The sequence below is a fragment of the Pseudophaeobacter sp. TrK17 genome, from assembly GCF_042192375.1.
Taxonomy (GTDB): Bacteria; Pseudomonadota; Alphaproteobacteria; order Rhodobacterales; family Rhodobacteraceae; genus Pseudophaeobacter.
This window is the reverse complement of the sequence record NZ_CP071700.1, coordinates 342,406-457,165: the sequence shown is the minus strand read 5'-3', so window position 1 is coordinate 457,165 and position 114,760 is coordinate 342,406. Positions and strand designations below refer to the sequence as shown.

Sequence of the window (114,760 nt, the reverse complement as noted above, 5' to 3'; positions counted from 1 at the left end):
GCGGGCTGTGAAATCCCTTTGACAAATTTCTTGCATAAACCGACCGGACGGTCAATATATCATTCAAAGCAAATATGAGGCCCAGCCTCAGCCCGTTGTCCGGTCCCGCGCCGACAGCGCCCCATCAGGAAAGAAAAGGACAGAACATGAGCCTTCTAGACGTATCAAGTTTTGCCGCCGGTGAATGGATCGCCCCCGGCGCCGGTGCCCGCAACATCGCCAGCGCCGTAACCGGCGCGCCGCTGGCGCAGGCCGGCAATGACGCGCTGGATGTGCAGGCCATGCTGGCCTATGCCCGCGACACCGGAGGTCCCGCCCTGCGCGCGCTGACGTTCCATGACCGCGCCCGTATGATCAAAGCGCTGGCGACGCATCTGGGGCAGCACAAACAGGCGCTTTATGATCTGAGCTTTGAAACTGGCGCCACCCAGTCCGATCATATGATCGACATTGATGGCGGCATCGGCACCATGTTTGTCTTTGCCTCCAAGGGGCGCCGCGAAATGCCCGATGCCAAGGTCTACCTGGATGGCGAGGTTGAGCAGCTGTCGCGCAACGGCACCTTCCTGGGCCAGCATATCTGCACGCCTTTGCAGGGTGTTGCGGTGCATATCAACGCCTTCAACTTCCCGGTCTGGGGCATGCTGGAAAAGCTCGCCCCCAGCCTGCTGGCCGGGGTGCCTGCCATCGTGAAACCCGCGACAGCCACCTGCTATGTGACAGAACTGGCGGTGCGGCTGATGCTCGACAGTGGCATCCTACCCGCCGGTGCGTTGCAGCTGGTGTCTGGTGGCCTCGGCGATATGCTCGACCATCTGACCATGCAGGATGTGGTCAGCTTTACCGGCTCTGCCCAGACCGCGTTGAAGCTGCGTCAAAACCCGGTCATTTTGGAAAACTCGATCCGCTTTGTGGCGGAACAGGACAGCCTGAACGCCTCCATTCTGGGGCCCGATGCCATCCCCGGCACACCGGAATTTGATCTCTTCATCAAAGAAGTCAGCCGCGAAATGACCACCAAGGCGGGGCAGAAATGTACCGCCGTGCGCCGCATCATCACGCCGGAATCGCAGTCTGAGGCGGTGATTGAGGCCCTGTCGGCACGACTGGCCAAAACCACCATTGGGGACCCGCGGCTGGAAAGCACCCGCATGGGCGCGCTGGTTTCCAACAGCCAAAAACGCGATGTTTTGGAAAAGGCGGCGATTCTGGCCACCGAAGCCACCCGCGTTTACGGCAATCCCGACGATTTTACCGTGACTGGCGTCGATGCGGAAAAAGGTGCCTTTGTGCCGCCAATGCTGTTTCACTGCGAAAACCCTGACGCCGCAACCCGCGTGCATGACACCGAAGCCTTTGGCCCGGTGTCCACCGTCATGGGCTACCGGGATCTGGACCATGCCGTGACCCTGGCCAATCGGGGCGAGGGCTCGCTGGTGGCCTCCTGCATCACCAATGACCCAGAGGTGGCCCGCGAAATTGCCCTGGGTTCGGGCGCCTATCACGGGCGGATCTATTTCAACAACCGCGCCTCAATGAAGGAAAGCACCGGCCATGGTTCGCCGCTGCCGCATATGGTGCATGGCGGTCCCGGTCGCGCGGGCGGCGGAGAAGAGCTCGGCGGTATTCGCGGGGTGAAACACTACATGCAGCGCACCGCCATTCAGGGCAGCCCCGACATTCTGGCCGCCATTGGCGAACAATGGGTGCCCGGCGGCACGGAAATCCCCGTTCCTGCGCATCCCTTCACCCGAAAATTTGGCGAACTGGCAATTGGCGAGACCCTCAACAGCCCGTCACGCCAGGTGACGCTGGAAGATATCGAACATTTTGCCAAATTCACCGGCGATACCTTCTATGCTCATATGGATGACGCCGCCGCCAAGCGGAACCCCTTCTTCCCCGGTCGCGTCGCCCATGGCTATCTGCTGCTCTCCTTTGCTGCGGGCCTGTTTGTCGAACCCAATGAAGGACCTGTGCTGGCCAATACCGGCCTGGACAACCTGCGCTTTATGAAGCCGGTTTCGGCGGGCGACAGCATCAAGGTTCGCCTCAGCGTCAAGAAAAAGACCCCCCGCAACGATGAATATGGTGAGGTCCGCTGGCATGTGACCCTGACCAATCAAGACGATGAAAAAGTTGCGGAATATGAACTGCTGACCATGAACGCCTTCTAAGGCGCCGAAACAGCCAAAGCCGTACCGCTCCGGGCTGGTCTAACTGGCCCGGAATGCCTATCTTGCTGCCATGACAGCAACACTTTCTCAGAATTACCAGGCGAGCATCGCCCAGCTTACCGACCTGCAAAACCTGCGGGTCTGGTCGATCATCGTCTCGTTGTTTGGCGATCTGGCGCAGAAACCCGGCGATCAGATCAGTGGCACCACCCTCACCCAGATCATCACTCCGATGGGGATCAAACCCGAAGCAATCCGGGTGGCGTTGCACCGCCTGCGTAAGGACGGCTGGATCGAAAGCACCCGTTCGGGGCGCGCCTCGGTGCACTATCTGACCGAGTTCGGCCGCAATCAATCCGCAGCCGTGACCCCACGCATCTACGCCCGCGCCCCGCAACCGCCACAGACCTGGCATCTGCTGATCGCAGAGGACAGCAGCGGCCAGAACGCGCTGGAAGAAACCCTGCTGCTGCCGCAATACACCCAGGTCAACCGCCGCACTGCGCTAGGGTACGGACCCGCGCCCGACGGGCTTGACGATCTCTTTGTGGCACAGGTTTCCGCGTTTTCGGTGCCCGGCTGGCTGCAGGCCCGGCTGTTCCCGCAGGATCTGATCGAAGCCTGCCAGTCCCTGCTCGACGCGCTGGCCAAAATCCCGCCCCCCGCAGCCGACCTGTCACCAGAGCAGATTGCCACCCTGCGCACCCTAATCGTGCACCACTGGCGCAGAATTGCCCTGCGCCACCCGGTGCTGCCCACAGGGTTCCCCCCCGACGCCTGGGCCGGAGAAACCTGCCGCGCCCGGGTCTTTGCCCTGCTGGACAAATTACCACGCCCACAGCTTCAGGCGCTGGACCAGCGCTCACCAGCCTAGCGATCCCCTGCCAAGTGATCCACGCCCTTATCCCGGAGTATGCCCATGTCCGCCCTTAGCAGTCTTGCCCTGATCGCCCTCGCTGCCCCAGCGGCCCTGATGGGGGCGTCGCATCTCAAAACCCGCAAACTCGCGCGCGAGGCCCGGCAATTGGTGCCGCCCATCGGCCAGTTCTGTAACACCCTGCAGGGAAAAATCCACTATATCGACATCGGCCCGCGCGATGCCCAGCCCCTGGTGCTTATCCATGGGTTAAGCGGCCAATTGCAGCATTTCACCTATGCGCTGGCCGACGCCCTGGCCCAGGATTACCGGGTCATCGCAGTTGACCGGCCCGGATGTGGCTATTCCACCCGCACCAGCGATGCGATGGCGCGTCTACCGGAACAGGCAAAGACCCTGTTGGACGTGCTGGACAAGCTCCAGGTCCACCAGCCGGTTCTGGTGGGGCATTCCCTGGGCGGCGCCGTCTCGCTGGCCATGGCGCTGCAGGCCCCAGAGAAAATTCGCGGTCTGGCCCTGCTGGCACCGCTGACCCATCCTTCAAAACAGGGGGCTGAGGCCTTTAAGGGGCTGATTGTTCATTCCAACCTCATGCGCCACCTGATGGCCCAGACTGTGGCTGTGCCTACCGCACAACGTACCGCAGAACCGGTTCTGCAACAGATCTTTGCGCCCGAACCCTGCCCGGATGATTTCCTGATCAAGGCCGGCGGCGCCCTGGGGCTGCGTCCCGAAAGCTTTGTCGCCGCCTCAGCGGATGCGTCCTTTCTCTACCCGGCGATCGAAGACCAGGCCGCCCGCTACGCCAAAGAGCTCAACACACCGGGGGCGATTCTCTTTGGGGCCGAGGACGCCATTCTCGGCCCTCAGTCCCAGGGCAAAACAATGGAAACCTATGGTTTGAGCTGCCAAATCGCCCCAGACCTTGGGCATATGTTGCCAATTACCGCCCCGGCGCTGTGTAATGACTTCATTCGCGCCACGGTGCAGGCCCTGCCCAGCGCCTGACAACGGGTTGAAAACCAAGAAAACTGGCGACCCGGGCAAAAAAACATACCCGAAAGCCGGTTTCCTCTGCATTTGCGCCTTGACCCCAGAGGCGCCATTCCGTAAATCGCCCCTCACAGAAGATGGCGCGGTAGCTCAGTTGGTTAGAGCGATCGACTCATAATCGATAGGTCGGGAGTTCAAGTCTCCCCCACGCCACCACTTTTCCTCTGTAAGCCTCCCGCAGTTTTACCCCCGAAAATCAATGTGATGCGCCTGCTGTCCTGGCTCAGGGCTACTCCACTTTGTTCAGCTGGCATCCACAGTCTGGCGTCAAAAACTGGGGCTGGCTCCCATTTGCCCCCCCCCCTATACCTGTGTGTATGAAACAGAGCCCACTCACCGCAATACTGGCCATAGATGGCGGCGGAACCCGTTGCCGGATCGCACTGGAGCGCGCCGGTGAGGTCATCCGGATCGACAGCGGGCCTGCAAATGTTTCCAGCGATTTTGACGGGGCCCTGGCGCAGATCCATCTGGGGCTGGAGCGCCTTTGTGCCGCCACTGGCCTGCCGCTGGCGCAGCTGGCCGCGCTCCCCGCCTATGTTGGGCTGGCCGGGGTTGTCAGTGCTGACATTGCCCAGCGGCTGCAGCATAACCTGCCCTTAACCCAGAGCCGCATCACAGACGACAGACCCGCTGCTTTGCGTGGGGCGCTTGGCGATGGCGAAGGGGCGATTGCCCATTGTGGCACCGGCTCCTTTCTGGCCAGCCAGATCAAGGGCGCGCGCCGTATCATTGGCGGCTGGGGACAGCAGCTGGGCGATCAGGCCTCGGCGCAGTGGCTGGGACGTCTGGCCCTGGCGCGCACCTTGGATATGGTCGACGGTCTCGCGCCCGCCTCCACCTTGACCACCCAGCTTTTCGCCCGGTATTCAGACTCTGCCGAAATCGTCGCCTTTGCCGCCCAGGCCAGCCCGATGGAATTGGGTGCGCTGGCCCGCGATGTCACTTACCAGGCCAGCCAGGGGGATGCCCTGGCCACTGATCTGATGCATCAGGGCGCCCGCTACATTGCCGACACCCTGCCACGGATCGGCTGGGCACCCGGCCATGCGCTCTGCCTCACGGGCGGGTTGGCGCCACAGTATCGCAGCTATCTGCCGCCAGAAATGCAAGACACGCTGCAACCGCCGCAGGGTGATCCGTTGACCGGGGCGCTGGCGCTGGCACGGGAGTTCGCTGCCAAAGATCACAGTGTGGCGGACACCCCCGTCAGGACGCCCCAATGAGCCGACCAAGCACAGTTTACGCAGGCGGCCCGATCTTTGATGGCCACAGTCTGCAACAGGGCATGAGCGCTCGGTTTGAAGCTGGTCGGCTGGTCAGCCTGATGCCGCACCGCCCCCCCGCAGCGGATGAGACCTATGTGGACCTTGCCGGCGATATCCTCAGCCCCGGTTATCTGGATCTGCAGGTCAATGGCGGCGATGGCATCATGTTGAATGCACAGCCCAACTGCGCCGGGCTGGACCGCATTGCCAGGGCGCACCGACGGCTTGGCGCGGTGCAGATCCTGCCAACGCTGATCACCGATACATTACAGAAAACCGCTCAGGTCATCGCCGCCACCCAGCAGGCCATCACCGCCGGAGTGCCCGGCATTGCCGGATTGCATCTGGAGGGCCCACATCTGGCCCAAAGCCGCAAGGGCGCCCATGATGCGGCTTTGATCCGGGCGATGACCCCGGCGGATCTGGACATGCTGCTGGCCGCGGCTGAGGCCCTGCCGGTCCTGATGGTTACGCTGGCACCAGAAAGCGTCAACCTGGATCAGGTCAAAGCACTGCGGCAGGCCGGGGTCATCCTGTCCCTGGGCCACACCGACGCGCCTTATGAACAGGCGATGGACTATGCCGAGGCCGGCGTCACCTGTGTCACCCATCTGTTCAACGCCATGAGCCCCCTTGGCCACCGCGCCCCCGGGGTGCCCGGCGCGGCGCTCAACAATCCGCAGCTATTTGCCGGGCTGATTGCCGATGGCATTCATGTACATCCCGCCGCGCTGCGCACCGCCTGGGCTGCCAAGATGGGCAATGCCAGCCCCGAGGGCAAAATCTACCTGGTCAGTGACGCCATGGCCCCGGCCGGCAGTGACCTGACCTCGTTTCAGCTGGAGGGCCGCCAGATCCTGCGCCAGAACGGGCGGCTTACCCTGGCGGATGGCACCCTGGCGGGCGCAGATCTTGACCTCACCACAGCGCTGCGCATCCTCGTCACCCACTGCGATATTGCGCTACAAGACGCCCTGACCGCCGCCGTAACCACACCGCGACAGGTGATCCGCCAATGGGCTCAGGACTGCACGGTGATTGGCCTTGCGGAACATGACTTTATCCGTATTCAAAGCGACCTTAGTGCAGCACAGCCCATCTGCGAAATCTGCCGCTAGCAAAGCAGACAGCGCGGTCACGGCCCCCAGAGGTTCTGTTCGGTTGACTGGAACCATTTGGCCAGATGTTCGATCAAGGCCCGAATGCGCGCTGTCAGGTGGCGGCTTGGCGGGTAGACCACATAGAGCGGCAGCGGCGCGTCTTCGCGGTCTGCAAACAGCAGCTGCAACCGGCCCGTTTCAATAAAGGGTTTCACGGTGTAATAGGGACAGCGGCCAATGCCCTGGCCACCCGCCGCCATATGGGCCACCGCACGCGGCGAGTTGGCCCGAAAGCTGCCGCTCACAAGGACAGAGGTCACCTTGCCGGCCTCGTTGAACCGCCAGCGCTCCGGCTGCGCTGCGGATTGCAGCAACAGGCAGTTATGAGTCGCCAGGGCCTGGGGGTGCCCCGGCTCGCCGTGACGTGCCAGATAGTCCGGCGCTGCCACCACCACCAGCCGCATGTCGCAGAGCTTACGCGCCACCAGGGTCGAATCCTGTAGCCTGCCAAAGCGGATGGCCAGATCAATGCCTTCTTCGACAATGGGCGCGTGATAATCCGAAAGCAGCATTTCGATCTGCACCTTGGGGTGGCTCTGCTGAAACGGCGTCACCGCCTGCACCAGCTCGCGGCTGCCAAACCCCGTGGGCGCGGTGAGCCGGATGGGGCCAGCCAATTCGGACTGGCGCTCCTGAATGACCCCTTCCATCTCGTCGATCTGATCCAATACCGGCAGGCAGCGCTCCAGATAGGCCTGACCGGTATCGGTCAGAGTAACCGATCGGGTGGTGCGGTTAAACAGTTGCGCGCCAAGGCGTTCTTCCAGCCGGGCCACATATTTGCTGGCCAGTTTGGTGCTGATGCCGATCTGGCGCGCCCCGGCAGTAAAGGAATGTTGCGCTGCAACCGCAACAAAAGTCCGCATGCAATCCAATGTGTCCATCGCCTGGCCCTCGGCTTCTCTTTCGCCCGGACAAGGTATCTCATTATCTCCAATACGTACATACTTACTCTACAGGATGACATATTATCACCCATCCGTTCTGAATGTATCTCTTCCTCATCGAAACGGCGGCTCTTACCCAGTCGCTTTCCACTCCCGCCGCTCACGCGGTAACCCCATGAGGAACATCCTATGTCCAATACTCTGCGCATCCACAGCTTCCCCCTCTCCGGTCATGGCCACCGGGTTGAACTCTTTGCCAGCCTGGCGGGTATCGCCCATGAGGTCATCACCGTCGATCTGGCTAATGGGGAACACAAAGGAGAGGCCTTTCTGGCGCTGAACCCTGCCGGTCAGGTTCCAGTCCTTGAAGACGGCGATACCGTGATCAGTGATTCCAACGCTATCCTGGTCTATCTAGCCCGCAAATACGCCCCGTCCTATCTGCCCAGCGATGCGGTTGCCGAAGCCGAGGTGCAGAAATTCCTCAGCCTGGCAGCCGGCGAGGTGGCGTTTGGCCCCGCAGCCGCGCGTCTGATCAATGTCTTTAACGCCCCCCTGGATGCGGAGTTCTGCAAAACCGTCGCCGAGCGCCTTTTGGCCAAACTGGAAGCCCACCTGGACGGGCGGGACTTTCTGGTTGGCACTGCGCCCACCATCGCGGATGTGGCGATCTATTCCTATGTGGCCCATGCCCCAGAAGGCGATGTTTCGCTGGCCGCCTACCCCAATGTGCGCCGCCTGCTGAGCAACATTGAAGGCCTGAAAGGCTTTAAGCCAATGCCCGTCACGCCTGTTGGTCTTTCCGCTGCGGCCTGATCGCTCAGCGTTCAAAACCAACCACCGGGGCGGGTCGCCCGCCCCGGACAGACCGCCATCAATGGCGCCTCCCCAGCCCCCGCCCATTTGTTCAAACTGCATCCCGTGAAGAGGTCCGCCATGCCCCCCGCCATCCCCGCCCAGATTGACGACAGCCAGGCCGCCTCCCCATTCCATGCTGGGGAGCAACAGCTGCAACGCGCCAACGGCAGCCGCGACATGCTGGAACAATTTGGCCGCAAGGTGATCCGCCCCTATATGCCAGAGCAACACCGGGCCTTTTTTGCCCAACTGCCCTTTGTGGTGGTGGGCGCTGTGGATGCCAAAGGCTGGCCCTGGGCCAGCCTGTTTCCAGGCACCCCCGGGTTTGCCCAAAGCCCGGACAACCGCCACCTGAACATCGCCTTGAACGCTGCACAGGCGGATCCGGTACGGCGCGCCCTGCAGGCTGAAACGCCGATGGCTGTGCTGGGAATTGAGATGCACAGCCGCCGTCGCAACAGGATGAACGGACGCGTCTCCTCCTTAGGGGAAAGCCAGCTCCAGCTGCGAGTTGACCAATCCTTTGGCAATTGCCCGCAGTATATCCAACACCGCGACATCACCTTTCTGCGCCCTGCTGCGGACAGCTCCCCGGCACAGGCTTCGCCGCGTTTCACAGACCTGAGCACAAAGGCGCGTCGGATGATCGAGGCAGCGGATGTGTTCTTTGTCGCCAGCGCGGTAGAGTCCCGTGACAACCCCACCGTCGAGGGTGTCGATGTCTCCCATCGTGGCGGGCGGCCGGGGTTTGTGCAGGTTGATGGCAATAGCCTGATCATTCCCGATTTCCCCGGCAACAACCACTTCAACACCTTTGGCAATTTCCTGCTGAACCCCAAGGCCGGGCTGGTGTTTCCCGATTTTTCCACCGGCGACCTTTTGATGCTCACTGGCACCACTGAGCTGCTGTCAAAGGAGGCACCGGAAATACGCGGCTTTCACGGTGCCGATCGTGGTTGGCGCTTTACCCTGGATCATGGGCTTTGGCTGCAGGATGCGCTGCCGTTTCGCGCCAAACTGGGCGCCTTTTCACCGCATTCGCTGATGGCCGACACCTGGGCAGACCGCGCCGCACGGTCCAGACAGGAAGAGGGTCGCAATGCCTGGCGCCGGGTCCGGGTCGCTCGGGTGCAGCAAGAAAGCTCGGTCATTCGGTCTTTTTATCTGGAACCTGCCGATAGCGCACCGCTGTTGCCGTTTGAGGCTGGCCAATCTCTGACACTGCGCGCCAGATCCAAGACACCGACACAGGAACAAGCCGCCGGCCAAATCCTGAGCCGGAGCTACACCGTCTCCTCTGCCCCCGGTGAGCGCCACTACCGGATTTCGGTCAAACGCGAAGAACAGGGTGCGATGTCGCACCTACTGCATGACCAGATCATGCCCGGCGACATCCTGGAGATCAAAGCACCCCGTGGTGCCTTTTATATTGATCCTGCCGAAAGGCGGCCGGCGGTGCTTTTGGCCGGGGGGGTTGGCATCACGCCGATGGTTGCAATGGCCAACCATGTAATGCGCGAAGGTCTGCGGACCCGGCACCTGCGCCCGCTGACTGTGCTACATGCCAGCCGCGACAGCGCCCAGCGCGCCTTTGCGGATGAGTTTCGCGCCCTGCAGCAAGCGACAGAGGGGCAGATCCGCTACCTGTCTCTTTTAGGCACGGCCACCGAGGATGAAGAACCCGGCCTGGACTATAACGGCACCGGTCGGATCACTGACGACACCCTGCGGCAGGTACTGGCGCTGGATGACTATGATTTCTTCCTTTGTGGCCCGCCGCCCTTCATGCAGGGGATCTATGACAGCCTGCGCCGCCTTGGTGTCAGCGATGCCCGGATCTTTGCCGAAAGCTTTGGCCCCGCCGCGCTGCGCCGCGCCCCCGATGTCTCAACCGGCGCTCAGCCCGCGGATCAGCTGGCGGATCCCTGCGCCGAGGACGAAGCCGAGACCGCCGAAGTGCGCTTTGCCAGTCTTGCGGGGGCAACACAGTGGCGCGCCAAAGACGGGTCTTTGCTGGAGCTGGCAGAGGCCCAGGGGCTGACGCCCGATTTCAGCTGCCGGTCAGGCTCCTGCGGCAGCTGCGCCACCAAAGTTACCCAAGGCAGCGTCAGCTACCGCTCCCCACCCCAAGCCGAGATTCCCCCCGGCGAAGCCCTTCTCTGTTGCGCCCGCCCTGCCAAAGGCAGCGCAGCCTTGGAACTCGACCTTTAACCTCCCCTCCCCTTCTGATTTGACACAAAGGAAGCTTACCATGGAAACCCGCCCGCCTCTGCCGCCCTTCACCCGCGACAGCGCCATTGAAAAAGTACGCCTGGCCGAAGATGGCTGGAACAGCCGCGATGCGGCCAAGGTGGCCCTGGCCTATACCCCGGACACCAAATGGCGCAACCGCGCCACCTTTGTCAGCAGCCGCGCCGAGGCCCAGGCCTTTCTCGAGGCAAAATGGATCCGCGAGTTGGACTATCGCCTGATCAAGGAGCTTTGGGCCTTTACCGAAAACCGCATCGCGGTGCGCTATGCCTATGAATGGCATGATGACAGCGGCAACTGGTATCGCTCTTACGGTAATGAAAACTGGGAGTTCGCCGAAAACGGCCTGATGCAGAACCGCTTTGCCTGCATCAATGACCTGCCCATCAAAGAGAGCGATCGCAAGTTTCACTGGCCGCTGGGGCGTCGCCCCGATGATCATCCCGGCCTGTCGGATCTGGGACTGTAACGGATCAAAGGCGGCACCTCCATGCGGGGTGCCGCCTGCCTATGCGTGGTGGGACCTGCCCGTTAGAACATATTCTCACTGCGCTGGAATTGATCCACCCATTTGCGCACATCAACCACGTCAAAATAGACCGCAATCAGCGCGGGCAGCACCAACAGAACCAAAACCATCGAGGCCAACAGGCCAAAGGCCACCGAAACCACGACTGGCACCAGGGTCTGCACCTGCGGACTGGTCTCAAACAGGATCGGGACCAGACCAGCGATGGTGGTAGAGGTCGACAGCAGAATTGGCCGAAAGCGCGCCCGCACCGCATCCAGAGAGGCGGCAACATAGTCATCCCCATCAAGGTGCGACTGGAAGAACGTCAGAAACAGGATCGCATTGTTCACGACAATCCCGGCAAGCGAGGCAAATCCGATCCAACTGGGCATTGAGATATCCATCCCCAGCCCCCAATGGCCCAGGATGGTGCCAACCAGCGCAAAGGGAATAGACAACATCACCACAACCGGCAGCGAATAGGACCGGAACTGGAAAGCCAGAACCATAAAGACCCCCACAAGGCCCAATAACAGCAGTTTCATCATCGAGGATTGCGACTTGGCCTGTTCGGCACTGGCCCCCGAGATGCCGATCTCAACTCCGGGGAAGCTCTTTTGCAGCGCCGGGCCCAGCTCCTTAGTGATCACCGCCGAGATCTGCGCCGAGGTCACAGTGGCGTTGTCGATCTTGCCGCGAATGCGCGCCAGCGCCTTGCCATTCTTGCGGGTGATTGTCGGATAGCCCTGCGACAGGGTCATCTGAGCCACGGTTGACAGCGCCACCAGCTTGCCATCGCCCACCAGGATCGGAAAGCGTTCCAGCTCAACCAGATTGGCCACCGTGTCATCCAGTTTCACCCGCACCGTCATATCTGACTGACTGGAGCGAAAGCTATCCGTCTCGGTGCCCTGAAAGGCGCTGCGCAGCTGATCCGACATCGCCTGGGGTGTCAGCCCAATCAGGTAGCCATATTCATTCAGCGCCAGCTGCACCTCCTGTCGGCCACCATAGAAATCCTGAAACGCTTCGACCACGTCAGAACGCGCCAACAGGGTATTGCGCAGCTCAGCGGAGGCCGCCTCCAGCTCTTCCAGATCATAGCCGGTAAGTTCCACATCCAGGTCAAAGCCTCCCGGACCCATTTCAGCCTGAGAAAACGATGATTGGACAAGATCCGGGATCGGCCCCGCCGCCGATCTCCAGGCCTCCAGCACCGTATCGGCACTCACATTGCGTTCAGAGCTGGTGAGCAGATCCACGGTGATCGTGGCGGTGTTGGAGCCATTGTCATAGACCTCACTATTGACCGCATAACGCACCAAAACCCGCTCAACCAAAGGCAGCCCCCCCTTGGTTTTTGGGGTAAATTCCGCATCCACCTGACGCAGCCCCGCCAGCAATTGTTCCACGGTCTCGACAGAGCGCTCACGATTGATCCCGGAGGTCAGCGAAAATCGGATCGTCAGGGTGTCGCTTTCGGTGGAGGGAAAGCCGATCATCTTGACCGCACCAGAGGCAATCAGGCTGATCGACAGGATCAAGACAGCAAAGACCGACCCCAAGGTCAGATAGCGCCAAGTCACCAGCCAGGTTGCAATTGGCAAGACGCAGCGCTCTTTGATCCAGTCCAGGCCCCGTTCCGCCAAACGGGTCTTGTGAACACTTGTCCGCGCCAGTCTCCCATGGCTGAGATGATGCGGCAGAATGAAGAACCCTTCAAACAGTGAAATTGCCAGGGTGATCAGCAGCACCAGCGGAATGAACCGCAAGATCTGCCCCATGTCGCCGGCAACAAACAGCAAGGGGCCAAAGACGCAGGCGGTTGTCAGAAACGACGACAAAACCCCAGGCAGAACTTCCAGCGCCCCACGGGAGGCGGCCTCGGTGGGGCCGACACGGGTCCGCCATTTGTCGATGTTTTCCGCAATCACAATGGAATCGTCCATGATCAGCCCAACCGCCATCAGCAGTGCCACCAGAGTGATCATGTTGATGGTGATGCCCAGCAGGCTCATTACAAACAACGTGCCCAGAAAGGACACCGGCAATGCAGCGGAAATCCACAGAGCCTCGTTCAGGGAAAAGAACAGCCACATGGTAAAAAACACCAGAACCAGACCAACGGCAATATTCTCCGAAATCAGGTTCAGGCGTTCCTCGACCAGCTCTGTCATGTTGTTGGTGACGGTGATCTGAAACGGATCGGGATAGGCCGCCCGCTCGGCGCTGAGGATCTGATCCACCGCCTCAAACACCCGGATACTGTCGGTGTTCTTGGCTTTGGACACCGAAATGATCGCGGCCTGATCGCCATCAATAAAGGAAGCGATGTTTTCGTCGGCATCCATCATCCGCACCTCGGCCAGATCGCTGACCCGAACAAAACTGCCCGACTGGTTTTGCAAAACGATCAGATCTTCGAGATCGGCAACCGAGCGGCGGGTGTCGGCGTAGCGCAGCACCAGGCTGTTTTCGTCCAGATCTGCACTGCCCAACGGCTGGCTCAGGCTGCGGGCCTGGATCGCATCAACGATATTGCGCGGTGACAGGCCAAACCGGTGCAGCGCGCCCTGATCAAACACCACCTGCAGCTCACGGTCGGTAATGCCCGAAACCGAAATCTCGGCGACACCGGGCACAGCGCGCAGACGATCCGCCAGCTGATCGGTATATTCGATCAACCCCTGTTTGCCAGACACACCAGAGACCGCCACCAGCGCCACCAGATCGCTGCGTGCCTGAATTTCCACCGTGGGTGTTTCAGCATTCAGGGGGAAATCATTGATGCTGGAGACCGCTGAAAAAACATCATTAAAAAACAACGTCAGATCGCCGCCCTCCTCCAGCTCGGCGGTGGCAGTTGCCAGGCCGTCAACAGAAAGACAGGTGAGTTCGGTCATTCCAGAGGTGCCGGTGAGCGCCGCTTCCAGTGGGGTGCAGATTTCCTCATCCACATCCCGTGCCGAGGCGCCGGCATAGACCACCCGGGCCGCCACAGTGGAGGCGGTGAACTCGGGGAAGGTCTCGCGCTCCAGAGTGCTGAGAACACCAAGCCCCAGAAGGCAGAACAGCACCATGATCAGGTTGGAGGCAACCGGGTGGCGCACAAAATAAGAGATCATATCACTGGCCTTCCGCAGCAGCAGAAACTGGCACCAAGGCCAGTTTCATACCCGGAACAGGCGGGCTGGGCAGGCCCAGCACCAGGGTCTCCCCTCCGGTCAAACCAGAGCGGATAATCACCTCGCCACCAATGACCTGCCCGGGCACCACCTCACGGATGGCCAGTCGCTCTTCTGTGTTGGCCAGGTAGACAAAGGGCGTCCCCTCGTCACTCAGATGCAGTGCGCTGCGGGGCACCACGATACTGTCTGGCCTCGGCGCGCTGGAGAAAACCACACGGACAAAACTGCCGGTATGCAGGGGCGGGCGGCGCAGCCCCTGTTGCGACACCAACGGATCTGCAACTCTGACGACAATGCCCATGGTGCCGGTCTCTGCATCCATGGTACCCCGCAGGCGCACAATTTCGGCCTCCCAGGGCGCAAACTGCTCCGGCGTCGAAAGCTCCACATGAGCACTCACCCCCGCACGGCGAAGGGCTTGGGTGAATTGGCTGGTGTCAAAACTGCTGTTTTGCAGAAACGCGTTCTGGGCCCCAGCAAGGACTACAGGGCCAAAACTGCTGGGCTGGACCTCTGCTGTCACCTCAGCGGCGGCAGTGCTGTCCAGGGACAAAAGCGTATCCCCCGTCCTGACGAATTGTCCAACTTCGATACTTTTGCTGGCCACACGCCCCCGGAATGGCGCCGTGATGACAGATTTGTCCAGCGCCCGCTCCGCCTCGGCCAATTCGGCCTGACGCACCGCCAGTGTCGCGTGCAGCGCATCGCGCCGCGCGGGGAAAAGCGATAGCGTATTGGTCAGATTGGTCACCGAGGTCTGCTGCGCCAGATAGGATTTTTCTGCGGTATCCACAGTGGCTTGTGTCCCTGCGCCGCGATCCAGCAAAGATGTCACCCGCGCCAGTTCAGCCTGAGCCACCTTGAGGATCCGTTGCTCGACCAAAAGCAGCCGCTGCGCGTTGTCTTCCTCGCGGGCAAGTTCCGCTAGGTCGGCCTCGACGGCGGCGATATTGGCCAGTGTCTTTTGTCGCGACAGTTCATTGTCGGTTTGGTCGATCTCGACCAGTACGGTGCCCTCTTCGACGATGCTGCCAGTGTTCAATCCCGCAGAAACCTCCAGAACACGGCCCTGCACCTCGGAAATAGCCGCCCAGCTGTGTTCGGCCTCAACCCGGCCAAACCCCTCGGCGCTGGCGATGATTTCTCGGCGGACCACCGGCTGAACGCGCACCGCCAATTCAGCCTCGGGCAGCGCGCTCACCTGCGGCTCCGGGCGCGCGGTCATCCAGACAAACCCCAAAATTCCAACTGCAAGGGGCGGCACGACGAGAAGAGGACGGAGGTTCATAACGGGCTACCTTTTTGACAGGCTCTGGACAGGCGCTGGACTGGTATTGGACTGGTATTGGACGGGCCCCAAAACGGGCACCAAAATATAAACGGAGAACCGCGATGTTTCCGTCGTTCCCAGTTTGGCCGTTTCCCGTGACAAATCCTACCGATAAACCAAACTCGGCTAAAACTCGCCCCGGCTGTCAATCCTGTTTTACTTTGGTGCGCGCCACCCGCTGATCCCGGCCCGTGTGACCAGTGCTATTTGACCAGTGCTATCGGCCAGAAATTCATTTTCTAAACGCAAAAACACCAAACTCCGTTCCGAGATGTGCAAAATTTGACCAACCTTCCCAGGATGCTAGCTAATCTGCGAATGCACCCTTGCCAGAGCGCCGTGAAATTTTTACCCTTTGGACAAGATCTGCAAAGGATCGACCTTTTCAACACAGGGGAAGTTTTATGACCAAATCCACTTTGGCCGCACCGTCGCGCCGTCGTTTTCTCGCCAGCAGCGCAGCGCTCGCCCTCACAGCCGGTGCCGCTTTGTCCCCTGCAAAACTGATGGCAGCCGAGCCCATCAAAGTGGCCGGCATCTACACCGTCCCGGTTGAACAGCAATGGGTCAGCCGCATCCATGTGGCCGCGCTGGCAGCGCAGGATCGCGGTGACATCAGCTACAGCTATTCCGAAAACACCTCCAACTCTGACTACGCCCGGGTGATGCGTGAATATGCCGAAAGCGGCTACACGATGATCATCGGTGAGATCTTTGGCGTCGAGGCCGAGGCCCGTGAAGTCATGGCTGACTACCCGGATGTGGCCTTCCTGATGGGCTCTTCTTTCAAAGAAGACGCCGCCGTGCCCAATCTGTCGGTGTTTGATAACTATATTCAGGACGCCGCCTACCTGTCGGGTATCATCGCCGGGGCGATGTCAAAATCTGGCAATATCGGCATGGTTGGGGGCTTTCCGATCCCGGAAGTGAACCGCCTGATGCATGCCTTTATGGCCGGCGCAAAGGAAATGAACCCGGAGATGAAGTTCCAGGTCTCCTTTATTGGCTCCTGGTTTGATCCACCCAAGGCCAAGGAAACCGCCTTTGCCATGGCTGAAAATGGCGCCGATGTGCTGTATGCTGAACGCTTTGGCGTGTCGGATGCAGCCAAGGAAAAAGGTCTCTTGGCCATCGGCAATGTGATCGACACCCAGTCTGACTATCCGGACACGGTTGTGGCCTCGGCGATCTGGCATTTTGAACCCACCCTGGATGCGGCCATTGCCGCCGTGCAGGCGGGCAGTTTCACTGCCAAAGACTACGGCATCTATTCCTTTATGGCCAAGGGCGGCTGTTCCCTGGCGCCCTATGGCACCTTTGAGGGCAAGATCCCCCAGGCTGCCCTTGATCTCATCGCCACCCGTACTGCGGCGATCAAGGATGGCTCCTATACTGTTGCCATCAACGACGAAGAGCCCAAGTCTTCTTGAGCTGGACCTGATCGCATGAGCACAGAAAACGAGGCGCAGGTTGTCCTGCGCCTTCAAGGCATCACCAAACGCTTTGGTCCGGTCACGGCCAATGAGGAGGTGAGCTTTGATTTGCATCGCGGCGAAGTCATTGCTTTGCTTGGCGAAAACGGCGCGGGCAAGACCACGCTGATGAATATTCTCTTTGGCCAATATACCGCTGATGCCGGATCGGTTGAGCTGTTCGGCCAGCCGCTACCCCCAGGTGCACCCCGCGCGGCATTGGATGCCGGCGTTGGCATGGTGCATCAGCATTTCACCCTGGCTGACAATCTGACGGTCTGGGAAAATATCGTTCTGGGCGTCGACCACCTGTCCGGGCTGTCGCTGAAACCCCGGCAGGTAAAATCCCGCATTCGCGCCCTGTCGCAGCAATTCCATCTCAAAGTCGACCCAGAGGCCAAGGTGGGTCGCCTGACGGTGGGCGAACGCCAGCGGGTCGAGATCCTCAAGGCGCTGTACCGGGATGCCAAAATCCTGATCCTGGATGAGCCCACTGCCGTACTGACCCCGCAAGAGGCCGAGGCGCTGTTTGCCACCCTGCGCGAGGCAATTTCTACCGGCCTGTCGGTGATCTTCATCAGCCACAAACTGCACGAGGTCATGGCGATCTCTCACCGTGTTGTGGTGCTGCGCCATGGCAGGTTGGTGGCAGAACGCGCCACCGATAACAGCAGTCGCGAAGAGCTGGCAGCGCTGATGGTCGGGGCCGAGGTCACCGCCCCCAGCATCGAAACCGCGCCCCCCGGCGCGCCTTTGCTTGCGCTCCGCCAGGTCTGCACCCCGGATCACGGCGCAGCACCGGGGCTGAAATCGCTTAACCTCACCCTGGCGGCGGGGCAGATCACCGGGCTTGCCGGTGTTTCCGGCAATGGACAGGCAGCACTGTCTGATCTGCTCTCTGGCTTGATCAGTCCAACGCAGGGCGAGATGCAGCTGGCGGGGGAGCCGGTGAAAAACTGGTCCCCCCGAAGCGCCATCGCCAAAGGCATCGCCCGCATTCCCGAAGACCGGCACAAAACCGGCACTATCGCCGATTTTGACCTCACCGAGAACGCCATCCTGGAAACCTATGCCAGCCGGTTCAGCCGCCGGGGCTGGATGAACTGGGCGGCCGCCCGCGCCTTTACCAAGGATCTGATCAAAACCTATGATGTGCGCTGCCCCGGCCCGGACATTCGCATTCGCCTGCTGTCAGGCGGCAATATGCAAAAGCTGATCCTGGGACGCGTGCTAGAAGAATCCCCCCAGATCATTCTGGCCAACCAGCCCGTTCGCGGCCTGGATATTGGCGCGGTGAACTACGTACATGGCGAACTGGCCAAGGCCCGCGATCGCGGCGCGGCTGTTTTGCTCATCTCCGAGGATCTGGATGAAATCATGCAGCTTTCCGATGTGATCCATGTAATTTCTGAAGGGCGGCTCAGCCCGAGCTTTGCCCGTGGCAGCATGCGCCCCGAAGAGCTGGGCGCCTGGATGGCTGGCCATGGGTTTGATGCGGAGGCCCCCGATGCGGCTTGAACCTATTGCCTCCCCCAGCCCGGCGCGCCGCATTGTGCCGCCCGCGCTGGCCATGGCTGCGACATTTCTGGTAGCAGCCCTGTTGGCGCTGATTGCCGGGGGCAATCCCTTTGCGGTCTTTGGCCTGATCCTGAACGGCGCCTTTGGTTCCAAATTTGCCCTGCTGGAAACGCTCAACAGCGCCACGCCGCTGATCTTTACCGGGCTGGCCATTGCCGTCGCCTTTCGCGCCAAACTGTGGAACATCGGTGCCGAGGCGCAGCTTTATGCCGGGGCGGTGCTAACCGTGATCCTGGGCACTGGCGCGCTGGGTTTACCCAGCTATCTGATGCTGCCGCTCTGCGCTCTGTCCGCCATGCTGGCTGGCGCCTTGTTGTTGCTGGGGCCTGCCTTGCTGAAAACCCGACTGGGTGTCGATGAGGTGGTGACAACCCTGTTGTTCAACTTCATCTTCCTGCTGTTTGTCTCCTACCTGCTGGAGGGTCCGCTGAAAGATCCCATGGGCATGGGCTGGCCCAAATCCGCGCGCCTGACATCAGAGGCCCGGCTGCCGCGTATCGTCGACGGCTTGCGGCTGCACTGGGGCTTTGCCCTGGCGCTGGCCGCCGCCTTGCTGGTCTGGGTGATCAACACCCGCACCACACTGGGCTACGAGATGCGCGCGGTGGGCCAAAATGCCGAGGCCGCAGGCTTTGCCGGCATTCCCGTCACCCGCGTCATCCTAAAAACCGCACTGCTGTCTGGCGGCCTCGCCGGGCTTGCCGGTTTCTCCGAGGTCTCCGGGCTCAAGGGCGCGCTGACGCTCGATCTGTCGCCCGGCTTTGGCTACACGGGCATCGTGGTTGCCATGCTGGCGCTGCTGCATCCCCTGGGTGTGGTGGTTGCGGCGCTGTTCGTCGCTGCCATTTTCGTCGGCGCCGACAGTATGAGCCGCGCCGTCGGCGTACCCAGCTATATTGCCGATATCATGCTGGCCTCGGCGCTGTTGTTCATGGTGCTGGCAATCCTGCTGACCAAATTCCGTGTGCGGAGGGACTGATATGGATCTGTTCGATATTTTGCTCTCTGCCAGTTTCTGGGCCGCTGCCATCCGAATTGCCTCGCCGCTGATCTTTGCCACCCTGGGTGAGCTGATCTGTGAGCGCGCCGGGGTGCTGAACCTTGGTATTGAGGGCATCATGGTGGCCGGCGCCTTTGCCGGCTGGATTGCTGTCTGGGCGGGGCTGCCGCTGTGGGGCGGCGTGGCAGTGGCGATGCTTACGGGCATGATGCTGGGCTTGGTGCATTCCATCCTCAGCGTGCCCTTTGGTCTCTCGCAACATGTGGTGGGCATTGGCCTCACACTGCTGGCCACCTCGCTCACCTTTTACACCTACCGCGTGGTGCTGCCCGAGGTATCCTCGCCGCCCAAGATCACCGCCTTTCAACCCTATGAAATCCCGCTGCTGTCAGACCTGCCGCTGGTGGGGCCTGCGCTGTTTTCGCAAACGCCGCTGACCTATGCCGGATTTATCCTTGCGACGCTGACGGCGCTGGTGCTGTACCGCACCCCCCTGGGACTGGCGGTGCGAGCCGCCGGAGAAAACCCCTCGGCGGTGGCTGCACAGGGCCTGTCCGTCACTGCAATCCGCATGGGAGCGGTGATTGTTGGCTCTGGCTTCATGGCTGTGGGGGGGGCATTTTTGACGCTCTCGGCCTTTGACAGCTTCTTTTTCGACATGGTGAATGGCCGCGGCTGGATCTGCATTGCGCTGGTGGTCTTTGGCGCCTGGAAACCGGGCAAAGCGGTAATGGGCGCCATTCTGTTTGCCGCCTTTGATGCGCTGCAAATCCGCCTGCAACAGACCGGCATTGGTGCCGTGGTGCCCTATCAGGTCTTTCTGATGTTGCCCTATTTCCTATCCATTCTGGCCCTGGTGGTGATGTCCCGCCGCGCCGAGATCCCAGCGGCGCTGATGGTGCCGTTCAACAAGGGAGAGAGATGATGTTTGACCTGCTGATCAAGGGTGGCACCCTGCCCGACGGCACCCAGCGCGATATTGCCATCACAGGCACCCGCATCGCCGCAATCGAGCCAAAGATCGAGGCGCAGGCGCATGAGGTGATCGACGCGACTGGCGATCTGGTGGCGCCGCCTTTTGTCGATCCACATTTCCATCTGGATGCCACACTGTCTTACGGACTGCCGCGGGTGAATGCCTCTGGAACCCTGCTGGAAGGTATCTCGCTGTGGGGAGAGCTGCGCGATCAGACATCGGTTGACGAGATGGTCGACCGCGCCCTGACCTATTGTGACTGGGCTGCCAGCCTCGGCCTGTTGAACATCCGCAGCCATGTGGACACCACACCGGATCACCTCAACACCGTCACCGCCATGTTGGAGGTGCGCGAAAAGGTCAAAGATTACATCGACCTGCAACTTGTCGCCTTCCCCCAGGATGGGCTGTATCGCAGCCCGACAGGTCGCGAGAACCTGTTGCGGGCGCTGGATATGGGGGTCGAGGTTGTTGGCGGCATTCCGCATTTTGAGCGCACCATGGCCGACGGTGCCGCTTCGGTGCGCGATCTCTGCGAGATCGCGGCTGACCGAGGCCTGATGGTGGATTTGCACTGCGACGAGAGCGACGATCCCCTGTCGCGCCATATCGAGACCCTCGCCTATGAGGCCCAGCGCCTGGGGCTGCAGGGACGGGTTGCCGGATCGCATCTGACCTCGATGCATTCGATGGACAATTACTATGTCTCCAAACTGCTGCCACTGATCGCCGAGGCCGGGATCTCTGCCATCCCCAACCCGCTGATCAACATCGTGTTGCAGGGCCGCCATGACAGCTACCCCAAACGGCGTGGATTGACACGAGTGAAGGAAATGCAGGCGCTTGGCATCCCGGTTGGCTGGGGGCAGGACTGCGTGCGCGATCCCTGGTACTCTCTGGGCACCGGCGACATGCTGGATGTTGCCTTTATGGGGCTGCATGTGGCGCAGATGACCCACCCGGATGAAATGGCACGCTGTTTCACCATGGTGACCGAAACCAACGCCCAGATCGTTGGCGCGCAGGACTACGGGCTCAAGCCTGGCGCGCAGGCCTCTTTGGTGGTGCTGGACGCCGCCAATCCCACCGAGGCCGTCCGTTTGCGCCCTGCCCGTCTGGCCGTGGTGGCAAAGGGCAAGGTAATCGCCCGCTCTCCCCGTGGCGATGCAGAGCTGTCTTTACCCGGCCGTCCCGACAAGATCAGACGGCGTCATGGCGTAGTCAGCCCAGCTTAAACCGCGCCCTTCGGTCTTGGCCTCTTCAAAGCTTTTTACTTTACAAGCCAATCGCGAAAATCAATCCTTGATTGTGTTAGGGAAAAAATTTCAAGCGAGCCATTGAATGAAAAAACTGTTTGTTTGCCTGTGCGCATATTTCTGTTTGGCTGCGCCCGCTTTTGCGGATCTCAAACAATGCCAAACCCTGTATTCTTCCGCCCCCCGGCATCTGGGCGGAATTCCCCTGACCGATAGTCATAATTATGAAAAGGACAGCCGCGGCGCAGGCTATGGGCTGCAATTTGGCTAAATCGGAAAGAGCTGGGCAACCCTGTTTTTCTATGACCAGCGGCGCAGGAAAATCCGCAATGTTCATTTGCTCAAAGAAGCCTCGCAAGCGGGAGCCGACGCTATGAAGCAGCGCCTTCTTTCCTATACTGAGATGGGAGGTGGAACACATATTGCACAAAAGCAGCCGGTCAACATAAAGGAGACAGGAGACTTTCCCTCAGTGATTCAAGTCGAATATGAGATATTCTTTGAACCCCAAGGGGCGCCGGTGACAAATGACTTTCTAACCATGGGCGTGGTCAACAATTGCTATGTAAAGATGCGGTTCTCAAGCTACGGGAATCGCAAATCGAGCATCCGCAAATTCGACGCGATCAAACGGCAGATACGGCAAGCCTTCGAGTAAGAGGTTTGGCCCCGTGCCTGCGCGCCTACGCCCTGCCCGGTTGGGGTGGAGACCAAAGGTCGGGTGGTAATCCCCCCTAAAAATAGTGGTGTTCCAAAGTAGAATTTTCTCGGCAAGATATCTGAGGAGATTTATGATGAAGAATGGACGATTTAGCGACGCGCAAATCATGGCAGTGTTGAAGCAGGCGGAGGGCGGTGTGCCGGTCTCTGAGCTTTGCCGCGAGCACGGAATGAGCAGCGCGAGTTTTTACAAATGGCGGGCCAAGTTTGGCGGCATGGACGCGTCCTTGATTTCCGAGATGAAGGATATGGCGGAAGAGAACCGTCGTCTGAAGCGCATGTATGCCGAGATGAGCATGCAAAACGACCTGCTGAAAGAAGCGCTTGGAAAAAAGCGTTAAGGCCGTCTCATCGGCGAGAGATGGCCATGAATGCAGTTGCGCAATATGGGGTCAGCATAGCTCTGGCCTGCCGTGCGTTCGAGATCAGCGAGACCTGCTATAGATACAGCCCTGTGCTGAGCGATGACAACGAAGAGATCGCAGATTGGCTTGAACGCTTGACGGCTAACAAGCGGACCTGGGGCTTCGGCCTGTGCTTTTTGTATCTGCGCAACGTGCAGGGCTATGGCTGGAACCATAAACGTGTCTACCGGGTCTACTGTGAGCTGGCGTTGAACCTGCGTATCAAGCCGAAGAAACGCTTGAAGCGGGACAAGCCGGAACCACTGGCTGTGCCTGAAAGACCAAATGAAACTTGGTCCATGGACTTCATGGCGGATCAGCTGGCGGATGGCCGGTCGATCAGGGCATTAAACGTCTTGGATGACTTCAATCGCGAAGGACTGGCTATTGAGGTCGACTTCTCGCTGCCTGCTGAACGTGTCGTGCGTGCGCTGAACCAGATCATTGAGTGGCGCGGAAAGCCCCAAGCTATTCGTGTGGACAACGGCCCAGAATACGTCAGCGGGAAGCTCATGGAATGGGCTGAGAAACGCAATGTGCGGCTCGAATATATCCAGCCCGGTAAGCCCCAACAGAATGCCTATATCGAGCGCTACAACCGCACCGTTCGTGGCGAATGGCTGGGGCAATACATCTTCGAAACCATCGAGGAGGCACAGGACCAGGCAACACAATGGCTCTGGACTTACAACAACGAGCGACCCAACATGGGCATCGGCGGCATGACACCCGCCATGAAACTGAAAACGGCTGCGTGAATTCTACGGCTGGACCCAATTAAAAATGGGGGGATTACCGGGTCATAGCCCGCATGGCCCCGTGGTGACGTCAAACTGTCACTATCTGATCTCCCCGGCTCTGTTCGGCGTCGCCATAGCCCTGGGGCTTGACGCCAAAACAAATGCAGCCTACCCAAAGGGCAGGCTGTAGACGCCTGCCTCCCGCTGACGCTTTGTCTTGGTAAAGTTCTGCGACGTCCAATGACGATCTCTTTCCGCCAATCGCGCGGATGGCAACGCGGGTCCCATCTTCATCTAAGCGATTGACTTGAGAGATATGGGATATGACTGACACCCCCACCAATACCTTCACCAATGGCCCATTGGGGGCCATCTATGTTAAAACTGCGCTGCCGATCATTCTGGTGATGGGCATGAACGGCCTGCTGTCGGTGAGTGACGCGCTGTTTCTGGGCATCTATGTCGGACCGGATGCGCTGGCCGCCGTCACTTTGATGTTTCCGATCTATATGCTGATTGTGGCGCTTTCGACGCTGGTTTCAAACGGCATGTCCAGCCTGCTGGCGCGGGCCTTTGGGGCGCAAGACCTAACCCGCGCGCAGGGTATATTTGCAGGCGCCCATGGGTTGGCCCTTGGCCTGGGGCTGGGGCTAATTGCTCTGTTCTTCTTTCTCGGCCAGCCCATGGCGCTGCTGATTGCCGGGGGCTCAGAACACCTGGCCCGGATGGGGGTGATCTATCTGCAAATCACCGTGCTTTTCTCGCCGCTTTTGTTTGTGCTCTCGGTCAATTCGGACGCCCTGCGCAACGAGGGGCGGGTTGGCTTTATGGCACTGATGAGCCTGCTGGTCTCAATCGCCAATATCGGCTTTAACTATGTGCTGATTGCCCTGCTGGATATGGGCGTGGCCGGGTCGGCCTATGGCACGGCAGCAGCGCAGGCGCTTGCCTTTGCCATTATCCTGTGTTTCCGCCTCATCGGCCCGACCGAGCTGCGCCCGGCGGTGCTGCTGCGCAGTTCCATGCTGCGCTATTGGTCCCGAATTCTGGCCCTGGGGGCGCCGCAAAGTCTCAACTTTCTGGGTCTCGCGCTGGGGTCTGCAGCGATCATCACCGCTCTGCAGTGGTTTGGCGGCGCCAACTATCCCGACACGGTATCGGCCTACGGCATCATCACCCGCGTCATCACCTTTGCGTTCCTGCCGCTGCTGGGCCTGTCCTTTGCGATGCAAACCATCACCGGCAACAACTACGGCGCAGAGCTGTGGCAGCGCTCCGATGCCAGCCTGCAGATCGCGCTGGTCGCCGCCTTTGTCTATTGCACCCTGGTCCAGGTGATGGTGATGGCCCTCCCTGCCGAGATCGCCAGCGCCTTCGTCGAAGACCAGGCCGTCATCGCAGAGGTGACCCGCATCCTGCCGGTGATGACCTGTGTTTTCTTCCTGATGGGGCCCCTGATGATGCTGGCCAGCTATTTTCAGGCTATCGGCTCCGCCACCAAGGCTGCCATTCTAGGGCTCAGCAAGCCCTACGCCTTTGCCATCCCACTGACGTTTCTGCTGCCGTTGCAGTTTGGAGAGATCGGCGTCTGGTATGCTGGTCCCATAGCCGAGGTGATGCTCGGCTGTCTCACCGCGCTGGTTCTGTGGAAACTGGCACAAGGTAGCCCGCTGCGATGGGGGCTGTTTCACCCCAAAAACAGCGCGCCTTAGGCCTGCACAAAAAAAACGGCCCTGAGCGCAGATGCACCCAGGGCCGTTGTGATCCGTCTGCGAAAGTTTCAGACGCCGAGAAAGCGATCCGTCAGCTCAGGCGTCAACTCGCCCATGCCACCGGACCAAGCTGTTTCGCCCTTGTTCAGGATCACCGCCTTATCCGCGACCTGAGCCAGCTCCTTCAGGGTCTTGTCCACCACCAGAATCGACATCCCGGTTTGCGACTTCAACTGTGCAATTGCTTCCCAGATCTCTTGCCGCACCACCGGGGCCAGGCCCTCGGTGGCCTCATCCAGGATCAACAGGCGCGGGTTGGTCATCAGGGCGCGTCCGATGGCCAGCATCTGTTGCTCTCCCCCTGACAACGAGGCGGCCTTTTGATCGCGCCGCTCTGCCAGACGGGGAAACAGCCCTGCCACCCGGTCAAAATCCCAGTCCCCCGGACGCGCCGCAGCACTCAGGTTTTCCTCTACCGTCAGGGGCGCAAAGCAGCGACGGCCCTCGGGCACCAGGCCAACCCCGAGCCGGGCAATGCGATGGGATTTCATCTGACGCAGATCGGTCCCAGCGAACCGCAGCTCCCCGGATGAGGCCGCCAGCATGCCACAAATCACCTTGATCGTGGTGCTCTTGCCCATGCCATTGCGCCCCATCAGCGCCAAAACCTCGCCCTCATCAATCGACAGATCAACGCCAAACAAGGCCTGCGACGGACCATAAGAGGCCGTCAGCCCCTGAACTTGCAACAGGCTCATGTCAGTTCCTCCTCCCCCAGATAGGCGCGGCGCACCTCTGGGTTATTGCGGATCTCATCGGCGGTCCCGGTGGCGATCACGCTGCCATAGACCAGAACCGAGATCCGGTCAGCCAGGGCAAAAACCGCATCCATGTCGTGCTCTACCAGCAGGATCGGAGCCTCCTGGCGCAGGCTGTCCAGAAAGGTGGTGAGATCTTTTGACCCGCTGGCGCCAAGTCCTGCCATCGGTTCATCCATCAGGAACAAACGTGGTTTTAGAGTCAGGGCCACTGCCACCTCCAACTGGCGACGCTGGCCATGGGACAGATCGGCGGTGCGCTGCTGCGCCGCCTGCTCCAACCCCACCCGCGACAGGGCCTCCTGCGCGGTGGCGAGCAAATCCGCGTCTTTCATCACATTGCGAAACAGGCCCAACCGACCACCGCGGGCGCGGCGCGCCCCAAGCGCGCCGAGAACCGCATTTTGCAGCACCGAGAATTCCATCGCCAAGGACGAAATCTGAAAGGTCCGCCCCAAGCCCATCCGCGCCCGTGCCACAGTATCCAGCGCGGTGACATCCTGCCCCAGCACCTCAATGCGGCCGGTATCCGGTTGCAATCCGCCCGAGATCTGTTTGATCAGGGTGGATTTCCCTGCGCCGTTGGGGCCGATCAGGGCGTGGATTTCTCCTGGGCGCAGATCCAGTGAGACATCATTGCTGGCTTTCAGCGCGCCAAAGCTTTTGCACAGGTTGTGGACCTGCAGAACCAGATCAGTCATGCGCCACCTCCCGGCCCAACAGGGCACCAATCAAACCGCCGCGCGCAAACAGCACCATGCCCAGCAGCAACAATCCGAGGAAAATCTGCCAGTATTCACTGATCCCCCCCAGAAGATGCTCCAACAGGATATAGACTGCCGCGCCCACAAGAGGTCCATAAAGCCGCCCCACCCCGCCAAGAATGACAAAGATCATGATTTCACCACTGGTGTGCCAGCTCAGCATCGTTGGGCTGACAAACCGATTGAGATCCGCAAACAGCGCCCCCGCAAGGCCGGTGATCGCGCCAGAGATCACAAAGGCCATGAGCCGCAGCTTGAAAGGCGCCAAACCAACGGTCTGCACCCGGTCCTCTGATTGACGGGCGGCAGAAAGCGCCAGGCCAAATGCGGATTGCGCCAGACGCGACGAGATCCAAAGCGTCAGACAAAGGAGCCCAAAGGCGACGGAAAAGAACTGGATCGGGACAAGTGTATTCAGCCCCGGCATCTCGTTGCGAACCCAGATAGACAGGCCATCCTCGCCGCCATACGCAGACCAGCTGATGGCAAAATAATACAGCATCTGACCAAAGGCCAAGGTAATCATGATGAAATAGACCCCCGAGGTGCGCAGGGACAGTGCGCCGATCACCAGCGCCGCGGTGGCGCTGGCCAGCACCGCCACCAGCCAGATCAGCGGCATCTGATTGCTGCCCTCAAACACAAAGGGCCAGTTGAACAGCGGCTCGTAATTCTGCGCATGTGAGGCCAGAATGCCCATGGCATAGCCGCCGATACCAAAAAACGCCGCATGGCCCAGGCTGACCAGGCCGCCCAGCCCCAGGGCGATGTTCAACCCGACGCCGGCCAGCGCCAGAATGGCGACTTTGGTTGCCAGGGTGATGACAAAGGGTTCATCCATTTGCCAGGCCATCAGCGGCACCGCCAGCAGGGCCAGCAAAATCACCGCATTAAATAGTCTCTCGCGCCCCATCTTATGCGCTCCCCCCAAATAGGCCGGACGGGCGCACCAAAAGCACAGCCGCCATCAGGATATAGATCAACATCGAAGCCAAGGAGGCCCCCAAGGATGCAGCGGCAGCTGGCTCCATCAACAGCGCAAACAGCCGTGGCAGGAACACGCCGCCCAGGGTATCCGTCAGCCCCACCAAAAGTGCACCAACCAGCGCCCCCTTGATCGAGCCAATGCCGCCGATGACAATGACCACAAAGGCCAGGATCAGCACCGGCTCTCCCATGCCGACCTGGACCGACTGGATTGCCCCAACCAGCGCGCCCGCCAGACCAGCCAGGGCGGCGCCGAGCGCAAAAACCAGCGTGTAGAGTTTGGAGATATCAACGCCCAGGGCTGCGATCATCTCGCGATCCGCCTCGCCAGCGCGGATCTGCACGCCGATGCGCGTCCGCGCAATCAGCCAGAACAAGCCTGCTCCGACCACCAGACCAATGACGATAATCGCCAGACGGTAAAGCGGATACTGAATGCCTCCCGGCAGCGTCACCGGGCCGGACAGATAGCTCGGCACATCCAGAAACAGCGGGAAGGATCCAAACAGCCAGCGGGTGCCCTCGGAAAAGATCAGGATCAGCGCAAAGGTTGCCAACACCTGATCCAGATGATCGCGATCATACAGGCGGCGAATGACAGTGACCTCCACCAGCGCACCAGCGGCGGCGGCGGCGGCAAGGCTGGCCATCAGCGCCAGCACAAAGGAGCCGGTCCAGCCCGCTACGGCAGCGGCAGCAAAGGCTCCCACCATATACAGCGCACCATGGGCGAGGTTGATCAACCCCATGACGCCAAAGACCAGGGTCAGACCAGCAGCCATCAGGAAGAGCATGACCCCGAACTGTAAACCGTTCAGGACCTGCTCAAGAATGAGAATAAGAGACATGAGGGGATTTCTTTCCTTGGGTTGGGGCCACGACAGCGCGCGGCCCCACCTTTCAAGGTCGTTTACATGTTGCACTCAGACGCATAGGCGTCCGCGTGATCAGACAGACCGGTGGCGATGATCTTGTTGGTGAAGACATCACCTTCCTGGATCACTTCACGCACGTAGATGTTTTGCACCGGGTGGTGGTTGTTGCCAAATTTGAAGTCACCACGCACCGAGTCAAACTCAGCCGCTTCCAGCGCCGCGCGGAAGGCGTCCTGGTCTTTGACATCGGCCTTGTCCAGTGCGCTGAGGATCAGGTTGGCTGTGTCAAACCCCTGGCTGGCATAGAGCGATGGCAGACGGCCATATTTCGCCTGGAAGTCAGCAACAAAGGCCGCATTGGCCGCATTGTCGATGTCTTTGTTCCACTGCGATGTGTTCTTGATGCCCAGCGCGGCGGCGCCCACGGCCTGCAGGATACCCTGATCAAAGCTGAAGGCCGGGCCCACAACCGGCAGATCCACACCGCTGTCGGCATATTGTTTGAGGAAGGAAATCCCCATACCACCGGGCAGGAAGAAATAGACCGAGTCCGCACCAGAGGCCCGGATCTGTGCAATCTCGGCTGCATAATCCGTCTGGCCCAGCTTGGTGTAGATTTCACCGGCCAGCTCCCCGCCATACATGCGTTTGTAACCGGTCAGTGCATCCTTGCCCGCCGGATAGTTCGGCGCCAGAACAAAGCTGTTTGTCAGGCCCGCATCATTGGCATAGGCACCCGCCGCTTCGTGCAGGTTGTCGTTCTGCCAGGCGACGTTGAAATAGTTCTTGTGGCAGCGTTTCCCCGCCAGCGCCGAAGGGCCGGCATTGGGAGAAAGGTAAAACACGTCCTGCGCGGTTGCCGCAGGCACCACCGCCATGGCCAGGTTCGACCAGATGATACCGGTCATGATATCAACCTTTTCGGACTGGATCATGCGGTCGGCAATCTGCACGGCGCTTTCGGGTTTGCGCTGATCGTCCTCGATCACCACCTCAACATCGTCGCGCCCTGCGGCCTCGATGGCCAGCATAAAGCCATCGCGCACGTCAACGCCCAGCCCAGCGCCGCCGCCGGACAGGGTTGTGATCATGCCAATTTTGGTATCGGCCTGCGCCGAGAGCGCAAGGGTCGACACAGCCGTTGCCATCGCCAGTGATTTCAGAATTTTCATTAGTCACATTCTCCCATAGTACTTCAGTGTGCTTGCCCCGCGTTGGTCGCAGGTGCCATGACGTTACTATCCCCACATCAGGTGAGGGGCGCCAGTTATTCTTGCCCATCCCGGTGACCCCAGCGCTGAAGACTGACGAAAACCGGGCAGCCCTATGACGATGTTGGGCAGGACCTGTCTAAAACTGTAAGCGGCAAGTGCTGATTGTTTCAAGGTTAAAATATTGAACCCTAAAGCACCGCCCGCAAAAGCGCCCCCTTTTGGAACGCCCGGTGCCCTTGCGACTACACCTTTACCGGGTCTGACCTAGGCAGTTTGGAACACGCCCATTTAGTCACACAGCCAGCAAAACCTGTCGCCGTGATAATGTCAGGCCGCACAGAGCACCATGACTGCCAGGAGAGGCGCTCTCCGCCGCAGTCCTGTGCTATTATTGTGTTCTGTTAAGGGATTGCAGCTGTTTGCATCGTTGTGTCTGGCCAGCGCTGCGCCTGGATCTTGTGCCGTAGCCAAGACAAATCCACCGTGACACCGGGGCACGTGAGCCTCCCCCAAAAGGGTCAGGGCCGCCAGGCTTCGCATACCCGCCCAGCGATAGGATGTCGCCCGCGATGCGCGCTACAGTCGCCAGTCCCAAGCGCACAAATTCTAAGCTCTCCCCCGCCCGGCGATCTGCGCAGGGGCCACCGGGCCCAAGGGGGCAGCTCTCATCACAGCGCAAACCCTGGCACCAATCGCACCGATTCCCAGCAGGTGAAGGGGCAGAGCAGCCGTAGAATCAGCCGAAATGATTCACCGAATTAGGCGTTTTGGTGCCTGGGCGGGTGTTTTCTAGATCCAAGCTATGATCTATCACCATCTAGCGGCACAGAATGCTGCCCCCGCACCTACAGGGAGTTTGACTAAAATGGCCGACTGGCTGAACTTTGCGCTTTCCCTCACTGCCTTTCTGAGCAGCCACATCATCCCGCGCATTGGTGGCCTGCGCGACCGGTTGATCACCAAGCTGGGGCGATCGATCTATTTCTCGCTCTATGGCGCTGTGTCGCTGCTTTTGTTTGCCTGGGTGATCGTCGCCGTTGGAGAGGCTCCGCGGGTGGCGATTTGGCCACATTACCCCTGGATGCGTTGGATCCCCAATCTGGCAATGCCGCTGGCCTTTGTGCTGATTTTTTGCGGCTTGGGACTGCGCAGCCCCAATACATTAGGCTCTAGAAAGGGGGCGGAATTTGACGCCACAAATCCCGGAATTGCCGCTGTGAGCCGCCATCCGCTATTGCTGGCCCTGCTGATCTGGGCCGGCGCGCATCTGGTGGTCAATGGCGAACTGGCCCATGTCATTCTGTTTGGCACCTTTGCCAGCTTCCCGCTGGTGGCCATGTGGGGGTTTGACAGAAAATCGGCGCGCCAGATGGGGGCACAGGCAGAGGTATTTTTTTCCCAGACCTCTTGGCTGTCACTCAGGCCATTGGTGCGCCGCCACTGGTTGCGCCAAAACGCCAGTGCTTTGGCACCACGTTGCCTGCTGGGGCTGTTGTGCTGGGCCGCGCTGTTGCCGCTGCACGAAGCGGTGATTGGCGCCTGGCCGTTTCCCTAGCAGAGACGCGGCTGGCGGGACTGATCTTGCAAGGATACCTTAGCGGCTCTTGAGCTGAAGCCGTTTCAGGCTCATCGAGATGTGTGCGCGCTGGATATGCGCCACGGCTTCAACATCTCCGGCACGCAGGGCCAGCTGAATGGCCTCCAATTCGTGCTGAAAGATGCGGAACTCTTCTTCCAGATCCAAATGGGCCTCGCTGGCCGCCCGCAGCCATAGCCGCTTTGTCTGAAAATAGTACCGTTCAAGGGTCTGGCGCAGGGGTTGGTTGGCGGTCAGCTGCAGCAACACCTGAAACACATCTATGTCAAACTGGGTAAAGGCCCGGGCGGTTCCATTGGCGACGATATCCGCGCCGCGCTGCACCAGCTGATCAAACGCAGCGATAAAACCCGCATCCGGCAGAACCGGATCCAGCCGCGCGGTCAAGGCAATCAGCTCGACCCGCAGGCGATAGGCCTGTTCAAGCTCGGTCAGGTCCGCATCGGTAACAACGGTGCCAACACCATGAACGGACTGTACCAGCCCCTCGTCCTCAAGCCGGGCCAGCACCCGACGGATCGGCGTGCGGCTGGTGCCAAATTCCTCTGCCAGGGACACCTCAGAGAGGCGCGTTCCCGGCAGGTAATCCAGCAGGCAAATCCGCTGACGGATCTCGTGATGCATCAAGGCATGACGGTCCCGCACCGAAAGCCCCGCATCCTCCAAAGCCTCTTGGGGTGACAAAGCCCCTTGTGGTGACGGGTTATCGCTCACCTACAGATGCTCCTTCAGTCGCTGCAACACCGTCAGGCATTGGTCCAATTGATCCAGGGCCAGATACTCATCCGCCTTATGCGCCTGATTGATCGAGCCCGGACCACAGACCACCACATCCATGCCGAGGGCCTGGAAAATACCCGCTTCGGTGCCAAAGGCAACCAGGTCAGCCCCATTGGCGCCTGTCAGCTCTGCCATAATGCGGCGGGCCTCGTTCTGCTCCATAGGGAGCAGCCCGGCGACCTCACCGATGGTTTCCAGGGTGATATCCGCTTCAGGATAGGTCCGGCGCATTTCCGGCAACAGTTCATTTTCGCACAGCTGGCGCAGGGCGGTTTTTACAAAATCCGCATCGCTGGCCGTCACCGGGCGCATTTCCCAATCCACCTGCGCCTTTGAGGCGATGACATTATGGGCGACGCCACCCTGCAGCGCCCCCAAATTTACCGTGGTCCAGGGCGGATCAAACCGGCTCCCCGCCGGGGCCATGCCGCGCAGGCGCTGTTTCAGCTGCAACAGCTCCGCCACATAGCGCACCGCATATTCCACCGCATTGACGCCCAGATCGGGGGCCGAGCCATGGCCTTCGAGTCCATGAAAATGAGTGCTGTATTCATAGCAGCCCTTGTGACCCTCGATCACCCGCATTTCTGTAGGCTCACCGATGATGGCCACACCCGGCGTCAGCCCGCGCGTTTGCAGATCTGCCGCCAGGTGCTGGGCGCCAAAGCAGCCGACCTCTTCGTCATAGGTAAAGGCAAAATGCAGCGGTCGCGCGCCAACCTCCGCTGCATAGGTCGGCGCCATGGCCAGTGTCGCCGCGATAAAGCCCTTCATATCGCAGGCGCCGCGCCCATAAAGCCGCCCATCCCGCTCCGCCATCACAAAGGGGTCCGAGCTCCAGTCCTGATCCGTCACCGGCACCACATCACTATGCCCCGACAGCAGAATGCCACCGTCCACCTCTGGCCCCAAAGTGGCAAAGAGATTGGCCTTGGTCCCACAGGGGGAAGAGGTGAGGTCAACCTTGGCGCCGCAGTCCTCCAGCAGCCCCGCCGCATAGGCAATCAGCGCCTGGTTGCTGTCGCTGGACAGGGTGGGAAAGGCGATCAGATCCCCCAGGATCTCGCAGGTGCGATCCCGCAACTCCACCGGCCTCACCCCTTGACGAAGAGCTTGCGCTCAACATCACACAGCGTCTCTGCCGCACCATCTTCGGTGATCAAAATGGTCTCTGTGGTCTCCAGCCCCCAGGTATCCATCCACAGGGCGGGCATAAAGTGAAAGACCATGCCCGGTTCCAGTACAGTCGTGTCCTCGCTGCGGATCGAGGCACTGCGTTCGCCCCAATCTGGTGGGTAGCTGAGCCCGATGGGGTAGCCGCAGCGGCCATTGCGGTCGATGCCATGGCTTTTGAGGACATCAATAAAGGCATTGGCGATGTCACAGGTGCGATTGCCCGCCCGCGCCGCCTGCAACCCGGCCTCGATGCCCTCCAGCTGCGCCGCCTCGGCCCGCAGCACTTCTTCCGGTGGCGTGCCCAGATAGACAGTCCGGCACAGCGGCGCATGATAGCGGCGGTAGCACCCGGAAAGCTCAAAGAAGGTGGCCTCGCCCTCGCGCATCGGCACCCCATTCCAGGTGAGATGCGCCGCTGTTGCGTCCAGACCCGAAGGGGTCAGCGGTACAATGGCCGGGTAGTCGCCCCAAAGGTCATCCACCCCGGTGATCCCGGCATGATAGATATCCGCCACCAGATCGTTTTTGCGCAGGCCCGGTTCAGCCCGCTCAATCGCGACCTGCATGACCTTTTCGGTGATCCGGGCGGCATTGCGCACAAAGGCAATCTCATCCTCCGATTTCACCAGCCGCTGCCAATTGACCAGGGCAGTGGCATCCAACATCTGCGCTTGCGGCAGCTCGGCCACCAGCACAGCATGGGCCTTGGCGGAGTAGTAATAATTCTCCATCTCGACACCAATGCGCGCCCCCTCAAAACCAAGAGCGCGAATACGGTCAGCCAAATCCTGCATCGGATGGCGCTCGGTCGATTGCACATAGTGGTCGGCGTAGCCGTGGATATGCTCGGCGGACATCCAGCAGGTGCGCCCTGCCCCGATGCTGTCCATATGCCGCCCCCACCAGACCGGCTCCCCTTCCAGCCCCAAGAGCACCCCCTGATGCACATAAAATGACCAACCATCGTAGCCGGTCAGCCAGGCCTGATTTGACGGATCAGTCACAAACAGCAGCTCGATCCCTGCCTGGTGCATGGCCGCACGGGTCTTGGCGATACGGCGGTCGTATTCAGCGCGGCTGAACGGGGCATTTCCTGGAGCCAATACGGTATCCTTTCTGAGGTATAAGAAGTTGTGATGTGTACAACAGTAAAAACATCATGGAGTTTCTCCCGGATTACTGCCAAGTTTCACCGTAAAGGCAAGTGATTCATTTGCCGTTGTACACAAATGCGTAAATTCTACGCGACAGCTACGGGAAAAAATAATGCTGAAGAACGATCAACTAGACAGCTGGGACCGCGATAATTTCTTTCACCCCTCCACCCATCTGGCTCAGCATGCCCGTGGTGAAAGCCCCTCGCGCGTGATCAAAACCGCCAGCGGTGTCCACATCGAAGACCGCGACGGCAACCAGCTGCTGGATGCCTTTGCCGGGCTTTACTGTGTCAATGTCGGCTATGGCCGCCCGGAAATTGCCGAAGCCATTGCCGCCCAGGCCAAGGAGCTGGCCTATTACCACTCCTATGTGGGCCACGGCACCGAGGCCTCCATCACCCTGTCCAAGATGATCCTGGACCGGGCACCGGCCAATATGTCCAAGGTCTATTTCGGCCTCGGCGGCTCGGACGCCAATGAAACCAATGTCAAACTGATCTGGTACTACAACAACATTCTGGGCCGCCCCGAAAAGAAAAAGATCATCTCGCGCTGGCGCGGCTATCACGGCTCCGGGCTGGTTACCGGCTCGCTCACCGGGCTTGAGTTGTTTCACAAGAAGTTCGACCTGCCGCTGGCCCAGGTGCTGCACACCGAAGCGCCCTATTACTTCCGCCGCGAAGATCAGAACCAAAGCGAAGAACAATTTGTGGCCCATTGCGTCGCTGAACTGGAAGCCATGATCGAGCGCGAGGGCGCCGACACCATCGCCGCCTTTATTGGTGAGCCGGTGCTGGGCACCGGTGGCATTGTTCCGCCCCCTGCAGGCTATTGGTCCGCAATTCAGGCAGTTCTGAAAAAGCACGACATCCTGCTGGTTGCCGATGAGGTTGTGACAGGATTTGGCCGTCTGGGCACCATGTTTGGCTCTGATCACTATGGGCTGGAGGCCGACATCATCACCATCGCCAAGGGCCTGACCTCTGCCTATGCGCCTCTGTCCGGCTCCATCGTCTCTGACAAGGTCTGGAAAGTGCTGGAGCAAGGCACCGATGAAAACGGCCCCATCGGCCATGGCTGGACCTATTCCGCCCACCCCATCGGCGCGGCGGCCGGGGTTGCCAACCTCAAGCTGATTGATGAGCTGAACCTGATCGAAAATGCCGGCTCAACCGGTGCCTATCTGCAGCAAAGCATGCGCGACGCCCTGGGCGATCACCCCCATGTTGGCGATATCCGTGGCGAAGGCATGCTCTGCGCGGTGGAATTTGTACAGGATCGCGACAGCCGCACCTTCTTTGATGCCGCTGACAAGATCGGCCCGCAGATCTCTGCCACTTTGCTGGCGCAGGACAGCGTCATCGCCCGTGCCATGCCACAGGGCGACATCCTGGGCTTCGCCCCTCCTTTCTGCCTCAGCCGCAGCGAGGCCGATACCGTGGTCGCCGCAACCAAACGCGCCGTAGAGGCGGTCTTGCCCAGCTGAGACCAACAGGCCCAAGCCAAAGCTCGATCCTGAAAACCGCTGCAGCCTAACGAAAAACACGCCGGCCCGCATCGCTGCGGGCCGTCACCACAACACCGCCATCAGCTCCACAGCCGGCGCCGCATTACCCAACCAAAGATCTGACAAAAAAATTCTTCAGCCCTCCTTTTTGGGCCTTGTCACCCCCGAGCCCCAGACATATACGGGTCAGCGGAGACGTGGCCGAGTGGTCGAAGGCGCTCCCCTGCTAAGGGAGTAGGCCCGGAAGGGTCTCGAGGGTTCGAATCCCTTCGTCTCCGCCACCACACCTAAATGTAGTCATATCAATGACTTAGGTGATGGCACTGACCAACATTGACCACCGTTATTGACCAAGTTTTTTTTACCGAAAGCTTCGCAAGAAGCGAGTTGAAATGTACTGGACGATGCGACCGAAGCACTGATCTAACCTCACCACTTAAAGATGCATGCACCTGTACAATGAAAGACCGTCAATTTACGGTCGACCTCGATAGAAAACAGATCAATTTCGGGTAGCAAGCGTGTCTCAATCAACAAATAATCTGGCGTCATACATCTGGTCGCTTGCCGACCTTTTGCGCGGTGACTTCAAACAAAGCCAGTACGGACGTATAATCCTACCGTTCACACTCCTTCGCCGTCTCGAATGCGTGTTCAGTGAACGGAAAGCAGACGTCTTGGCCGAGCTTGAGCGGGTTGAGCCAATGGCGCTGCCAGAAGAAGCAAAGGAAATGCTACTTCTAAGGGCGTCCGGTCTATCATTTTACAACACCTCAAAAATGGACCTGTCCTCTTTGGGAGCCAGTGGCATCAAGGACAATCTAGAGAGCTACATTCAGTGCTTTTCGACAGACGCCCGTGAGATTTTCGAACATTTCAAGTTCGGCGAATTTATTGCGCAGCTCGCTGATGCCAATCTCCTCTACAAGGCCGTGCAACAGGTGAAAGGCGCAGACCTTCGTCCCGAGGTAGTCTCGAACCATGATATGGGGCTGGTCTTTGAGGAACTCATTCGCCGCTTTGCGGAAGGGTCCAACGAGACCGCCGGTGAACACTTCACGCCGCGCGACATTGTCGACCTCACCACCTCTCTGGTGTTCATGGAAGATGACGCTGCGCTGACCCAAGAGGGTGTCATCCGCACCATTTACGACCCGACCGCAGGAACGGGCGGCTTTCTCTCAGCGGGTATGGAATACGTCCTGCAATTGAACCCCGGCGCGGTGATGCGGGCCTTTGGGCAGGAGTTGAACCCCGAAAGTTATGCCATCTGCAAGGCGGATATGCTGATCAAGGGCCAGGACGTCACCAACATCAAGCTTGGCAACACCCTGTCACAAGACCAGCTGGTCACGGACAAGTTCGACTACATGCTGTCAAACCCGCCCTTTGGCGTGGATTGGAAGAAAATCGAAAAAGACATCAAAGATGAGAACGCGATCAAGGGCTTTGACGGGCGCTTTGGCCCGGGCCTGCCGCGTGTCTCTGATGGTTCGCTTCTGTTCCTGATGCACCTGATCTCGAAACTGCGTGACACCGACACTGGCGGCGGGCGCATTGGCATTATCCTCAACGGCTCGCCTTTGTTCACCGGGGGTGCTGGCTCGGGCGAGAGTGAAATTCGCCGCCACATTCTGGAGAGCGATCTGCTAGAGGCCATCGTCGCTCTGCCCACCGATATGTTCTACAACACCGGCATCGCCACCTATGTTTGGGTGCTGAGCAACAAGAAAGACCCAGCCCGCAAGGGAAAGGTGCAGCTGATCAATGGCACTGATCTCTATAGCAAGATGCGTAAATCGCTGGGGTCCAAACGCAAATGGATGGATGCGGGCGACATTGCCACCATCACCCGTTGCTTTGGGGCGTTTGAACCGGTGCAAGCGGAAACGCTGGACAAACCTGCGGATGCCAAAAGCAATCGCGGCAGACAAGCAGGCACGCCCAAGGCTGAGACGCCCAAAACCTTTGCCGCGAAGATCTTTGACAGCCATGAATTCGGCTACCGCCGCCTGACGATTGAACGGCCCTTGCGCGAAAGCTATCAGTTCAGCGACGACCGTATTGCTGGCCTGCGCTTTGCGCCCAAGCCCCTGACCGCGCTCACCCAGTGGATTTACCAGACCTACGGCACCGGCTGGGACGAAGACGGGGCTAACTACGGCGTTTTGACGGCGCATGAGGTCGAAATCCGCACCCATATCAAGGCCGAGTTCCCCGAGCTGAAAGAAAAACAGATCAAGGATGCGCTGGATGTAGCGATCTGGCGCAATCAGCTGGCCGTCCTGCAAAAGGCCCGCGCGTTGCAGGCCAAAATCGGCCTCAACCAGCATGACGATATGAACAGTTTTGACAAGGTGCTGAAATCCACCGGCGTTGCCTTGGATACGGCTGCGAAAAAACAGATCACCGCCGCCGTGAGCTGGAAAAACCCCAAGGCCGCAAAGGTCATCAAGAAGGTCCACAAAAACGCCACCGCCAATCCAATCTACGGGTTGTTCGCGGTGGAGGGTCAGGTGGTGGAATACAAACCCGACGGCGATCTGCGCGACAATGAAAACGTCGCCCTGGACCCGTCGCGCCCGGTGAATACGGTGAACGAGGGCTATTTCGCCGCCGAGGTCGAGCCGCATGTGCCGGACGCTTGGATTGATGCAGGCAAGGTGGATGCGATTGACGGCGGCATTGGCATTGTCGGCTATGAAATCCCGTTCAACCGGCATTTCTATACCTACACCCCGCCGCGCGATCTGGCAGAGATCGACGCAGAGCTGGACGCGGTCAGCGCCGAGATCATGGCCCTGCTGCAAGAGGTGCATGTGTGATGGCGGGGGGCGCGAAATATCAGCCTTATCCATCCTATAAGTCCTCTGGCGTGGAGTGGCTGGGGGATATTCCTGAGGGATGGGAGACCTATTCCGCTAAGCGCCTCTTTGACAATCGCCGCGAGCCATCCTCTGCGAGTGATGAGCAATTGGCGGCGAGCCAAGCCTATGGTGTTGTCCCCCAGTCCAAAATGATGGAGCGCAATAATGCGAAGGTCATGCTGGCGCTTAAAGGCACCGAGTCTTTTAGACATGTCGAAGTTGGGGACTTTGTTATTAGCTTAAGAAGCTTCGAAGGCGGAATCGAATATAGCGCGTTCTCCGGCTGCGTTTCGCCCGCGTATACTGTCCTCAATCCCCATGGCCCAGTTAGCGGGCAATTCTTCAGGCATTACCTGAAAAGCAAACCGTTTGTTGCAGCCCTACAAGCCAGCACAGATAGCCTTCGAGATGGAAAGTCGATTAGCTATCAACAGTTTGGCGCATTGATTGTTGGGTTACCTCCCCTCACCGAACAAACCAAAATCGCAGCCTTTCTGGATCATGAGACGGCCAAGATTGATGCCTTGATTGCCAAGCAGCAGCGCTTGATCGCGCTGTTGGAGGAAAAGCGCCAAGCGGTGATCAGCCATGCGGTGACCAAGGGCCTCAACCCCTCCGCCCCCCTCCGCCCCTCTGGCATCGACTGGCTCGGCGATGTGCCGGAGCATTGGGAGGTGAAGTCGCTCAAGCATTTAGGAGAAGTCACCGACTGCAAGCACATCACAGCGGAATTCACGGATGATGGATTTCCGCTGGCGAGCATTGCCGAAGTAAAGGGCTGGAGCGTAAATTTAGACACGGCCAAATTCACTACAAAAAAGTACTATGAAAGCCTTATCGAAGGCGGACGACGACCAGAGATCAACGATATTATCTATAGCAGAAATGCGACAGTTGGTGCAGCGGCTATAGTAACCGAGGGAATGCCTGAATTTGCCATGGGACAAGACGTTTGCCTCATTCGCTTGTCTACTAATGTGCTTCCCGCGCTCGTTCTTCATATTTTGAAGTCAAAAGTTGTTGAGCAACAACTGGCATTAGCAATGATCGGGTCAACCTTCAAACGGATCAACGTTGAAGACATTCGAAACTTTCGGATGGCCGTGCCACCAAAGGCAGAACAGAAATCTATTCTGCTTACACTTGAAAAAATCTCTTCGAAATATGCTGATCTCATAGAAAAGGCGAGTTTGGCTGCCTCTCTCCTCAAAGAACGCCGCACAGCCCTCATTTCAGCGGCTGTCACGGGCAAGATTGATCTGCGCGACTGGCAGCCTCCGGCCTCTGCCATAGCCCGCACCGCCTATATTTCAAAGGACGAATTTGCATGAGCATTTCCCATGGCGTCACCCGCGAAGCTATTTTTCAAAACGAAATGATTGCACAAATGCGGGCCAGCGGGTGGCAGCTCGGCTCCCCTGCCGGGTACAACCGCGAACTGGCGATCTATACAGAAGACCTGATCGGCTTTGTCAAAGATACCCAGGACGCAGAGTGGCAGAAGCACTGCAAAAACTACCCCAGCGACCCAGAGGGAAAACTGCTGGCGCGGGTGGCAGCGCAGCTGGATAAGGCCGACCCAAACGCCACCGGCGCGCAGCTTCGCACCTTTGGCACGCTGGGTGTGCTGCGCCACGGAGTCAAGGACCGCAATGCCAAATTCAAGCTGTGTCAGTTCAAACCCGAACATGGGCTGAACCCCGACACGCTGACCCGCTATGAACAGAACCGCCTGCGCATTGTGCCCGAACTGGTCTACAGCCCCTATGCCACTGACGCGCATTTGGCTGAGGCAGGAACGCAGGCCAAGAAATGGCGCATTGACCTGGTGTTGTTTGTGAATGGCCTGCCGGTGGTCACCCTGGAGTTGAAGTCGGAATTCAAACAATCCGTTCAAAACGCCATCAGCCAGTACAAGAAAACCCGCCCACCGATTGATCCAGCAACCAAGAAGCCGGAACCGCTGCTGACCTTCAAACGCGGTGCCTTGGTGCATTTCGCGGTGAGCCAATACGAGGTCTATATGACCACCCGACTGGCGGGCGCTGAGACCTATTTCCTGCCCTTCAACAAAGGTACCCGCGATGGTGGCGCGGGCAATGATGTGCCCGAGGATGTGAACAGCTACGCCACCGCCTATCTGTGGCAAGAGGTGCTGCAGCCGGATGCGCTGCTGAACATCCTGGCGCGGTTCATGCATCTGCAGATCGAGGAAAAGGAAGACTGGGAGGGGCGCAGATTCAAGAAAGAGACAATGATCTTTCCGCGCTATCATCAGTGGGATGTGGTCGGCAAACTGGTCGAGGCTGCGCAGGTTGAGGGGCCGGGCAACAAGTATTTGATTCAGCACAGCGCCGGGTCTGGCAAGTCGAACTCCATCGCCTGGACCGCGCATCAGCTGTCATCGCTGTATGACGGTGGCAGCAAGGTGTTTGAATCGGTGATCATCGTGACCGACCGCACGGTTCTGGATGATCAGCTGCAAGAGACGATCTATCAGTTTGAGCACGTTGACGGAGTGGTCGGGCGCATCAACCGTGAAGAGGGCGATGGCTCCAAATCGGAAAAGCTGGCCCATGCGCTGGAGGCGGCGCAGCCGATCATCATTGTCACCATCCAAACCTTTCCGCATGTGCTGAAAGCGATTGAAAACAGCACCAGCCTGAAAGAGCGCAGTTATGCCATCATTGCCGATGAGGCGCATTCCTCGCAGACCGGCTCCACCGCGCGGAAGCTGAAAGAGGTGCTGATGATTGAGGCGCGTGGCGATGACGAGCCGCTGAGTTCCGAAGACATTCTGGATGCAGCCGTGGCCGCCAAGCGCGCCTCAACCAACCTCAGTTATTTTGCCTTTACTGCGACGCCAAAGACTAAAACGCTGGAACTGTTCGGGCGGGTGCCAAACCCCGATGAACAGCCATCTCCGAGTAACAAGCCGGAGGCCTATCATGTCTATTCAATGCGGCAGGCCATCGAGGAAGGCTTTATCCTGGACGTGCTGCGCAACTACACCAGTTACAAGGTCGCCTATAACTTGGCCCTCACGGCGCAGGAAGCTGATTCAGAGGTCGATAGCAAAAAGGCCAAGGTCAAACTGAACCAGTGGGTGCGCCTCCACGATTACAATATTTCGCAAAAGGTACGGGTGATCGTAGAGCACTTTAAGGACAACATAAGCGGCCTGTTAGGCGGGCAAGCCAAGGCCATGGTTGTCACCAGTTCTCGAAAAGAAGCCGTTCGCTACAAGCTGGGGTTTGACAAATACATTTCCGAAATGGGCTATGATAAAGTTCATGCGATGGTGGCCTTTTCGGGGGAAGTCGAGTTCACCCAAAGTGACCCGAATATTGAAGGTTTGCTCGACGAAAAATTCACAGAAACCACTATGAACCCGAACCTCAAAGGGCGCGACATGCGCAAGGCGTTCGACAGCGATGACTATCAGGTCATGATCGTCGCCAACAAATTCCAAACGGGTTTTGACCAGCCCAAGCTTTGCGCAATGTACGTCGATAAGAAACTGGCCGGGGTGGAATGCGTGCAAACCTTGTCTCGCTTGAACCGGACTTACCCCGGCAAAGATGTGACCGGAACCTATGTCCTCGACTTTTTCAATGAACCTGATGACGTCTTGGCAGCCTTTCAAGAATACTACCAGACAGCTGAATTGGTTGATGTATCAAACCCCAACCTCGTATTTGACCTTTCGGAAAAGCTTCGGGCATTTGGCGTCTTTACGTGGGCGGAAGTGGAACGGTTTTGCGATGCTTTCCTGACCCAAGCCCTGAGCAGTGCTGCGGTTGCCAACATCTGCAAGCCTGCGGTTGATCGCTGGGCATCCCGCTACAAATCCGCAAGCGCAGCCTTTTCAACAGCTTTGGAAATGTTCGAACGTGCTAAGAAAAGTGGTGATGCGGTTTTGATCGCAAATACGGAAAGAACCCTGAAAGACTGCAAAACAGAAAAGGACGCACTGGAGCTTTTCAAGAAAGATCTGGGTACATTTGTTCGTTTCTATGAGTTCATCTCCCAAATCGTAGATTATGATGACAAGGAACTTGAAAAACTCAGCCTATACGCCCGGCAACTTGGGCCACTCCTGCGCGAAGCAAACATCGATCAGGACGAATTGGACCTTGGGGATGTGGCATTGAGCCACTACCGCCTATCAAAGATAAAACAACAAAACCTGAAACTTGCAGTTGACGCAGCCGAGGGACTTGAACCGGGCAGCGGCTTGGGGAGCGGCAAGGCAAAAGACAAACAGGAAGAGTTTCTCTCACAAATCATCCAGAGGCTGAACGAGGTGTTTGCGGGGGAAGGTTTAACCGAAGATGATATGGTCAGCTATATGCGCACCATCACCTCCAAGGTGCACGCGAACGCGGCAGTGATGAAGCAAATCTCAAGAAACACCCCAGAGCAGGCTATGCTGGGCGGCTATCCGGTTGCCGTGGATGATGCCCTGTTTGAAAGCAGCGAGGCGCACCAAAAGCAGTTTTTGAAACTAATGAAAGACCCGGAGCAGTTGGACAAATTCAAGCGCTTGGTGTTGGACATGGTCCTGAATGATCTACATAGGTGAATTTATCGCGTAACAGTTACCCTAACTGTCTCGCAAAAAACTGATACACTCCACCGACCTCGACCGCATGATTTATAGCTGAAAGTTAATCATGCAGCCTCTTCCTTGAGGATGCGGTAAACACTGGCCCGGCCAATGCCCAGCCGCTTGGCAATCTCGGTGCCCCCCACGCCCTCCGCATGAAGCTCTAGCACTTCTTTCGCTTTGGCCTTCGCGGTGGGCTTGCGGCCCTTGTACTTGCCTGCTGCCTTAGCTTTAGCAATGCCCTCGCGCTGCCGTTCCAGCATGATCTCCCGTTCAAACTGCGCAATACTGCCAAGAACGTTCAGCATCAGGCGGCCATTTGTGGTGCTGGTGTCGATGCCCATATCGAGGATGCGGAGGCTTGCGCCTTTCTTCTCCACCTCTGCCAGCAACTCCACCAGATGAGCCACAGAGCGGGCCAGACGGTCCAGCTTGGTTACCACTAGGGCGTCACCCTCGCGGATGTAATCAAGGGCCTGAGCGAGCTGCTCACGGGCCACTACGTCCACCGAGGAAACCTGTTCCACAAACACCTTCTCACACCCTGCGGCGGCAAGGTCACGCTGCTGAGCTTCAAGCCCTGCGGTCTGGTCAAGTGTGGAGGTACGCGCATAGCCAACGATCATCCGTCTAGCCCTTCTGTCTCAATGAAGTCTTAGATGATGTAAGGCGAGTGTCTCAAAATGTCAAAGGTATATTTTGCGAGACAGTAATTCGGCTAAAGCTGAGACGCCTCAATAGACCTTGCCCCAGTGAGACAAAAGGGGGAGCCGTTGCACCAACCCAAAGGGCAGAACAACGGGCCTGCCAGCGGGCATGTGAAGGTGCCTGTGCGCGCGTGTGAAAAGACCCCCTCCCCACCGGGGGAATTCGCATGGCCTCTATAATGATCTCTGCTGCACGAATTTTTGCACCAAAATATTTGGGGGTGCCCGGTCTCCCGGATACCCCCTGCTTGCTGGGGCGACAGGCGGCGCTCTACTTCCGTCCGGTCAACCACTCCTTGATTTCATTGCTTGATGTCGTGCCAGAACAGGCTGGCTTGTGTCGCTTCCCGCGATCGGGCCGCTTTCGCCTCACCCTCGCGGGCACGTTCGGCCACAGCCTTAGCGGTCGCCTCTTCCAGCTTCTTTTGCTGTGCTCGGTATGCGGCATGTTTCGCCTGCATCTGGGCCGCTACTTCAGCCGCTGAGGGCCAGCCAAAGGTGGTGACTTGGCCCTGCTGGTTGCACTTGGGGTCAGCCATGACGGCTCACCTTCACCAGCCCGCGCTGGACCGCTTCGGCCCACGGCACAACACCCATGCCGGGAATGTTGATCGAGACGACGCCGCCATCAAACACCGGCTCAAGGCCCGCGTCGATCAATGCTTGCGGGAAGTCCGGGGATTTCCATGCTTCGGTGGCTGCCTCGCTGTCCATAGCGGTCCATGCTGCGGCGTCTGCCTGTGCTGCGAGGTCTTGGAAAGCGGCGGTGCTGCCGGTCTTCAGCATCTCGCTCACCGCAGCATTGAACGCGGGGCGGTTGCTGTTCCAGAGGTCTTGGAGTTCTGCCTCATCCATGCCGGTGGCGGCAGTGACTTTGGTGGCGTAAGCATCACGTACTGCGCCCAGCGCCTGTGTATTCTGCCCGCCTTCAAGCGAGAGGTAATCCATCGTCTTCTCCGCGAACTGACCTTCATTCAGATCAGCTTCGAGAGAGGCGATTGTGGCGGGAGATACGCGGGGTAAAACGTCAGAGGTGAAGCTATCTGCCACGCTCTCAGGGGCCTCTACAGCGCCTTCATCGGCAGCGTGAGGGTTGCCTTGCAGCGCAGTGTTATGGCGGCTCTCAGGGGCATTGAGCGCCCCCCGCGAAGGGTCCATGATTAGCCCGTCGCGCACAGCTTGCGCCACCTTCACGCGCATCCCGCCGATCTCGACCAGATCATTCGGGCGGGGATTACCGCCGGGGACTGGTAGGCCCGCTTCGGTGCTGAAGGTCAGACCAGAAGTGGGGTCTGCGGTTGGGCGCACGGTGTGCTCTATGCCGCCGCTGCGGGTCATGCCTTGACCGGATGTGACCTCAAGTGAGCCACCGCCTACCGTTGCGGTGAAGCCCATAGGCCGGGATGCGAGGTTGCTGCCAGAGGGGTTGGATGCGTCTGTGACGCCGTGTCGATATTCCATGATGATTGTCCATTTTGAATTTGAGGTGGTCGAGCTTGCAGCTCGCGTGAGCACTCCCCAGAAGCACCGGCCCGAGAAACAGAACGTGGGTTTTGTGGAGGTGAGAATGGACAGAAACACCTGCATCGGTGCTGTCCGGGGAATGCTCGCGGGAACCGCAAGGTGATGTCCCACAGAATTTCTGGGGGAGTGTGAGCGGCACCCGTAGAGGGAACCGCTGGGGGATTTGTTTAGGTCAGCGGAGGGAGACCGCCGGGATATGCTGCATGGGCCTTCGCAAGGAAGCGTTCAGTCATCCACATGGGCAGCCGCTTGCCTTCGTTCAGGTATCGGAGGGCGAGGCGGTAATTCGCCTCCCGCCAGTCACGCATCCATTTGCGCTCGATAGCCTGTCTGCGAGCGTAAGCATTCCGCCAGCGCCTGTCTTCGGCCGGGTCGTCAACCTCATCGTCGAACAGGACGCGCTGCGGGCGCTGGACCTTAGCGGCGGAGATGACCTCGTCGGCTTCGAGGAGGCGCATGGCCTGTTCGAGAGTGGCGGGTCGTAACTCTCGCTTACCCTCGTTGAACGCCTTGATCGCACTGCGCAGCTTCTTCGCCTTATTCGAGCAGGCAGCGCCGCAGGTCAGCGAGGTGACGCGCTGGGCGGTGAACTTGCCCTCGCAGATTGGGCAAATGCGCTCGGTCATGCTGCTCACGCCTTTGTTTTGATGTCGTCAAACACTCCAGCGTTCGTCAGCTCGTTGAAGTGTATAACACCCTCTTCGGTCAGCATTGTCTGGCCAAAGCCCGCAACAGTATCACGGCGCTCAAAGAACTTGTCGGCATACTGGGCGCTGGGCATGTTCGTCGCCCGACCACGGGAGTAGAGATAGCCCATCTGGCGGAGCACCTTGCAGAACTTGTTCGGGCGCAGGCCCACTTGCTTAGCATACTCAGTCAGGCCGACCAGATCGACACGCTCAAAGCGCTTGTCGTGGTCATCGGCCTTGGGTGTCAGGGCTTCGATCTCGGCAGCCTGCGCTGCAATCTTGCGCTCCTTCGCTTCAAGCAGCAACTCATGCAGGCGTTCCATGTAGTCCGGGGCTGAAGGGTCGAGGTGCTCTTCACCGGCAACGTAGGAGCCTGTCTTGCAGATTGCTGGCAGGACCGTGGAGGTGACCCATTTGCGGAATGCCTTAGCTTCTGCTTTGCGGCTCTGGAAGATGAGGGCGTAAAGACCGCTTTCGGAGACAGTAATCAGGCCACGGTTCGGGGCGCTAACCTCCGCACTATGAAGTTTAGAACCGGGTACTGTCCCTCGCTCATCTTCATCCAGAGAAGCGACAGCACGGGACGGGTTCACGATGCCCAGCACGTCGCAAACATCTTTCGCAACAAACCACGGGGAACCGTCGCGGCTCACCACGCGGACCTGCTTGGTGTTGAAGTCGAATGATTGGGTTTCGGAGATGATATTTGTGATTGCGTTCATTGCACTTGTCCTTGTCAGTGTTTATTTGGTCGCGCCTCACAGCACGGAAAGGATGCCCGCAGGGCCTTGAGACAAGGACAACCTGCGACCAAACAGGGCGGCCCATTGGGCACCCTATCAGTGGTGTGAGGGGGGATTGGTCGATGGTGATGGAGGTGGAGAAGAAACTGCGCAGGCCCGTTAAGGGGCATGTTCAGGTAGACCAGAAGGGGCGCGCTCACGCGCTCTGGAAGACCACAGAAGGGCAGATCGTCTTATCATCCAACCTCAATCCACCATCCGGCGACAGCCGGTATAAAGCTTCATGGGAAATTTTATGTGAGAGGTTTATGTGAAGATGATGATAGAGATGATTGTTAACATTGAACCGTATTGGTCCCTTTAACATGAACCGTTAACAACGGCTTCGCCGTCCAGAATTGGTCTCCGCAGGGCCGTCATATCGGGGCCGTCACCTTCCCGATCTCATACCATGCCAGTGTAACGCGGTGGTCGCGTGAGTGACTGGGCTTCTGCGTGGCTGCTTGTCATCATCGCCAGCAGCTCGGCGTGTCCTTTCGTGTCTTCCTCTGTCTGAATGTGCGGGTTAATTATCTTGGGGGCCCTTTTTTCGGTCCTCCGCGTTGTCGCCCTGCGCCAACCTCGGTCAGCGGCAGCACGGCTTCTTTATCCGGAGGTGTGGGTTATTCCCTCCGCATGGTGTGTGTTATTCACCTAAGTTTTTGATATTGAAGCATCCTTTTGCCAAGGCTGTTCTGCATGGTCTGCTCTCGCTCTGTCCAAGCTGATATAGCCGAGACCCAGAGCCAGAACATGCAGCGTTGTTGAGGGCTTCGCCCTTGGAGATTGAGTTTGAAGATGATGTGGGTCTTCCACCCTAGCATGCTCGCTCGCATGGCCGTGATGGTTTCCCTTATAGTGGTGGGGGGACGTTTTTTGCCTCAGAGGGCTTCGGTGTCTCGATAGTCTTCTTCGCGCCGGGCATGGTGTAGGTGCCCGTCTTGCGGATGGCAGGGAGCACCTCGCCAGTTACCCATTGCTGAAACTCTTCGACCCCCTCGCGTGTTGAGTGAGCGCGCATCACTACGGTGTAAAGCCCGCGCTCGTTGATGAAGGTTCGATGCGGGTTGCCCCCCTTACCCTCGATAATTCCGAGGGTACGTGCATTGATTGTTTTGCGATCTACATCTTTCCGCAGACCGACAAGGTAGTGATTGACGCCTGAAGCGGTGACTTTGTAACCGAGCACGCGGCATACATCAGTGGCAAGGAACCACGGCTCGCCGTCGATCTCGACCACCCTCAAGTCCATTCCGTTGAAACTGTAGGTTGCCACTGCGGGTGCGCTGGGCTTGGCCTGGTCAGCAAATACTTCCACTTGTGGAACAGTTCCCTAAGTGGAATTTTATTTATTATTTACAATAACTTAGACTAATATTATGAACTTTTCACCCACAGCAAAAAGGACCAATCAAATGCAAATTAAAATCGAAGCAGTCTTCACCCGACGTTATCAATCTCTTCGCTTTGGTCGCTATGAAATCTGTCTTGATGGCGACTGGGAACTGGACGTAGATCGAAAGACCGTTTTTCAGGGCGATTGGGGAAAAGAAATCGTGTGGCGCATATTTGGGCGCAATCTGCACCTTGTCAGCCGCAAGATGGATGTTGTCGCGAACTGCGTTGTCGTTGAGACAAGCTGAGCAAACTGAACGCTTCCCCGGTGGTGAACCTGCCGGGGGCCGTTAGGGCAGCATAACAGCCTCCACACAGGCCCTCTTTTGGTCCTGAGACGCTTCCCGCGCATAGACGCCAAAGGTCACGTCCTGTTTGTCTGGGCGGTGGCCGATCACGTCCGCAATGGTTTCCTTAGACTGGCCCGCATGGCGCGCCTTGGTGGTGAACCAGCGACGGGCAGAATGGAAATTGACAAGTGAGCGCCTCACGCCCTCCCGGCTATCAGCAACCCCAACTGCCTCACGCCACCTTTTGAACCTTTTCCCGAAGGTATCAGACGGATTGCTTGCACTGGTCAGCTCATGGAACAGCATCTCCTGCGGTCCTTTGCCTGCCAAACGCTCCCGGACCATAGCCGCGAGGGTGCTGTGAACGGGCACCTTACGCGCAGCCGCTGCGGTCTTGCCGTGCTGGATGTCGAAGAACAGCTCTCCGCCTTCCTCCACAACCTCTTGCACCCACAAGGTGACAATCTCAGCTTGGCGCATACCTGATAGCAAAGAGGTCAACAGAACGTCCTTCATCACCTGTGCGTCAGCGGCCTTGAACGGGTATTCTGCGGTGATGAGGGCTTTGACCTCATCGTCAGTGAAAGGCCTTTCTTCGGCGCTCTGCGCGCCTCGTTCGACACGCTTCCCCTTTTTCTCTATCGCTTGATCGTTCCAAGGCCAGCCGGAATTTACAGCTTCCCCTGCGGGTGGTGTGACGTGCCCCCTGCGTGCAAGGTAAATCCAATACTGGCGTAATGCGGAAAGGTGCTTGCCTTGTGTGACGTGGTGTTTCCCGTCCAGAAACTCAGCGGCGTATTGCCCTGCCAAGCGCCTATCCACACGGTCCAGCATTTTCCCCTTCTCGCGGCACCAACGGGCAAACATCATGATAATCCCGCGCCTCTCATTGGTGGTCTTAGGGGCCAGCTCTGCGAGGGTCAGATAGGTCTCAAGGTGGCGCTCGATCTCCACCTTACCCGCCATTGCATCCTCGAAGGCTTTGCGCTGGGCAGGCCGCATGGCTTCTGCTTCAGCTTCTGCTGCGGTGATGATGAGGTGGCGCTCATCTGCATCCTCTGACGCTTCCAGCGCAGCGCGCGTAACGGTGCCCCTATCGGCTGGCGGCAGGGCTGCCCTCCTTACGCCACTACTATCCCCCCAGCCATCCAGAGTGAGGGAGAGCCTGCGGCCTGTTTTGATCTCATCGAACTGGGCGCTTGTGACCCGCTCGATTTCATCTCGCTTTCGCTTTGCCTCCGCAATGTCAGAGGTGCGCAGATTGATGAGGATAAACTTTGGCCCGCCTGTCACCTTATGGACAGCCTTAGGGATGCCCTGACGGTACCACCAAACGTTGCCCCTGAGGGAGAGTAAGCGCTCAGAGCGGTTGGATTTTACAGCCATATCAGCACCTCATTGACCAACGTCATTGACCAATTGCTACTCTGGAAGCATATGATATTCAACGATTAAAATTACTTAGCGGGTGTTGGTGGAGCTTCCCTTCGTCTCCGCCACCACACCTATTTGAATTATTTTCAATGACTTAGGTGTTGGCATTGACCAATAGAAGAATCTCCGAGCACCGTGGCATTTGATCGCCTAGAATGGTCAGTGTGAGCGATTTCGTTTCTTTGATGACATCGTTAGCTTCTTGAGAACGACATAAAGCGGGCAGTACAGATGTTGCGAGCGGGAGCCGCAGTGTTTGCAGCCCCCGCGTGGCGAAGAGATCAACATCCTCCGTAGTTTTTCCGCCCGCTAGACGTGATCGTGTATGTGCTTCCGCGCGGTCCCACATAGCAGCGGCTTCGGGTTCGTTTAGCCACGTTCTGGGCGCGCTCGGTGGCCTTACGCTGAACCTCTTGGTTGCGCTTCAGGGTGTAATCACGGGCAACGCCTATCTGGCGGCCGTTCAGTAGTCTTACGCTGCATGCGCATTGGGATAAGCAGCCCTTCGCCGCATGTGCAGCCGCTAAACGTCACCAAAGGAGACCACTGCGGACATTGCGGCCATTCACTCCGGTTGGGTCAACGTCTGTTTTTGAATAAATGAAGCGGGCCATCTTTCTCCCTCTCCGAGTTGCCCGTTATCGCGTAATGCGCTCCGCAGATGTTGAAAACATTACGACCGACTTTCCGTCTACCTGCCTCAACCCACAACTTTCCAGCATCGCGCGCGAAGGTGCATTGTCCTGAGCAACAAACTCCATCGTCGAGTCCGCTCCCAGCTCAGTGATGGCGGCAAGGTTGCAAAGCGCATCCATGTATTTACCTAACCCAAGACCGCGCAGCGTAGGGTCGACTGCGATCAGGCCGACCCATGCTGAATTATAGAACGGGCTGTGACGGTTGTGGGTCATGGCTGCGAAACCGGCCGCGACAATACAGCCATCGATATTTTGAAGTGCGAGAAGCTGTGCTTGGAAGAGCGTCCCAAGCAGAGCATCCGCCGAAAAGGGAGAAACACCCTGATTTGTCAGGAAGCCCTGCACTTCGTGGACCTTCTGAGGCGTCAATTCACCATCGGTCACACGCCGAAGGCCCTCCGGAAGTGGGGCTTCGACGATCTTCCCACATAGGTCGCGGATAGCCTGGGCGTCTGCCATGAACAGGTCCCAAAAATGTAGATTTGGATCGAATTCGCTGAGTTCCTTTTTCGCGGTTTCGACGGTCACTTGGTCGGCACCGCGCAGCGTTACAAAGCCCTCGTTGGACATGACTTTTTGTAAGTAACTCCAACCCAACGCTGTCGGGTCGTCGCTCGAAAACGTGCGTGCATGGACCACCGCTCCTGGCATGTCGATGAGGTCGGCCACCTGCTCATCCCTTGCCTTTTGAAGTGCTTGGATTTTCGGCTCACCGTAATAAGGAGAGAGGGCTTTAGTCATTCCGAATGCATCTTATGTCAGCTTGTCTACCAGAATCGCGTTGAGCGTCGATCCTGTCCGACGCAGGACTGCCAGTTCTTGGAACTCTTTTGACGCCCAGAAATCTCTCGCGAAAATGCGGTCTGGAAACTCAATGATGAAAGCAGCGTCTGGCAGCACGTTCTCACCCTCCATTGCCTCCGGATTACCGCCTCGCACCAGAAAATGTCCGTTATGCCGCGCTACGACTGTGGGAATTTTCGAGAAGTAGTCGTCCTTCCAGCCGCGACTATGGATCTGCATTTGGCCAATTATGAATGCCGCCATTGCTGCTCCTCTTGTCGACAAAAAAGTGTGTTGAGGCTTAGCGTGCCATTGCATGCCTGAGCATGTCAAACTGCGTGTGACCTGCTCGCCCCTCCGACAGTGCTCAAAAACCTGGCATTCACGCGCAGTGCAGCATCGGCCAAATGGTGTTAAAGCCGCCTTGCGGCGATGTAGCGTGTGGTTTTTCCCCGAACGCTCTGTCGCCGGTCAGATCGGTAGACCTAGTAGACGGCTGTGAGCCAATTTAGACTGACGAGCATCTCGACGCCAATGTCCGCTTCGACGCTTGACAGATGATTGCAACCTTCCCGATAGTGCAGGAGTGTTGTCGATTTCCCCCCGGGCCTTAGAACCGCCTGCTTGGCGGGACTCAACACGCCAACGTTACTGCGCAGATCACCTAAATAGATGGGTCCTCCATTATGCTTCGTTACGTCTCAGTTATAGCCAGCTTGATCGTGGCTTGTATTACAAGCAATGCAACCGCTTTGGAGCTCCCCAACCCAGCCGCTAAATTTTGCACTGAACAAGGCGGGGCATATTTCCTCGCAGAGGATGCCGCTGGCCAACGCGGGATTTGTACCCTCGCCGACGGCAGTGAGGTCGACGCTTGGGCGTATTTCCGGGAGCAACATGCCTCTGCTGTGGAGAGCAGTCTGATTGCCGACCAAATTTGGCTGGGCGGCCCAATCCTGACCATGAACGATGATGCGATGCGCGTTGAAGCGTTGGCAGAAAAAGACGGTGAGATTATCGGCGTTGGTAACGCGGACGACGTAATGGCCTTTCAGGGCCCTGAGACTGAGATCATTGATCTGGCAGGCCGCACCTTGATCCCCGGTTTCGTGGATGCCCACGGCCATGTGTTCATGATCGGCATTCAGGCTCTGTCGGCCAACATGCTGCCCGCGCCTGATGGCACGGTGAATGACATCCCCACGTTGCAGCAGGTGCTGCGAGACTTTGCCAAAGCCCAACCCGAGCGTGTCGGTGCCGCAGGTCTGATCCTTGGCTTCGGCTATGACGACGCACAGCTTGCCGAGCAGCGTCACCCGACGCGAGATGAACTTGACACTGTCTCAACCGAGATACCGGTCTATGTCGTTCACCAGTCCGGTCACCTTGGCGTTGCGAACTCCAAGGCGCTGGAACTGGCGGGCATCACCGCTGACACGCCAGACCCCGCAGGCGGTGTGATCCGGCGGCGCGAAGGCAGCTCCGAGCCCAACGGCGTACTGGAAGAAAACGCGGCAACTGTTGTGATTGGCGGCTTGCTGGGCGGACTGGATCAACAGGCCAACCGCGCGATTTTCCGCGCTGGCGTCGAATTGATCTCCTCTTTCGGATACACCACAGCGCAGGAAGGGCGCTCGATCCCCGCTGTGGCAAACCTGATGCAGGCGGTCGCCACCGAGGAAGGGCTTGACATAGATGTGGTGACCTATCCCGATGTGTTGGTGGACCGCGACTATATTCAGGCGAAGCACTCCCGCAACTATACAGACCGTTTCCGCGTCGGAGGCGCAAAGCTGACCATCGACGGCTCTCCGCAAGGCTTCACTGCGCTGCGCGACCGCCCGTATTTCAAACCGCCCGAAGGATTTCGGGTTGACTATGCAGGCTATGCATCGGCATCGAATAACCAGGTCTTTGACGCCATCGATTGGGCATTCGAAAATGATGTTCAAATCCTTGTACACGCCAATGGTGAGGGCGCGTCGGATATTTTGATCGGCGCCATCGACACCGCGACGCAAACGCACGGGCCAGCCGACCGCCGCCCGGTTCTGATCCACGGGCAATTCATGCGCGAAGATCAGGTGGATGCCTATAACCGACTGGATGTTTTCCCGTCCTTGTTTCCCATGCACACTTTCTATTGGGGCGATTGGCACCGTGATCGCACGGTTGGTCCCGTGGCAGCGGATAACATTTCGCCCACCGGATGGGTGCGCGAACGTGGCATGATGTTTTCCAGTCACCATGATGCGCCTGTGGCTTTTCCCGACAGTATGCGCATTCTTGATGCCACCGTGACCCGTCGGTCGCGCTCAAACGACATCATCGGTCCGGCGCAGCGGGTCGATGTGCTGACGGCACTCAAATCCCTTACGATTTGGCCCGCCTATCAGCATTTCGAAGAGGGTAGCAAAGGATCGCTAGAGGTCGGTAAACTTGCCGATCTGGTTATTCTGTCCAAAGACCCCACAGCGATTGACCCCGAAACGCTCGATACCATCGTGGTGCTGGAAACGATCAAGCAAGGCGATACAATCTATGAAGCCAGTCAGCGCGAGGGCCGTCTGAACTATCGCCCCCGCAACGACGGCACGGACCCTTATGCCGATTTTCTGCGCATCTTCACCGTGTCACACGAAATGCAGGGCGCCCCAAGATCGTTCAACGCGATGCGTCCTTCACTTTTCGCGACTGCACCGCATTCCGGTGCCTGTATAGCGCGCACTTTGAGCGATATCATGACCGCTTCGCTGGTGACGGAGAGCTCTGGCAAAGAGTAGCTAGAGCAAAGAAGGTCTTCCCCCCCTCTCTGGACGCTCCAAGGAAGGGACCACTCACCGTCATTCTGCCCCTATCCGAAGAACACCCCACGCCCCTGCCAGAACGCCTCTGCAAGGCAGCGGCGCCGTATCGGTTGAAGTAAAAAGTCCGGGAGCTCCACTAAAGGACCGCATTGCGCAGGATAGCGACATTAGTAAAATTATGGGATCATCAAGAACGGCCTGTACCGGGCGGGGTGACCTTCGCCGCGGTGCAATAGGTTGGGAGGTATGGGCTCGCCCCCGCACCTGATCACCGTCGCCAGATTACGCCAGGCAGCCCAAGCAGAATTACCTCATAAATTTTTGATAAGAGAGAGCAAAGGTTCTTTCGACACCGGCTTTGCCAGCACCTCATCCATGCCCGCTGACAGGTAGTGGTTCAGCTGCTCCGGCATCGCGTTCGCGGTCACGGCCACAATGAAACTTGGCTCACGGCCAATCTCCTGTTCAATGCAGCGGATTTTCTGCGTGGTTTCCACACCGTCCATTTCCGGCATCTGAATATCCATCAAGATGACATCAAAAGCAAATGAGCGCGCCAGATCGATTGCCTCAGGTCCGCTGGAGACGGATTTGACCCGACATACGGAAGAAAGAAACTTCTGTAGGATCAGCCTGTTGGTCTTGTTGTCATCGACCACAAGGACATCCACGGCCGTAGGTTCCGGAGCCGAAGCCGACCGCAAGACGGGCTGCGTTTCTGCCTTCGGTTCATCGGTGGCCGGCAACAGCGGCAGTCTTATTTCGAAAGTTGCCCCCTGCTCAACGCCGGTTGCCAATTGTAGGCTACCCCCCATCAGATGGCAAAGCTGTCGAGATATCGAAAGCCCAAGACCTGTACCGCCGAATTTGCGGGCATCGCTGCCATCCGCCTGCTGGAAGGGTTGAAAGATCGTGTCCCGGGCTTCCCGTGACACGCCTGGTCCTGTGTCGCTGACACGAACCAGCAGGAGCGCGCCGTTATCTGCGGGCTCTGCAGTGAGCGTGACGCTGCCAGTTTGGGTGAATTTGACCGCGTTGGATACGAGGTTGTGCAGCACCTGACGAAACCGGTGATCGTCACCAATAATGGCCTTTGGCAAATCTTCGTGTATTTCTACACTGAGGCTTAAACCCTTTTCGTTGGCCCTTGCGGAAAAGAGAGCACGCGCTCCTTCCAGCGCAATCCCGAGCGCAAATGGTCTGTTTTCCAGCGTCATCTTTCCGGCTTCGATCTTTGACAGATCAAGGACATCCCCAATCGTCGTAAGCAAGATCTGACCCGAATCTTCGATGGCCTGCAGAAATTCGCGCTGTTCTTCATCTAGCGTGGTTTCGCTCAGGACTGCCGCCATTCCAAGCACACCATTGAGTGGTGTACGGATTTCATGGCTGACATTGGCAAGGAAGTGCGTCTTCGCGCGGTTGGCGGATTCGGCATGCGCCAGTGCTTCACGAAGGACCTCGGCGGAGCGTTCTCTTTCGGTGATGTCGACCAGTGAGATAGACCAGCCCAGCAGGGGAATCTGGGACTGGATCGGGCTGTCAATCGGAACCGCGCGTGGGTCAAAGACACGTCCACCAATCCTGATCGGTGTAGCGCTATTGATATCTCCGTCAACTATGAGATCTTTCAGCAGCGGCCCGATTCCTTCCAAGTGTTCGAGAGTTGCGCCATGTTTCGGAAGCTGATGGCTGAAAAAATCTTTGGCTGCAGGATTGGCACTGACAAAATGACCGCCCGCATCCACTAGGATCACGGGATCCTGGCTGGCGTAGAACATAAGGATCCGACCCTGGGCAGCCGTATCCATCATCGAATTATTCACAAGCAGCCAGCTCAAAGCGATGAGTGAAACTGCAAATGTAAACGGTGTCGGGTCGAAGCCAAAAACCGTCACACCCCAGCCGATATAGGCCAGATTGGCCGCCACTGGAGCTGCCGTGATGATGATCAAGGCGCCCATGAAGGGGCGGATGACTTTTTTCGCCTTTAGAAAGACAAAAGTAAGCAGGCCCAAAGCGGCAATCAGAAATATGTATAGAATCGCGGCAACCGCAAAGAAGAGCGGTCCGTGGTCAAATATCACGAAGCTATTGCCGCCCTCTGTCACAAGCCGGGTGTCTGGGCCATAAAGCAGGTGCGTCCAGCGGTTTGTAACGGCGATAACGCTTACCAGGCCTGGCAGGCCAATATAGGCTATAATCCGAACCGGTCGGCGGATCCGGCGCTTGCTCATCGAGTAGTCGAAGACAAAGAATGTCCACGCGATAGGCACCAGTACGATTCCAGGCCAGGCAGCCAAGGACCACCCGACTTTGCAGGTTTCGCTTTGCGAAGCCAGATCGAATACCACAGTGAAAAGCCACCACAGCATCGCTGCCAAGGTCAGAACAAAGGAGAGCTGACCGGCAAAGGGAATATTTCGTGCAATCCGGACTAGAACAACCGAGCAGACAGCCAACAGGGCAGCCGCGGCGCCGGAAGCCAAGTTGACGTCTAAATTCGCAAGACAATTCATAGCCTACCTCGGCAGCTTGGGTTTGCAGTCCGGTAAGCAAAGCGCTGGAAATGCATTGGATATTCTTAAAACCAAAGATGTGGGTTTATTACAACCTGCATATGAAAGCGAAATTATTGCTGTAGTGTTAAAAGTGCGGGCCTAGAATGTGATATTGCTTTAGCCGACGTTGCTGCGCAGCGCAGCATCTGGGTCTCGGTCTGCCAGGGCGTAAACGTCCGCTTTTTCCTGTAAGGCAGCGCCCCCTTCGCAACGCAGCAAACGGCAGCGCTCCGCCCGACCTGCATGAGCCCCATTGAACCAGGCAGGCAGACAGCGGGTCTGCTTTGGGCTGTTAGCCGCCCTACTGCCTCTTTGCCCTTTTGATAGTTTTTTGCGTGGTGATCGCCTTTCTAAGCGTTACGGCAGTGTTGCTTGTTCAACACAGCACTTTTCCGTCCCATTTGCTTCCAGAGTGCTTCCAGCGCGTTTAGCACAACGCGAACAGCCCCGCCGAGGCGGGGTTTAAGATACTACTGATATTGTTTTAGTAATTATTGGTTGCGGGAGTAGGATTTGAACCTACGACCTTCAGGTTATGAGCCTGACGAGCTACCGGGCTGCTCCATCCCGCGACAGTTATGATGTCCTAGCGCTTTGCTACTTGAGGACGATTTGTCCTAGTAGTTAGCGTTTATGTTATCGTTTTTGAGTTTTGGATTTTACTAGGTTTGGCAGTGACCTACTCTCCCACGCCTTAAGACGCAGTACCATTGGCGCAAAGGCACTTAACTTCCGGGTTCGGGATGGGACCGGGTGTTTTGCTCTCGCTATCGCCACCAAACCAAGAAAAATCCAAGAACCTGCGGTTCTTGGATTTTTTTGGTTGGCGGTCGGCAGGGTATTTGCATGGCAAATGCCCGAGAGACCGCACCCCAGTTATGTCACGAGGACATTTCCAAGATCGCAGGGAAACAATCAACACTGACGACTTTACGTTAGTAAAGTCTGTCACGCAGCAGGCAGTGCAAATGCACGTTGCTGCACCTTTGTTATGTCACAAGTCATGTGGTGCTTATTTGGTTCTTGGCTGTCTATTACTAGATCAGATCAAGCCAATCGGGCGATTAGTACCAGTCAACTGAACGTGTTACCACGCTTACATCTCTGGCCTATTGACGAGGTGGTCTACCTCGGCCCTCAGGGATACCTTGTTTTGAGGGGGGCTTCCCGCTTAGATGCCTTCAGCGGTTATCCTGTCCGAACATAGCTACCCAGCACTGCCGTTGGCACGACAACTGGTCCACCAGTGGTTCGTTCACCCCGGTCCTCTCGTACTAGGGGCAACTCCTCTCAAGTATCCTACACCCACGGCAGATAGGGACCGAACTGTCTCACGACGTTCTAAACCCAGCTCACGTACCTCTTTAAACGGCGAACAGCCGTACCCTTGGGACCTGCTCCAGCCCCAGGATGAGATGAGCCGACATCGAGGTGCCAAACACTGCCGTCGATATGGACTCTTGGGCAGTATCAGCCTGTTATCCCCGGCGTACCTTTTATCCGTTGAGCGATGGCCCTTCCACTCGGGACCACCGGATCACTATGGCCGACTTTCGTCTCTGCTCGACTTGTCAGTCTCGCAGTCAGGCTGGCTTTTGCCATTGCACTCAACGAGCGATTTCCGACCGCTCTGAGCCAACCTTCGCGCGCCTCCGTTACGCTTTAGGAGGCGACCGCCCCAGTCAAACTACCCGCCACGCAGGGTCCCGGATCCGGATAACGGACCGCGGTTAGACATCAAGAGTGCGAAGGGTGGTATCTCAAGGGAGGCTCCACCGAGACTAGCGTCTCGGTTTCGATGCCTACCACCTATCCTGCACGTCACAATCCTGATGCCAGTGCGAAGCTGTAGTAAAGGTGCACGGGGTCTTTCCGTCTAACCGCGGGAAGCCTGCATCTTGACAGGCAATTCAATTTCGCTGAGTCGATGTTGGAGACAGCGGGGAAGTCGTTACGCCATTCGTGCAGGTCGGAACTTACCCGACAAGGAATTTCGCTACCTTAGGACCGTTATAGTTACGGCCGCCGTTTACCTGGGCTTCAATTCAGAGCTCTCACCCCTCCTTTTAACCTTCAGGCACCGGGCAGGCGTCAGACCCTATACGTCGTCTTGCGACTTCGCAGAGCCCTGTGTTTTTAATAAACAGTCGCCACCCCCTGGTTTGTGCCCCCGGATTCCACTTGCGTAGGACCCGGGCCTCCTTCTCGCGAACTTACGGAGGTATTTTGCCGAGTTCCTTCAACATCGTTCTCTCAAGCGCCTTGGTATTCTCTACCAGTCCACCTGTGTCGGTTTAGGGTACGATCTTATAGAGGGGCTATTTCCAGGAACCGCTCAGCTGCTCATTCAATCCAATAAGGATGAACAACACCTGCGATCCGTCACCACCTCATGGCCCAGGAATATTAACCTGGTTCCCATCGACTACGCCTTTCGGCCTCGCCTTAGGGGTCGGCTTACCCTGCTCAGATTAGCTTTAAGCAGGAACCCTTGGACTTTCGGCGAGAGTGTCTCTCACACTCTTTGTCGCTACTCATGTCATCATTCTCGCTAGTGATCTCTCCACGGGATCGCTCACGCGCCCGCTTCATCGAAAGCTCCGTGTCTCCAATCCTACCGAAGTAGGTAAGGAGACATGGAACTATGTCACACTACGCTCTGCTACCATGCACTATGTGCATCCTCAGCTTCGGCTCATGGCTTGAGCCCCGTTACATCTTCGCCGCAGGACGTCTTAATTAGACCAGTGAGCTGTTACGCTATCTTTAAAAGATGGCTGCTTCTAAGCCAACTTCCTGGTTGTTTTGGACATCCCACCTGCTTTCCCACTTAGCCATGAATTAGGGGCCTTAGCTGGAGGTCAGGGTTGTTTCCCTCTCCACTACGGACGTTAGCATCCGCAGTGTGTCTGCCGTATAGTACTCCCGGGTATTCGGAGTTTGGTTAGGATCAGTAAGACGGTGAGTCCCCATTACCCATCCAGTGCTCTACCCCCCGGGGTATTCGTACGACGCTCTACCTAAATAGATTTCGCAGAGAACCAGCTATCTCCGAGTTTGATTGGCCTTTCACCCCTAGGCACAGCTCATCCCGATCTTTTTCAACAGATGTGGGTTCGGTCCTCCAGTGCATGTTACTGCACCTTCAACCTGGCCATGCCTAGATCACTCGGTTTCGGGTCTGATCCCACGAACTCATGCGCCCTATTAAGACTCGCTTTCGCTGCGCCTACACCTAACGGTTTAAGCTTGCTCGTGAGACCAAGTCGATGACCCATTATACAAAAGGTACGCTGTCAGGCCGCAAGGGCCCTCCAACTGATTGTAGGCGTTCGGTTTCAGGTACTGTTTCACTCCCCTCGTCGGGGTGCTTTTCACCTTTCCCTCACGGTACTGGTTCACTATCGGTCAGTAAGGAGTACTTAGCCTTCGAAGGTGGTCCTCCGATCTTCAGACAGAATTTCACGTGTTCCGCCCTACTTAATACGTCCTATCATGTTTCGAATACGGGACTATCACCCGCTATGGTCCTGCTTCCCAACAGGTTCTTCTCACACTCAAGGCTCGGCTGGTCCCCGTTCGCTCGCCGCTACTAGGGGAGTATCAATTGATTTCCTTTCCTCCGGGTACTTAGATGTTTCAGTTCCCCGGGTTTGCTCTTATAAACCTATGTATTCAGTTCATAAGTACCTGGTTAAGAACATTATTGGCTACCGAAGTAACAATAATGAACTTTCAGGTGGGTTGCCCCATTCAGAAATTCATGGATCAAAGCTTATTCTCAGCTCCCCATGACTTATCGCAGAGTATCACGTCTTTCATCGCCTCTTACTGCCAAGGCATTCACCAAACGCCCTTCTCGCGCTTGATCTGATCCAGAAATAGATAGCCTAAACCATCAGGATCCAGCCGCTGGTAAGTAGCCGGACCACAATCTCTGAACCAAAAAGCATACTTTCCCGCATTTATGATGCGAAAGTCGCTTCACTACTAAGGCTGTGATGTCGGTCGCAGCCCCTTCGCAAAACAAACATCATAAATACAATTGGTTCCAAAACCTTGCGGAATTAGAACCGGGTTAGTGTACTTGACTTGGACAACTCTGTCGTTTCAAACCGGCATACCCTGGGACGTCCGAGGAAACAGACGTATTCCAAAGCTCGCTGTGTAAAATCCGAAGATCTCACCCAGCACCAATCTGAGATCATCCCCACACTCGGGGCGATCAACAGTGTTGTTGATTGTTTCTCTCTTTACGATATCAATTCGTCCAATTGGACGGTTAAGAACTGCGCACAGTGCTTAACGATCTAATTGTTTAATGGTGGAGCCTAGGAGGATCGAACTCCTGACCTCCTGAATGCAAATCAGGCGCTCTCCCAGCTGAGCTAAGGCCCCATCTTAATCCCGAAGGATGAGTGGTGGGTCGAGGAGGACTTGAACCTCCGACCTCACGCTTATCAGGCGTGCGCTCTAACCACCTGAGCTACCGACCCGGTTTTCGATTTGCAAAGCAAATCAAAACCCGTGTGCGACAGGGTATTGCAAAGCAATGCCCGAGAGCAGCACTCAGTGGTTATGTCACCAGGCAGCGCCAGATAACGGCTGCTGCCGCGACTTGTCTGAAGAGATATGAGGACGGCTCGGTCCAAAGGACATCCAGTAGATGTCCCGATGTTGAACAGTTTTGATTACTGTTCATTGCTAAGTGTATCACGAGGAAGAACAAGTTCTTCTTGCTAGATACATCCTTAGAAAGGAGGTGATCCAGCCGCAGGTTCCCCTACGGCTACCTTGTTACGACTTCACCCCAGTCGCTGAACCCACCGTGGTCCGCTGCCTCAAAAGTTAGCGCACGGCCTTCGGGTAGATCCAACTCCCATGGTGTGACGGGCGGTGTGTACAAGGCCCGGGAACGTATTCACCGCGTCATGCTGTTACGCGATTACTAGCGATTCCGACTTCATGGGGTCGAGTTGCAGACCCCAATCCGAACTGAGACATCTTTTGGGGATTAACCCATTGTTGATGCCATTGTAGCACGTGTGTAGCCCAACCCGTAAGGGCCATGAGGACTTGACGTCATCCACACCTTCCTCCCGCTTATCACGGGCAGTTTCCCTAGAGTGCCCAGCCGAACTGCTGGCAACTAAGGATGTGGGTTGCGCTCGTTGCCGGACTTAACCGAACATCTCACGACACGAGCTGACGACAGCCATGCAGCACCTGTCACTTGGTCTCTTGCGAGAAAGCTAGATCTCTCTAGCGGTCCAAGGATGTCAAGGGTTGGTAAGGTTCTGCGCGTTGCTTCGAATTAAACCACATGCTCCACCGCTTGTGCGGGCCCCCGTCAATTCCTTTGAGTTTTAATCTTGCGACCGTACTCCCCAGGCGGAATGCTTAATCCGTTAGGTGTGACACCAACAAGCATGCTTGCTGACGTCTGGCATTCATCGTTTACGGTGTGGACTACCAGGGTATCTAATCCTGTTTGCTCCCCACACTTTCGCACCTCAGCGTCAGTATCGAGCCAGTGAGCCGCCTTCGCCACTGGTGTTCCTCCGAATATCTACGAATTTCACCTCTACACTCGGAATTCCACTCACCTCTCTCGAACTCAAGACCAGGAGTTTACAAGGCAGTTCCAGGGTTGAGCCCTGGGATTTCACCCTATACTTTCTGATCCGCCTACGTGCGCTTTACGCCCAGTAATTCCGAACAACGCTAACCCCCTCCGTATTACCGCGGCTGCTGGCACGGAGTTAGCCGGGGTTTCTTTACCAGATACTGTCATTATCATCTCTGGCGAAAGAGCTTTACGACCCTAAGGCCTTCATCACTCACGCGGCATGGCTGGATCAGGCTTGCGCCCATTGTCCAAGATTCCCCACTGCTGCCTCCCGTAGGAGTCTGGGCCGTGTCTCAGTCCCAGTGTTGCTGATCATCCTCTAAAACCAGCTATAGATCGTAGACTTGGTAGGCCATTACCCCACCAACTATCTAATCTAACGCGGGCCGATCCTTCTCCGATAAATCTTTCCCCCGAAGGGCGTATAAGGTATTACTCACCGTTTCCAGTGGCTATTCCTTAGAGAAGGGCACGTTCCCACGCGTTACTAACCCGTCCGCCGCTCACTCCGAAGAGTGCGCTCGACTTGCATGTGTTAAGCCTGCCGCCAGCGTTCGTTCTGAGCCAGGATCAAACTCTCAAGTTGAAAGCATCTCGCGATGCTATCCTTGACGTTCGAACCTCTGCACATCTCCAATACTCAGGACCGCTTTTGGGGGCAGATCCATATGTCCACCCGGCTAAGGATTGGACACGTATCGGAAGTCATCTGTTTGATTGTGCTTCAGTTTACAAAAGTAAACAAAAGTCCGTCAAACAGTGAAGCTGACACTAGATCATCGAACAGACCAAATGGCCCACCCTACTAGCGTTGATATACAGACGTTGATCCATCGAAACGAACCAAACCGCCCACATATCTCTTCAGTTATCATCAATGTCAAAGAGCAACACCTAAAGGCCAAAAACAAGACCACCGCGCCAATTCCTTAGCGCAACCGCCTCATAACATCCTCCAGATGCCCCAGTCTCTCCTGAGCGTCCAGCAGCCTTTCCTGCCAGTCAGCGACCTCTCAGCCGCCCCACCGTGCCGCGCCTCAGCGCCGCCGGTAGAGGGGGTTCTAGTGTTAACTCAACAAACCCGCAACACCTAAATTACAAAAATATCATCTTTTTTGGAAAAGGCCTGAAAATCACATAAATTCAGCACCTTATCAAAACTCAATCTAGCCAAAGCCGCTCCTGTCGTACTGTTCTCCCCTGCAGGCCACATAGCTTTTGCAGTTAGGCCAAAGGGTCAGCCTCAACATGTAGTTATGCGCCCAGAAGCAGCCACAAGACGGCCGAGCGACTCGGCTGCGATTCCGCCTGCCGCGCGCCGCTGAAAGGGCCGTTGTTTGGGATGTCTTGCCGTCCTGATGCCATTCAGGATCAGCACAGGAGACCAAACCCGAGGACAGTTCACCCCGCCCTGTTATGAAACGCTCTTGCTTGTCATGAAACGCTCTTGGCGAACGCCTGCACTGCTCCCATAGTGCGGGCATGAAAATTTGCGCACTCACCATGGCCTATAAGGACCACTGGGCTTTGTCCCAATGGTTTCGCCACTACAGTCGGCTGCTTGGCCCCGAGAATCTGTATGTGGTGTCCCACGGTGCGGATCCGCGCATTCAAGAGATTTGCCCCGGCGCTTCGGTGCTGACCATACCGCGGGATCGTTTGCAGGGGTTTGACCACTGGCGGGGCCGGATGCTGAATGGGTTTCAGCAGGGTCTGCTGGAGATCTATGACTGGGTCATTCGAAGTGATGCGGATGAGCTGATTTGCCTGGATCCCGCGCGCTGGGGATCGCTGGCTGATATGCTGGCAGATCAACAGGCGCCTGCGGTTTTTGCGCTTGGCTTTAATCTGTTTGATTTCTCGCAGTCCGGCGTGAACGCCACGGACCTGTCCGTCTTTGCCAAGACCCGAGACGCCGTATTCACCGGACACTACAGCAAGGCCTGGGCCGTCCGCAGACCCATCGGGCTGCGCCGTCATGGCATCCAGCTGCGCCCGGCACGGCTGGCGCAGTTTCCCTTTGCCATGCCGCGCGGGGTTTATCTGGCCCATTTGAAATATGCGGATGTCGCCGCCTTGTCGGCGATGTCCGAGGTGCGCCAGGAGGTGGGCAATAGCGAAGGCCCCGGCACCCCTGGAAAGGCCTGGAAGCAGGCGGCAAAAGAAGCGGTAGAGAAACGCGAAGAAGCAGAGGCGCTGCCACAGCTTCCCTGGGATGAGGCCGAAGAAACAGCCTGGAACAGCCTGCAGTCGCCGGTGCGGGACGAGGCCAGCTCTGTCCTGCGCTGCAAAAGCCTGCGGTTTCAGTTTCGAACCACACTCCCCAGTTGGTTCAGCCGCTAAAGGCGTATCCGCCCTTACAGGTCCACCTCCAGAGTGCCATCCTTTTGGGCGGCCCGTGACTGGCACAGGACCACAGCCTCTTTGCGCTGCGCTTTGGACAGCACAAAATCGCGGTGTTCGACCTCCCCGGACAGCAGGCCACATTTGCACACGCCGCAAATGCCGTCCGAACATTTCACATCAATATGAACGCCGTTCTCCAGCAAGACATCTGTTGCGGTCTTGTCCGCAGGCACCTCAAGCACCCTGCCCGACCGGGCCAGTTTGAGGGTGAAGGCGTGGTTTTCATACTCCGGCAGCTCTGGCACCGAGAAATACTCCAGGTGACGCGCCTCCTCGGGAAAGCCCTGCCGCTCGGCGGCCTGCATCACCGCCTCCATGTAGCGATCCGGCCCGCAGGTGTAGACGTGCTGGCCGGGCCCGTAGCCCGCCAGCAGCCGATCCAGATCGGCCCGCGTGCCCTCCGCCGAGACATGGATATGCACCCTGTCGGACCAAGGCGCCTGTGCAAGATCCTGCAGATAGCCCGCCGCCGCGCGGTTTGAGATCGAGTAGTGCAGCTCGAACGCCTGGCCCAGCGCATGCAGCCGGTGCGCCATGGCGATCATCGGTGTCACCCCGATGCCGCCGCCCATGAGGTAGGATTTTGCCGCGCCCTCGGTGAGTGGGAAGTGATTGATCGGCTTGGAGATGAAGATCTTGCGCCCCTCGGCAAAGATCCGGTGCAACAGCAGCGAGCCGCCGCGCCCGGCATCCTCGCGCAGCACCCCGATCTGGTATGTGGAGCGGTCCGCCGGATCGCCCGACATGGAATACTGGCGCAGATATTCCGGCGCCACCACGATGTCGAGATGGGCCCCCGCCGTCCATTCCGGCAAGGGGGAGCCGTCCAGGCTTTGAAATTCGTATTTGGTTATATCCGGGCCCATGGCCTGGACCCGCGACACCCGCACGCCCAGCACCGGGCTGTCCACATCATTGCTGTAGCGGTGATCCCAGGCGCCGGTCTCCCCCTTGGCGCGGCGCGACTTGTACTCCTCCACTGTGATCATCTGCTGGTAGGCTTCGATCCCGGCTTCGCGGTCCATCGGGAAGGGATAGGGCCAGGGGTGCGGTGCCAGATGCGCCGGGTAGACCGCCAGTGTTTGGTCCTCATATTTCAGATTCAGATCTTTTTGCAGGGCGCGCGCATTTACCGGATGGCGCGTCGGGCGATAGCCACCATCTTCTTGCATCTCCAGATCCCACCACCACTTCTTGGCCGGGTTCATCTCGCCGTTGCCCAGCGCATCGTCGAGCTTGGCCAGCACCGGCGCGGCCTGGGGGATGTTCATCGCCGCCCATCGGAACGGGCGCTCGGCAAAGATGCCCTCCAGGTTCCAGGGACAGGTCTTCATGCAGCGTCCACACATGGCGCCGCCAGGGGTGGTAATCCGGTAGGTGGTGCATTTCTGGCTGTCCGATTTCCAGATCTCATAGCCGTTGAACATCAGCTTGGGTCCGGCAGTGATCGCCCCTGAGGGGCATTCACGGGCGCATTTGTTGCAGGCTTCGCAGAATTTCTGCAGGCCAAAGTCAATCGGCGCATCATGGGCCATTGGCATATCGGTGGTCACCACCCCGGATTTCAACCTTGGCCCCAGAAAGGGGTTGAGGATGACTTCACCAATCCGGCTGACCTCTCCCAGGCCCGAGAGCAGCAGCAAGGGCGGCTGCAGCACCTCGCCATCCATCACCGTATGGGCCTTGGCCTTGTAGCCCAAGTTGCGGATCTGGCGGGCGATAACGCCACCGAGCAGCGAGAACCGCAGATAGGCCCGCATCGACTGGGCCACCGCGATCCAATCATCCCCCGAGGTGCCCTCGGTGGTGTCAAAGCCCTGATCGACGATCATGCTGATTGCCTGATCGTGTTCTGGGTGGATCTCGGCGCCCGTCGCATCATGGCTGTACCAGGTCCAGTCCGGGCAGCGGCTGATGCCAACCGCATCAATGCCCAGCCAGTAACTGGCAGCTTTGATATTGGCCGCATTGCGCGCCGCATCACTGGGGCGCGGGCCCTTGGCGGGGGTGCCATCCTGCAACAGCACAAAGGCGCCCAGCATTCGGCGCTGCGCCATGGAGGGCGCTGCCTTGCGCACATAAAAGCCGCCCGTCGCCGCCACCTGGTTTCCTTTGCCCATATCGCCAAACTGGCTGCGGGCAAACATATCTGTGCGTTTTGGCACCCGCGCCACATTGGGCTCATCTATATAGGTGGTAGGATCCTTCACCCGTTTCAGCGTTTCAAAGGGGTGCGGGCCATCCTTGAAATCGCGCGCCCCGAAGGGATCACCATTAAGGGCAGAGCGCTGCGAGCCCAGTCCGAGCCACCATTTTGGCCCCTTGACCTGCATGATCGGCTGTTGATCCAGCGGCAGCAAAGGCTGGTCCATCGCCAGGTCAAAATCGGTGGTCACCACCGCCAGACCAAAGCGCTCCCCCAGATAGGGGCTGACCAGGCGTCCCTCCTGCACCGCGACCAGCCCAGCGGCCACCGCCAGCTGGTTGAGATCCACATCCGATGAGGTGCCAGTATGGGCCTTGGCATCCCAGCCCAACAGCCGGATGTAATTGGCCAGCACAACAGCGGTTTCGCTGGCGCGCAGACAGGCGCGATGCTGCTCGGCATCCTGGATCCACTCGGCGCCCTCCTCATCCAGGCGCGGATCACGCGGCATGTCATAGAGAAAAACAATGGCGTGCTTGTGATCGCCAATGGTGGTGGGCGGCGCCTGCATCGCCTCTTTGAGATCAGCCATGATGTGATCAATGCCCGCCGCCAGTGTCTTGGTCTGGCGGGTTTTCAGATCCTCCGACAGCCGGTCAATATCCGGATTGCGATAGGGCAGCGCCAGCAGTGCCGACGTCGGCACCGGGCCGATCCCCACCATGGAAGCATCGGAAAAATAGCCAAAGGCCTTGATATGCTCTGCACGCGCCTGTGGATCGCTTGGGCAGGCGGCCTGCGCCTTGTTCACCAACCCATCGCGGATCGCATCCATCATCGCCTGATAGTCGCCCATCGCATTGACGATCGAGGCAGGTGCCGTGGGACGGCGGAACTCCAGCGGCTGCGCGGCAGGCACGGCCGCAAGATCCGGCATCGGCCCGCGCACCAGCCGCTCCATCGGGAAGGGACCCATATGCATTGGCCGCTGCCGGGTTGAAAAAACTTTGGTCATGGTGGCCGGGCCTCGCAGCTGGGATCGGTGAAAGAAACTTGACTATTCCACAGTCACTGCTCCAGTCTGTCACCCGAATGAGTGACATATTTCCGCCCAGGCCCCTCCCCCGTGATGGTGTTGCCGAGCTTGCCGCCGCTGTTGTGCGGCCGGATTTTGCCCGCCATCTACTAGGCTACATTCGCACTGCGGCCGAGATCGCCAATTTTGGCACCTTTTATGTCCCGGACATGTCCCGCCCAGCGCCGGTGCTATCGATCTGGGCCGGAGAGATGAGCGGCTATTGGTTCAACCGCAATGCCAGCACGATCCTGAAAAACGAGCGCCTGATGCAAAGCATTCTGCAACGGATCCATGCTGCCGAGGGCGGCGGTCTGGTGATCGAGCGCTGGCGCCCTAGCCCGGATGATCCGATCAGCCCGATCTATGCCCGCGATCAGGTGATCGAACGAGTCACGGTCTCCTCCCTGAACGACCGCGTGGGGTTCCAGTCTTTCTTTTTGCGGGGCGAAAAATCCGGCTGGCTTAGCAGTCAGGATATGCAGCGCCTGCAACAGGTTCTGCCCCTGGCGCATGAGCTGATCGGGCTGCGCCATCGCATTGTCGGATCAGCCGCCATCGGACAGGCGGCCAGCGGTCGCGCCTCTGCCCTACGTGAGCGGGACGCCGGCCTCTTTGGCACGCTCACCCCGCGTGAAGCCGAGGTCTGCGATCTGGGCGTGCAGGGGCTGAGTGTCGCCGGCACCGCCCTGGAACTGGGGGTATCCGAGAATACCATCCGCACCCTGCGTCGCCGCGCCTATGGCAAGCTGGGGGTTCATTCCTCGACCCAGATTGCCACCCTGATCCTCAATACCATCGGGTAAGGACCGAGGCCTCCGCTAGCCGCTGCGGCCCTTGAACTGCGCTAGCTCAACGCCACCGGCCTGTAGACTGTTGCGCACGGATTTTGCCAGCTCTACCGCCTCGGCGGTGTCGCCATGCAGACAGATGGTATCAATCGAGGTGGCAATCCGCTTGCCGCTTTCGGTAATGATCGCGCCTTCCTGCACCATTTGCAGGATACGCGGCCCGGCCAGCTCTGCATCATGGATCACCGCCCCCGGGAGGGAGCGATCCACCAGGGTGCCGTCATCGTTATAGGCGCGGTCAGCAAAGATCTCGCCACACCAGTTGCAGCCCAGATCGCGCACCACGTCTTCCATTGCGGTGGCGACCAGCACCATGATGATGATATCCGGGTCCACTTCCAGCGCCGCCTCATAACAGGCCCGCGCCATGGCGTGATCAACACAGGCCATATTGGACAGCGCCCCGTGCAATTTCAAATGCCGCACCTGGGCGCCGTGTGCTGCCGTCATGCCCCGTGCCGCACCCAGCTGGTAGCGCACCATATTGCCCAGGCTGTCCGGGGTCATCTGCATCTTGCGACGGCCAAAGCCCTGCAGATCCGGGAAGCCGGGATGCGCCCCAATCCCCACGCCGTTGTCGCGGGCCAGCGCCATGGTGGCAGCCATCACATCCGCATCGCCCGCATGGAAACCACAGGCGATATTGGCGGAGGTCACAATATCCAGCAGTGCGGTGTCGTCGCCCATGGTCCAGGGGCCAAAGCTTTCGCCCATATCCGCGTTGAGATCGACAGTTTTTGCCTTGCTCATATTGACCACGTCAGTGTTGCTCATGTGATGTCTCCAGATTCAAAAGGGTCCGCCTCTGCCGAGACCACCCCGCTGACCAGTTGAAAAGAAAGCAGATCCTGCATCATCGCCGGATCACGCAATAAAGGCTTGCAAGCCGAGGGTAGCGCCTTCACCAAAGCATCCTGTTTGGCTTGGATCGCCAGCCCTTCGTCCAGAGTGACCCAGGTGAAATGCAAATCTGTTCCGGCCTGGGCCTGGGCTACCTTGCTCAGGTCACAGGGCAGAACCGTGCCGATCCGTGGATAGCCCCCAGTGGTTTGCGCCTCGCGCAGCAGCACAAAGGGTTTGCCATCGCCGGTCATCTGTACATCCCCCGGCAGGATCACCTCGGACAGAATATTGAGCTGCCCCGCAGCCGAGAACCCCGCCCCGTCAGAAGTCATCTCGACCCCCATCCGATTGGCCCGGCTGCCACGTTTAAAGGCGGTATCGGCAAACCGTGCCCGCACCTCGGCGGCAAATAGGTCGGACTGAAAGCCCTCCACAATCCGCAAGGCCCCGCCCTGAAACCGATCCTCGGCCGCCAGCCCAAGTCCGACTTCGCGACCACGGTCTTCACCGCAGGGCAGCACATCGCCCACGGCAACAGGGCTGCCCAGACCAGACATCACATGCACCGCGCGGGCGCCAAGCAGCACCTCGCTGGCGATGCCACCACCCAGATGCAGATAGCCATACTGACCCTTGCGCGCGGCGCCAATCTCCAGCTTTTGCCCCGCCCGCATCTGGTGCGAGGCATTCCAGGCGAGGCTTTCACCATCAAGGCTCACCTGCATCGGCGCCCCTGTGAGGGCAATGCGCAGGGGGCCGGTTGCCTCAAACAGCCCGCCGATGCCGGCCATCTCCAGCGCCGCCAGATGGGTATCCTGCCGCAACAGGGCCGCACCTTCGGCCAGGGCCAGTAGATCAGCCGCCCCGCCGCGGGAAACCCCCTGCTGCAACTGTCCCGGGCGCCCTTGATCCTGGATCGAGGCAAGCGGGCCAATGCGAAGAACCTTGAGCGCGCTCATGCTGGGATCTCCTCGCGGCTGGCGCCACCAAAATGGCTGTCTTCCACACAGAAGCGATCATAGTCAGCTCTGGTGACCGGGGTAAAAATCATCTCATCCCCGGGCCGCAGGGCGATGGGTTCGGGCCTGCCCAGCTGAAAGCCACGAAACCCGGTTTGACCGACGTGACGCCAGCCTGTGGGTGCGGTGGTGGCAAAGAGCACAAACTGGCTGATCGCCAGCACCAGCGCCCCGACGGGCACCTGTGGTGTCAGCTCGGTCTGGCGCGGCAGGTTCCACTCCGCCCCGAGAGGCCCCAGATAGGGCTGCCCCGGCGCAAATCCAATGGTCAGAACCCGCACCCGCGCGCTGCCCAAGCTGTCAATCGCCTGGGTCTCGCTCATGCCGGCGGCATCGGCGGCTTCGGCCAATTGCGGCGCCAGATCGGTGCCAAACACCGTCGGCACCCGCCACAAACGACGCCCTGCCGGCAGGGGCGCCTGTTGCCAGTCCTGTTGTTTCAGCAGGTCCCAAAGCAGGTCTTGCAGCGCCTCATGGCGCAGCACTGTCCTGTCAAAACGCAGAAAAACAGAGGCCAGCGAGGTCGAAACCTCCGCAACCCCGGGCCAGGCGCTGGCCTTCACCGCTTCACCAAAGGCCAGGGTAGCGCGGTTGGAAGACTCGCTCAGCGCATCTGAGAAAGTCACCAGCATACCTTCCAGCCCAGCGGTGCGAATGATCGGAAAACGCGACGTGTTTTGTGTCACCTGATGCCCCCAGAAAAGTGTGGCGCCACCGTCGCGGCAGCTCTGGCTGGTGTCAATATTGCTTTTGCCGCTGGCACGCGCTTGTGCAACGCAATAGGATCTCCTGCCAGCTGGTGCCAGATGATGACCTAGCCCATGCAATCGCAAACGGCCCGGAGATCCGGGCCGCTGCGTTTATAGGGTTTTCAGACCAGAAGTATCGGGGTCAATACCCCCGAAGGGCAGTGCCGACCGGGATCAAAAATCATCCCACCCCGGAGTTTCCCCATGTGCTGATGCCGCAGAAGTGACCACCTGCGCCCCGGTGCCTGTGTGTAACATTGCGGGCGGTGAACTGTTCTTGTGCTGAGCCGACACCGCAGGCATCTGCACCACGTTTGACCCGCTTTCAGCGTTCACCTTGAAGGCGGCCAATTGCTGGGTCAATTGCCCGGCATCGTTGGACAGGGTCAGGCTAACAGCCGTCGTTTCTTCGACCATGGCGGCGTTCTGCTGCGTCACCTGATCCATTTGCGTGACGCCGGTGTTGATTTCCGAGAGCGCCGATGACTGTTCAGCTGCGCCGCGCGCGATTTCACCGATGTGCACGGTGATGGTACCAACGCTTTCAATGATGCGCTCCAGCTCTGCGCCCGTTTCTCCAACCAAACCAACACCACTGCCCACATGATGTTGGCTCTGGTCGATCAGTTCTTTGATCTCGCCTGCGGCTTGGGCGGAGCGCTGTGCCAGTCCGCGTACCTCTGAGGCAACAACGGCAAAGCCACGCCCGGCCTCCCCGGCGCGCGCGGCTTCGACCCCGGCGTTAAGCGCCAACAGATTTGTCTGAAAGGCAATGTCATCAATGACTGTGATGATTTTGGCGATTTCATCAGAAGAGCCTTCAATCTTTGACATGGCCTCAATTGCCTTGCCAACCACAACCCCGCTCTGAGTGGCAACAGTCTGCGCCTCGCCCACAATTTCTTCAACCCGTTTTGCCCCATCAGCAGAGGACTTCACGGTTGCGGTCAGCTCCTCTAGCGCTGCAGCGGTTTGTTCCAATGTTGCCGCCTGGCTTTCGGTGCGCTGTGACAGATCACTCGAGGACTGGCTGATCTCACCCGCCGTCCGCCCCACCCCAACAGAGACGGTTTTGGCATTGGTCACCGTGGCTTCCAGCTGTTCAACGGAGTCATTGAAGGCCTTGCCGAGATGTCCGATGTCAGGAATATCCGACACCTCAACCCGGTGAATGAGGTTGCCATCGCGCAACGCCTCCAGCCCTTCGGCAATCACCCCAAGGCCACGACGCCGCGCGGTCACGTCACTGGCAACTTTCACCACCCGCTCCAGAGTGCCATCAGCCCCGAGGCAGGACGCATATGTGGCCTGGATCCAGATTACCGATCCATCCTTCGCCAATCGCGGGAATTGGTCGGTAATATCCTCGCCCTTACCCAACCTTTCCCAGAAGGCAGCATAGTCTGGGCTTTCAACAAAATCCTTGGCTACAAACATCGAGTGATGCTTGCCAAGGACATCCTCCAAGTCATACCCCATGACCGTCAGGAAGTTCTTGTTCGCGGTTAATATTTTGCCCTGTGGATCAAACTGGATAGTCGCCTGAGTGCGGTCGATCAAACCCGCGATAACTTTGTCCGTCTCAATTTCGGAGATCTCTTTTTGAGACTTTTTCATAAAAAACAATGCCCTACTCCGCGCTTAACTTATTCTCCAATTGCGAAGTAACTAACATTCCAAGTCCTTTTTTTGTCTTAATTTTAGTCATCAATCACAGCGCAACAGCCCCTGTCAGGTCATGTTTACGGAAAAATAACTGGCCACGCCCCTATTTTGCACTCTCAAAATTGCTCAGCTCCAAGGCCAATCCAGGCGCAGCACACCGATCATCCCCTGTGCGTTCTCGCGGCAATTGCACCAAAATCATGCACAAAGCACCCCAGCCATGAGGGGGAATTTCAGAGAAAGTGAGCTTGCAAAAGGTCCAGGCCTGCGCCCCCAAAGACCCGGATGGCCAAGGCCGTCCGGGACAGGGCCTCAGCTGCGCTTCAACGACGGCAGGTCCTGGTTTGGATCACTCATCAACGCTTGCAGCTCGGCATTGCCACCCACAAGACTCTGATCAACAAAGATCATCGGAAAGGTCGGCCAACCCGACCACATCTTGATTGCCAGTCGCCTGTGCCACTGGGCGGTGTAGCTGCCGTATTCTAGATAGGTGAAGGGAATGCCTGCCGCTTGCAGCGATTTGCGCGCTTTTGACACCACAGGATTATATTTCATCCCCACCACGACAACCCCATTGCCAGAGACCGCGTCCATGACCTCTTGCACAGTGTCCTGGTGGTAGGTGCTGATCATCTCTTTGATGGCAGGATGAACGGCATCGGGGTTTAGCAAGTTACGCATGGGGCACTCTCTCAGGTGGTTTATGTGGAGACTTTGGTCCTTCCAGCTCTGTTGCGCTGGACATAGGCCACTCGCTACCTGACTTCTCTCAAGGCGCACAGGAGCAATCCGAGCTCACCGTGGAACAGGCCACACTCCGCCGACACCTTGGGGCCATCTCGAAGGGGTTTAGCCGCCCAGCGCAGGCGTCGCGGCCTCACTCCCATTCCATCTGCATGTAGACGTTCTGTGCGTTTTTCCGAGAGATCTGCTCAAAAACCTCCAGGTAGCTGAACTGAGACTGGTCAATATGGGTCCCTTCCTCGATGGATCCCCCCGCCTCAATCACTTTGCCGATCTCGCGGCGCAGATGGGACAGGTAATCACGGGTTTCCGCCCGTGCCTGTGCCATATCCGTGGCTCTGCCATGGCCTGGCACAATATGCTTGGCGCCAAAGGCCGCCATGGCATCAAACGCCTCCAGCCAGCTGGCGCTATCCCCTGCCGGGCCGATCCCCAACATGCGATCGACATAGACAATATCACCTGTAAACATGACCTCCTGATCTTGCAGCCAGACAAAACTGTCACCCAGAGTATGGGCCGAGCCGCGGTGCATGATCTCAAAGCTCTTCTGGCCCAGATCAAACTGGTATTCGGTTTCAAAGGTGATATCGGCAAAGGATGGTTCTGTGCCCTCAAGGCCGTCCCCCAGAAAATGGGTCAGGGCTGACATCTGCAACGAAGCCCGGTCTTTGTGATCCATGACCGCCGCCTCTGAGGCGATGACAGTTGCGCCCTGCGCCTGCCAATAGCCATTGCCAAGCCAGCGATGGTCCTGCCCACCAGTGTTGATCACATATTTCACCGGCTGATCAGTGAGCCCGCGCACCACCCCGTGCAGTGCCTCTGCGCCCGCCCAGGACCCGCCTGGATCAACCAGAACCGCGCCAGCACCGGTTTCGACCAGGCCAAAGGTTGCGTTGTTGGCATGATTATCCGGGTTGCGCTGCGCAGTTGGACCAACGATGGCCCAGATCCCCGGCACCACCGGCTGAACATCAAGGCTCTGCCCGAAGGCAAAGCCGGGGAGAACAAGCGCGGCGACAGTAACAATGGTACGGATCATGGCAGGGCATCTTTCACTTATACGCAGAGCTGCATCTGCCAAGCACCCTAGCCATCACATTCCAAAAACAAAATGCGGCATTCTACCCTGCCCCCGATTTACCGCGCAAAACCCATGCTGATGGGCGGCTATGGGGATCAACCTGCCGTCTGCGGGACCGAAGACAACGGCTGCTCTCCGCCCGTCACTCCAAATCAACAAAGATCTGCGAGGCAACACCAGCTTCAAGCAGCGCCTCCTTGATCTCATCAATTGCGCCGACGTCGGCTGAGCTGACGATGACCACATCGTTGACCACCAGTGAATACAACGGCGCGTCGGGCTCAAGATTGGCCAAGTATTTCTCTGCAGCCAGTTGAGACTTCGGGCCCCACTTGCCGTCATAGGAGACGCCAATCGTATACTGCACGTCCATGGTCATTTCTTTGCTGACGGATTTGCCTTCGTTCAGATCCAGCAGGGCACTTTGCAGCGTTGCTTCATCCGAGATGCGCTCCGGAATGAACACGTTTGTGCAGGTTTCGACCTCTCTATATTTGGTGACTCTATTTCTGCTGGTTTCATTGGCGATGGCTCCGCCAACGATCGCACCGACAGCAGCGCCGGCATTTTTGTCGGTCACAACCTTGCCGATCACACCGCCTACAATCGCGCCGCCGATTACTTTTTCTGGGCTCCCGCCTCTCACGGTTTCCTGATACGGCACCGATTTTGTCTCACATCTTACCTCGTAAGAACCGGCAAATGCCTGCGTAGTCATCAGCAATCCCGTTGCCGCTGTCGCCAAAAGTTTCATGTCCCGTTCCTCCATAGGCAGGTCAAGCTAATCTAGCCCTTCCTGCAGTTCACGACCATCACCTGTTCACCGCCTGACCTGTTCACCACCTGGCGCCGCAACCGCTATCGCCGGTTATCCAGTCTGCTCCCTCAATCTTAGCTTCGCCCCCATCTGTTATTCAATATCAACGCAGAATTCTGTCAGCTCTACTGAAGAGAACCGACGTTTTGACAAACAGACCCAAAGCATTCAACGTGGCTCTATGCAGAGATTTTTCGCAATAGGGTTATGTGTATGTGCCTCTGCCGCTGCGCTGGCAACTTTCGTTTGGGTAAGTGCAGATGAACCACAGCACTTCACTGCTGATGAGCTGATAAAACTGACCTGCCACGCGCTAGGCCAGCGCCATGAGGAGGTCATTTTTGACTACCATGACGCCGAGATTGCCCACTATCGCCGGACAGGTGCGTTTCATGATGACCTTGGATTGCCTTCCGAAGACGTTGTGCCATATGCGGTTTTGATCAAGCGGTTTATGCAGGACAACCACTTCACAGTCGCCGACCTTTCTACCACATCGTCTTCAACGCCTCTTCTGGACTCGGGTTTCTATTATGAAACATCGGCAATATGCGCGGCAAATCCATCGTGGCAAGCCATTGACGCAATGCGACAAGCGGCAATAAATCTTGGCTTGATTGACGGCCAGGCCGATCAATAGCGGCCAGTGCAATCAGGGTATCGAACCATGGGCCTGATATTGAATATGATAGGAGCGCCAGGGTTATGCGGCGGAATTTGAGTGTTTGTGCTGTCGTTTGCAGCACGCTTTTGGGGAGCCTGGCACAGGCGGGTTGCCCGGCGGGGCAGGAAGCCTTCACCTCCTGCCAGATCAAAGGGCGCAACACCGAAGTTCGTGTTTGCTTTGATGATCAGGTCGCAACCTATCGCTATGGACCGATTGACGGCGCCCCTGATTTAACCCTTTCGGACACTGTGGCGCATGTGGATTTCGAGCCGTGGTCTGGCTTAGGGAAAGCCATCAGCGAGACGGTAACCTTTTACAACGGGGCTTTTAGCTATCAGATCGGCGGGGGATTTGAGCGGCCGTTTTCCGACGAGGAGATGCAGCTTGGTCCGCGACGCTTTGGTTGGATCGACGTTGCCCAGAACGGTCAAAGCCTGCGCAGGCTGGAATGTCTCCCCGACACGGTGACCTATGGGTTTGGCGGCGGGCTTTATGATGCCAAAGTGGCTGCTGGCCTGGTTTGGGACGACGATTCAAAAACATGGCTGCCGGAGGCCGTGGCGCGGGAGCCAATTTTGCTGTCGGACACCAGCGGCGGGTGTTTGCTGGGCAGTGAATTCATGCTTGGCGGTGTCGCAATGGGGGATCCTGTGGCGACACTTGCCAAACTTGGATCACCCGAAGCGAGCGGCGTGTTTCTGCCCGATGGCCGCGAGCTTGAACGGATCACTGCGCATGGTCTCAGTATCGACATTCTTGATGGGCTGGTGATTGCCATGCAGGCCACGGATGCGGCCTGGGATATGCCATCAGGGCTGCGGGTTGGACTGACGCGAGGAGAGGTGATTGCGATATTGGGCCGTGTGCCGAGTGGTGAGGCCCCAACGGCAGAGAGATTCAACGCCCTCGTTTGCTCAGAAGCGCCGCAAGATATCGCAAACTGGTATGCCGCCATTGGCTTTGGGTCAGACAAACGTGTTGAAAGCATCAATTTTATAACTCTTGCGCCCTAGAATTGCGGTTCAGGCGCAGGATGGTTCAGCCACGACCATCAATAGCCTGCCGTTTTCACGCCGTCACCTGTGTCGCCTGTCAGGGTTTGCATGCAAAAACCTGTGGTAACAAAGCCCCCCTGTGCTTCGCTGCAATCCCTGCCGCCGTCTTTTCACCTCGCACTGCCACAGGCGCGACCGTGGCCTTAAACTAATCTGGAAAACGGCCTTTCTTGGTCCTTTGCCTATCCTGCATTCAAGGTTGAATAAATCTTAGCACGCTGTCCGGTTTTTCCGGACCACGTCACAGGCCTTTGATTGGTCTGTCTGCCACAAGCCGCATGCCCAGATGCGCGGGGGGCGTGCCAACGGCGCAGCCTCCACGCGCCGGGTCGCGGATGAGATAGGACATCGCCGCAAGGTGTTCACCGCCGACAATAAACGCCGGGCAACGGGCCGGGTCCACGCCCTCTGATGCGCCAGCATAGCACTCTTGCGTCCATTCCCAGACACTGCCGTCAAGATCAACAATGCCCTCCGGCGATGTCGAAAAACTGCCTTGCGGTTTCAGCGCGCGGGGCGCGATGCCTTCTATCAGATATGTAGAAGCCCATGTCAGCGAAGGATCGGTAAAGATTGGATCGGGTGCATCTGGTAAAACGGACGCGGCCATGTGATCCCATTCGATGGCGGTGGGAAGACGAAATGTCTGACCGGAAACTTCGTTGACCCAAGAAAGATATTCCTGAACGTCAACATAGCTGAGGCCTGTAGCAGGTGTGATCGCTGGGTCTTGATCGGGTCTTGCGCGCAGAGAAATTGAGCACGTGCTGTCCGCATGACACATATTCCATTCGGCAACGGTGACTTCGTGACGTTGGACATACATGGCACTGCCATCTGGCAGGATCACAGGCCGATCGGACATGACAGGAACAAATGTGGCATCGGGGGCGCGCTGCCAGAGCACGCCCCCGACAAGACCTGCCGCCAAAACCCCGAATGCCGCAAAACGAAGGGACGTCTTGAGATTGGAACTGAGGTTTTGGACGGCAGGCATGATCGTTTTCCTTTTTGTCAGTGTTTAGGTTGTAAATTCGCGCGGAGCGATGACCTGCTCCATCAGCTCATTGTCCCACTCACCATCGACGACGAAGTGTGCGGTTGCCCCCAGCATGACGCCTTCGATCAGGTTGTGGTTGACGTAGGCATAGACCCCGGGTTGCTCAAAAGTGTACATTGCCGCCACAGCGCTGCCGCCGCGCACGAACCAGGTTTCCATGCCTTGCAGCGGATCGTCGGTGAAGGACGATTCCCAGACATAGTTGCCGTGGCCACCGATCAGGTGCGGGCGCGAGTCCCGGTTGGCCTGGTTGTGGATCATCAGAACGGTTTCGCCGACATTGGCTTTTAGCGCATGTTCGCCAGTCAAGGCACCCACTGCGCCGTTGAACACCGAATGGGTCGGGATCAGGCTGCGCATGGCCTCAAGGCTGTCCGAATAGTCGTCTCCGGCAACTTCATATTGGCGGTAGTCACCGTTTTCGTCCATCGGCAGGTAATAATCCTGTTCACCGATGTAGGCGATGCTGTCATAGCGCAGCGGATTGCCGTCCTTGTCCTTAAGCCCGTCGCGCGGCAGCACCATGACAGCACCGTTCATCCCGTGGGTCACGTGATAGGGGATCATCGCGCCGCCGGGGGCACAGTGATAGGTAAAGCAGCCCGGCTTGGTCGCTTTCCAGCGCAGCACGGTTTCTTCACCAGGAAAGACGTGGGTCAGGCCCCCGCCGCCCAAAGCGCCGGTTGACGCGTGGAAGTCGATGTTGTGCTCCATCATACTGTCCACGGGGTTGCGCAAGGTCAGTTCGATCATGTCGCCTTCGTGGCAGATGATGAGCGGGCCGGGCACTGAGCCATTGTAGGTCAGCGCCCAGATCGACGCGCCGGTATCCTCATCCACCACCATCAGGCGTTCCTCGGTCTCCATTGTGATTTCAATGATTTTTGGACCGCCTGTGGCAACCTGCTCATGCACCGGCGCAAAGGGAGGCGCGACCAACTCTTGTTTGACGCGGGTATAGCCTGACAGATCGGTTGGCTTGGCGGTTGTGGTTGCCTCTTGCTGACCGGAAGCTTTGTAGATTTTAGAGGACGCGGCGTTGATGGCACTCATCCGCGGCATGCGCGGCGCGCGCGGTGCGGACATGGCGCCAGCCCCTGTCATTGCGGCCGCCCCGGCCAGCACGCTTCCGCGCAGCATATTGCGGCGGCTTGTTTTCATAAGGCCGGGGTTGATGAACTTGGTCATAGCTTTCTCCTGACAATGATTGGCGGTGTCGGGCCACAGTGCCCGAACACCGGTAGATGGCTAGAAATTGGCGAGCTGCGCTTCAAAGCGTTCCTTGGCTTTGCGCGGGATGCGTCCTTCAAGAAAATCAGCGGGCACTTCGGCGTCGCCAACGGCAATGGTCATCACCATGCCCATGGCGAAGTGCGGTTTGCAGATGACGCCGTAGTAGCCCACGGTGTCGAGCGTGACCTCGATCTCTTTATTGATCTTGCCAGCAAAGCCTTCGGCACCTTCGGGGATCATCCCGTCAACGGTTTCGGCATTGTGGCCGCGGGATGCGGCAACGAATTTGATTGTGTCGCCCGGCTGCGCCTGAACGAAGGCGGGTTCAAACACCATGCGTTCGCCATCGCTGCCCTTGTTGAGCATCTGAACCTCGATGGTTTCAGCAAACGCAGCGCTACCCATGAGGGTGGCAAGAGCAAGACCTGTTGCAAGTTGGCGGATCATCGTCGTTTCCTTTTCAAATCGTGATGTCGTTTGATCTGAAGACTACTGGATCGCACCAAGGACAATTTGCTCTGGCACAAACTACTTGGTGATTTGCGACGCGTATTGTCGTGAACTCAATGTGGCGCAGGATCGGGTTGTGTGGCATGACATAGGACATGGACAATATGCCTTTGCGAAAAACCCTGCCGCGGCTTGACGAAAGCCTGCTGACGCATCTGCCTCCGTTTTCGCGGTTGGATCGACGTCAGATTCGCACGATCCTCGATCTGGCCACCGCACGGCGATACGATGCGGGAACTGCGATCTTTGAAGAAGGTCATCCGGCAGAACGGTTCTATATGTTGCTGGATGGATATGTGCGGGTCATTCGGATCACGCCGACAGGTGAACAAGTGACGGCCCTGCATATCCCGGCCGGTCAGCTGATGGGTATCGCCAAGGCCATTGGCCGCGATACCTATCCTGCCACGGCCCTATCCGCGACGGAATCTATTGTGCTGAGTTGGCCGACGCGGCTTTGGGACAGGTTCATCGCTGACTATGACGGGTTTGCGACCGAAACCTACAAGACGCTTGGTTTCAGGCTTGCTGAAGTCCAAAGCCGTGTCGTGGAAATGGCCACGCAGCAGGTCGAGCAGCGTGTCGCAAATGCGCTTCTGCGGTTGATCAATCAGACGGGGCGCAAGGTGGACGGTGGGATCGAGATTGACTTTCCGATCACGCGTCAGGACTTGTCCGAGTTGACGGCGACCACGCTGCATACAGCCAGCCGCCTGCTAAGCGGATGGGAAAAGCAAGGGCTTGTTCAAAGCAAGCGCAAGCGCATCACGGTCTGTGATCCGCATGCGCTGGTGGTGCTCAGTCAGACCTAGCACGGACAGACCGATCCCGGATCACGCCAGACCGGCGGCCGTTTTCAATTCTGCAAGAAACACTTCTTCATCAAGATGATATTCCGCGCAGGCGTCTGCAATGGTGTGGAATGGACTGACGAGACAGCCGACACACAGCATTTTGTGCCGGACAAAGACGGGAATTGTCTGCGGCCATTTGGTCATCAGGTCGGCCAAAGACAGGTCCGGATCGTCGAGATTGGAGTGACGCATAGAGTGCTCCTTTCACAATGCACTCTATTGTTCCAATCGCTTCAAACGTTGCGCTGGCGCAAACTTCGCCACCAACCTTGATCGTAAAACTGGCCATCCCGAGTTCAAGGAGGCCGTAAAATGGCTGAATTTCTAACAAAATCGCGGGCGCGCAACATCTTCTACGGAGGCTCGATTTTCTTTGTCGTGGTCTTTGTGGCGATGACCGTGCAGTCGCACCGATACGTGGTGACCACGTCGACAGCGGGCATGCCGCTGAGCGAAGAGGTCATCCACGGCAAACACGTGTGGGAGCGGAACTCCTGCATCAACTGTCACAGCCTGCATGGCGAGGGCGCCTATTTCGCCCCCGAGGTCGGCAATGTGATGACCCGCTGGGGCGTGCTGGATGATCCCGAAGGCGCCTTCGAAATACTCAAAGGATGGATCGAGGCGCAACCCAGCGGCATCGAGGGCCGTCGCCAGATGCCCCGCTACGAAATGACAGACGAAGACATTCGCGGTCTCGCCGAATTCCTGCGGTGGGCTGACCAGACAGACACGCAGGGCTGGCCGCCCAATGACGCCGGATAAGGAGGGCATACAAATGAAATATCAATCTCAAAGTGTGGCGTACTGGTACTTTCTGGCCGCAATGGCACTGTTCGGCATTCAGGTGCTGGGCGGATTGCTGGCGGGCTGGGTCTATGTCTCGCCCAACTTCCTGGCAGAGCTTCTGCCGTTCAACGTGATCCGCATGATTCACACCAACGCGCTGATTGTCTGGCTGCTGCTGGGCTTCTTTGGTGCGGCCTATTTCCTGATACCCGAAGAATCCGAGCGCGAAATCTGGTCACCAAAGCTGGCCTACATCCAGCTGATCATTCTTCTGGTCGGCACGCTTGGGGCGGTCGGCTCCTACCTTGTCGGCATCCACGGCGGGCGTGAGTTTCTCGAACAACCGCTATGGGTCAAATTTGGCATTCTCGTTGCCGCGCTGATCTTCCTTTTGAACGTGTCAATGACAGTACTGGCGGGCAAAAAGACCGCAATCACCAACGTGCTGCTGATGGGGCTATGGCTGCTGTCGCTGCTGTGGGTGTTTGCTTTCATCAACCCTGACAACCTGTCACTGGACAAAATGTACTGGTGGTTCGTCGTGCACCTTTGGGTCGAAGCGACCTGGGAATTGGTGATGGCTGCGATTCTTGCGTTCCTGCTGCTCAAGCTCACCGGCGTTGACCGCGAAGTGGTGGAAAAATGGCTTTACGTCATCGTTGCCACCGCGCTGTTCAGCGGCATCCTTGGCACCGGACACCATTTCTACTGGATCGGTCTGCCGGGATACTGGCAGTGGGTCGGTTCGATCTTCTCCACCTTCGAGGTAATCCCCTTCTTCCTGATGATGAGCTTTGCTTTCGTCATGGTGTGGAAAGGCCGCAAGAACCACCCGAACAAGGCCGCGCTTCTGTGGTCGCTCGGGTCCTCTACCGTCGCTTTCTTCGGCGCGGGTGTCTGGGGTTTCCTGCACACCTTGCACGGGGTGAACTTCTACAGCCACGGCACGCAGATCACCGCAGCCCACGGCCACCTTGCCTTCTATGGCGCCTACGTGGCCCTGAACCTGGCGATCTTTACCTATGCCATGCCGATGCTGCGGCAGCGCGCACCCTATAATCAGGTGCTCAATATGGCGAGCTTCTGGCTGATGACCGGGGGGATGGCGTTCATGACCTTTGTGCTGACCTTCGCTGGTACCATCCAGACGCACATGCAGCGGGTGGTCGGTGACTACTACATGGAGGTGCAGGAAAGCCTGTCGATCTTCTACCTGATGCGGTGGGGCGCGGGCCTTGCCGTGGTGATCGGGGCAATCCTGTTCATCTATTCGCTGCTGGTGGTCCGCAAGGCCGAGGTCATCGCACCCGGCTCTGCCAACCCTGTGCCGGGAGAGTAAGCCATGAACATGCAAGTCACCCCACCCCTGCCGTTCTATCAGACAACGGGCCGCGAATGCGATCTGTTCCAGACGGCCTATGACAACGGTTTGCCCCTTCTTCTGAAGGGGCCGACCGGCTGCGGCAAGACGCGCTTTGTCGAACACATGGCGGCAAAAATGGGCAAGCCGCTTTATACGGTCGCCTGCCATGACGATCTGTCGGCAGCCGACCTGATCGGACGCTACCTATTGAAGGGCGGAGAGACCGTCTGGGTCGATGGACCTTTGACCCGGGCGGTGCGCGAAGGCGGCATCTGCTACCTCGATGAGGTGGTGGAAGCGCGTAAAGACGTCACCGTCGTTCTGCACCCTCTGACCGACACGCGGCGCACATTAATGATCGACCGCACAGGCGAAGAGCTGGTCGCCCCCAAGGACTTCATGCTCGTCGCCAGCTACAACCCCGGCTACCAGAACGTGCTGAAACGCCTGAAGCCATCAACACGGCAACGGTTCCTGTCGGTGTCCTTCGACTTCCCCGCGGCCGAGACAGAGGTCGCTGTGGTCGCCGCCGAAAGTCAGCTCGAACCGGGGCGCGTTGCGCCATTGGTGCGGTTGGCCGGGCATATCCGCAGGCTGTCCGGCATGGACCTCGAAGAAGGGGTGTCCACCCGCCTGCTGATCTATGCCGCCACGCTGATGGCCGGTGGTATGGGCGTGGATCAGGCGCTCGAAGCGGCAGTGATCGAACCCCTGAGCGATGAACCCGATGTGCAGCAGGCGCTGCGCGATCTCGTCTCGACCATTTACGGATAAGACCCATGCACCTGCTTGACCTCATGGAGCCCGAAGAAACCGTTGGCAATCTCTGGCACGATATGGCCAGCGGGATCGGAGCAGAGGTGTCCTATCCCGAGGCCAGCATCTCGCTGGCCTCGGTCCGGCCCAGCCTCGCGCTGTTGTTTCGATCCCTTGGCGGTGCGCCGGGGGTGGAACTGTCCGAGGCGGCGGCCACGCTGGTCAAGCATCGTCAGCCCATACGGCGCAAACTGGGGGCGGACCGTGACCATGAATGGGTGGCACGCTTTGATGGCGAAAGGCTTGCCTTGCCCCCATTCATCGCAGCGTTTCCCGATCCCGCGCTGAACCGGGCCGCGTATTTCTGGCTCACCGCGCTGGCGGCGCTGACGGATGTCTCCGGACTTGATCTGTCGCCAGACGGGCCAGCGCAGGATTGCGCGCAAATCCGGGCCAATGCCGGTGCTGCGGATGCCGCTTATGCGGCCTGCCCCGGATTGCGGCAGGCCTATACCAAGATGGCAAAAGCCTGTGTCGCTGCCCGGCCCGACGTTTTGCGCCCCTCACAAGAGGCCGCGCTGGAAGCTGCCATTCGCGATCAGCTTTGCGGCGGGTCGCCGGTTCTGACACGTGAACCTGCATCGCACCGCTATATGCCAATCGCACCTGTCCCGATCTGGCTGCGCTTTGTACGACCTGGCTCTGGCGCGGTGGTCGAGGAAGAACAGGCTGCTGCTGCGGCACCTCCGCCCAATGCAGCACACACGGCGCGCAAGCTGGGCAATCGCAAGGATCAGGAGCAGAACAACCGCAAGGACAGTTTCATCATCCACCGCTTTGAATCGATCCTGTCCTGGGTTGAATCGATGAACATCAACCGCAGTGTGGATGATGACGATGATGAAAACGCCCAGAAAGCCGCCGACGATCAGGATGAGATCACGCTGTCCAAACAGGATCGCAAGGCAGCCACCCGCCTGCGTTTGCATCTCGATCTGTCCCCCGCCGATGCCGATCACGAGGCGTTGGCCGGCGAGCACACATACCCAGAATGGAACCACAGGGCGCGCAGCTACATGCCAGATCACTGCCGGGTTCTGGACGCACCTGCGCAACCAGGGAATACGATTTTTGCCCCCAATGAGCGAAGGATGCGTGAAGTGCGCCGCCAGTTCGAGGCCCTGCGCCCACGTCGCGTCCTACAGCCCCGTCAGGTGGATGGAACCGAGCTGGACCTGGACGCGCTGCTGACCGCGCGTGCCGACCTGCTGGCAACTGGGCGCGGCTCGGATCGCATATGGCAGTCCGCACGCCAGACCGAGCGCGATCTGTCGGTGGCCTTCCTCATCGACACCTCGCGATCGACTGAGGCGGCGATTGGCGACACTTCGGTGATCGAAGTGGGGCGCGAAGCGATGGCAGCCCTAGCGGGTGGCATCGACGCGGCGGGCGACCGGCTGGCCATCTGGGGCTTCTCCTCGCTGCGTCGCGACCGGGTATTTCTGACGCGTTGCAAGGACTTTGAAGCCCCGATGTCCCCTGACATCACCGCCAATATCGGCGCGTTGAAACCCGGGCATTACACCCGCCTTGGCACCGCAATTCGCCATGTCAGCGCACAACTGGCCGAGGAACCGTCGGCGCGCAAGCTGTTGATTGTGCTGACCGATGGAAAACCCAATGACCTTGATCACTACGAAGGCCAGCACGGCATTGAGGATAGCCACGTGGCTGTACGCGAAGCCCGCAATGCCGGGCAAAGCCTGCATGGCATCATCATCGACGAAGACGGACAGGACTGGTTTGCCCGTATCTTTGGGCGTGGTGGCTTTACCCTTTTGCCCAACCCGGAACGCCTGACCAAGGCGCTGCCGGACATCTACCGCACCCTGACACAGGAGACCTGACATGCCCAGTTTTATAACGCTCATCCTCTCAAGCCTAATCGCCTCTCCCGTCCTGGCCGGAGGTTTCGACCGCCCGATCCCGCAGGCGCAATCGGCAACCGCCGAATTCTGGTACGCGCTGGCCTGCCTTGCGCTGGTTGTAGCGATGGTTGCGGTGCAGCGGCTGGTATCGCGCAAATGAGCCAAACCGCGACAGCACGGGCCGGGTGGTCAACCGGGCAGATCGCGCTGGTTCTCTACCCGTTCGGGGCCGGGGCCGCAGCGGTGAATGTCTTTTTCGCCTCGCTGATCTTCAGTTGGGTGGGTGGCCCTGTTGCGTCGACCGCGTGGTCGATTGCGCTTGGGTGTTTCATCGGCGCGCCTGCCACATGGTATTTTTCCCGCCATATCCGACACCTGATGGATGTGGCCGACAGGACACCGGAAACATGAAGATCGAGATGAAAGACGGTCAGCCCACTGTGGATGCCATGGACGTGGCAAACCTGCTTGGCCTGAGTGCGGCTGACGTTCAGGCCAAGATGCGCGCTGAAGAGATCACAACCCGGTTCGAGACCGGAGTAGACGAGGATGCTGGCCGCATGCGTCTGACATTCTTTTACCACACCACGAAAGTGTGCCTGACCTGTTCGCAAGATGGCACGCTCCTCAGAACCCAGCGCACAACGATCGGAGGCCGCTAATGGCACAGACATCGGCAGAGCAAATGCGCGCATGGCAAGGGCCTGCGCTGTTCAGCTACGGGTTTCGCCCCTTCTTTCTGTTCGGGACCATCTGGGCCGTGGTGGCGATGCTGGTCTGGTTGGCGGCTTTGACGGGCGCAATTGACCTGCCGACCCGCTTTGATCCTGTTTCATGGCACGCCCATGAGTTCCTGTTCGGCTATCTGGGAGCAGTGCTGGCGGGATTTCTGCTGACGGCGGTTCCCAACTGGACCGGGCGCTTACCGATGGTTGGCTGGCGCTTGGTGGCCTTGTTCTGCCTATGGGCCCTGGGCCGGATCGCCGTGTTCTTTTCCGCCCTGCTGCCTGCGGTGGTAGCACCTGTTGTCGATCTGGCTTTCCCGTTGGTTTTGGGGGGAATGATCCTGCGCGAAATCGTGGCGGGCAAGAACTGGCGCAACCTGATCGTACTGGCGATGTTGGCAATGTTCACGCTGGCCAATAGCCTGTTCCACTATGAGGCGCTGCGCGGCGACTATGCGGCACAAGGCATGGGTTTACGCCTTGGCCTTGCGACGGCGGTGATGATGATCGCGGTCATCGGTGGACGCATCATTCCCTCTTTCACTCGCAATTGGCTGGCCCGCACCGACAATCCCGCGCGCCCGGCACCGCCCATGCAGCGGTTTGACAAGCTGGTTTTGCTGGCAGGTATCGTGGTCCTGCCCCTCTGGGTCTTGCAGCCTTTGGACAGACTGACGGGCATCGCCCTTGTCCTTTTTGGTGTCCTGCATCTTGCACGCCTGCTGCGTTGGCAGGGGCATCACACACTCAGCGAACCCCTGGTTTGGGTTCTGCATGTTTCGTACTTGTTCATCCCTGTGGGCGCCTTTGCCTTGGGGCTTGACCAACTGGCGGGCAATCCCGGTACTGCAAGCGCACAGCATTTGTGGATGGCAGGGGCCATAGGATCCATGACATTGGCCGTGATGACACGCGCCACGCTGGGGCACACCGGCCAAGAGCTGGTGGCAAATCGGATCACCGTCGTGATCTACCTGAGCCTGTTCGGGGCAGTCCTTGCACGGCTTTCGACCTCCCTATGGCTGGAAATGAGCTATGTGTCCGGCCTCCTGTGGCTCATGGCTTTTGCTGGCTTTGTCCTCGCGTATGGCCCTGCTCTGTTTCGCCAGAAACCGGCGAAGAGAGCCTAATCTGGGAGGGGTTTGCTGCAATATTTGTTCTGCTTCTTTCACCGCACTCTGTCCCGGTCCGGCTCTCGGCCAAATCATGGATCACCGCGCGGATCACGTCATTCAATTCTGACCCAAACCGAGAAACCTCGCGGGCTTCCGGCTTGTCGCCTTTCTTCGCCTCAAACCAGTAGGCGCGGTTCTTCCCAACAGCACGGATAACTTGTGGGGTTCAATACTTGCCCTCAAGACGCTGTGTCGTTGCCGCCTGCGTCGCAGATCGCATCCAAGTTGCTCAACACCGCCGCCAGCTCTGCACGAACACGTTTAAGGCGTTCGGTCGTCATGGCTTCTTCTCGCCCTGCCAATCCCAAAACGACCGCAAGCACCGTATCTGAGTTTCTCATTAACTCGATCAGATGCTCCGCTGTCGGACCGTATGAACCTGACATCCAGTTCTTGGCTGTTCGTTCACTCGCTCCAGTCCAGCCGATCGCGACTTTCGCCGCACTGCCTGCACCGCCGATTTCTTGTGTGAGCGCTGCGCTGATGGCTTGCCGGTATTCTGACGCAGAAACGCGCCCATGGCAGTCTCGCTGAAACGAGCTGCCCTTTTTATGCAACATGTTTCCACCCCTCCTTCGCTAACATCGAAGGAAGAATCGCAAGGCTTCAATACAGGTTTGCAAACTTGAACGAGGGAGAGATGTGCATTGAGTTGGCCTGACGACAAATACGAGCGCAAGGTTCGTCGCGAGGCTGCGCAATATGTGCGCATGTCAACCGAGCATCAGCGCTACTCAACCGAAAACCAAGCCGATGTAATCGGACTCTATGCGGAGGAACGCGGTTACAAAATCATCAAAACATACTCAGATGCGGGCAAAAGTGGCCTGAGAATTGAAGGTCGCGATGGCTTGACGCAACTGCTCGATGACATCCAGGTTGGAAAAGCAGAATTCAACACAGTTCTTGTGTATGACATCAGCCGCTGGGGCCGGTTTCAGGATGCAGATGAGAGCGCCTACTACGAATATATCTGCAAGCGTGCTGGTATAACTGTCGAGTATTGCGCCGAGCAGTTTGACAACGACGGCAGCCCTGTCTCCACCATCGTGAAAGGCGTCAAGCGTGCAATGGCAGGCGAGTATAGTCGAGAGCTGTCGCAAAAGGTCTTTGCCAGTCAATCCAGACTTATCGAGATGGGCTATCGTCAGGGTGGTCCGCCCGGCTTTGGCCTGCGGCGGATGCTAATTGACGAGGTCGGCAATCAGAAAGGTGTTCTCACCCGGGGTGAACACAAGAGCATTCAAACAGACCCCGTGACACTTGTGCCGGGACCTGAGAACGAAATCGCGATTGTGAACCAAATCTTCCATAGCTTTGTAAATGACCAGCATTCCGAGGCCATGATCGCCGCCGATCTAAACAAGCAGGGCATCCAAACTGATCTGGACCGAGAATGGACACCGTCGGTTGTGCGCCAATTACTCTCAAACGAAAAGCATATCGGCAACAACATTTGGAACCGCCATTCCTTCAAGCTGAAGAAGCGGCATGTTCAAAATGATCCCAATAGCTGGGTTCGATCCGAAGGTGCGTTCGAAGCGATTGTCGACGCTGCGCTGTTTGCCGCAGCCAGAGCCATTATTGAGGCCAAAGTACATCGATTTTCTGACACCGAAATGTTAGACGGTTTGCGTAGCGCACTCGAAAAACATGGTTTTCTGTCCGGAATCGTTATCAATGAAACGCGTTCCTTTGAGCTACCCCCGAAATTCGGACACTGACGTAAGCTGCTATTTGTTGTCTGCTGATCTTCAACACGAAGGAGATCAGGAATGTCGAAACGGAAGCAACATCATCCAGAATTCAAAGCCAAGGTGGCGTTGGAGGCGTTGAAAGGCGAAGAGACGGTCAGCGATTTGGCCAGTCGGTTTGGCGTGCACCCAACGATGATCCATCAGTGGAAGCGCGCATTACTTGAAGGCGCATCGGGCGTATTTGAGCGTGGCGGACGGAAGGCACCGGAAATCGATGAGGAGCAGGTCAAAGACCTGCACGCCAAGATTGGGGAGTTGGCCGTCGCCAACGATTTTTGGCCAGAAAGCTCAAACCTTGGACCGGCAAGTGAGGCGCAAGATGATTGAGCCGAACCTAAAAGGTCTGTCAGTCAGCAAGCAATGTTCGCTGCTGTCGATCTCGCGGTCTTCGTTCTACTATGAGCCGAAGGGCGAAAGTGAGATGAACCTCGATCTGATGCGCCTGATCGACAAGCAGTTCCTGGAAACGCCGTTTTACGGCGTGCGTCAGATGACATGGCACCTACGCAATGACGACCACCTCGTCAATAAGAAGCGGATCAGACGCCTGATGCGGCTGATGGGCCTCATGCCGATCTATCAGAAGCCCAACACCAGCAAGGCAGCGAAGGGTCACAAGATTTACCCTTATCTGTTGCGCGGCTTGCGCGTGGATCGGCCCAACCAAGTTTGGTGCGCCGACATCACCTACCTGCCGATGCGGCGTGGGTTTTTATATTTGGTCGCCATCATGGACTGGCACACGCGCAAGGTGCTGGCGTGGCGTATCTCAAACACGCTGGAAGCCGAGTTCTGTGTTGATGCCTTGAATGAAGCGATCCACAAGTTCGGCCCACCCGAGATCATGAATACGGATCAGGGCAGCCAGTTCACGTCATTTGCTTGGACCGACCGCCTGCGTCGATCCGGCATCCGCATCTCAATGGACGGCAAAGGCCGGTTCCTCGACAATATCTTTGTCGAACGACTGTGGCGGTCGCTGAAATACGAATGCGTTTATCTGCACGCATGGGAGACCGGATCAGAGGCCAAAGCTGGCGTCAGAAAGTGGATCGCGTTCTACAACCACAAGCGCCCTCATTCCGCCCTTGGCGGCAAACCACCCGCTGTGATCTATTGGCAGAGAAACGAAACAACCAACCCCGATCAGCAGATGCAAAGAGTAGCTTAAATCACGCCAGATCCTGTCCAAGGATTGGGGGGTAGCTCAGCTGCACAGTCAAAGGCAGCTCTGGGCCGTAACCGGTCCTGCCGCCATCCCAGCATTGCATGGGCGCTTTCCGTGCATCGCCGTTCTAAAGATCTAGAGAAGCATCACGTAACAGGGGGCGAACCGGATACTCGCGGCTTGCCCACAATCATCCGGTTCGCGGTGATTGGGTCAGTTTATGACGTAAAAGCCAATTTCGTCTGACATTCCATAGGGGGGAGCAGTGGCGGACCGAGGAGGATTCGAACCCCCGACCCCCTGATTCGTAGTCAGGTACTCTATCCAGCTGAGCTATCGGTCCACTGCGTCAGGATTTAAGGCTCCTGCCCTGGAGAAGCAAGCCAAATTACGGCGGGCTCCCTAACCTTCCCAAAACATCCCCAATCGGGGTGAATTGAAATAGTGGCGGACCGAGGAGGATTCGAACCCCCGACCCCCTGATTCGTAGTCAGGTACTCTATCCAGCTGAGCTATCGGTCCACTGCGGCGGGGTTTAGTCCTAGGGGATGGGGCGCGCAACCCCAAAAACAAATAAGTTCCGGTCTTTTTGATCTCCTGCTTTTTGACGGCAAGAGGCACAGCTTGCAGGTCACAGGGTTCCATCGCCTTTTGGCAGATGTATCTCAAACCTGCTGCCCTCGGGGCCTGTCTCGCTGAGCGTCACCGAACCGCCGTGCCCTTTGATCAGCTCTGCGGCAATCGCCAGGCCCAGACCACTGCCGCCTTTGCGCACGCTGCCCTGGAACGGCGTAAATAGATTCTCATGGGCCCGCTTGGGCAACCCCGGGCCGGTATCAGACACAGTGATCCACCAGGCATCCCCATCGTCTCTTGCGGCAATTGTCACGCTGCCGGTTTTTCCGGTGGCAACAATCGCCTGCCGCGCATTGCGCACCAAATTCATAACAACCCGAAACAACTGCTCTGAATCACCACGTATCATCATCCCCTTGGGCACCGCATTGATCAGATCAACCGCAACCTCTGCCGGGGCCAGCAATTCGCTCTCAACGATGTCTTCGACGAGCTCGCATAACGCCACATGGGAAAAGGTTGGAGCCGGCTCTTCGGCGCGACCAAAGGCCAGGGTGCCTTCGCATAGGGACACGGCGCGGGTGATGGAATTCACCAGCTTGGGGGCCAGCCGCCGCACCAGAGGGTCTTCGCTCATCTCGATGCGGTCGGTGAACAGCTGCGCCGAGGTCAGGATATTGCGCAGATCATGGCTGATCTTGGCCACGGCGCCCCCCAGTTGCGCCAGCCTTTCCCGTTGCCGCAACGCCTGGGTCAGCTCTGTCTGCAGCTTTTGTAGCGCTTCTTCTGCTTCACGCAGCTCAATCACCCCGGCATTGGGTTGGATGATGCCGCGGGCATCCTCGGGCGCGGCGGCATAGCGTTGCATATAGCCGACAACCCCCTTGATGGGCCGCACCAGGAACACCCGCACCGCCGCAAACAGCAACAGGGCGGTAAAGATCGAAATCACTGCAGACAGCAACAGGACCCGCACTCCGTAGTCGATCATCGCCATCCTCAGCGGTGCGGTCTCGATGGTGATTTCAATCAACAGCCCCGCGTCGCGCACCGGCGCCCCGATCACCCGGATGATTCTATTGGCTGGACTGGCCAACTGGCGAAAGGCATCGCCAATCAGAGTCACTGCGCTGGCCATCCGCAAATCATAGGTGCCCGCAATCGGCTGCGGGATCGGCGAAGACAACATCAGCTGGCGCACCTCATCGCGGCGCAACACCACGTTATAGACCCCGGCATTCTGCAGCAGCTCCGATTCAAGATCGGTGTCCAGCATGTCATCCGCAAGCAGCACCAAGGAGGCAATCTGCGCCCGCTCCAGGCGCTCGGCAAGATAATCGAGCCGGAAACGGGAAATAGACGGCACGAAGATCAGAATTTCGGCCAGCATCACAAAAACAATGGTCAGGACCAGGAACCTGCCTGAAAGCGAATTCAGCATAGAGCCCTTTCCAGCTTAGGGAATCCAGCGCTGCACAAATTGCACCGCTCGTTTGACCAATTGGCTCTCAAAGAGCCGGGGTGAGAAATAGGCTCCGGCAACACGTTTGTTGATTTCCCCAATAGAAGGATAGGGCGCAACCATCGCCGCAATCTGACTCATCTTGAGCCTATTGGCCAGCGCCAGCGACCACAAGGATATCAATTCACCCGCCTGGTGGCCCACAATTGTCGCCCCGACAGGCCGCCCCTTGACCACCATCACCTTGATAAAGCCCTTGGTTTTCAACTCCGCCAAAGCGCGGTCATTGTGGTGGAACTCAAACCGGGCCAGCTCTAGCCTGTCGCCATACTGGGCGCGGGCCTCTGCTTCGGTCAGCCCAACCTGCGCCAATTCCGGGTCGGTATAGGTGGCGCGCGGGATATGCAGCTCCTGCGCCTTGGAAGGCAGACCAAACAGGGCCGAGCGGATGATAACCCCGGCATGATAGCCCGCCACATGGGTAAATTGCAGCCCGCCAGCCACGTCACCAATGGCATAGACCCGCTTGTTGCTGGTGCGCAAAGACGCATCCACCTCGATGCCTGTTCGGCTCGGCGCAATGCCGCCGGCCTTGAGGTTCAACCGCTCCACGTTGCTTTTACGCCCTACGGCCATCAACAAGTGTGAGCCCGCAAAGCTGCGCCCATCCTTGGTCTTCACCTCAATAGCACCGCCCCTCCCAGTGATCTCGGCGGCCAGGGCATCCTCGGCGATCTCGACACCCTCAGAACGCAAAGCCTGCAAAACAATGGCGGCGGCCTCGGGGTCGTCACGGCCCAGCGCCTTGGCACCTTCGATCACCGTCACCTTGCAGCCCAGACGGATATGCGCCTGCGCCATTTCCATGCCGATAGGTCCGCCGCCAATAATCAGCAGATGCTCTGGGCGCTCGCGCAGATCAAACAGCGTCTCGTTGGTTTCATAGGGCACGCTCTCCAGCCCGGGGACCGGCGGCACCAGCGGCGATGACCCGGTGGCAATCACCACCCGGCGGGCGCGAATGATATGATCACCGGCCTGCACCTCGGTGGGTGAGATAAAGGCACCAAATTCGCGGATGACCCGCACCCCGAACCCTTCAAAACGTTCCGGACTATCCATCGGCGCGATGGTTTCTATGGTGTTTTGAACATGGGCCTTGGCGGCGGCGTAATCCACCAGCGGTGCATGATCCGCAATGCCAAAGGCCGCCGCATGGCTCTGCCCATAGGCCACCTTGGCACTGGCCAGCAGCGCCTTGGAGGGCACACAGCCATAGTTCAGGCAATCACCGCCCATCTTATGACCTTCCAGCAGCACCACAGAGGCCCCCATCTGGCTGGCCCCGGCCGCAACCGATAGCCCACCGGAGCCAGCCCCAATGACAAGCAGATCACATCTTATCGGGGTCTGAGAGGTCAGGCTCATGGCTCAGCTCGCTTTCTTCTTGGGTCGCAGGGCTTTTACGATGATCGGCATGGCAGCCAGTACACAGAGCCCCAGCAGAGGAGCAATCACATGGGGTTCCCACAATAGGGACAGATCAGGGTCTTCGCCCCGGTCAAACACCTCGCCAACACCAACACCGATCCAGGTAAAGACAATGGCCCCCGGAATGATACCCAGGGCCGTGGTCCACAGGAAGTTGCCAAACCGCACGCCCACCAGCGCCGGCAGCAGATTGGCGACAAAAAACGGCACCGCAGGCACCAGGCGCAGCAACAGCAGGACTTCGATCTCATTTTGGCGCAACGCGTTCTTCAGCATCTGCACCCGGCCTTCCGCCGCTTCCAGTTTGGAGGTCAGCATCTCCCCCAGGCCCAGCCGCGCCGCCAGAAAGATGCCACTGGCGCCGATAGTGGCCGCCAGAACGTTCAGAGCTGTCCCGGTTGCCAGTCCAAACAGAAAGCCGCCCGTGACCGACGCCACCGCAGCGCCGGGCAGCGAAAACACAACAATCAGAATGTAGATGCCGACAAACAGCGCCACCAGCCCCAGGAAGTTCTGATCGCGAAACGCCATCAATACCTCGCGGTTATCGCGCAGCGTGTCAAAGCTCAGGTGATCTTTAAGCGTTGCAGCCCCGATCAAAGCGATCACGACCACGGCAATCAAGGGAAGGTGACGGGCTAGCCCGCGTTTTGGCGTCTCGGTCATCTTTCTCTATCTCTCTTGGCCACTCTCAGCCTGGCTTGGGGGTTGAACTAGGGTGCTACGCTTAAACTATAACTGCTGCGAGAGCGAACGGGGGCTTATCACGCGGCCTTGATCTGGTAGGCTGTTTTTGTGAGGAATCACGCATTTGCCCAGAGGTATTGAAACAATGCCTGGACTATATCGCGCTCTTTCTGGCGGTTTTTGATAGAAATATCACCCCAAGCTGTCAAAAAACCGGCTCAGCGTTTGACTTGCCAGAGAATCCCTTCTAAAGACCGGGCTTCGAGATAGACACCACGGGTAGCGATTCCGCTTTGCCCTGTAGAAATTGGAGACCGGAGCGATGAAACGCACCTTTCAGCCCTCGAACCTGGTTCGTAAACGTCGCCACGGTTTTCGTGCGCGCATGGCCACCAAGGCAGGCCGTAAGATCCTTAACGCACGCCGCGCACGTGGCCGCAAGGAGCTGAGCGCATAAGCGCGACGCCCCAAGGATTGACAGATATGACACCGCCGAAGGCCCCACAGGACAGCTCAGCTGCCTCCGGGAACCAGCCTTCGGCGGTTTCTGTTTGTGCGACGGCAGCCCAAAGGCCCCCGAAACTGCCGCCATTGGTGGTTTTGGCCAAACGCAGCGCGTTTCTCGCCGCCGCCCGGGCGCGGCGTCAGGGCACCAAAAGCATGATGGTGCAGGGCCGCAAGCGCAAAGAGGGCGAGGCCGATGGTTTTCGCGTCGGCTTTACCTGTTCCAAAAAGGTTGGCAATGCGGTGGCACGCAACCGCGCCAAACGGCGCCTGCGCGAAGCTGCGCGCCATGTTCTACCCGGTATTGGCCGCGATGGCTGGGACTATGTGTTGATCGGCCGTGCCGAAGTGACCGCCAATCGCGGCTTTGAAGATCTCAAGCGCGATCTGGCCTATGCGATCAAAAAGATCCACGGATGATCTTCTCTCACCGCAACGCTGAGCCTATCTTGGCGCCATGACACCGCTCGCCCATATCCTCGCCCTGCCGGTCCGCGCTTATCGGTTGCTCTTTTCGCCCTGGGTCGGGTTTAACTGCCGCTATCAACCAACCTGTTCCGCCTATTCGCTTGAAGCCTTTGAAAAACATGGTGCTATCAAAGGCGCCTACCTGACGGTCCGCCGCATCGGCCGCTGCCATCCCCTGGGGGGGAATGGCTATGATCCGGTTCCTGGGAGTGACCCGGAGCACGACAAACTGCTTCAGGAAAAGTAGCCCCGCTATTCCTTTTCGAAAAGGATCGTGACCACGCCCAGGGTGATGCCAAAGCGGCTCATATAAGCCTTATTCAGCAAGCGACCATCCTCCAACAGCCACATCCAATCGTCAAATGTCACGCGCTGGGTGCCGCCATCCGCCAAGGGCAGATCAATGGTATAGTGCCAGTTGAAGGTATCACCGCTTTCTGTGCCACGGGCGAGGCCCTGCACGCCCTCTGCTGTTCCGGTCCAGGTTTCTGGCCCGGTCTTCGTCAGCGCCCAGTTGCGCGTTTCCTGTGTGCCATCTGAATAGCGAAACCGCTCCGCAAGACGCAGCACCGTACCGTCCCAAGTCCCGTCGATATCGACCTTGAACCGTCTTCGCACGGTCCCAAAGCGGTCTTCGAATTGCCCGTAAGCCACTGTTCGACCCTGGAAATATTCCTCAAGGTTTAGAGTCTTGTCACTCAACTTTGCATCCGACAGCTCTGGTCGCCCACAGGCCACAAGAACCAGACCCAAAACACCAATCACGATCCAGTTCACGACGCCACGCATCTGTTTTCCCCTTTTTGAATACCCACATGATAAAAGGACTACGGTGCGGCAAAGGTTTTGGATGAGTCGGTTCGAGAATTTTCAGACGGGTCAGGCTTGGTGAGGCAATCACACCTGTCGCGCCAGCTGCGGCATTTGTTGCTTTGCCAAAGATAGTTGTTTAAGGGGCGCTGCATGTTTGATGATGATCAGTCCGAAATTCACCCGCTTTTTGCCGGGGCACCCTCAACCACCGAGTTCAAAAAGCTGCGCAAACGTATCGTGCGTCAGGCCCGAGAGGCGATTGAACAATACGGCATGATTGAGCGTCCCGCCGATGGCAGCACCCCCAGGTGGCTGGTCTGCCTCTCTGGTGGCAAGGACAGCTATACGCTGCTGGCGGTGCTGCACGAGCTGAAATGGCGCGGGCTGTTGCCGGTAGATCTGCTGGCCTGCAATCTGGACCAGGGACAACCGGGATTTCCGGCCACTGTGCTGCCTGCGTTCCTGGAAAAAATGGGCGTGCCGCACCGCATCGAATACCAGGACACCTATAGCATCGTGGTGGACAAGGTGCCCGCGGGACGGACCTTTTGCGCGCTCTGCTCGCGCCTGCGTCGTGGCAACCTGTACCGTGTGGCCCGTGAAGAAGGCTGCTCAGCAGTGATTCTTGGCCATCACCGCGATGACATCCTGGAAACCTTCTTTATGAACCTGTTTCACGGTGGCCGGCTTGCCACCATGCCACCAAAACTGATCAATGAAGAAGGCGATCTTTTTGTCTATCGCCCGCTGGCCCATGTCGCCGAGGTGGACTGCGAAAAGTTTGCCAAAGCAATGGATTATCCCATCATCCCCTGTGATCTTTGCGGCAGTCAGGATGGCCTGCAACGCCAGCAGGTCAAACAGATTCTCGACCAGTGGGAAAGCAACAGTCCAGGACGGCGTCAGGTGATGTTTCGCGCCCTGACCAACGCCCGCCCCTCGCACCTCCTGGACCCCAAGCTGTTCGATTTTGCCGGCCTGGAACGCAAAATAAGCGAAGAAAGCGTCGATTCGGATGAGATTCCGCTGCTGCGTTAACTCCGGAGTCAGAAACAGGCCTCTATTCTGCCCAAGCACCCCTGCTTTAGGCGAAAGGTCTGAACATGACAAAAGCGAATTCCGGTCTTTATAACCGAATTCGGGCGAGACTGGCTCCAGCGCTTTTGGCGCCTCCCATTCTCGCGTTCTTACCCGCCCTCACCCTCGCAACCTTTTGGCTCGGTGGTGAAGCGGCCCTGCTGTGGGTTGCACTGGGTATCCCGCTGATCTTTGCCGCTTTTGGAGCCTTCTCCAATCATGGCCGCAATTTTGCCCCGCGCGACAGCGTCACCGGGTTGATGCTGCGTGAAGGCTTTGAGCTGGAAATGAAGCGCATCGTCGATGACTGCAGCAACACCGAGCTGCGCTCGGCGCTCTACTACATCGAAGTTGATGAATTCAAAGAGCTCATCAACCGCGAAGGTCAGGAAGCAAGCGATCTGATTATTCAAAGCTGCGGCGAACGCATTGCCAGCACTCTGCGCAATGGTGATACCGTTGCGCGGATTGGCGATAGCAAATTTGCTGTCTGCCTGACCCCGGTGCTGCAATTGGATCTGGAAACCTGTGTTCAGATGGCCGGGCGTATTCAAGCCGCTGTCGAAGAGCCGATCTCGCTGGGGGGCTCCACAGTCTATACCTCTTGCTCGATCGGGTTTTGCCTGAACACCCGTGCCCCCAGCCGGGAATACTCCGACTGGTCCACAGCGGCCTCTGCGGCTCTGACTGAGGCCCAGCAAAACGGCCCGTCGGGAATTCGTGTGTTTTCCGCCGACATGTATCAGCGCAGCAAAGCCCGCGGCAGCCTACGCGAGGAAGCCGCCGAAGCCCTGGAAGCTGGACATATCCTGCCCTGGTTCCAACCACAGATCTGTACAGACACGGGTCGCGTATCCGGGTTTGAAGCCCTGGCCCGTTGGATGCACCCCGTGCGCGGGCTGATCCCACCTGGCAAATTCCTGCCCGTGTTGGAGGAAGCCGGGTTGATGGAACGGCTCAGCCAGGTCATGCTCTATCATTCGCTGACCGCGCTCAATGCCTGGGATGCCGCAGGGCTGAAAGTGCCCGCCGTTGGGGTAAACTTTGCGACCCAGGAACTGCGCAATCCCAATTTGTCCGAGAATATCAAATGGGAACTGGAACGGTTTAACCTGCCGCCTGCGCGTCTTTCGGTTGAAATCCTGGAAACCGTCATGACCGACCGGCCCGATGACGTGGTCACCCGCAATATTGCGGCCCTCAGCGACCTGGGCTGCCACATCGAATTGGACGATTTCGGCACCGGTCATGCCTCGATCTCGGCGGTGCGCCGGTTCAACATCTCCCGGATCAAGATTGACCGCTCATTTGTACTGCGGGCGGATCGTGACCCAGACCAGCAAAAGCTGATCGCCGCCATTTTGACCATGGCCGAACGTCTGGATCTTGAGACTCTGGCGGAGGGTGTCGAAACCGTCGGTGAGCATGCACTGCTGTCCCAACTTGGCTGCGATCATGTTCAGGGCTTTGGCATCGGTCGCCCTATGCCCTTTGACCAGACACTGGACTGGATGACCGCGCACGAGGCGAAACTGCAGGAAGCCCCGGAAATCGGCCGCAACACCCGCTGATCTCAATCTAGACTCGGTCTAATCACCGGCTAATCACCGGCTAATCACTGGCGAAATACCGCTTTTCTGGCTTCGGGGCGCTTTGCCGCCCCGGATTCCCGTGATTCCGCTTGACCTTTGGGGGTCTTCTCTGTTGAACCACACCCTGTCATTCCCTACACGAGGTGGCAGTCCCAAATGGACGACCAGAACAAGAATCTCATTCTCGCAATCGCACTCAGCAGCCTCGTGCTTCTTGGGTGGATGTACTTTTTTCCACCCCCAGAGGTCCCGCCGGCTCCCGAAGTCCAGGCGACTGAGACGGCATCCGCAGATGGGCCCGTCAGCACGCCGAGTGCAGCCGTCGCAGCCGATGCTGCGACCAATCAGCCTGCAGAAGAGGCCAGCGTCTCTGACGCGCCACGCGTCAACATCGAATCTGATCGCCTGACCGGTAGCATCTCGCTGCAGGGCGGTCGCCTCGACGACCTGGCCCTAAAAGACTACCGCGTCACCATTGATGCACCGGACATTGTCCAGTTTCTCTCTCCGGTTGGAGAGCAAGGCGCCTATTACGCCCTCTATGGCTGGGCACCTGGTAGTGGTCTGGCAGCTGAGGACGTCCCAGGAGCCAATACTCTTTGGACCGCCCCCGCTGGTGCTGAGCTGACACCTGACAGCCCCGTCACCCTGACCTGGGACAACGGCAAGGGCTTGACCTTCAACCGCACCATCGCGGTGGACGAGGACTATATGTTCGCGATCACCCAATCGGTCACCAATGGCACCGGCGACACAGTTTCGCTGGCTCCCTATGGCACCCTGGCGCGCCACGGTGAACCTGCTGACCTGAAGAACTTCTTCATCCTGCACGAAGGCATTGTTGGCATGACCGACGGTGAGCTGACCGAGCTGGATTATTCCGATGTTGCCGATTTTGAAATTGATCCCCGCGACGGATCGCGTTCCGAAATCAAACAGGTAGAAGGCGACGGCTGGATCGGTTTCACCGATCACTATTGGATGTCGACGCTGATCCCGGCACCGGGCCAGGCGTTCCGCTCTTCGGCTAAATATGACGAACGTCGGGATATCTATCAAACCGACGTGGTGCTGCCGACCATGACCCTGGCCGCAGGCGAAACATCCGAGGTCACCACTCAGCTGTTCTCCGGGGCTAAGGAATGGGCAACCATCCGCGCCTATGAAAAGGGCGGCATTGCCGGCTTCCTCGACAGCATCGACTGGGGCTGGTTCTTCTTCCTGACCAAACCGATCTTTGCAGTTCTCCACTTCCTGCACGGGCTGATTGGCAACATGGGCTGGGCGATCATTGCCCTGACCGTGCTGATCAAGATCCTGGTCTTCCCGCTGGCGTATAAATCTTATGCCTCGATGGCAAAGATGAAAGAGCTGCAGCCGGAGATGGAGAAGCTGAAAGAGCGCGCTGGTGATGATCGCCAAAAGCAGCAAAAAGAAATCATGGAGCTGTATAAGCGGGAAAAAGTGAACCCAGCCGCCGGCTGTCTGCCGATCCTGATCCAGATCCCGATCTTCTTCTCGCTGTACAAGGTGATTTTTGTAACGCTGGAACTGCGGCACGCGCCCTTCTTTGGTCCTTTCCAGGATCTGAGCGCACCGGATCCAACCTCTTTGCTCAACCTCTTTGGTTTGCTGCCCTTTAACGGTCCGGCCCCTGATAGCATCATGGCGCTGGTCTTTATCGGCATCCTGCCACTGCTGTTGGGGATCTCGATGTGGCTGCAGCAAAAGCTGAACCCGGCTCCGACGGATCCAACACAGCAAATGATCTTTGCCTGGATGCCTTGGGTCTTCATGTTCATGCTGGGTGGTTTTGCCTCTGGTCTGGTTGTCTACTGGATCGCCAACAACACCATCACCTTTAGCCAGCAGTATCTGATCATGCGCAGCCACGGCTATAAGCCTGACGTTTTTGGCAACATCAAAGCCAGCGTCAAGCGTAAGCCAAAGGCCGGGAAAGAATGACAGCGACTGTCAAACAAATGTGGCGGCACCCGATCAAAGGCATCGGGGCCGAATCAGTGACACAGGTCCGTCTGGAGACAGGCGGACCTATGCCGTTGGACCGGGCCTGGGCTGTGCTGACTGGCACCGCCGAAGACACCGGCGCATGGCAACACTGCCGCAACTTTGCCCGCGGCTGTTTCGGTCCCGAACTCATGGCCGTTACCGCCCAAACACAGGGCGAAACACAGGGCGACAAAATCACTCTCCGTCACCCAAAACAGGGTGAGATCACCCTGGACCCGGCAACGGATGGTGCGAAACTGGTGGATTGGCTGCGACCGATCTACCCGGCCGAGCGGCCACAGCCACACAGTTTGATTGCAGCCCCGGCAGGCGGCATGGCTGATGCCAATTTTTCGGCGCTCTCGATCCTGTCACTGGCCTCCTTGCGGGCACTTGTGGAAACCCTGGGACAGGAATTGGACCCGCGCCGGTTCCGTGGCAATCTGTGGATCGACGGCGCTGCCCCCTTTGAGGAATTTGACTGGGTTGGGCGCCAGTTGCAGATTGGTGAAGTGCGTCTGGAAGTGATCGACCGCATCACCCGCTGTCGCGCAACCGAAACCAACCCGGACACGGGCAGCCGCGACGCCAACACCCTAAAGGCCCTGCGCGACCACTGGGGCCATACTGATTTTGGCATTCGTGCCAAGGTGCTGTGCGATGGGAACATTGCCCTCACCGATACTCTGGAGCTTGTCTGATGCAGATCCCATTCGCCCTCGCTGAAGAGCCTGACCAGATCACCACAGAAAAGGGCCGCAAGCTGTTTGCCGGCGAATCCCTGTTTGTCAAAGGCGTGGTGGCCATGTCCGGCCTGCCCGATGCAGACCGCATGGAGGTCTGCTTTGCCGGCCGTTCCAACGTTGGCAAATCCAGTCTGATCAATGCCCTCACCGGCACCAAGGGCCTGGCACGTGCCTCCAACACGCCGGGCCGCACGCAAGAGATCAACTTTTTCACCCAGGGCCCCGAGCTCTATCTGGTGGACCTTCCCGGCTATGGCTATGCCAATGCGCCGCTGGCGGTGGTGGAGAAATGGCAAAAGCTGCTCAAGCGCTACCTCAGTGGCCGTCAGACCCTGCGCCGCGCCTTTGTGCTGATCGACAGCCGTCACGGCGTCAAGGATGTGGACGAAGAGATCATGAGCCTGCTGGACAGCTCTGCTGTGACGTTTCAGTGCGTCATGACCAAGGCCGACAAGGTCAAGCTGAAGGATCGTGAACGGGTGATTGAACAGGTCCGCACGGCCCTGGCACGCCACCCCGCCGCCTATCCAGAGATCGTGCTGACCTCCTCGGAGAAAGGCGATGGCATCGCCACCCTGCGCTCCATCATCTGCGGTCTTGAATAGGCAGGCCACCAGCCTGCGCAGCGCCTAGCCCCCTCTGTGGGGGCATTTTACGGCCCTTTCTGGTTTCAGACGTGTTGGGCACCGTTCACTTCGATCTCCGCACCCGAGATATAAGAGCTTTCCTGCGAGCACAGGAAATAAATCGCCGCGGCGACCTCCTCAGGCTGGCCCAGGCGCTGCATGGGGAGCTTTTCGACAATCTTGTCGGTACCAGGGGACAGGATCGCGGTTTCCACCTCTCCCGGCGCGATGGCATTCACCCGCACCCCGAGTGGGCCAAAATCATGGGCCATCTCGCGGGTCAGCGCTGCCAGTGCCGCCTTGGACGTAGCATAAGCGGCCCCGGCAAAGGGATGCACCCGACTGCCGGCAATCGAGGTCACGTTGACCACTGATCCCTTGGCGGCGGCCAGTTCGTCCTTCAACCCGCGTGCCAGCACCACAGAGGAAAAGAAATTGACGTGAAAGACCTTGCCCCAGGTCATCAGGTCGGTGTCCAGGGTGTTCAACCGCTCACCTTCGGGCCCTTTGGGAGAGATGCCCGCATTGTTGACCAACGCATCGAGCTGCCCGCCAAGCCGTTCTTGGATGACGCCCACCGCGTTGATGGTGTCAGAAGGGTCCGACAGGTCCAGTTGCACGTGATTCTCCGCACCGCCACCCCAGGGGCATTCCTCGGGGAAGGGTTGCCGTGAACAGGTGATCACCCGCCAGCCTTCGGCGCTGAAGCGTCGCACAGTTGCGTGGCCAATGCCCCGGCTGGCGCCGGTCAGAAGCAAAGTCTTTTGGCGCATGGCGTAAATTCCATCTTTCTGAGCTGTGAGGCGACCCTATCAGGCCAGCCCGGAGCTGCAATCTCTATGTCGCACTTGGCAGCAGTGCCAGAAGCAAGTAACACCAGACGCCAAGAGGACCCCGAGCCATGAAGAAACAAGATATGAACCGCGACTGGATTGCCACTGCTGAAACTCTGTCGAGCGCCCTGCCCTATTTGCAGCGCTATGACGGAGCCATTGTTGTCATCAAGCTGGGTGGCCATGCCATGGGCAGCGATGAAGCGATGGAGACCTTTGCCCGCGATATCGTGTTGATGCGCCAAGTCGGGGTCAATCCGGTGATCGTGCATGGCGGCGGGCCGATGATCAATGCCATGCTGGACAAACTGCAGATCCAGTCAGAGTTTGTTGACGGCAAGCGGGTCACCGATCAGGCCACCATGGAAGTGGTGGAGATGGTGCTCTCTGGGGTGGTCAACAAACGCATTGTGCAGGCGATAAATGCCCAGGGAGGCCGCGCCGTTGGCCTATCGGGCAAGGACGCCAATCTGATCACCTGCGATCAGGCCAATGCCAAGCTTGGCTTTGTTGGTGCCCCGGTACAGATGGAGCCACAGGTTCTGCATGATCTGTTTGAAAAAGACATCATCCCGGTGATTGCCCCCATCGGGGCTGGCCGCGCGGGTGAGACCTTTAATATCAATGGTGACACCGCAGCTGGCGCTATCGCCACTGCGCTCAACGCCGACCGGCTGCTGCTGCTGACGGATGTTTCCGGCGTCAAGGATGCAACTGGCGAAGTTGTGACCGAGTTGAAAGCGGCGGATGTGGAACGTCTGACCGCCGAAGGTGTCATTGCTGGCGGTATGATTCCCAAAACAGAAACCGCTCTGGAGGCCGTTCGTTCCGGCGTGCGCGCCTGTACCATTGTTGATGGCCGGGTCAAGAATGCTGTGCTGCTGGAACTGTTTACCGATCACGGCGCTGGCTCGATGATCCGCGCCTGAACCTAGGAGCGCGCCTTCAGCCTCCAATAGAACGGCGCAAGCCAGCCTATCTGAACGGTATTGCCGTTTTTGCGCATCCCCTGCTCAACATTCTGCTATCCTCCCCTGCAGACGCCTCGGGAGGTTAGCATGACGCCTAAGCAGGCCAAGACCGGTCCACAGCTGGGCTACGCTGATATCGCCCAGGCCGCGCGTGCTGCGGGCCTGCAGATCTATGGCGCGCTCCACCCCGGCGACCGCCCAGTCAAGGGGCTGTCCCATGGCACCCTGTTTCTATTGGGCTGCGGCGCGGCGTACTGGCCGATCTTCACTCGCTCCCCCGAGTATCTGGAGGCCAGACCGGATCCTGTGGATCGCTGGTCAACACGCGTGATTGGCAGTCTTGCAGCAGATCTGGGTGCCACAGCCTATTTTCCCTTTGGGGGTCCACCCTATACGCCCTTTGTGGACTGGGCTCTGGCTTCGGGTCGGGCCTTCACATCCCCGTCACAAATGATGGTGCATGATGAGGTAGGCATGTTGATTTCCTTTCGGGGGGCGCTCCACTTCGACCAAAACTTTGACATCCCCCCTCCTCCTTTGGCACACTCTCCCTGCGCGACCTGCACAACCCAGCCATGTTTAACGTCATGTCCGGCAGATGCCATGGTTGAAGGTGGCCCCTATGATCTGGCCGCCTGTCACCACCACTTAGAGACCCCGGCCGGAGTAGCCTGCATGACGCAGGGATGCCGCGCCCGGTGCGCATGTCCCCTCAGCCAGGGGGCTGGACGACCCATTGAACAAACCGCACATCACATGAGGTATTTTCACCCGTCATGACCTGTACCCTGATCCTGACCCGTCACGCAAAATCCGCCTGGGACAGCAACGCCCCTAGCGATCATTCTCGCCCGCTGAACAGTCGGGGGCGGGATTCTGCCAGGGCGCTTGGGAATTGGCTGCGAGAAACAAACGAACTGCCGCAACAGGTCCTGTCGTCGTCCTCTCAACGCACGCGGGAGACCTATCACCTGACCGGCATTGAGGCGCCTGCGGTCTTTACCGAACGGCTCTATCACGCAAGCTCTGACATCATCTTTCAGGTGCTAAAAGAAGCATCACATTCGCGCACGATGATCTTGGGCCATAATCCGGGGATAGCGGCCTTTGCCCATGCCATTGTAAACTACCCTGCGGATCATACCCGCTTTGACGACTATCCAACCGGCGCAACCCTGATCGCCAAGTTTGACATCGACACCTGGGCGGATCTGACCTGGAGTAGCGGCAGGGTGATTGAATTCATCGTCCCGCGTGAATTGCTGGTGACCTGAATTCGCTCTGGCTAAAGGCATGCTGTTGATATAGTCATCCGCATATCTACACTGGAGATTTTATGTCCCGTTGAGGATGGTGCCTTCGGCACCGCTGCACAGTTCAAAACCACTTCAGGCCGTTTTCAACATGAAACGGCACCGGTTTTGTGTGCTTCGTCTTTCTCAACTTTCCGAACTGCGTAAGACGCAGTTTTCTTCAATGGACATGCCTGACATGATCAGACCCTATACTCCAGTGGACAAACCCGCTGTTCTTTCCATCTGGCGTGAAGCCAGTGCACTCGCCCATCCGTTTCTGACGACAGAGGCCACGGATCAGGCAGAAGTCATGATCCGCGACCATTTCCTGGATTTGGCAGAAACCTACATGGCCGACGTCGCAGGTGCGCCCGTCGGTTTCATCTCACTGATCGACCACGAGGTCGGCGGGTTGTTTCTACGCCCAGCGTTTCACGGACGTGGCATCGGACGCGCGCTGATGGATCGCGCCGTTGCACGCAAAGGATATCTCGAACTTGATGTCTTTACCAAGAACTCTATCGGGTGTCACTTCTATCAAAGCTACGGTTTCACCGCAGAGGAAGAGCGGATCAATGGCTTCTTCGGCCATCCCGAAATCCGCATGCACTTCGGCGCCGCCTGACCTTTATGGCGGAAAAGAAAAGGCCCCCCGGAAAACCGGGGGGCCACTCTATCTCAGTTTACTCTCAACACTCAGTGGCCGAGGATTTGGCTCAGGAACAATTGGGTCCGTTCGCTTTGTGGATTGTTGAAGAACTCTTCCGGCTCGTTCTGCTCCACAATCTGACCGGCATCCATAAAGATCACCCGGTTCGCCACCTGACGGGCAAAACCCATCTCGTGGGTCACACAAAGCATCGTCATGCCCTCTTCTGCCAGTTCGATCATGGTGTCGAGCACCTCTTTGATCATCTCTGGATCCAGCGCCGAGGTTGGTTCATCAAACAACATGATCCGTGGCATCATGCAAAGCGAGCGGGCAATGGCCACACGCTGCTGCTGACCACCCGACAATTGGCCGGGGTATTTGTTGGCCTGATCCGGGATCTTCACCTTTTCCAGGAAATGCATCGCCCGCTCTTCGGCTTCTTTCTTGGGTGTTTTACGTACCCAGATCGGCGCCAGCGTGCAGTTTTCCAGAATGGTCAGATGCGGGAACAGGTTAAAGTGCTGGAAGCACATGCCAACCTCGGACCGGATCTTGTCGATGTTTTTCAGATCATTGGACAGCAGCGTCCCATCGACCTCAATCGAGCCCTGCTGGTGCTCTTCCAGCGCATTAATGCAGCGGATCAGGGTCGATTTACCCGACCCGGACGGACCACAGATCACGATCCGCTCCCCCTGATTGACGGTCAGGTTGATGTCACGCAGCACGTGAAACGACCCGTACCATTTGTTCATCTGGTTGATGGTGATCGCGATTTCGTCAGAGACTTGCATTTGAGAAGTGTCAGCCATTGTCCGGCCTCCTTATCGGTGACCAGTGGCGAGGCGACGCTCGAGCCACTGAGAGTATTGAGAAATGCCGTAGCAAACGATGAAGAACAGCAGCGCTGCAAAGCCCAGGAGCTCCCAGTAGACGCCGTTCCATTCGGTCGAGGCAAGAATAGGACCACGGATCATTCCCACCAGGTCGAACATCGAAATGACCGACACCAGCGTGGTATCCTTGAACAGGCCAACGGCCACATTCACGATACCCGGAATAGAGATCTTCAGGGCCTGCGGCAGAATGATCAAACGCATTGCCTGCGGGTAATCCAGACCCAGACTGTCAGCGGCCTCATATTGCCCCTTTGGCAGAGCCGCGAGGCCACCCCGGATCACTTCGGCGATATAGGCCGCTGAGAAGAGGGTGATCATGATGACCACACGCAGGAACAGATCCACAGATGCATCCGGCGGGAAGAAGTAGGACAGCATCACCGAGGCCACAAAGAGCAGTGTGATCAGCGGCACGCCGCGCACGAACTCGATAAAGACCACGCAGATCCATTTGATCAGCGGCATCGAGGACTGACGCCCCAAAGCCAGGGCAATCCCCAGCGGCACCGACAAGGACACACAGGTCACGCCCAGCATCATGTTGAGCATAAAGCCACCCAGATCCCGCGAGGGCACTGCCGACAGCATCGCCGTGTCCGACGCGCCTTCAGGAATGAGCATCCCGCCGACTTTCCAGATCACCAGGGCCGCAACGATGGACCCAAAGAACCCCGCTGCAAAGCTGCTCTTGCCAAGGTACTGAAACACAACCGCAGCAACAGCAAAACCAACCAGGGCAACAACAGGCACCATGAAGGCGCCGCCCCAGATCAGCCAGAAGGCCAGGAAGGGGTAAACAACGGTAAAGGCCAACAGCTTGCGCGGCAGGTCAAAGAACAACACCGGTGCCAAGGCGATCAGCAACAGGACCAGCGCCAGGTTTGGCCGCCAGTATTGGTCTGTGGGGTATTTGAACCCATAGAGCAGTTGATTCCAGCGCTCAGTCAGGACCGAGAAACAGGCGCCAGACTTACCATCCAGAATCTCGCGACACTCAGCCAGCGAAGAGGTGGTCCAGATTCCGTTCAGCATCCAGGGTAGGGTATTGCTGAGCAGGGAATAGAGCAGGGCAAAGGAAAGAAGCGTCAATATACTGTTGGGGATGTTTGAGAACAGGTTCTCGCGCACCCACTTATAGGCGCCAGTATCACGCGCAGGCGGCGGCGATTCTGGAATGACGCTTGTGGCGACAAAGGCAATCGGATTGTTTTGTTTATCGCTCATGGCTCAGCGCTCCTTCAGCTTAACGGAGGCGTTGTAGACATTCATCACCATAGAAATCATCAGGGATGCGGTGAGATAGAACAGCATCAGCAGCAGCACGCATTCAATCGCGCGCCCGGTCTGGTTCAGGGTAACCCCGCCCAGTGTTGCGGTGATATCCGCATAGCCCACGGCGATCGCCAGCGAAGAGTTTTTGGTGATGTTGAGAAAGTTGGAGATCAGCGGCGGGATAATCACCCGCAAAGCCTGGGGCAGAACCACCAGGTTCATGATCCGGCCAGGACGCATACCCAGGGCCGCAGCCGCCTCGGTCTGGCCTTTTGAGATCGCCTGGATGCCAGCACGGACGTTTTCCGCGATAAAGGCGCCGGTATAGATCGACAGCGCGAACCACAATGCGATCAGCGGGCCACCAATTTTGATACCGCCCTTAAAGTTAAAGCCCTTCAGCTCTGGGACTTCCCAGGTCAGTCCCATCACAAGCATCAGCAGGGCAAAGGGAACAATCCAAACCGCCAAGTTGACAAATAGGGTGTTGGGACGAATGCCCGTTGCTTCCTGCTTTTGGGTTGCACTGGCGTTCACCATGCGCATCACAAAAAACGATCCAACCAGAACCGCAAGAACCAATAGCCAGTTCAAGGCAGCGGAGGCAAACAGCCCGCTCTCGAACAATGGCATCGGGGTGTAGACGCCGCGGTTGGTAAAGGCAAAGAGGTCAAACACCATGCTGGAAGATGGGTCTGCACCACGAAAATCGCGTGGACCCGGCATAACGGCCGTCATGATGGTGAAAATGATGATGATCCAGATCAGCACCGGAATGTTGCGAAAGATCTCAACATAGACGGCCATCAGTTTTGACACCAACCAGTTGTTCGACAAACGCAAAACACCGGCAATGACACCAAAAAATGTCGCCGTGATACAGGCTAAGAAGGCCACCAGAAGCGTATTGAGAATACCCACAACAGCGGCGCTGGCATGGCTGGACTGGCTGTCATATTCGATAAGACGTTGAGCGATGTCATAGCCAGACCGATCGCCCAGAAAACTGTAGGAAATGTTCAGGCCAGCGGCGCGCAGGTTCTGAATGAGGTTATTGCCCAGGTACCATATGGCCAAGGCCAGGACCAAGGCGGCTATCGCCTGGAAGGTCAATGATCGATAGCGGGTATCGTTGACCAGCATGGAGAGCCGGAACTGCTCCTGCGGTGGGTCAGTGAGAGTTGACATGAAAGTGATCCCCGTAGCTCATAGATCTACCGTTCGGCGGGGTTGGTTCCCCGCTCGTGTCAGATCTAAAGCGTTTTTTGGTTGGATAGTGTCAGAAGGAAAAAGGGCGCAGGATATCCTGCGCCCCTTCCTAAATGGATCTTAGCGGAAAGGAGGCGCGTACAGCAGGCCGCCTTTGGTCCACTGTGCGTTCAGGCCACGTGCCAGACCGATAGGTGTTGCTTCACCGATGTTATCAGCAAAGACTTCACCGTAGTTACCGCCAGCAGCGATCGCGTTCTTGCCCCAGTCAGCCGACAGACCAAGCATCTCACCCAGGGTACCTTCGGTGCCCAAGAGACGGTTGATTTCAGGGTTGTTGGTGCCAGCCGCCATCTCATTGATGTTGGCCGAAGTGACGCCCAGCTCTTCAGCTGCGATCAACGCGTTCAATGTCCAGCGCACAACGTCGCCCCACTCGTGGTCGCCATGACGAACCAGCGGGCCCAGAGGCTCTTTGGAGATGATTTCGGGCAGCAGGGTGTGTGCATCAGGTGCTTCGAATGTGGCACGGGTTGCGGCCAGACCGGAGGCATCGGTGGTGTACACGTCGCAGGCACCAGCCAGATACTGCTGCTGTGCTTCAGCGTTGGTTTCGATTGGAACAGGCTCATAAGAGATGTTGTTCGAGCGGAAGAAGTCCGCCAGGTTCAGCTCGGTGGTGGTACCGGTCTGAATGCAGACAGTGGCGCCATCGAGTTCTTTGGCCGAGGAAACACCCAGCTCTTTAGGAACCATGAAGCCTTGACCGTCGTAATAGTTCACGCCGGTGAATTCGAACTTCAGGTCAACATCGCGCGAAAAGGTCCAGGTGGTGTTCCGGGCCAGCATGTCGATTTCGCCAGACGCCAGCGCGGTAAAGCGGGTCTTGCCGGTTGTTGGCACGAATTCGACAGCGGTGGCATCGCCCAGTACAGCGGCTGCAACAGCGCGACATACGGCAACGTCAAAGCCTTCCCATTCGCCGCTGGCATTTGGAGCCGCAAAGCCCACCAGACCGGTGGTGACGCCGCAGTTCAGTTTGCCGCGGGCTTTGACGTCGTCCAGAGTGCCAGCCGCAGCTGCACCAGCAGACAGACCAGCAATGGTCAGCGCGCCCAAAATTACGGTATTTTTCATATTTACCTCTTCCTGATTTTCCACCTATTGTGGTGGTTTTTTTGCCCGACACAGAGGTGCCGGAAATGGTGTGAACTGGGGTGAAACCCCAATTCGTACAGGGAGTTTGGGCGCATTCATCAACAAACGTCAAGTGTGTGATCATGAATTTCGATGTCCGCATAGCGAACTCTGCACTAATAGATACAAAATTTCTGAATAGTGATCAGTCTCGCAATTTGCTGTCTTCTTAACAAATGTCGTAGAAACTTTTTGCGTGTAGAAAGGCGGCGCGCTTCAACTCTGCAGTCTCTTGCGCCTCCTCATCAACACCCCATTGTTCTTCTTGCCAGGTCTCGTCCAGGCGCGATATCTGCCAAATATCATCCGCTGTGCGCCAATTATGGGCAGCCGCAAAGCCCAGGACCAGGGATCCGGACATCGAAACCAGGTCGTGAAAGGCCGCGAGTTGGAAATTGTTCAGATCGTGAACCGCATCGCGCAAGACCGACAGGGCCGCAGGATTCTGCCGCGCATGCAGCAGGCCCTGGCGGGTTTCAAGCCGCGCACCCAGGGTATCTTCGGCCCAATCCAAGGCAGGGTCCCAATGCGCGGCCTGACGCGCCACCAGCTCCTGCGGGCTGTCCGCGCGGTAGCACAACAGGTCCGAATCGCCATAATCCGCCAGCATGTCGGCGACTTCGGCGTGCTGATTCGTGACCTTATCAATGGCGGCATTGGCCGAGCGGGTATAGGGCATGGTTTCGGGATTGATCCCTTCCACCTGCGCATCCCACTCCGCAGCAATCGCCTGTGCCATCTCAAGACTGGGCAGGGTCAGGGAAACCTTCGCAGGGGTCTTTACCCCGCGCCCATCCAGACGAACCGAGAATCCGCCATCAACTTCGACCGCAGAGACCTCTTTCCAGAACCGCTTTTGCTTCCAATCACTCATCTCTCATGTCTTCCAGATCTGTTGCAACAAGGGCGCCAACTGGTCAAAACTGCTGATGATATGATCCGCCCCCAGCTCAGCCGCCGGGTGATAGCCCCAGTCAACTGCGATGGTACGGACGCCAGCAGCGCGCCCCATATCAATGTCAAAACTCGTGTCACCGATCATCACCGCATCTGCTGGCTCAACACCGGTTTCAGCCAGAGCGGTCAAAATCATCGACGGGTGCGGTTTGGAGGGATGGTGATCCGCAACCTGCCGGGTGACAAAACAGTCTAACCCGTGGGCGGCAATCAAGGCATCCAATCCACGTTGTGATTTGCCCGTCGCGACCCCAAGCAGATACTCTGGCACCGCATGTAGCTGCGCCAGAACTTCGGCAGCGCCCGGAAACAGCGGCGAATGCCCTGCTCCCTGCGCCAGCCGTTTGTCCATATAAGCTTGCTTGTAGCCCGCGACCAACCGCGCCCGCACCTCTGAAGGGTGGCTCGGCGCCAGCTGGTCCATCGCCAAAGGCAGTGACAATCCTACAATAGACAGGATCTCAGCCCGCGCCGGGACCGCCAGCCCCTGCCCCTCAAAGGCAAAGCGCATGGCCGCTGCGATGGCGTCCTGACTGTCCGCCAGAGTTCCATCCACATCAAACAGGATCAGCCGCAGGTCTGCGCTCACATCAGCCCCTCAAACGGGTCATCTGCCGCCAGGTCTTCGGTCCAGCCAAAGGTCTCCCAGCTCTCCTTCATGTGATCCGGAAGCTCAGCCGTCATCACAATGTCTTTCTTGGTGGTTGGGTGTTCAAACACCAGACGACGGGCGTGCAGATGAAGCTTTTTGCTGATCACACCGCCCAGCTGAGCCCCCCAGCCATCGCCCAGGTTTTCCTGACCCGAGCCACCGTATTTGCCGTCGCCAATAATCGGATGGCCAATCTCTGCCATATGTGCCCGCAGCTGATGGGTGCGCCCGGTGACCGGCTCCATCGCAACCCAAGAAGCCCGACCCGCCACCCGGTACAGGGTGGCGTAATAGGTATGGGCCCGCTTGGCGCCTGGGGTTCTGTCGATCTCATTGGGATGCACGGCGATCATTTTTTCGCCCTCCCCGCCGGCGCCATGTCCGCCTGCCTTGACCAGACCTGCCTTGATCTCGCCCAGGTAGGGCGTCGGAACGCCCGCAACCAGCGCCCAGTAGATCTTGCGGGTGTTGCGATGGCGAAAGGCCGCTGTCAGCGACTTGGCCGCCAGCCGGTTGCGCGCCAGCACCAGAACACCAGAGGTATCCTTGTCGAGACGATGCACCAGACGGGGTTTTTCTTCTGCATCAAAGCGCAGGGCATCCGCCAAGCCATCGACGTGCTTGGTGGTGCCGCTGCCCCCCTGCACCGCCAGACCCGCCGGTTTGTTCAGCACGATGACATCGTCATCTTTGTAAATGACACAGCCCCGGATCATCTTGGCGTCGGCCTCGGAAATCCGCGCCACACGGGGGGCTGCCGGTTTCAAATCCGACTCCGCCAGGGGCGGCACCCGCACCACCTGCCCGGCTGCAACCCGCGTATTGGCCTTGACCCGACCGCCATCCAGACGCAGCTCGCCCTTGCGGCACATCTTCTCAATCCGGCCCTGGTTCACATGGGGGAACAACCGACGCAGCCAACGGTCGATCCGCTGGTCGTCATCCGCCTCGGCTACGGTAATCATCTGTACGCCGCTCATGCGAACACTCCTCTTGCGAGCCAAAGGCCCAAAAACAATCCGCCAACCGACAGGCCAACAGAAAGCAAAACATAGACCGCAGCCTGCCCCAGGGCGCCACGCTCAATCAGATTGGCCGTCTCCAGCGAGAAAGCCGAAAAGGTGGTAAAACCACCCAGAAAGCCGGTCATCACCAAGGGGCTAAGGTGAGTCACCCCTTTTTGGGCCGCCACCACCACAAAGACCCCCATCAAAAAGGAGCCAATCACATTCACCGAGATAATGGCGAGCGGAAACTCC

At 58.1% G+C, this 114,760-nt stretch carries 98 protein-coding genes, 7 tRNA genes, 3 rRNA genes and 1 pseudogene (1 of these 109 cut by a window edge); 53 read left to right on the top strand and 56 right to left on the bottom strand.

The genetic code is table 11. The annotated features are described in order from the left end of the window. Window positions 1–146: 146 nt before the first annotated feature. From paaZ to nagA, 6 genes are all read left to right on the top strand, one after another. Entirely contained in the window at window positions 147–2,177 is a 2,031-nt protein-coding gene (paaZ, locus tag JZI28_RS02200; RefSeq protein ID WP_375699093.1) for a phenylacetic acid degradation bifunctional protein PaaZ, read from the top strand. Window positions 2,178–2,247: 70 nt separating this feature from the next. Next, window positions 2,248–3,051: a PaaX family transcriptional regulator C-terminal domain-containing protein gene (locus tag JZI28_RS02195; protein WP_375699092.1), complete on the top strand. Its 804-nt coding sequence runs from the start codon at window positions 2,248–2,250 to the stop codon at window positions 3,049–3,051. Window positions 3,052–3,096: 45 nt separating this feature from the next. Continuing rightward, entirely contained in the window at window positions 3,097–4,062 is a 966-nt protein-coding gene (locus tag JZI28_RS02190) for an alpha/beta fold hydrolase (RefSeq protein ID WP_375699091.1), read from the top strand. A gap of 124 nt (window positions 4,063–4,186) precedes the next feature. Then, window positions 4,187–4,263, top strand: a tRNA-Met gene (locus JZI28_RS02185). Window positions 4,264–4,424: 161 nt separating this feature from the next. Further along, on the top strand, window positions 4,425–5,333 hold the full coding sequence (locus JZI28_RS02180) for a BadF/BadG/BcrA/BcrD ATPase family protein (RefSeq protein ID WP_375699090.1): 909 nt from the start codon (window positions 4,425–4,427) through the stop codon (window positions 5,331–5,333). Further along, window positions 5,330–6,493, top strand: coding sequence for an N-acetylglucosamine-6-phosphate deacetylase (gene nagA, locus JZI28_RS02175; RefSeq protein WP_375699089.1), 1,164 nt, complete (start codon window positions 5,330–5,332; stop codon window positions 6,491–6,493). Before JZI28_RS02180 ends, nagA begins: the two co-directional genes overlap by 4 nt. Before the next feature lie 17 nt (window positions 6,494–6,510). Here the strand turns inward: nagA and JZI28_RS02170 are convergent, their stop codons facing one another. Then, window positions 6,511–7,419 (bottom strand): LysR family transcriptional regulator, encoded by a 909-nt coding sequence (locus tag JZI28_RS02170; RefSeq protein ID WP_375699088.1) that lies wholly within the window; start codon window positions 7,417–7,419, stop codon window positions 6,511–6,513. Between the two features lie 192 nt (window positions 7,420–7,611). Here JZI28_RS02170 and JZI28_RS02165 point away from each other — a divergent pair, with 192 nt between their 5' ends. The 3 genes from JZI28_RS02165 (at window position 7,612) to JZI28_RS02155 (ending at window position 10,999) form a co-directional block, all read left to right on the top strand. Then, the gene (locus JZI28_RS02165; protein ID WP_353400767.1) at window positions 7,612–8,238 is read left to right on the top strand and encodes a glutathione S-transferase; all 627 of its coding nucleotides are present in this window, start codon (window positions 7,612–7,614) and stop codon (window positions 8,236–8,238) included. 120 nt (window positions 8,239–8,358) lie between these two features. Then, window positions 8,359–10,491 (top strand): pyridoxamine 5'-phosphate oxidase family protein, encoded by a 2,133-nt coding sequence (locus JZI28_RS02160; protein ID WP_375699087.1) that lies wholly within the window; start codon window positions 8,359–8,361, stop codon window positions 10,489–10,491. A 40-nt stretch (window positions 10,492–10,531) separates the two neighbouring features. Beyond that, on the top strand, window positions 10,532–10,999 hold the full coding sequence (locus JZI28_RS02155; protein WP_295452488.1) for a nuclear transport factor 2 family protein: 468 nt from the start codon (window positions 10,532–10,534) through the stop codon (window positions 10,997–10,999). A gap of 62 nt (window positions 11,000–11,061) precedes the next feature. Here JZI28_RS02155 and JZI28_RS02150 read toward each other — a convergent pair whose 3' ends face one another. Both JZI28_RS02150 and JZI28_RS02145 read right to left on the bottom strand, forming a co-directional pair. Beyond that, window positions 11,062–14,166 (bottom strand): efflux RND transporter permease subunit, encoded by a 3,105-nt coding sequence (locus JZI28_RS02150; RefSeq protein ID WP_375699086.1) that lies wholly within the window; start codon window positions 14,164–14,166, stop codon window positions 11,062–11,064. Window position 14,167: 1 nt separating this feature from the next. Beyond that, window positions 14,168–15,517 (bottom strand): efflux RND transporter periplasmic adaptor subunit, encoded by a 1,350-nt coding sequence (locus JZI28_RS02145; protein ID WP_375699085.1) that lies wholly within the window; start codon window positions 15,515–15,517, stop codon window positions 14,168–14,170. A gap of 446 nt (window positions 15,518–15,963) precedes the next feature. Between JZI28_RS02145 and JZI28_RS02140 the strand changes: the two genes are divergently transcribed. Genes JZI28_RS02140 through JZI28_RS02120 form a run of 5 tightly spaced genes read left to right on the top strand, consistent with a single transcriptional unit; the run spans window position 15,964 to window position 21,820 of the window. Beyond that, complete coding sequence (locus tag JZI28_RS02140; RefSeq protein ID WP_295452482.1) at window positions 15,964–16,989, top strand: BMP family protein; 1,026 nt, start codon at window positions 15,964–15,966, stop codon at window positions 16,987–16,989. Between the two features lie 15 nt (window positions 16,990–17,004). Then, window positions 17,005–18,549 carry an ABC transporter ATP-binding protein gene (locus JZI28_RS02135; protein WP_375699084.1) on the top strand — a complete coding sequence of 515 codons (1,545 nt, stop codon included), beginning with the start codon at window positions 17,005–17,007 and terminating at the stop codon, window positions 18,547–18,549. After that, window positions 18,539–19,588 (top strand): ABC transporter permease, encoded by a 1,050-nt coding sequence (locus JZI28_RS02130; protein WP_375699083.1) that lies wholly within the window; start codon window positions 18,539–18,541, stop codon window positions 19,586–19,588. Before JZI28_RS02135 ends, JZI28_RS02130 begins: the two co-directional genes overlap by 11 nt. Window position 19,589: 1 nt before the next feature. After that, complete coding sequence (locus JZI28_RS02125; protein ID WP_375699082.1) at window positions 19,590–20,534, top strand: ABC transporter permease; 945 nt, start codon at window positions 19,590–19,592, stop codon at window positions 20,532–20,534. After that, window positions 20,534–21,820, top strand: coding sequence for an amidohydrolase family protein (locus JZI28_RS02120; protein WP_375699081.1), 1,287 nt, complete (start codon window positions 20,534–20,536; stop codon window positions 21,818–21,820). Before JZI28_RS02125 ends, JZI28_RS02120 begins: the two co-directional genes overlap by 1 nt. Window positions 21,821–21,896: 76 nt before the next feature. Here the strand turns inward: JZI28_RS02120 and JZI28_RS02115 are convergent, their stop codons facing one another. Continuing rightward, window positions 21,897–22,178: a hypothetical protein gene (locus JZI28_RS02115; RefSeq protein ID WP_375699080.1), complete on the bottom strand. Its 282-nt coding sequence runs from the start codon at window positions 22,176–22,178 to the stop codon at window positions 21,897–21,899. 36 nt (window positions 22,179–22,214) lie between these two features. Here JZI28_RS02115 and JZI28_RS02110 point away from each other — a divergent pair, with 36 nt between their 5' ends. The 3 genes from JZI28_RS02110 (at window position 22,215) to JZI28_RS02100 (ending at window position 25,417) form a co-directional block, all read left to right on the top strand. Further along, on the top strand, window positions 22,215–22,499 hold the full coding sequence (locus tag JZI28_RS02110; RefSeq protein ID WP_375699079.1) for a hypothetical protein: 285 nt from the start codon (window positions 22,215–22,217) through the stop codon (window positions 22,497–22,499). Between the two features lie 136 nt (window positions 22,500–22,635). Next, a protein-coding gene (locus JZI28_RS02105) for an IS3 family transposase (RefSeq protein WP_375697739.1) occupies window positions 22,636–23,723 on the top strand; the annotation gives its coding sequence in 2 pieces (ribosomal slippage) (window positions 22,636–22,897 and window positions 22,897–23,723; 1,089 coding nt in all). Between the two features lie 305 nt (window positions 23,724–24,028). Next, window positions 24,029–25,417, top strand: a complete 1,389-nt coding sequence (locus JZI28_RS02100) for an MATE family efflux transporter (RefSeq protein ID WP_375699078.1) — start codon at window positions 24,029–24,031, stop codon at window positions 25,415–25,417. A 68-nt stretch (window positions 25,418–25,485) separates the two neighbouring features. Here JZI28_RS02100 and JZI28_RS02095 read toward each other — a convergent pair whose 3' ends face one another. The 5 genes from JZI28_RS02095 to JZI28_RS02075 all read right to left on the bottom strand — a co-directional run bounded on the left by JZI28_RS02095 (window position 25,486) and on the right by JZI28_RS02075 (window position 30,033). Next, window positions 25,486–26,175, bottom strand: a complete 690-nt coding sequence (locus tag JZI28_RS02095) for an ABC transporter ATP-binding protein (RefSeq protein ID WP_375699077.1) — start codon at window positions 26,173–26,175, stop codon at window positions 25,486–25,488. Then, on the bottom strand, window positions 26,172–26,936 hold the full coding sequence (locus JZI28_RS02090; RefSeq protein ID WP_375699076.1) for an ABC transporter ATP-binding protein: 765 nt from the start codon (window positions 26,934–26,936) through the stop codon (window positions 26,172–26,174). The genes JZI28_RS02095 and JZI28_RS02090 overlap by 4 nt, the downstream gene beginning before the upstream one ends. Beyond that, window positions 26,929–27,912 (bottom strand): branched-chain amino acid ABC transporter permease, encoded by a 984-nt coding sequence (locus tag JZI28_RS02085; RefSeq protein ID WP_297338689.1) that lies wholly within the window; start codon window positions 27,910–27,912, stop codon window positions 26,929–26,931. The genes JZI28_RS02090 and JZI28_RS02085 overlap by 8 nt, the downstream gene beginning before the upstream one ends. A gap of 1 nt (window position 27,913) precedes the next feature. Continuing rightward, entirely contained in the window at window positions 27,914–28,834 is a 921-nt protein-coding gene (locus JZI28_RS02080; protein WP_295453097.1) for a branched-chain amino acid ABC transporter permease, read from the bottom strand. 62 nt (window positions 28,835–28,896) lie between these two features. After that, window positions 28,897–30,033, bottom strand: coding sequence for an ABC transporter substrate-binding protein (locus JZI28_RS02075; RefSeq protein WP_295453093.1), 1,137 nt, complete (start codon window positions 30,031–30,033; stop codon window positions 28,897–28,899). 907 nt (window positions 30,034–30,940) lie between these two features. Between JZI28_RS02075 and JZI28_RS02070 the strand changes: the two genes are divergently transcribed. Next, complete coding sequence (locus tag JZI28_RS02070) at window positions 30,941–31,630, top strand: NnrU family protein (protein ID WP_375699075.1); 690 nt, start codon at window positions 30,941–30,943, stop codon at window positions 31,628–31,630. Window positions 31,631–31,669: 39 nt separating this feature from the next. Here JZI28_RS02070 and JZI28_RS02065 read toward each other — a convergent pair whose 3' ends face one another. Genes JZI28_RS02065 through JZI28_RS02055 form a run of 3 tightly spaced genes read right to left on the bottom strand, consistent with a single transcriptional unit; the run spans window position 31,670 to window position 34,731 of the window. Next, window positions 31,670–32,386 (bottom strand): GntR family transcriptional regulator, encoded by a 717-nt coding sequence (locus JZI28_RS02065; RefSeq protein ID WP_375699074.1) that lies wholly within the window; start codon window positions 32,384–32,386, stop codon window positions 31,670–31,672. After that, on the bottom strand, window positions 32,387–33,541 hold the full coding sequence (argE, locus tag JZI28_RS02060) for an acetylornithine deacetylase (protein ID WP_375699073.1): 1,155 nt from the start codon (window positions 33,539–33,541) through the stop codon (window positions 32,387–32,389). It abuts the gene before it with no gap. Window positions 33,542–33,546: 5 nt separating this feature from the next. Continuing rightward, window positions 33,547–34,731, bottom strand: coding sequence for a M24 family metallopeptidase (locus JZI28_RS02055; RefSeq protein ID WP_353400736.1), 1,185 nt, complete (start codon window positions 34,729–34,731; stop codon window positions 33,547–33,549). A 163-nt stretch (window positions 34,732–34,894) separates the two neighbouring features. On the opposite strand from JZI28_RS02055, the gene JZI28_RS02050 reads away from it, so the two are divergent. The 5 genes from JZI28_RS02050 (at window position 34,895) to JZI28_RS02030 (ending at window position 43,744) form a co-directional block, all read left to right on the top strand. Further along, a complete protein-coding gene (locus JZI28_RS02050) occupies window positions 34,895–36,271 on the top strand; it encodes an aspartate aminotransferase family protein (RefSeq protein ID WP_375699072.1) in 1,377 nt (458 codons plus the stop codon). Window positions 36,272–36,483: 212 nt separating this feature from the next. Then, a tRNA-Ser gene (locus tag JZI28_RS02045) sits at window positions 36,484–36,573 on the top strand. Window positions 36,574–36,813: 240 nt separating this feature from the next. Further along, window positions 36,814–39,117, top strand: a complete 2,304-nt coding sequence (locus tag JZI28_RS02040) for an N-6 DNA methylase (protein WP_375699071.1) — start codon at window positions 36,814–36,816, stop codon at window positions 39,115–39,117. After that, window positions 39,117–40,490 (top strand): restriction endonuclease subunit S, encoded by a 1,374-nt coding sequence (locus JZI28_RS02035; RefSeq protein WP_375699070.1) that lies wholly within the window; start codon window positions 39,117–39,119, stop codon window positions 40,488–40,490. The genes JZI28_RS02040 and JZI28_RS02035 overlap by 1 nt, the downstream gene beginning before the upstream one ends. Continuing rightward, entirely contained in the window at window positions 40,487–43,744 is a 3,258-nt protein-coding gene (locus JZI28_RS02030; RefSeq protein ID WP_375699069.1) for a type I restriction endonuclease subunit R, read from the top strand. Before JZI28_RS02035 ends, JZI28_RS02030 begins: the two co-directional genes overlap by 4 nt. A gap of 89 nt (window positions 43,745–43,833) precedes the next feature. Here JZI28_RS02030 and JZI28_RS02025 read toward each other — a convergent pair whose 3' ends face one another. From JZI28_RS02025 to JZI28_RS02000, 6 genes are all read right to left on the bottom strand, one after another. Then, window positions 43,834–44,394, bottom strand: coding sequence for a recombinase family protein (locus tag JZI28_RS02025; RefSeq protein WP_375699068.1), 561 nt, complete (start codon window positions 44,392–44,394; stop codon window positions 43,834–43,836). Window positions 44,395–44,777: 383 nt separating this feature from the next. Further along, on the bottom strand, window positions 44,778–45,014 hold the full coding sequence (locus JZI28_RS02020) for a hypothetical protein (RefSeq protein ID WP_375699067.1): 237 nt from the start codon (window positions 45,012–45,014) through the stop codon (window positions 44,778–44,780). Then, window positions 45,007–45,936 (bottom strand): hypothetical protein, encoded by a 930-nt coding sequence (locus JZI28_RS02015; protein ID WP_375699066.1) that lies wholly within the window; start codon window positions 45,934–45,936, stop codon window positions 45,007–45,009. The genes JZI28_RS02020 and JZI28_RS02015 overlap by 8 nt, the downstream gene beginning before the upstream one ends. A gap of 230 nt (window positions 45,937–46,166) precedes the next feature. After that, complete coding sequence (locus tag JZI28_RS02010; RefSeq protein WP_375699065.1) at window positions 46,167–46,625, bottom strand: hypothetical protein; 459 nt, start codon at window positions 46,623–46,625, stop codon at window positions 46,167–46,169. Window positions 46,626–46,630: 5 nt separating this feature from the next. Beyond that, on the bottom strand, window positions 46,631–47,410 hold the full coding sequence (locus tag JZI28_RS02005; RefSeq protein ID WP_375699064.1) for a BRO family protein: 780 nt from the start codon (window positions 47,408–47,410) through the stop codon (window positions 46,631–46,633). 913 nt (window positions 47,411–48,323) lie between these two features. Beyond that, window positions 48,324–48,788 carry a Bro-N domain-containing protein gene (locus tag JZI28_RS02000; RefSeq protein ID WP_375699063.1) on the bottom strand — a complete coding sequence of 155 codons (465 nt, stop codon included), beginning with the start codon at window positions 48,786–48,788 and terminating at the stop codon, window positions 48,324–48,326. 97 nt (window positions 48,789–48,885) lie between these two features. Between JZI28_RS02000 and JZI28_RS01995 the strand changes: the two genes are divergently transcribed. Then, on the top strand, window positions 48,886–49,113 hold the full coding sequence (locus JZI28_RS01995) for a hypothetical protein (RefSeq protein ID WP_375699062.1): 228 nt from the start codon (window positions 48,886–48,888) through the stop codon (window positions 49,111–49,113). 42 nt (window positions 49,114–49,155) lie between these two features. Here JZI28_RS01995 and JZI28_RS01990 read toward each other — a convergent pair whose 3' ends face one another. From JZI28_RS01990 to JZI28_RS01980, 3 genes are all read right to left on the bottom strand, one after another. Next, on the bottom strand, window positions 49,156–50,541 hold the full coding sequence (locus tag JZI28_RS01990) for a tyrosine-type recombinase/integrase (RefSeq protein WP_375699061.1): 1,386 nt from the start codon (window positions 50,539–50,541) through the stop codon (window positions 49,156–49,158). Between the two features lie 686 nt (window positions 50,542–51,227). Then, the gene (locus JZI28_RS01985; protein ID WP_375699060.1) at window positions 51,228–52,028 is read right to left on the bottom strand and encodes a GNAT family N-acetyltransferase; all 801 of its coding nucleotides are present in this window, start codon (window positions 52,026–52,028) and stop codon (window positions 51,228–51,230) included. A 12-nt stretch (window positions 52,029–52,040) separates the two neighbouring features. Continuing rightward, window positions 52,041–52,334: a DUF1330 domain-containing protein gene (locus tag JZI28_RS01980; protein ID WP_375699059.1), complete on the bottom strand. Its 294-nt coding sequence runs from the start codon at window positions 52,332–52,334 to the stop codon at window positions 52,041–52,043. A 422-nt stretch (window positions 52,335–52,756) separates the two neighbouring features. Between JZI28_RS01980 and JZI28_RS01975 the strand changes: the two are divergent. Further along, window positions 52,757–52,906: pseudogene (locus JZI28_RS01975) on the top strand (DUF333 domain-containing protein); the annotation flags it as partial. A gap of 72 nt (window positions 52,907–52,978) precedes the next feature. Beyond that, window positions 52,979–54,853 carry an amidohydrolase gene (locus JZI28_RS01970; RefSeq protein ID WP_375700063.1) on the top strand — a complete coding sequence of 625 codons (1,875 nt, stop codon included), beginning with the start codon at window positions 52,979–52,981 and terminating at the stop codon, window positions 54,851–54,853. A gap of 335 nt (window positions 54,854–55,188) precedes the next feature. Here the strand turns inward: JZI28_RS01970 and JZI28_RS01965 are convergent, their stop codons facing one another. The 7 genes from JZI28_RS01965 to JZI28_RS01935 all read right to left on the bottom strand — a co-directional run bounded on the left by JZI28_RS01965 (window position 55,189) and on the right by JZI28_RS01935 (window position 63,653). Continuing rightward, window positions 55,189–57,396, bottom strand: coding sequence for a histidine kinase N-terminal 7TM domain-containing protein (locus tag JZI28_RS01965; RefSeq protein ID WP_375699058.1), 2,208 nt, complete (start codon window positions 57,394–57,396; stop codon window positions 55,189–55,191). A 537-nt stretch (window positions 57,397–57,933) separates the two neighbouring features. Further along, a tRNA-Met gene (locus JZI28_RS01960) sits at window positions 57,934–58,010 on the bottom strand. Window positions 58,011–58,104: 94 nt separating this feature from the next. Further along, window positions 58,105–58,219, bottom strand: a 5S ribosomal RNA gene (rrf, locus tag JZI28_RS01955). 262 nt (window positions 58,220–58,481) lie between these two features. Continuing rightward, window positions 58,482–61,309, bottom strand: a 23S ribosomal RNA gene (locus JZI28_RS01950). Window positions 61,310–61,760: 451 nt separating this feature from the next. After that, window positions 61,761–61,836 (bottom strand) — tRNA-Ala (locus JZI28_RS01945). 21 nt (window positions 61,837–61,857) lie between these two features. Next, window positions 61,858–61,934: transfer RNA gene (locus tag JZI28_RS01940), tRNA-Ile, on the bottom strand. Window positions 61,935–62,193: 259 nt separating this feature from the next. Further along, window positions 62,194–63,653, bottom strand: a 16S ribosomal RNA gene (locus tag JZI28_RS01935). Together the 16S, 23S and 5S rRNA genes with 3 tRNA genes alongside form the textbook arrangement of a ribosomal RNA operon. 896 nt (window positions 63,654–64,549) lie before the next feature. Here JZI28_RS01935 and JZI28_RS01930 point away from each other — a divergent pair. Beyond that, on the top strand, window positions 64,550–65,410 hold the full coding sequence (locus JZI28_RS01930; RefSeq protein WP_375699057.1) for a glycosyltransferase family 2 protein: 861 nt from the start codon (window positions 64,550–64,552) through the stop codon (window positions 65,408–65,410). A gap of 14 nt (window positions 65,411–65,424) precedes the next feature. On the opposite strand, the gene JZI28_RS01925 is transcribed toward JZI28_RS01930, so the two are convergent. Next, window positions 65,425–68,634 (bottom strand): 2Fe-2S iron-sulfur cluster-binding protein, encoded by a 3,210-nt coding sequence (locus JZI28_RS01925; RefSeq protein ID WP_375699056.1) that lies wholly within the window; start codon window positions 68,632–68,634, stop codon window positions 65,425–65,427. Between the two features lie 77 nt (window positions 68,635–68,711). On the opposite strand from JZI28_RS01925, the gene JZI28_RS01920 reads away from it, so the two are divergent. Then, entirely contained in the window at window positions 68,712–69,500 is a 789-nt protein-coding gene (locus JZI28_RS01920; protein ID WP_297340335.1) for a helix-turn-helix transcriptional regulator, read from the top strand. Window positions 69,501–69,515: 15 nt separating this feature from the next. Here the strand turns inward: JZI28_RS01920 and JZI28_RS01915 are convergent, their stop codons facing one another. The 7 genes from JZI28_RS01915 to JZI28_RS01885 all read right to left on the bottom strand — a co-directional run bounded on the left by JZI28_RS01915 (window position 69,516) and on the right by JZI28_RS01885 (window position 76,409). Next, entirely contained in the window at window positions 69,516–70,319 is an 804-nt protein-coding gene (locus tag JZI28_RS01915) for a LamB/YcsF family protein (RefSeq protein ID WP_375699055.1), read from the bottom strand. Continuing rightward, window positions 70,316–71,347, bottom strand: coding sequence for a biotin-dependent carboxyltransferase family protein (locus JZI28_RS01910; protein ID WP_375699054.1), 1,032 nt, complete (start codon window positions 71,345–71,347; stop codon window positions 70,316–70,318). The genes JZI28_RS01915 and JZI28_RS01910 overlap by 4 nt, the downstream gene beginning before the upstream one ends. Further along, window positions 71,344–72,039 carry an allophanate hydrolase subunit 1 gene (locus JZI28_RS01905; RefSeq protein WP_375700062.1) on the bottom strand — a complete coding sequence of 232 codons (696 nt, stop codon included), beginning with the start codon at window positions 72,037–72,039 and terminating at the stop codon, window positions 71,344–71,346. Before JZI28_RS01905 ends, JZI28_RS01910 begins: the two co-directional genes overlap by 4 nt. A gap of 291 nt (window positions 72,040–72,330) precedes the next feature. Further along, window positions 72,331–73,782 (bottom strand): methyl-accepting chemotaxis protein, encoded by a 1,452-nt coding sequence (locus tag JZI28_RS01900; RefSeq protein WP_375699053.1) that lies wholly within the window; start codon window positions 73,780–73,782, stop codon window positions 72,331–72,333. A 351-nt stretch (window positions 73,783–74,133) separates the two neighbouring features. Further along, window positions 74,134–74,505, bottom strand: coding sequence for a glutaredoxin (locus JZI28_RS01895; RefSeq protein WP_297340330.1), 372 nt, complete (start codon window positions 74,503–74,505; stop codon window positions 74,134–74,136). Between the two features lie 196 nt (window positions 74,506–74,701). After that, complete coding sequence (locus JZI28_RS01890; RefSeq protein WP_375699052.1) at window positions 74,702–75,613, bottom strand: MBL fold metallo-hydrolase; 912 nt, start codon at window positions 75,611–75,613, stop codon at window positions 74,702–74,704. Between the two features lie 184 nt (window positions 75,614–75,797). Beyond that, window positions 75,798–76,409 carry a glycine zipper 2TM domain-containing protein gene (locus JZI28_RS01885; RefSeq protein ID WP_348152107.1) on the bottom strand — a complete coding sequence of 204 codons (612 nt, stop codon included), beginning with the start codon at window positions 76,407–76,409 and terminating at the stop codon, window positions 75,798–75,800. Between the two features lie 244 nt (window positions 76,410–76,653). Here JZI28_RS01885 and JZI28_RS01880 point away from each other — a divergent pair, with 244 nt between their 5' ends. Both JZI28_RS01880 and JZI28_RS01875 read left to right on the top strand, forming a co-directional pair. Next, window positions 76,654–77,112 (top strand): hypothetical protein, encoded by a 459-nt coding sequence (locus JZI28_RS01880; RefSeq protein WP_375699051.1) that lies wholly within the window; start codon window positions 76,654–76,656, stop codon window positions 77,110–77,112. A 65-nt stretch (window positions 77,113–77,177) separates the two neighbouring features. Next, window positions 77,178–78,152, top strand: coding sequence for a hypothetical protein (locus JZI28_RS01875; protein WP_375699050.1), 975 nt, complete (start codon window positions 77,178–77,180; stop codon window positions 78,150–78,152). A 283-nt stretch (window positions 78,153–78,435) separates the two neighbouring features. Here JZI28_RS01875 and JZI28_RS01870 read toward each other — a convergent pair whose 3' ends face one another. The 3 genes from JZI28_RS01870 to JZI28_RS01860 are packed head-to-tail and all read right to left on the bottom strand — an operon-like array spanning window position 78,436 to window position 80,934. After that, window positions 78,436–79,191 (bottom strand): formylglycine-generating enzyme family protein, encoded by a 756-nt coding sequence (locus JZI28_RS01870; protein ID WP_375699049.1) that lies wholly within the window; start codon window positions 79,189–79,191, stop codon window positions 78,436–78,438. A 24-nt stretch (window positions 79,192–79,215) separates the two neighbouring features. Continuing rightward, complete coding sequence (gene nirK, locus JZI28_RS01865) at window positions 79,216–80,442, bottom strand: copper-containing nitrite reductase (protein ID WP_375699048.1); 1,227 nt, start codon at window positions 80,440–80,442, stop codon at window positions 79,216–79,218. A gap of 60 nt (window positions 80,443–80,502) precedes the next feature. Next, a complete protein-coding gene (locus tag JZI28_RS01860) occupies window positions 80,503–80,934 on the bottom strand; it encodes a pseudoazurin (RefSeq protein WP_375699047.1) in 432 nt (143 codons plus the stop codon). Between the two features lie 158 nt (window positions 80,935–81,092). Here JZI28_RS01860 and JZI28_RS01855 point away from each other — a divergent pair, with 158 nt between their 5' ends. Continuing rightward, window positions 81,093–81,809 carry a Crp/Fnr family transcriptional regulator gene (locus tag JZI28_RS01855; RefSeq protein WP_297339500.1) on the top strand — a complete coding sequence of 239 codons (717 nt, stop codon included), beginning with the start codon at window positions 81,093–81,095 and terminating at the stop codon, window positions 81,807–81,809. A gap of 21 nt (window positions 81,810–81,830) precedes the next feature. Here JZI28_RS01855 and JZI28_RS01850 read toward each other — a convergent pair whose 3' ends face one another. Beyond that, window positions 81,831–82,043 carry a DUF1858 domain-containing protein gene (locus tag JZI28_RS01850; RefSeq protein WP_375699046.1) on the bottom strand — a complete coding sequence of 71 codons (213 nt, stop codon included), beginning with the start codon at window positions 82,041–82,043 and terminating at the stop codon, window positions 81,831–81,833. A 120-nt stretch (window positions 82,044–82,163) separates the two neighbouring features. Here JZI28_RS01850 and JZI28_RS01845 point away from each other — a divergent pair, with 120 nt between their 5' ends. Genes JZI28_RS01845 through JZI28_RS01810 form a run of 8 tightly spaced genes read left to right on the top strand, consistent with a single transcriptional unit; the run spans window position 82,164 to window position 88,542 of the window. Further along, complete coding sequence (locus tag JZI28_RS01845) at window positions 82,164–82,616, top strand: cytochrome c (RefSeq protein WP_297339502.1); 453 nt, start codon at window positions 82,164–82,166, stop codon at window positions 82,614–82,616. A gap of 13 nt (window positions 82,617–82,629) precedes the next feature. Then, window positions 82,630–83,979 carry a cbb3-type cytochrome c oxidase subunit I gene (locus JZI28_RS01840; protein WP_375699045.1) on the top strand — a complete coding sequence of 450 codons (1,350 nt, stop codon included), beginning with the start codon at window positions 82,630–82,632 and terminating at the stop codon, window positions 83,977–83,979. Window positions 83,980–83,982: 3 nt separating this feature from the next. Next, complete coding sequence (locus JZI28_RS01835; RefSeq protein WP_375699044.1) at window positions 83,983–84,777, top strand: CbbQ/NirQ/NorQ/GpvN family protein; 795 nt, start codon at window positions 83,983–83,985, stop codon at window positions 84,775–84,777. A gap of 5 nt (window positions 84,778–84,782) precedes the next feature. Beyond that, window positions 84,783–86,666 (top strand): nitric oxide reductase activation protein NorD, encoded by a 1,884-nt coding sequence (locus JZI28_RS01830; protein WP_375699043.1) that lies wholly within the window; start codon window positions 84,783–84,785, stop codon window positions 86,664–86,666. Between the two features lies 1 nt (window position 86,667). Then, window positions 86,668–86,847 (top strand): protein NnrT, encoded by a 180-nt coding sequence (locus tag JZI28_RS01825; RefSeq protein WP_375699042.1) that lies wholly within the window; start codon window positions 86,668–86,670, stop codon window positions 86,845–86,847. Further along, the gene (locus tag JZI28_RS01820; protein WP_375699041.1) at window positions 86,844–87,098 is read left to right on the top strand and encodes an NnrT protein; all 255 of its coding nucleotides are present in this window, start codon (window positions 86,844–86,846) and stop codon (window positions 87,096–87,098) included. The genes JZI28_RS01825 and JZI28_RS01820 overlap by 4 nt, the downstream gene beginning before the upstream one ends. After that, a complete protein-coding gene (locus JZI28_RS01815) occupies window positions 87,095–87,349 on the top strand; it encodes a DUF6522 family protein (RefSeq protein WP_375699040.1) in 255 nt (84 codons plus the stop codon). The genes JZI28_RS01820 and JZI28_RS01815 overlap by 4 nt, the downstream gene beginning before the upstream one ends. Continuing rightward, a complete protein-coding gene (locus tag JZI28_RS01810) occupies window positions 87,349–88,542 on the top strand; it encodes an NnrS family protein (RefSeq protein ID WP_375699039.1) in 1,194 nt (397 codons plus the stop codon). The genes JZI28_RS01815 and JZI28_RS01810 overlap by 1 nt, the downstream gene beginning before the upstream one ends. A 224-nt stretch (window positions 88,543–88,766) precedes the next feature. On the opposite strand, the gene JZI28_RS01805 is transcribed toward JZI28_RS01810, so the two are convergent. Beyond that, window positions 88,767–89,147, bottom strand: a complete 381-nt coding sequence (locus JZI28_RS01805) for a hypothetical protein (protein WP_375699038.1) — start codon at window positions 89,145–89,147, stop codon at window positions 88,767–88,769. 87 nt (window positions 89,148–89,234) lie between these two features. On the opposite strand from JZI28_RS01805, the gene JZI28_RS01800 reads away from it, so the two are divergent. Next, entirely contained in the window at window positions 89,235–90,311 is a 1,077-nt protein-coding gene (locus JZI28_RS01800) for a recombinase family protein (RefSeq protein WP_375699037.1), read from the top strand. A gap of 51 nt (window positions 90,312–90,362) precedes the next feature. Beyond that, window positions 90,363–91,515, top strand: a protein-coding gene (locus JZI28_RS01795) for an IS3 family transposase (RefSeq protein ID WP_375699036.1) whose coding sequence is annotated in 2 segments (ribosomal slippage) — window positions 90,363–90,631 and window positions 90,630–91,515 — 1,155 coding nt in all. Because the reading frame shifts where the segments join, the coding sequence is not laid out codon by codon here. 263 nt (window positions 91,516–91,778) lie between these two features. Here JZI28_RS01795 and JZI28_RS01790 read toward each other — a convergent pair. The 5 genes from JZI28_RS01790 to JZI28_RS01770 form a co-directional block, all read right to left on the bottom strand. After that, a tRNA-Arg gene (locus JZI28_RS01790) sits at window positions 91,779–91,855 on the bottom strand. Between the two features lie 102 nt (window positions 91,856–91,957). Next, a tRNA-Arg gene (locus tag JZI28_RS01785) sits at window positions 91,958–92,034 on the bottom strand. Between the two features lie 109 nt (window positions 92,035–92,143). Beyond that, entirely contained in the window at window positions 92,144–93,529 is a 1,386-nt protein-coding gene (locus JZI28_RS01780) for a sensor histidine kinase (RefSeq protein ID WP_375699035.1), read from the bottom strand. A gap of 15 nt (window positions 93,530–93,544) precedes the next feature. Further along, a complete protein-coding gene (locus JZI28_RS01775; RefSeq protein ID WP_375699034.1) occupies window positions 93,545–94,978 on the bottom strand; it encodes a dihydrolipoyl dehydrogenase family protein in 1,434 nt (477 codons plus the stop codon). Between the two features lie 3 nt (window positions 94,979–94,981). Continuing rightward, window positions 94,982–95,707 carry a TVP38/TMEM64 family protein gene (locus tag JZI28_RS01770; protein WP_297340109.1) on the bottom strand — a complete coding sequence of 242 codons (726 nt, stop codon included), beginning with the start codon at window positions 95,705–95,707 and terminating at the stop codon, window positions 94,982–94,984. A gap of 343 nt (window positions 95,708–96,050) precedes the next feature. On the opposite strand from JZI28_RS01770, the gene rpmH reads away from it, so the two are divergent. From rpmH to yidD, 3 genes are read left to right on the top strand one after another with little or no spacing between them, the layout of a single operon-like run. Then, window positions 96,051–96,185 carry a 50S ribosomal protein L34 gene (rpmH, locus tag JZI28_RS01765; protein WP_027241708.1) on the top strand — a complete coding sequence of 45 codons (135 nt, stop codon included), beginning with the start codon at window positions 96,051–96,053 and terminating at the stop codon, window positions 96,183–96,185. A gap of 26 nt (window positions 96,186–96,211) precedes the next feature. Further along, on the top strand, window positions 96,212–96,652 hold the full coding sequence (gene rnpA / locus JZI28_RS01760) for a ribonuclease P protein component (protein WP_375699033.1): 441 nt from the start codon (window positions 96,212–96,214) through the stop codon (window positions 96,650–96,652). A gap of 37 nt (window positions 96,653–96,689) precedes the next feature. After that, the gene (gene yidD, locus JZI28_RS01755) at window positions 96,690–96,947 is read left to right on the top strand and encodes a membrane protein insertion efficiency factor YidD (protein WP_375699032.1); all 258 of its coding nucleotides are present in this window, start codon (window positions 96,690–96,692) and stop codon (window positions 96,945–96,947) included. 5 nt (window positions 96,948–96,952) lie between these two features. On the opposite strand, the gene JZI28_RS01750 is transcribed toward yidD, so the two are convergent. Next, on the bottom strand, window positions 96,953–97,489 hold the full coding sequence (locus tag JZI28_RS01750) for a DUF3833 domain-containing protein (RefSeq protein ID WP_375699031.1): 537 nt from the start codon (window positions 97,487–97,489) through the stop codon (window positions 96,953–96,955). Window positions 97,490–97,663: 174 nt separating this feature from the next. Here JZI28_RS01750 and ttcA point away from each other — a divergent pair, with 174 nt between their 5' ends. From ttcA to yihA, 5 genes are all read left to right on the top strand, one after another. After that, window positions 97,664–98,551 carry a tRNA 2-thiocytidine(32) synthetase TtcA gene (gene ttcA, locus JZI28_RS01745; RefSeq protein ID WP_348152003.1) on the top strand — a complete coding sequence of 296 codons (888 nt, stop codon included), beginning with the start codon at window positions 97,664–97,666 and terminating at the stop codon, window positions 98,549–98,551. Window positions 98,552–98,616: 65 nt separating this feature from the next. Beyond that, window positions 98,617–100,161: a putative bifunctional diguanylate cyclase/phosphodiesterase gene (locus tag JZI28_RS01740; RefSeq protein ID WP_375699030.1), complete on the top strand. Its 1,545-nt coding sequence runs from the start codon at window positions 98,617–98,619 to the stop codon at window positions 100,159–100,161. A 177-nt stretch (window positions 100,162–100,338) separates the two neighbouring features. Beyond that, window positions 100,339–102,147: a membrane protein insertase YidC gene (yidC, locus tag JZI28_RS01735; protein WP_349376466.1), complete on the top strand. Its 1,809-nt coding sequence runs from the start codon at window positions 100,339–100,341 to the stop codon at window positions 102,145–102,147. Next, window positions 102,144–102,893 (top strand): MOSC domain-containing protein, encoded by a 750-nt coding sequence (locus JZI28_RS01730; protein ID WP_375699029.1) that lies wholly within the window; start codon window positions 102,144–102,146, stop codon window positions 102,891–102,893. The genes yidC and JZI28_RS01730 overlap by 4 nt, the downstream gene beginning before the upstream one ends. Next, a complete protein-coding gene (yihA, locus tag JZI28_RS01725; protein WP_295451021.1) occupies window positions 102,893–103,543 on the top strand; it encodes a ribosome biogenesis GTP-binding protein YihA/YsxC in 651 nt (216 codons plus the stop codon). The genes JZI28_RS01730 and yihA overlap by 1 nt, the downstream gene beginning before the upstream one ends. Window positions 103,544–103,608: 65 nt before the next feature. Here the strand turns inward: yihA and JZI28_RS01720 are convergent, their stop codons facing one another. Then, window positions 103,609–104,337 (bottom strand): SDR family NAD(P)-dependent oxidoreductase, encoded by a 729-nt coding sequence (locus JZI28_RS01720; RefSeq protein ID WP_295451027.1) that lies wholly within the window; start codon window positions 104,335–104,337, stop codon window positions 103,609–103,611. Window positions 104,338–104,465: 128 nt separating this feature from the next. Here JZI28_RS01720 and argB point away from each other — a divergent pair, with 128 nt between their 5' ends. The 4 genes from argB (at window position 104,466) to JZI28_RS01700 (ending at window position 107,288) form a co-directional block, all read left to right on the top strand. Beyond that, window positions 104,466–105,326, top strand: coding sequence for an acetylglutamate kinase (gene argB / locus JZI28_RS01715; protein WP_295451030.1), 861 nt, complete (start codon window positions 104,466–104,468; stop codon window positions 105,324–105,326). A 129-nt stretch (window positions 105,327–105,455) separates the two neighbouring features. After that, a complete protein-coding gene (locus tag JZI28_RS01710; protein ID WP_375699028.1) occupies window positions 105,456–106,148 on the top strand; it encodes a ferredoxin in 693 nt (230 codons plus the stop codon). Next, window positions 106,145–106,642, top strand: coding sequence for a histidine phosphatase family protein (locus JZI28_RS01705; protein ID WP_375699027.1), 498 nt, complete (start codon window positions 106,145–106,147; stop codon window positions 106,640–106,642). The genes JZI28_RS01710 and JZI28_RS01705 overlap by 4 nt, the downstream gene beginning before the upstream one ends. A 217-nt stretch (window positions 106,643–106,859) precedes the next feature. Next, the gene (locus JZI28_RS01700) at window positions 106,860–107,288 is read left to right on the top strand and encodes a GNAT family N-acetyltransferase (RefSeq protein ID WP_375699026.1); all 429 of its coding nucleotides are present in this window, start codon (window positions 106,860–106,862) and stop codon (window positions 107,286–107,288) included. 71 nt (window positions 107,289–107,359) lie between these two features. Here the strand turns inward: JZI28_RS01700 and JZI28_RS01695 are convergent, their stop codons facing one another. The 8 genes from JZI28_RS01695 to crcB form a co-directional block, all read right to left on the bottom strand. Further along, window positions 107,360–108,109 (bottom strand): amino acid ABC transporter ATP-binding protein, encoded by a 750-nt coding sequence (locus JZI28_RS01695; protein ID WP_009810857.1) that lies wholly within the window; start codon window positions 108,107–108,109, stop codon window positions 107,360–107,362. Window positions 108,110–108,139: 30 nt separating this feature from the next. Beyond that, window positions 108,140–109,438, bottom strand: coding sequence for an amino acid ABC transporter permease (locus JZI28_RS01690; RefSeq protein WP_375699025.1), 1,299 nt, complete (start codon window positions 109,436–109,438; stop codon window positions 108,140–108,142). Between the two features lie 3 nt (window positions 109,439–109,441). Then, complete coding sequence (locus tag JZI28_RS01685; RefSeq protein ID WP_295451045.1) at window positions 109,442–110,674, bottom strand: amino acid ABC transporter permease; 1,233 nt, start codon at window positions 110,672–110,674, stop codon at window positions 109,442–109,444. A gap of 141 nt (window positions 110,675–110,815) precedes the next feature. After that, a complete protein-coding gene (locus JZI28_RS01680) occupies window positions 110,816–111,832 on the bottom strand; it encodes an amino acid ABC transporter substrate-binding protein (RefSeq protein WP_295451048.1) in 1,017 nt (338 codons plus the stop codon). Window positions 111,833–112,061: 229 nt separating this feature from the next. Then, window positions 112,062–112,766 carry an ATP12 family chaperone protein gene (locus JZI28_RS01675; protein ID WP_375699024.1) on the bottom strand — a complete coding sequence of 235 codons (705 nt, stop codon included), beginning with the start codon at window positions 112,764–112,766 and terminating at the stop codon, window positions 112,062–112,064. Window positions 112,767–112,769: 3 nt separating this feature from the next. Further along, on the bottom strand, window positions 112,770–113,438 hold the full coding sequence (locus tag JZI28_RS01670; RefSeq protein WP_375699023.1) for an HAD-IA family hydrolase: 669 nt from the start codon (window positions 113,436–113,438) through the stop codon (window positions 112,770–112,772). Further along, entirely contained in the window at window positions 113,435–114,481 is a 1,047-nt protein-coding gene (locus JZI28_RS01665; protein ID WP_375699022.1) for an RluA family pseudouridine synthase, read from the bottom strand. Before JZI28_RS01665 ends, JZI28_RS01670 begins: the two co-directional genes overlap by 4 nt. Further along, window positions 114,478–114,760, bottom strand: partial view of a fluoride efflux transporter CrcB gene (gene crcB, locus JZI28_RS01660; protein ID WP_295451059.1) — the 3' portion only. The gene runs 98 nt beyond the window's last position; only the last 283 of its 381 coding nucleotides appear in the window; its start codon lies off the right edge, out of view — the gene reads right to left on this strand; the stop codon is at window positions 114,478–114,480. Before crcB ends, JZI28_RS01665 begins: the two co-directional genes overlap by 4 nt.

What these genes read in the sequence shown, in the direction of transcription:
- paaZ (WP_375699093.1), top strand. Translation starts at nt 147, where the DNA reads ATGAGCCTTCTAGACGTATCAAGTTTTGCCGCCGGTGAATGGATCGCC.
- JZI28_RS02195 (WP_375699092.1), top strand. Translation starts at nt 2,248, where the DNA reads ATGACAGCAACACTTTCTCAGAATTACCAGGCGAGCATCGCCCAGCTT.
- JZI28_RS02190 (WP_375699091.1), top strand. Translation starts at nt 3,097, where the DNA reads ATGTCCGCCCTTAGCAGTCTTGCCCTGATCGCCCTCGCTGCCCCAGCG.
- JZI28_RS02180 (WP_375699090.1), top strand. Translation starts at nt 4,425, where the DNA reads ATGAAACAGAGCCCACTCACCGCAATACTGGCCATAGATGGCGGCGGA.
- nagA (WP_375699089.1), top strand. Translation starts at nt 5,330, where the DNA reads ATGAGCCGACCAAGCACAGTTTACGCAGGCGGCCCGATCTTTGATGGC.
- JZI28_RS02170 (WP_375699088.1), bottom strand. Translation starts at nt 7,419, where the DNA reads ATGGACACATTGGATTGCATGCGGACTTTTGTTGCGGTTGCAGCGCAA.
- JZI28_RS02165 (WP_353400767.1), top strand. Translation starts at nt 7,612, where the DNA reads ATGTCCAATACTCTGCGCATCCACAGCTTCCCCCTCTCCGGTCATGGC.
- JZI28_RS02160 (WP_375699087.1), top strand. Translation starts at nt 8,359, where the DNA reads ATGCCCCCCGCCATCCCCGCCCAGATTGACGACAGCCAGGCCGCCTCC.
- JZI28_RS02155 (WP_295452488.1), top strand. Translation starts at nt 10,532, where the DNA reads ATGGAAACCCGCCCGCCTCTGCCGCCCTTCACCCGCGACAGCGCCATT.
- JZI28_RS02150 (WP_375699086.1), bottom strand. Translation starts at nt 14,166, where the DNA reads ATGATCTCTTATTTTGTGCGCCACCCGGTTGCCTCCAACCTGATCATG.
- JZI28_RS02145 (WP_375699085.1), bottom strand. Translation starts at nt 15,517, where the DNA reads ATGAACCTCCGTCCTCTTCTCGTCGTGCCGCCCCTTGCAGTTGGAATT.
- JZI28_RS02140 (WP_295452482.1), top strand. Translation starts at nt 15,964, where the DNA reads ATGACCAAATCCACTTTGGCCGCACCGTCGCGCCGTCGTTTTCTCGCC.
- JZI28_RS02135 (WP_375699084.1), top strand. Translation starts at nt 17,005, where the DNA reads ATGAGCACAGAAAACGAGGCGCAGGTTGTCCTGCGCCTTCAAGGCATC.
- JZI28_RS02130 (WP_375699083.1), top strand. Translation starts at nt 18,539, where the DNA reads ATGCGGCTTGAACCTATTGCCTCCCCCAGCCCGGCGCGCCGCATTGTG.
- JZI28_RS02125 (WP_375699082.1), top strand. Translation starts at nt 19,590, where the DNA reads ATGGATCTGTTCGATATTTTGCTCTCTGCCAGTTTCTGGGCCGCTGCC.
- JZI28_RS02120 (WP_375699081.1), top strand. Translation starts at nt 20,534, where the DNA reads ATGTTTGACCTGCTGATCAAGGGTGGCACCCTGCCCGACGGCACCCAG.
- JZI28_RS02115 (WP_375699080.1), bottom strand. Translation starts at nt 22,178, where the DNA reads ATGAACATTGCGGATTTTCCTGCGCCGCTGGTCATAGAAAAACAGGGT.
- JZI28_RS02110 (WP_375699079.1), top strand. Translation starts at nt 22,215, where the DNA reads ATGAAGCAGCGCCTTCTTTCCTATACTGAGATGGGAGGTGGAACACAT.
- JZI28_RS02100 (WP_375699078.1), top strand. Translation starts at nt 24,029, where the DNA reads ATGACTGACACCCCCACCAATACCTTCACCAATGGCCCATTGGGGGCC.
- JZI28_RS02095 (WP_375699077.1), bottom strand. Translation starts at nt 26,175, where the DNA reads ATGAGCCTGTTGCAAGTTCAGGGGCTGACGGCCTCTTATGGTCCGTCG.
- JZI28_RS02090 (WP_375699076.1), bottom strand. Translation starts at nt 26,936, where the DNA reads ATGACTGATCTGGTTCTGCAGGTCCACAACCTGTGCAAAAGCTTTGGC.
- JZI28_RS02085 (WP_297338689.1), bottom strand. Translation starts at nt 27,912, where the DNA reads ATGGGGCGCGAGAGACTATTTAATGCGGTGATTTTGCTGGCCCTGCTG.
- JZI28_RS02080 (WP_295453097.1), bottom strand. Translation starts at nt 28,834, where the DNA reads ATGTCTCTTATTCTCATTCTTGAGCAGGTCCTGAACGGTTTACAGTTC.
- JZI28_RS02075 (WP_295453093.1), bottom strand. Translation starts at nt 30,033, where the DNA reads ATGAAAATTCTGAAATCACTGGCGATGGCAACGGCTGTGTCGACCCTT.
- JZI28_RS02070 (WP_375699075.1), top strand. Translation starts at nt 30,941, where the DNA reads ATGGCCGACTGGCTGAACTTTGCGCTTTCCCTCACTGCCTTTCTGAGC.
- JZI28_RS02050 (WP_375699072.1), top strand. Translation starts at nt 34,895, where the DNA reads ATGCTGAAGAACGATCAACTAGACAGCTGGGACCGCGATAATTTCTTT.
- JZI28_RS02035 (WP_375699070.1), top strand. Translation starts at nt 39,117, where the DNA reads ATGGCGGGGGGCGCGAAATATCAGCCTTATCCATCCTATAAGTCCTCT.
- JZI28_RS02030 (WP_375699069.1), top strand. Translation starts at nt 40,487, where the DNA reads ATGAGCATTTCCCATGGCGTCACCCGCGAAGCTATTTTTCAAAACGAA.
- JZI28_RS02025 (WP_375699068.1), bottom strand. Translation starts at nt 44,394, where the DNA reads ATGATCGTTGGCTATGCGCGTACCTCCACACTTGACCAGACCGCAGGG.
- JZI28_RS02020 (WP_375699067.1), bottom strand. Translation starts at nt 45,014, where the DNA reads ATGGCTGACCCCAAGTGCAACCAGCAGGGCCAAGTCACCACCTTTGGC.
- JZI28_RS02015 (WP_375699066.1), bottom strand. Translation starts at nt 45,936, where the DNA reads ATGGAATATCGACACGGCGTCACAGACGCATCCAACCCCTCTGGCAGC.
- JZI28_RS02010 (WP_375699065.1), bottom strand. Translation starts at nt 46,625, where the DNA reads ATGACCGAGCGCATTTGCCCAATCTGCGAGGGCAAGTTCACCGCCCAG.
- JZI28_RS02005 (WP_375699064.1), bottom strand. Translation starts at nt 47,410, where the DNA reads ATGAACGCAATCACAAATATCATCTCCGAAACCCAATCATTCGACTTC.
- JZI28_RS01995 (WP_375699062.1), top strand. Translation starts at nt 48,886, where the DNA reads ATGCAAATTAAAATCGAAGCAGTCTTCACCCGACGTTATCAATCTCTT.
- JZI28_RS01990 (WP_375699061.1), bottom strand. Translation starts at nt 50,541, where the DNA reads ATGGCTGTAAAATCCAACCGCTCTGAGCGCTTACTCTCCCTCAGGGGC.
- JZI28_RS01985 (WP_375699060.1), bottom strand. Translation starts at nt 52,028, where the DNA reads ATGACTAAAGCCCTCTCTCCTTATTACGGTGAGCCGAAAATCCAAGCA.
- JZI28_RS01980 (WP_375699059.1), bottom strand. Translation starts at nt 52,334, where the DNA reads ATGGCGGCATTCATAATTGGCCAAATGCAGATCCATAGTCGCGGCTGG.
- JZI28_RS01965 (WP_375699058.1), bottom strand. Translation starts at nt 57,396, where the DNA reads ATGAATTGTCTTGCGAATTTAGACGTCAACTTGGCTTCCGGCGCCGCG.
- JZI28_RS01930 (WP_375699057.1), top strand. Translation starts at nt 64,550, where the DNA reads ATGAAAATTTGCGCACTCACCATGGCCTATAAGGACCACTGGGCTTTG.
- JZI28_RS01925 (WP_375699056.1), bottom strand. Translation starts at nt 68,634, where the DNA reads ATGACCAAAGTTTTTTCAACCCGGCAGCGGCCAATGCATATGGGTCCC.
- JZI28_RS01920 (WP_297340335.1), top strand. Translation starts at nt 68,712, where the DNA reads ATGAGTGACATATTTCCGCCCAGGCCCCTCCCCCGTGATGGTGTTGCC.
- JZI28_RS01915 (WP_375699055.1), bottom strand. Translation starts at nt 70,319, where the DNA reads ATGAGCAACACTGACGTGGTCAATATGAGCAAGGCAAAAACTGTCGAT.
- JZI28_RS01910 (WP_375699054.1), bottom strand. Translation starts at nt 71,347, where the DNA reads ATGAGCGCGCTCAAGGTTCTTCGCATTGGCCCGCTTGCCTCGATCCAG.
- JZI28_RS01905 (WP_375700062.1), bottom strand. Translation starts at nt 72,039, where the DNA reads ATGCTGGTGACTTTCTCAGATGCGCTGAGCGAGTCTTCCAACCGCGCT.
- JZI28_RS01895 (WP_297340330.1), bottom strand. Translation starts at nt 74,505, where the DNA reads ATGCGTAACTTGCTAAACCCCGATGCCGTTCATCCTGCCATCAAAGAG.
- JZI28_RS01890 (WP_375699052.1), bottom strand. Translation starts at nt 75,613, where the DNA reads ATGATCCGTACCATTGTTACTGTCGCCGCGCTTGTTCTCCCCGGCTTT.
- JZI28_RS01885 (WP_348152107.1), bottom strand. Translation starts at nt 76,409, where the DNA reads ATGAAACTTTTGGCGACAGCGGCAACGGGATTGCTGATGACTACGCAG.
- JZI28_RS01880 (WP_375699051.1), top strand. Translation starts at nt 76,654, where the DNA reads ATGCAGAGATTTTTCGCAATAGGGTTATGTGTATGTGCCTCTGCCGCT.
- JZI28_RS01875 (WP_375699050.1), top strand. Translation starts at nt 77,178, where the DNA reads ATGCGGCGGAATTTGAGTGTTTGTGCTGTCGTTTGCAGCACGCTTTTG.
- JZI28_RS01870 (WP_375699049.1), bottom strand. Translation starts at nt 79,191, where the DNA reads ATGCCTGCCGTCCAAAACCTCAGTTCCAATCTCAAGACGTCCCTTCGT.
- nirK (WP_375699048.1), bottom strand. Translation starts at nt 80,442, where the DNA reads ATGACCAAGTTCATCAACCCCGGCCTTATGAAAACAAGCCGCCGCAAT.
- JZI28_RS01860 (WP_375699047.1), bottom strand. Translation starts at nt 80,934, where the DNA reads ATGATCCGCCAACTTGCAACAGGTCTTGCTCTTGCCACCCTCATGGGT.
- JZI28_RS01855 (WP_297339500.1), top strand. Translation starts at nt 81,093, where the DNA reads ATGGACAATATGCCTTTGCGAAAAACCCTGCCGCGGCTTGACGAAAGC.
- JZI28_RS01850 (WP_375699046.1), bottom strand. Translation starts at nt 82,043, where the DNA reads ATGCGTCACTCCAATCTCGACGATCCGGACCTGTCTTTGGCCGACCTG.
- JZI28_RS01845 (WP_297339502.1), top strand. Translation starts at nt 82,164, where the DNA reads ATGGCTGAATTTCTAACAAAATCGCGGGCGCGCAACATCTTCTACGGA.
- JZI28_RS01840 (WP_375699045.1), top strand. Translation starts at nt 82,630, where the DNA reads ATGAAATATCAATCTCAAAGTGTGGCGTACTGGTACTTTCTGGCCGCA.
- JZI28_RS01835 (WP_375699044.1), top strand. Translation starts at nt 83,983, where the DNA reads ATGAACATGCAAGTCACCCCACCCCTGCCGTTCTATCAGACAACGGGC.
- JZI28_RS01830 (WP_375699043.1), top strand. Translation starts at nt 84,783, where the DNA reads ATGCACCTGCTTGACCTCATGGAGCCCGAAGAAACCGTTGGCAATCTC.
- JZI28_RS01825 (WP_375699042.1), top strand. Translation starts at nt 86,668, where the DNA reads ATGCCCAGTTTTATAACGCTCATCCTCTCAAGCCTAATCGCCTCTCCC.
- JZI28_RS01820 (WP_375699041.1), top strand. Translation starts at nt 86,844, where the DNA reads ATGAGCCAAACCGCGACAGCACGGGCCGGGTGGTCAACCGGGCAGATC.
- JZI28_RS01815 (WP_375699040.1), top strand. Translation starts at nt 87,095, where the DNA reads ATGAAGATCGAGATGAAAGACGGTCAGCCCACTGTGGATGCCATGGAC.
- JZI28_RS01810 (WP_375699039.1), top strand. Translation starts at nt 87,349, where the DNA reads ATGGCACAGACATCGGCAGAGCAAATGCGCGCATGGCAAGGGCCTGCG.
- JZI28_RS01805 (WP_375699038.1), bottom strand. Translation starts at nt 89,147, where the DNA reads ATGTTGCATAAAAAGGGCAGCTCGTTTCAGCGAGACTGCCATGGGCGC.
- JZI28_RS01780 (WP_375699035.1), bottom strand. Translation starts at nt 93,529, where the DNA reads ATGCTGAATTCGCTTTCAGGCAGGTTCCTGGTCCTGACCATTGTTTTT.
- JZI28_RS01775 (WP_375699034.1), bottom strand. Translation starts at nt 94,978, where the DNA reads ATGAGCCTGACCTCTCAGACCCCGATAAGATGTGATCTGCTTGTCATT.
- JZI28_RS01770 (WP_297340109.1), bottom strand. Translation starts at nt 95,707, where the DNA reads ATGACCGAGACGCCAAAACGCGGGCTAGCCCGTCACCTTCCCTTGATT.
- rpmH (WP_027241708.1), top strand. Translation starts at nt 96,051, where the DNA reads ATGAAACGCACCTTTCAGCCCTCGAACCTGGTTCGTAAACGTCGCCAC.
- rnpA (WP_375699033.1), top strand. Translation starts at nt 96,212, where the DNA reads ATGACACCGCCGAAGGCCCCACAGGACAGCTCAGCTGCCTCCGGGAAC.
- yidD (WP_375699032.1), top strand. Translation starts at nt 96,690, where the DNA reads ATGACACCGCTCGCCCATATCCTCGCCCTGCCGGTCCGCGCTTATCGG.
- JZI28_RS01750 (WP_375699031.1), bottom strand. Translation starts at nt 97,489, where the DNA reads ATGCGTGGCGTCGTGAACTGGATCGTGATTGGTGTTTTGGGTCTGGTT.
- ttcA (WP_348152003.1), top strand. Translation starts at nt 97,664, where the DNA reads ATGTTTGATGATGATCAGTCCGAAATTCACCCGCTTTTTGCCGGGGCA.
- JZI28_RS01740 (WP_375699030.1), top strand. Translation starts at nt 98,617, where the DNA reads ATGACAAAAGCGAATTCCGGTCTTTATAACCGAATTCGGGCGAGACTG.
- yidC (WP_349376466.1), top strand. Translation starts at nt 100,339, where the DNA reads ATGGACGACCAGAACAAGAATCTCATTCTCGCAATCGCACTCAGCAGC.
- JZI28_RS01730 (WP_375699029.1), top strand. Translation starts at nt 102,144, where the DNA reads ATGACAGCGACTGTCAAACAAATGTGGCGGCACCCGATCAAAGGCATC.
- yihA (WP_295451021.1), top strand. Translation starts at nt 102,893, where the DNA reads ATGCAGATCCCATTCGCCCTCGCTGAAGAGCCTGACCAGATCACCACA.
- JZI28_RS01720 (WP_295451027.1), bottom strand. Translation starts at nt 104,337, where the DNA reads ATGCGCCAAAAGACTTTGCTTCTGACCGGCGCCAGCCGGGGCATTGGC.
- argB (WP_295451030.1), top strand. Translation starts at nt 104,466, where the DNA reads ATGAAGAAACAAGATATGAACCGCGACTGGATTGCCACTGCTGAAACT.
- JZI28_RS01710 (WP_375699028.1), top strand. Translation starts at nt 105,456, where the DNA reads ATGACGCCTAAGCAGGCCAAGACCGGTCCACAGCTGGGCTACGCTGAT.
- JZI28_RS01705 (WP_375699027.1), top strand. Translation starts at nt 106,145, where the DNA reads ATGACCTGTACCCTGATCCTGACCCGTCACGCAAAATCCGCCTGGGAC.
- JZI28_RS01700 (WP_375699026.1), top strand. Translation starts at nt 106,860, where the DNA reads ATGATCAGACCCTATACTCCAGTGGACAAACCCGCTGTTCTTTCCATC.
- JZI28_RS01695 (WP_009810857.1), bottom strand. Translation starts at nt 108,109, where the DNA reads ATGCAAGTCTCTGACGAAATCGCGATCACCATCAACCAGATGAACAAA.
- JZI28_RS01690 (WP_375699025.1), bottom strand. Translation starts at nt 109,438, where the DNA reads ATGAGCGATAAACAAAACAATCCGATTGCCTTTGTCGCCACAAGCGTC.
- JZI28_RS01685 (WP_295451045.1), bottom strand. Translation starts at nt 110,674, where the DNA reads ATGTCAACTCTCACTGACCCACCGCAGGAGCAGTTCCGGCTCTCCATG.
- JZI28_RS01680 (WP_295451048.1), bottom strand. Translation starts at nt 111,832, where the DNA reads ATGAAAAATACCGTAATTTTGGGCGCGCTGACCATTGCTGGTCTGTCT.
- JZI28_RS01675 (WP_375699024.1), bottom strand. Translation starts at nt 112,766, where the DNA reads ATGAGTGATTGGAAGCAAAAGCGGTTCTGGAAAGAGGTCTCTGCGGTC.
- JZI28_RS01665 (WP_375699022.1), bottom strand. Translation starts at nt 114,481, where the DNA reads ATGAGCGGCGTACAGATGATTACCGTAGCCGAGGCGGATGACGACCAG.